Origin of the sequence: Nostoc sp. FACHB-133 (assembly GCF_014698055.1) — a bacterium.
In the GTDB taxonomy this organism is placed as follows: Bacteria; Cyanobacteriota; Cyanobacteriia; order Cyanobacteriales; family Nostocaceae; genus Nostoc.
In genome coordinates this window covers 287,479-402,821 of the sequence record NZ_JACJSH010000001.1, presented here as the reverse complement: position 1 = coordinate 402,821, position 115,343 = coordinate 287,479, and the positions used below count along the sequence as shown (strand labels likewise).

The following is a 115,343-nucleotide window of genomic DNA, read 5'->3' as shown; positions in this document are numbered from 1 at the left end:
CGGGATGCCACAAACATAAATCTGCTAATTTTCCCTCTTCCACTGAACCTACATATTGAGCAATTCCGTGAGCGATCGCAGGGTTAATTGTATACTTTGCAACATATCTTTTTGCCCGAAAATTATCTGCTTTTTGCTCATTTCCCTGTGGGTTAAGAATTCCCCCTTGCACCTTCATTTTGTGAGATGTCTGCCAGGTGCGAATTATCACTTCGCCTACCCTTCCCATTGCCTGAGAGTCGGAGGAAATCATGCTAAATGCGCCTAAGTCGTGCAAAATATCTTCGGCAGCAATGGTTTCTCGGCGGATGCGAGACTCGGCAAAAGCGACATCTTCAGCGATCGCAGGATCGAGGTGATGACATACCATCAACATATCCAGGTGTTCATCTAAGGTGTTGAGGGTGTAAGGGCGTGTGGGGTTAGTGGAAGATGGCAGAACATTGGCTTGACCGCAAACTTTGATAATATCTGGTGCGTGTCCGCCGCCTGCGCCTTCGGTGTGGTAAGTGTGGATGACACGATTTTTGAAAGCTGCGATCGTATCTTCGACAAATCCGGCTTCGTTCAGAGTATCAGTATGAATCGCTACTTGCACATCATAAGCATCGGCAACGCTGAGACAAGTATCAATTGCTGCGGGTGTGGTTCCCCAGTCTTCATGGAGTTTTAACCCCATTGCACCAGCAGCTACTTGTTCTACAAGTCCTTGGGGTTGACTGGCGTTACCTTTACCCAAAAATCCTAAGTTGACGGGGAAAGCATCAGCAGCTTGCAGCATCCGGTAAATATTCCAAGGGCCGGGGGTGCAGGTAGTGGCATTTGTACCCGTAGCTGGGCCAGTACCACCGCCAATCATGGTAGTAATCCCGGATGCGATCGCAACTTCAATCTGTTGGGGGCAAATAAAATGAATATGGGCATCAATCCCGCCAGCAGTGAGAATCATTCCTTCACCAGCTAAAGCTTCCGTTCCGGGGCCGATAATAATATCTACATTGTCTTGAATATAAGGATTTCCGGCTTTACCAATTTTGAAAATCTTGCCATCTTTAATGCCAATATCCGCTTTGACAATTCCCCACCAATCGAGAATTAAGGCATTAGTAATTACTAAATCTACAGCACCATCGGCGTTAGAAATGGGGGATTGTCCCATTCCGTCTCTAATAACTTTTCCGCCGCCAAATTTCACTTCATCGCCGTAGGTGGTGAAATCTTGTTCAACTTCAATAAATAATTCTGTATCTGCAAGTCGGATGCGATCGCCTACTGTTGGGCCATAGGTTTCGGCATAGGCGCGGCGATCAATTCTGTAAGGCATATAAAATCCTTTTTTTTAACGCAAAGGGACGCGGAGGGAAGCGCGGAGGTACGCGGAGGTTTTTAGAGGTTTCCGTTAATTTTGGCGTTGAAGCCGTAGACTTGGCGAGTACCAACGAGGGGGATTAGAGTTATTTCTTTTTCGTCGCCTGGTTCAAAGCGGACTGCGGTTCCGGCGGGGATATCAAGGCGCATTCCTCTAGCTTGTTCTCTGTCAAAGTTTAAGGCGGTGTTTACTTCATAAAAGTGATAATGGGAACCTACTTGTATGGGGCGATCGCCTGTATTTGACACTTGTAATTTTATAGTTGGACGACCAACATTTAGTTCAATTTCACCTGCTGGTGTGATAATTTCCCCGGGAATCATAATAAATTCAAACTTACAAAATTAACGAATTGGATTATGTACTGTTACTAACTTTGTACCATCAGGAAAAGTAGCTTCAACTTGCACATCATGTATCATTTCTGATATCCCTTCCATGACATCATCCCGCGTTAATAGTGTTGTACCATAACTCATCAATTCAGCTACAGTTTGCCCATCTCTCGCTCCTTCTAAAATGGCGGCAGAAATATAAGCAACTGCTTCAGGATAATTAAGTTTTAAACCCCTTCCTTTCCGTCTTTCTGCTAATAAAGCAGCAGTAAAAATTAATAGCTTATCTTTTTCCTGCGGCGTAAGTTGCATTCTTATCTCCTGTGTGTTCTCTGCGCCTCTGCGGTTCGTTTAAACCTGCCAAACTCTTGGTATACAATTACCACGATTCAGAAAAGAAACTCGTAGCAACTGCCAAACATTAATAAACCAGTTTCTCACCTCAGAAGTAGAAGAACCGCGATATCGGCACAATAATCCATGTTGTAATCGGCTAACACCCACTTCTCCTTCCCCATTCCATAAACTTCGTGCTTTTTCGACAATTTCTGCTGAAACTGCACCACCAACCCAAACTAGACTACCTACTATTGGTTTTCCAGCCAAGGCGTGGGGACTGTGGAAAATGTCTTCGCTACCGCGTAAGCATTGCCGATCAATCCATAAAGGAACGCCTTGCTGCCAAATCTCTGTGTGCGATCGCCATTCTCCAAGGTAAAATTTTTCTCCTCTAGCACTGCGACCAAACCGGGTAATTTCCCAGCCTAACCAACTGGCCTCGGTTGCTAATTCTACCCGTAAATCTTGCCGATAAATCGCGTCATTAAATAAAATTGTCTCCTGTGGCAACCACTCTAAACAAGCGCCAGCGTCAACTTGCATCTGGATGGTTTGTCTAGCTTGTAAGCCATTGCTGCGATATATCTTGCTTGCAGCAGCTGTAGTAATTAAGGCTTGGGCTTGGGCTTGGAGGTGGATATTAGAGGATAAGCGATCACCTCCTACCATTCCCCCAGCTGTATGTAAAATTACGCTATGACAAACTTTTTCCCCTTCTGGATAAAATGGGCGTTGTACCTTCAAGGGCGCTTGTTGGTGATTGTAAATTAACTGGGTTGCACCCTGACGATCGGCATAGACTAAATTAAGTTTTCCATGCCAACCTTCTGCTATTTGTGAGTTACAGGTCATTTATGAAGTAAACATTAAGTTTCAGGTGGATTACATTTTTAATTCACTATGCCAGTGTTTTACATGCATTTATCATTTTATTTAAGAAACACCAGTCCACTATATAAATGAAAAGCTGAGTCCCAATTAGTCTGTTCCCTACGAAACAAATGAATATGTGACTTGATATGACCCAACATTTCTGTTTGATCTAATGTTGTATCTGCAAATGATGTGAAATCTGACCAAATTTTGACTTGAGGTAGTTGCTGGTCAATCCAACTTGATAAACTATTCCAATTAATTCTGATTGTATTTTGGCTAGCTTGGGGAATGATTTTTAAACCTTGCTGGAATTCATAGCCGTTATCATCAAATCGAAGAATGCAACGTCTACCAGGTAGGTGTAAATCACAAAACTGAGCATAGTCTTGTGTTTGAGTTTTCCATTCCAGTTTACGGTGGGCATCAACATCTACAACTTGTTCAAAAATGGGCAATAGTCCCACTACTCTGGCTGTGACTTCTGACCAGTCAAAGGTGAGAGAACCGAGTTGATTTGTGTCATTACAGCAAACGACAGTAACTTGTGGGGTAGATTCTTGAAAATGTTTGACTTGATAAACTTGAATTTGCTGAATTTGAGCTATTGTTGCCCAAAAACAAGGAATACCAGCCTGCTGTAACTGTTTGCCGTAAAATTTTAGTTCTCCCACTTGTCCAGTACGGTACAACCTCCAGCCACGACTTGGCATTAATAGCCGTGCGGTATAGGGATCTAGCTGCATAATCTGGGCAAATTTTCGAGATGCGTCTGTTTTCATCTCGTTACTGAGTGGCTCTAAAACTAGTACGCCAAGTTCAGTGTTATTAGGTTCAGATTTTGCTTGGAAAATGGCTCTTTGTCTTTGTTCAATCTCAATTTCTTGCAGTCGTTGCAAACCTTGACGTGCTAGCGACACTATTTTGGTATTTGTCGTATCTTGCAGCAGTTGCCGATAAACTTTTTCCGCATCCTGATACTTTCCAGATACTTCATGCAAGCGACCAAGATAAAATTGTACCCAAGGATTGTCTGGTGATTCTATTAGCAGCTGTTTGAGTAATTTGGCAGCTGTTTGATAGTCTTTATGATCAAAGGCGATCGCAACTTGCTCAATCATCACTTACTTTAAATACAGGATGGAGTGATGTCTCGCGCAAAATCACTTTTGCGTAAGCTATAAATCATTTATACTTCACAACTTGCGGTAATTAGGGTTAATGCTACTACTGGGGCTGTAACTGCTCTCAGAATGCGGCGACCAAGGGAAACAGGTTGAAATCCAGATGCGATCGCATTCTCAATTTCTTGTGTTGTCCATCCTCCCTCTGGACCTGTAGCAATGACAATGGTTTCTTGTCCTTTGTCATTTGTCATACCCTGCGGGAAGGCGAAGCGCCTATGTCCTTTGTGCTGTAAGCAATCTTTTAAATGGGGAAACTCACCACGCGCTTCACAGATATATTGCTGACTGTTGGCAAATGACAAATGACCAGTGACCAATGACAAACCCGTATTAAAAGCAACAGGCTCTAAAATTGTTGGCACAAAAGAGCGCTCTGATTGTTCGGCGGCTTCCGCAGCGATGCGCCGCCAACGTTCGAGCTTTTGAGGACTAGGATCAAGTAAAGTGCGATCGCTCAATACTGGTGCAATACAAGTTACTCCCAACTCTGTACAACACCGCACCACTTCATCAAATCCATTGCCTTTGGGTAACGCCACCATCAAGGTAATTGATACAGGTAATTCAGTTTCCACCAAAAGCGATTCTAAAACCTGTGCCTGCTCCCCTGCTAGCTGCGCTAACCACCATTTTCCTTTACCATCCATTGCAATAAAGCGATCGCCTTCACGCAAGCGCAACACACGCCCCAAATAATGTTGTTGTTCTTTGGTGAGTAAAATTTGCCCTTGTTGAAATTGGGAGGGTGCGATCGCAATTCTTTGCAGTTGAGACATTTTTCTTAATGAATTATTGCCCTGCTGTAGATATCTGTTGTCTAACCCAGGTACGGAAAGCACGAGTTACTGCTATTTGTCCAACTTTCTTGCTTTCTTGGATAAATCGGGGAATCTCTGTTATTAGCACAGGTGCAAAAGTTGGGCTGCGATCGCTCTGTAAGTATTGTCCACTGTTAAGGGTGTAGATCCTCAAGACATTTCCGTTATACCGCCAGAATTCTGGGACTTCCATTGAAGCATAAAGGCTTAACTTGTCTATCTTGGATCTGGAATATTCTACTTCCAGTACTATGTCTGGTGGTGGGTCTGTATTCAGGTCAATATTTTCTTTGTTGCGGACTAACAATTCATTTTGGATGTAGTAACTACTGTCCGGCTCGCCTCCTTGCTCCAAATCATCCCGCGTCATAGTCAACGAGCCAGCGCTTTTAACTTCTAAACCAAATTCTTCACACAGCACAAGAACAAAACCTTCAATGAGACGGTTTGAATTCTCGTGCGGCATTAGCGGAGTCATAATTTCTACTATTCCGTTGTCATAAGCTAGCCTTTTATTTCGCTCAGATCCCATATCTGCCAGCATAGCTTTGAATGTCTGCCAGCTTATGTTTTGCAGCACATCCCTAGTTTCTGCGAATTTTGCTGTTGTTACCATATTTCAGTTTTCCTGTGGATGTGTCACCGAAGAGAGAAGGGGAGGCAGGGGAAGAAGAGAAGCAGGGGGAAAGAATAAATAGCTCCAAAAAAACTTTGCGCTCCTCTGCGCTTACCTCTGCGCCTTTTTGCGTTTAAACTTAAACCTTCAATTGGCCACGAATTTACGAAACTGTGTACTAAGTGTATTAGGACTTACGCAAGAGACACAGATGGATTTATCTGTGTCTCTCTTTGATTTCATTATCTTCAATTTTTCGGCTTACGAAAGATTCTGGAAGTAAGCTTCTAGCGCTTCAGTCACTAACTGAGTCATGGGCTTACCTTGGCTTTCTGCTACTTCCTTCAACTTGCCATAAACCTCTTCTTTCAAATTTACCCGATGGCGCGATTTGTTTGCACCATTAGCGGTATTAGGATCGTAGCTAGCAGCAAATTCGCGGATGGCATCAAAACCAACGCGATCGCAAAAATCACCAAACTTCTCCTTCGATTTCCGAGATTTCTTAAAGTAAACAAAAATTGGCTCTAAGAAGATTTCTAAGTCATTATGGTGCAGCTTCTCTGTGTAAGGTTGTGCCAGCCGAGTCTGATTTGGCGAACCACCTAACCATAATTGGTAAGATTCTGGGGCGCTACCGACAAAGCCCAATTCTGCTAAGTAGGGACGAGCGCAACCGTTGGGGCATCCTGTCATCCTTACCACAAAATGTTCATTTTGTAAACCTACTTTATCCAAGAGAGCCCGAACTCGCTCTAAAATGCCTGGTATTGCCCGTTCTGATTCCGTGATTGCCAAGCCACAAGTAGGCAAAGCCGGACAAGCCATTGCATGCCGCACTAAAGGTTCGATTTTGCTAGGGTCGTCTCCAACACCGTGACGGCTGAGAATATCTTGAATAGCTTGCTTGCTATCTGGTTCGATATCGTAAAAAATCAGGTTTTGGTTGGATGTGAGGCGGATGGGTAAGTTGAACTGCTCAACAATTTCCCGCAAAGCAGTTTTCAGTTGAAACGAACCTTCATCCTTAACTCGACCATTGTCAATGGAAATTCCTAAGAAGAGCTTCCCATCACCTTGTTCATTCCAGCCGAGGAAGTCGTGGAATTTAAACTCTGGCAGTGGTTTGAAGGCTTCGATTGATTTACCGAAATATTCTTCAACTTGGGCACGGAATTTATCTAAACCCCAATCGTTGATTAGATATTTTAATCTGGCGTGACGACGGTCGGTGCGATCGCCATAATCTCTCTGAGTAGCAACAATCGCTTTCACTATGTCGTAGACATCATCCTTTGCCACATAACCGATGGGGTCTGCTAACCTAGCGAAAGTTTCTTCTTTACCGTGGGTTCTGCCTAAACCACCACCAGCAAAAATATTAAATCCTTCTAATTGCTTCTTCTTATTGGTAATTACTACCAAAGTCAGATCTTGGGAATACAAATCCACCGAATTATCCCCTGGCACCGTCACGCAAATTTTAAACTTGCGGGGCATGTAATGCGTGCCATAAATCGGTTCTTCGTTGTCATGGATAATTGTGCCATTTCCATTGCGTTGTCGTGCTGCTTTCACCTCTGGGTTTTCTTCAGCACTAATTGCCTTTTCACCATCTAGCCAAATTTCATAATAAGCACCCGTCTGTGCTGACAACAAATCAGCAATATTCTGGGCATATTCCCAAGCATACTGATACTCTGGGCGATTTTTAAAAGGGGCTGGTGGTGCCATCACATTTCGATTAATGTCACCGCAAGCTCCCAAAGTCGAACCCAGATTGTTGACAATTGTGGCGATCGCTGCTTTCAGATTCTTCTTTAAAATACCGTGCAGTTGGAAACCTTGACGGGTAGTTGCTCGTAAGGTGTGGTTGCCATACTCATCAGCTATTTTATCTAAAGCCAAATACAGCTGCGGCGGTACTAAACCACCCGGATTTTTTGTCCGCAGCATAAACTGGTAATCTTTTTCCTGTCCCTTAGTGCGGTTGTCGCGGTTATCCTGCTGATAAGAACCGTGAAACTTCAAAAGCTGTACCGCATTTTCAGTAAAATGGGTAGTATCTTCAAGAATTTCAGTTGCTACAGGTTCACGCAAAAAATTACTATTTTCCTTGATTCCTTCTACTTTGGAAGGCTTACGGCTAGCGATTGGGGAAGGAGCAGATTTAACCATTAGACTTGTATAGTATTCTCAATAAAGCATTACGTAGACACCGAATCAGCACCCTTCGGCTACTTTATCCCCGGTAATCCGGCCGGAATAATGAGGAATGATTTAATTTTACCACGGCAAAAGCCGGCTTTGTCAGTGATGTAACACTTAACAAAACCAGCTTTTGGGAGTAGTGAGTTTTGTTAGCGGTAGCGGGGCGTTTAGCCCGTGCTAAGTCCTGAGTACTTAAGTAAAGTATAGAGTGACCGAGGACTCAATAATTTTTTATTTGAAGCGATAGCCAAGACCGCCATTGATGGTGACAGCAGAAGCATCGCTATTTTGGTAGGCACCAAGTCCGACTTTAGCGTTCGTGTAGACAAGGAAATTGTTAGCAACTTCTGATTCAACACCAGCACCTAGCACTACTGAATCTTTGTTACCTATAGGAGTTGGTGAGCCATCTTTTTCTACAAAAGAATAACCGCCAGTTAAGTAGGCGTTAGTTCTATTAGCGATAGGCACATCCACAGAAAGTTCTGGGATGATAGCACTTGTCTTATCACTCCAGAGAACATTACCGCGTGCAGAAAATGGCGTAGTTCCTAATTTCACGCGACCTGTAACATTACCACCAAATGTGGCAGCATCATTGATACCTTCTCCGCCGCTAGTAACGCCAGCTGCAACACCTGCACCAACATAACTAGCATCAGTACCCTTTTTGGTTTCAGCAGAAGCTTGACTAGCTGATAGAAATAGAGGAGCAACTATTAAGGAAGATAATGCAGAAAATGTCACGAAAGACTTGAGTAAGCGTTTCATAAATTTTACCAAAATTTGTATTTTTTACTTGTATATTCCCAGTCGAAAATCATTTAACAATGTTCCAAATATTTCCCAGATTTTATTAAATAAATGTTGCTAATGATGCATAAGAGTTACAGGCTAAGTATCCCAGGCAATCATAAATAAGCTGTTATAATTACATTCAATGGCTTTTCATCTGGTTTCTTTGTTCCAAAAATAGACGCTTTTAAAACTGTCACAATATTTGGAACTCAAACTATGTCGGAATAGTGTAAATAAAATATCCGACTAACATTTTTTGCCGAGTTTTTCACGGAGGATGAAAAACTCGGCTGTAGCATCTGTTGCAACAACCTATAGAGGGAATCTATAAAGTTAATTTTGAGCAGTTATTGTGGAGATTGAATAATGCTAACCGGTGCAAAAACGTTGTCTGGTTTGATGGGTTTATGTGTCGGTGATGCGTTGGGTGTGCCAGTGGAGTTTACTAGCCGTGCTGAACGAGTAAAATCTCCAGTGACAACGATGCAGGGTTATGGCACATGGAATCAACCACCAGGAACTTGGTCAGATGATAGTTCGTTAAGCTTTTGCCTAGCAGAATGCCTTTGTAGGGGGTATTCGTTGGATGCCATAGCTAATTCCTTCTGGCGGTGGTACAAGGAGGCTTACTGGACTCCCCGTGGCGATGTCTTTGATATTGGTCAAACTACCCACACAGCAATTATGCGTCTGAAACAGGGAGTTGTTCCCCATCAGGCGGGTGGGAAGGTTGAAAATAGTAATGGCAATGGTTCGTTGATGAGAATCTTGCCGATGGCTTATTGTCACCGAAACTTAACTTTAGGCGAATTGCTAGCGCGGGTGCATGATGTTTCAGCGATTACCCATGCTCATGCGCGATCGCAAATGTCCTGTGGAATTTATATTAGTATTGCAGTGGCGCTCCTAGAAGGGGCTGACCCCCAAACAGCTTATCTACAAGCATTGCAAGATATCCAAACAATTTATTCTGTCCGAGAATTTTTGTTAGAAAAGCCGCATTTTGGCAGAATTTTTAGTGGTGAGATTGCCAAGTTACCAGTTGAAGAGATTAATTCTGGTGGCTATGTGATTGATACTTTGGAGTCATCCCTGTGGTGTTTATTAAATAGCTCGTCTTATTCTGAGGCGGTGCTGAAAGCTGTCAACTTAGGTGGAGATACCGATACTACTGCCGCCGTCACTGGTGGGTTAGCCGGAATTTATTACGGGGTGGAAAATATTCCTCAAAAATGGATGAACCAAATTGCCCGTAGACAAGACATTATTTACTTGGCAGAGCGTTTTGCAAGGGCTGTCTACAGTTGAAGGGACTGGGGACTGGGGAATGGGTGAGGAGACAAAGGGAATAACCAATGCCCAATACCCAATACCCAATGCCCAATACCTAATCCTAAACCGTAGACAAAGAATAGACCTGACCATCAATTAACAGTCGTGTGATGCCCTTAGCTTGCAGATGAGTACGAGCCTTATGGAGCATTTTACTATCAGGAACTTTAATCACGCGATCGCGCTTGGTAGAAAAACGCTTGGCGACGCGATGATTATCAAACACCGGCAGAGTTCTTTGCTGGGTTTCTAGGCTGGGAATTTGTCCCAAATCACCAAAGTCCTTGAGAGGTCGGGTAATTAATTCCGAGGAACGGTCAATTACCAAATAACAAGTTTTCGGCAAATTGGCTATCGACAGAGGTAAAACTTGAACTGATGCTTCACCTGGTCTTCTTTTTGTGACTAAAGGTCTTTCGTCATCCAGGTCATCATCATCAAAGTCTTCTTCCTCAAAGTCATCATCCTCTAAATCATCATCTTCTAAATCATCCAAATCCTCCGATTCATCTAGCAAATCTTCGCCCAGCATCTGCGCGATGACAGCCGCTCCTGGATGTTTATCTTTTAGCGGTGGAATGGAGATGCTGACTATTTCCGGCGGCTTTTGCTCTGGAGTTTCTAATTTCTCTGTAACTCGGAGCTTCGGTTTTTCTGCCGCCGAGGGGCGACGGCGCACCCGTCTACTAGCAGCGAGTGATTCTGCCGTTTCCTCTGAGTAAACTTCCTGCTCTACACGAATTACCCGACGTGGCTGCGGCTCAACCTTTGTCACTTCCAACGGTGGGCTTTCGATGGGTGGAACTTCTATCTCCGGCTCCGGTTGAGTCAGCAATGGTAACTGCTCGTAGCTTACCTGCGCCCTGCCTTCAGGAGTTCTCGCAGCCCGCTTTAAAGAGACTAAGTATTCATACTCGTCCTCTGGCAAAGTGCTTTTGAGCAGGCGACTAATTGTCGAGTTACTCACACCATAGCGTTCTGCCAAAGTTGAGGTTGTTTCGGCAGTCTCTCGATATAATTTAAGAATTTCTTGCTTGTCAGAGTCTGTTAGTTTTCTCACGGTAGATACCAAAAATCTTTACTAAGCTCGTTTACGTCCACTGGTACGCCGCGTTCGTCTTAGTGATGCGTCATATTCTAAGACAGCGCCCATGCCAAATAACACCCCACTAAACACCCAAAACACTTCTAATATCTCCCCACTTTGATAGTTGGGGCCTTGGGCGTATTTAAACCACATATCTGCAATGTAAAGCGAAAAGGCCGCTGCTGCAATCATTCGCCAAGACTGGGAAACTCTTCCCCCCCAAAAGGCTAACAGCAAAGTGGTAGCAATAATTAACAGAACCACATCGCTAACTACGTAAAACCAATTCAAAATAGCGACTAGCAGTTCTGAGGGTGTTTCCTGTTGCATAGAAATCCACCATGCCAACAAACTACCGAACACTGCAATTGCTAACACAATTAGCCACTGCCATTTTTCCAGATTGATTCGCCTGGAAGCCACAGCTAAAATCATGCCTGCGCCAAGTAATAGATAAGTCAGTACAAAAAATATATCGCCTACAGACACATCTGGTTCATCTTTTAACACTATTTCGGTATATCCGAAAATTATCCCCCCAACGAAATAGGAAAGCATACCTAAGCCAATTAAGAGCCAGACATTTCGCCCACTGACGATTTGTGGACTCAGCCAGTTCCTCAAGCATAAGATACTGGCACCCAAATAAGCTAAAGCTTCAAAAATATTTGTACCAATCACGTACCACTCGGCCCGGCTTTCTATGCCATCAGCTCCGGGAACTTTGGCACTAAACAACAAAAAGTATAGCAGTGCTAGTACGGCCCAGCCAATATTAGCTAAGACAATGTTCTGAGTATTGAAAATCGATTTAGAAAGGAACGAATTCTCGTAAGAGTTATTCATAGGACTTGACTATGTAGATGCACTCTGGCAGTATTTTGAGTTAAAGGACTGTATATATAGCAGTGTGTCTGCCAAATAATACACAATCGGACACCAAAAGCAAGTACCAGTGGCCGGAATTTTGTTAAAATTTTCCATGCTACTGCCACAGTTTACCCAGTGGCGATTGATTTAGCCAACTGATAAATAGTAATCGCTCGGCTTCTGGCATATCTTCTAGCTTATAAATCACTTGTTTTGTAAAATTGCCATTGCCAAAATATGCTTTTCCTAATCGATGCAGTTCTTGTAATAGAATAACTACATGATTTTCCTGCCAATCAGGTATTTTGGCGGTTGGCAAAGGATTGGTAGATACCAAATATTTAACTGCTTCTAGGGAAGATGCTTGAGGAAATTGCTTTTGCTTTAATACTTCCGCAATATCTTTTTCAAATAATGCAGCTTGTTTAGCACCTAAAAACTCTTCAATGTCGATAGAAACACCCTGTAACAGCAAAATACCGGCTTGGACTAAAATCGCCGTTTTGCCATGACCACCTGTATCACTATCTAGCTGCTCTAAACGGATTTTACCCCAGACGCTAAAACGTTCCGGTTCCTCCAGCAAAACACAGGCTTTACCCCGGTTATCCGTTAATTCTCTCCATAAGGCTCTAGCTTCTTCTTCTTGACTAGCTTTGAAAACACTAATCAAGCGAAAAGTCTGCCCTTGATAATTGAGAATCGGCACCTGCTGATCCTTTTTTGGGTGCTGAATGCTTGATATTTCAACATCCTGCCGTTTGAGAATAAACATGGCACTAGCAAAAACTCCTCACAGGGGCACTCTTAATATGGAATATATAATGGCATTTGGCAGTATCGCCAAGGCTGAAATTACCTAGCATACTGTGGAAATGAGCCTAGCGATCGCCAGATTCTTCCCGAAGTTAGCTACCCAGAGGGCATTAGCGTTAACAGGCAAATAACCCCTTGACAACTTAATATATCTAAACCGATACTCCATCTGTTTCGTTTTTGGTGTAAATTGACTAGCTAGCGACTAGCATCTTAGCCTTGCTAGTAGTAAATCTGCAATTTTTGATTGCTTCTTGGTAAGTAAAGACGATATAATAGTGTAGGTGACTCCTTCAGGAGCCATTAATTTATGTTGGGCGCGTAGCTCAGTGGATAGAGCCACGGATTTCTAATCCGTTGGTCGCAGGTTCGAACCCTGCCGCGCTCGTTTTAACTTAATACGAACCTTAAAGAAGCCTTTTCGTGGTAATTTACCAAATAGGCTTGAGAGTTCATATAAATGCACCACACAAAAGATAAGGGTGATCTAGCAGCTGCTAAAGTGATAGCAGATTTAGTAGAGAAAGAATATTCGGTTTTTGTACCAGTAGTAACTGAACATGCACCCTTTGATTTGATTGCCTACAAAGATGGCAAATGTTACAGAATTCAAGCTAAGTACAGTTGTGATGGCACACTGAAAAATAAAAGCAATTGGGCAGACAAGAATGGTTGTCATGAGAAAAAATATAAATCTGATGACTTTGATTTCTATGGTCTTTATTTGCCAGATATAAACAAAGTAGTATATCCATCAATCACGTTTGGCGGTTGCGGTATTAGAACTACGCCACCTAAATCACCCAATGCTTTTTATTGGTGGGAGGATTTTACAGACTTTACTGAAGTAGCGTCTAAGCGAACCTACAAGGAGTTTGGTGTTGATTTAACAACTAGAAAGGTTAACCCAGATTCTAGAATTCATACCAGAAAAGTAGAAAGGCCATCTAAAGAGGAATTGGAAAAACTAGTTTGGGAAAAGCCAACAGCGCAAATTGGGAGAGATTTTGGCGTGTCTGACAAGGCTGTAGAAAAGTGGTGTAAAGTCTATGGGGTCGAAAAGCCACCCAGAGGTTATTGGGTTAAGAAAGCTTATGAAAAAACTGAAACTTAATGCTTCTGTTGTATTTATTTTAATTTAAAAAGCCCGTGACGAGGATTGAACTCGTGACCTCACCCTTACCAAGGGTGTGCTCTACCACTGAGCCACACGGGCGAAACATAATTCCAATTTCTTAGCTAGAAGTTAAAATGCTGGGAGTTTTGATGCTTACCCAGACATTATAACTTATAACTTCGTAAGTGGTGGGCCGGGCTGGATTTGAACCAGCGTAGGCGCTAGCCAACGGATTTACAGTCCGTCTCCATTAACCACTCGGACACCGACCCGATTTGTCTCACGATTTAAAATCTTAGCACCATGTTTTAGAAATTGCAAGTGATTGGAAAAAATAACTTGCGGGTAGAGATCGCAACAAAACTGCGTCTCTACCATTTGTATAAAAAATACTGGTTACACGCTCATCTCCAGCATTCGTTGCATTGGTCGCAGTGCAGCAAGGCGAATATCCTCTGACATGGTAATTTCGGGAGTGCGATTTTTCATTGCCCAGTAGAGCTTTTCTAAGGTGTTTAACCGCATAAACGGACATTCGTTACAAGCACAGTTATTCATCGGCGGTGCAGGAATAAAATGCTTGTCAGGAGCTAGTTTTTGCATTTGGTGAATGATTCCCGGCTCCGTAGCAACGATAAATTCTTTCGTGGGGCTGCTTTGACAATATTTGAGTAAAGCGGCTGTAGAGCCAATAAAGCTGGCGTGGCGCAATACACTACTTTCACATTCTGGATGTGCGATCGCCTCTGCTTCGGGATGAGCAATTTTTAACTGGACAATTTTCTTTTCCGAGAAGGTTTCATGGACAACACAGCTACCTTGCCATAGCACCAAATCTCGTCCCGTCTGTTCCATCACATACCGCCCCAAGTTCCGATCTGGGGCAAAAATAATCGGCTGTTCCTTTGGTATCTGCTGCACAATTTTCACAGCATTGGAGCTAGTACAAATAATATCGCTCATCGCCTTGATATCAGCAGAACAGTTGATGTAAGACACCACCAAATGATCTGGATGCGCTGCTTTAAAAGCTGCGAATTCATCTGCTGGACAACTGTCTGCTAAAGAACAACCAGCATTCAAATCTGGTAAAAGTACTAATTTATCGGGATTAAGTATCTTTGCTGTTTCTGCCATGAAGTGAACGCCAGCAAAGACAATCACATCCGCATTGGTTTTTTCGGCGGCTCTTGCTAGTTGTAATGAATCCCCAATAAAGTCTGCAATATCCTGAATATCTGGCTCTTGATAATAATGCGCCAGGATAACGGCGTTGAGTTCTTTTTTGAGACTCTGAATCGCGGCAAACAAATCTAGTGGTAGTTCACCCAGTTGGGTGTTTTCTCGTTGAGCTAGTGCAGTAGTAAACACAGTTTAGGGGTGCTTTATGTTGCAAATGTATGTCCTGTGGATTCAATTATAGTAGTTTTTACCAAAAATAGTGGACGGTTGATATTTTGGGGTTGTGTCCAAATCGGGCTGAGTTTCATATCCTGGAGATAGACGGCAAGGAAAGTGGCATGACCAGTCAGAAAACTCAATCGATAAACCTCAAAATTGCTGTAGTTGGAGATATTCACGACCAATGGGAAGTGGAAGATGGCGTTGCACTCAAGCATTTGGGTGTTGACTTAGTGCTGTTTGTCGGGGATTTTGGCAACGAGTCGGTGGAAGTGGTCAGAGCGATCGCATCCCTCGATATTCCCAAAGCAGCCGTGATGGGCAACCACGATGCCTGGTACACCGCCACCGAATGGGGACGCAAAAAGGCTCCTTATGACCGCTCTAAGGAAGACTGGGTACAGGAACAACTCGATTTATTAGGCCCGTCCCATGTTGGTTACGGTAAATTGGATTTTCCGGCTTGGAATTTAACTGTCGTGGGGGGTCGTCCCTTTACTTGGGGTGGCCCAGAGTGGAAATTCGCGGAAATCTGTAAAGAACGTTACGGTGTGACGAGTTTGGAAGAATCCGCCGATCTCATTTTCAAAGCAGTCAAAAGTGCCGCTTACGAGACAATTATATTTTTGGGTCACAATGGGCCTAGTGGGTTAGGCGATCGCCCCGAAGACCCCTGCGGCAAAGACTGGCATCCAATTGGCGGCGACTTTGGAGATCCAGATTTGGGCGAGGCAATTTCTCAAGCCTTGACTGCTGGTAAAACCATTCCCCTGGTGACATTTGGTCACATGCACCGAGATTTACGCCATACCAAGAAGGTGCAGCGCAAGCCCATCTTTAGAAGTCCAGAGGGGACAATTTACTTAAATGCGGCTAGTGTCCCCAGGATTGTGGAAAATGACAGCGAGAAGTTGCGTAACTTTTCCATTGTCACCCTAGAAGCGGGTGTGGTTTCGCAAGTTTCCCTAGTTTGGGTGGGGAATGACTTTCAGGTGGCTAAGGGGGAAATTTTGTATGAGCGATCGCGGATTGTGTCGTAGACATTCGCATCCAGTAGTGCAATCTGCGTAAATAATAGGGTATAGTATGATCTGTCAAGTTTAGTGCTAACCAACAAAAGCGCCTGAATAGCGTCTGAAACTAGGATCAGCACAAGTTTGACAGATTTACTGGAGAGGTGGCAGAGTGGTCGATTGCGTCCGACTTGAAATCGGATGAGGCTAAAACCTCCGGGAGTTCGAATCTCCCCCTCTCCGTTTAGGAATTAAAAATTGAAAATTAAAAATTAAAAATTGAAGAGGTTAGGTGGAGATGATGATGGCACCAAGAATTTTGGTTAGTTCTTCGGCTTCGGTTTGGAGTTAACTAATTTTTGCTTGAGGTACTATTTTGGTAGCAATGAGCAACCTTAACCAATACCGAGTTTCACGGGATTCTTTTAGTGCAATCATGAGCTTGCTGATAAAGTCTGCTTTGCTTTGAGCAGCTTGTGCTTCTTCTACATTAGCTCCAATCGATGTTCCTGACCTTAATAGCTGTTGAGCAAGAGTTCGCGCTACTCCTGGTTTGTCATCTAAAAACTGGCACAATTTAACTATGCAAACTGAAAAAGCAAAAGCGCGATCGCAAATATCTCTCTTCATTAGTCAAGATTAAAAATTAAAATAAATTACTATACCGTTCCTCTCCTTTTCATTTGGCATTGTCTCAGCTTTCACTAAATTATTAACTTTTGATTGGTAAAAACAAGGTATCTTCAATTTCCTGCCTGACTTCTCGGCTAATATAACAATCACTATTTAAGCAATCCACCAAGAGTTTATTTGCATCATAATACTGTTTTAACAGTTTTTTCTGTATATCGCTGAATTGCCAGTCATGCCCAATATTACGAGTTTTTGTTATTACAGAGCGAAATTTTTCAACCCAAACATATCTATCGGTAACTAGCCACTTTGAAAGAACTTCTTTATCTTGGCTTAAACTAGGTAGTTCATTCTGAATCTTTCTAATCTGTTGCTGAAAATCTAAGTTTGATATATCTTCAATAAGAATACATAAATTTTCATGATAGAAATCAACATCAAATAAACCACTAATTAAAAAGGATATTACACTATCAATAATAATATCATTAGATTGGTCTTTTTGAATTAAAGTTTTATCTATTTTTATAGCTAGATTAGGCAAAAACCTATATTGGCCATTGAAACGATAAATACTGATATCATACATAATTTCATCTATGAACATAAAGTATAAAGCTCTAACTGCTGTTGACTTATAAGTATTTCTAACCGAATTTGATTTCTTACTTACCCATTGCAAAACTTTCTGGATATCCTGATCTTTTGCCAGTAGTTTATCAATTTTTATCTTCATCATATATACCAAATCATCAGCTTTTCGCATCATTCCTGCTGTGAGTAAGAAAACTTCCCGCCAGCGTTTCTCTGTAATATGCTCTACCAAATTTTCCCAGGCAGAGTTGGCAACTATTTCTCTTGCGGCAAAATACTCGTGAAACGTCAGGTGAGAAAAAGAATAAATGCCTTTTGCTCGTTCTACTAGTAGTCCATGCTGTGCTTCAATAGATTTTAAAACGGCTTCACTATCGAGTTTCAAGACTTCTGGATCTGTATCAGCATCACGTAAGTTACGGATAAAATCAGCAATGTATACTTCGGTCATTTTTTGTTTAAAGAAATAGTCTTTCTGTTCAAATGTAGTTAAGCCTATTTGACTCAGCAAGTCTTCCTTACGCTGCAAAGACAGGTTTTTATAGACCTGTTCTCTCTCAATGTTGCGTTTGGCATCCCATTTTTTCAGCAATACATCTAATCCTTCTTGATAAAGTTCAGAACGGTTTGCCGGGAAATCTCCACTATCTCCAAACACCAAACACAATAATGTCAGAAGTAAAGGACTACTTGCTAGTTCTTGGATTGGTTTATTCTCCTTTAGTTTTTGAATGAATCTTTGACTTTTAACTGGATCAGTCAACTGGAACCAATTTTGAGCAAAAATGGCTATTTGTTTTTCGTCAAAATCTGCCATTTCTACTTCTGTGAAACTTTCATAGGTGTATTCTTTGGCAGCAATACGACAGGTAATTACAAACTGATTGTTATGAAACAAGTCAGAAAATTCCCGAATTTGTCGTAAAACACGCTTGGTGTCTTCCTCTCGTACTTCATCTAATCCATCCAGCAATACCAATGCTTTACCCTGTTTCAACAGTTTCTCTACTGCTACACTGGTATGAAGTACCCCACAGCTTGATAATACTTGAACAATAAATTTCAAAATATCTGGTTTTTTAGGTGCTTCTGCAAAATCTTTTAATGTGATAAACAAGGGAACTCTGTTTGCTTGAAATTTACCTTCAATACACTGCATTGCTAGATATTTTAAAAAAGTAGTTTTTCCTGCTCCTGGTTTACCTAAAACCATCAGTTTACTATAACGCCGTACAACCTCTAATCCTGAGACTCGTTTCTGTTTTACTCCGCTAAGTCCAAGTCGCTCAAAGTTATCATGCTCACAGCTTTGCATTAGTTCCGCAACTTTTAATCGTCTTCGTCCTGTTATTGCCTCCAGAATATTGACATTTGTGTAAATACCTTGTTTTCCTGTTAGCTCAATTGGCTTAGGCATATCTAATACCCGCATGGTTCCGCACTTTTCTTTGATGTAGGGTTTGATTTGTTTGCGGATTTCTTGCACTAAGGTATCAATAGAATCATCTACATAATCTGTAGTTAAATGACTAGAGGGTTTTTGTTGTGCATACCTTTTGCTCAGATACTCCCGTAAGCGGCTTTCTTTAACAGGGCCATTACCAGTGATGCAAAATTTTTTGTAGATCCCTGTAAGACAAGTGCCGAGGTTACTTTGAGAAATGTTTAACTCTTGAGTTACGTGGACTCGATTCTTACTACGACCGAATATTTCCAGAAAGACTTCTTTCTCTCGGTGCGACAATTCACTGTATTGCTCCAGTTGCTTAAGAAAGTCTTCTGGTATAGACATTGAACACTCCCACAAATACTTATAAGCCAGTGTAGCCAAAGTTTTTATCAAAATGTGGAATTAAATCAGTGTAAGTCAGGCTAAGTCAAGGTAAGTCAGATAAATAACTACAAAGGAAAATTGCGACATTGAACTCAGTTAAGCTACTGAGGCAATCGCAATGCTAGAAACACTAATCCCTCTGGTTGTAAATAAGTCTGTTGAAGTTGTTGTTGGAATACTGCTGGAAAAGTTTTGTAAATGGGTGCTGAGTGATGCCAATATCAAAAGTGCTAACAGCTTTCTAAAAATGCAGATTCTTGTACTTTATCTTGATTGGGTTTTACGAAAAACATCACTAAAATTTTTGTCAGAGGAATCAGAAGAGAAGGATTAAGAAATAGGTGGGTAGTAGAGATAATAAAGCGATCGCACCTACAAAGCAAAGGCGATCGCTCCCTAACCTCTTGCCTCTACTGCCATCGTGCTACGATTACCAATAAATTCTTTTGGGAGGTCAATCAATGACTACCTTTCATACGCTAAACATACCTGATGAGTTGTACGAACAACTGCAAGAGTTAGCTAAAGCTGAAAATAGCTCAGTTGATGCTCAAGTAATTACAATATTGCAAAACGCCTTGCAGAAGACAAAAACACAGTTAACTGAGGACGAAAGACGAAAAAATGTCCCAAAACTCTTAGAGGAAATTCGCCTTCGTCGTGAGAGTCGCCAGACTGATGTGGAATGGCCTGATAGTACTGCGTTAATCAGAGAAGACCGAGACAGATGACTATCCCTCTCAGGTGTGTTGTAGACGCAAGTGTAGCTATTAAGCAATTTATACCAGACGATCCACTAACTCCGAAAGTTAATCAACTGTTTGCTCATCTTGCCAATCCTCAAACTGCGATCTTTGTCCCAGACCTGTTTTACATTGAGTGTGGCAACATCATTTGGAAGTATGTCCGCGCCAGACTTTATGCTGTTGCTGATGTGCAAGCAGATTTGGCAACTCTCAAAAGCTTCCCCTTGCGTGTTGTCTCGACAGCTGATTTGATGGCGGATGCAGTTACGATCGCATTAAATTATGGAATCTCCGCCTACGATGGCTCTTATGTCGCACTTTCACAACAAGTAGGTGCTACTTTACTGACTCTCGACGGTAAGCTGGTAAAGGCTTTAGGCACTTCGTCTTACAATGTTTCCTCGTTTAATGACTTTGAGGTTCCGTCGTTGGAGTCAATGTAGAAGCGATCACCTTTCCTCACCATATATTCAACCCCAAAGCATTGAATGAGGCTAAACAAATCGATACAAACTCAGAATTGGGGAAATTAAATTTTTATCACTGACTTATCTTAGTTGCAATAAAATTAGTTTGTAAAGCAGGGAATAAACCTGCTGTTTTTTAATATTCAATTGTCAAAAATGCCTTTTACTTATAACCGCACTGTTCGCTTTCAAGATACTGATGCTGCTGGGGTAGTCTATTTTGCTAATGTTTTGGGTATTTGCCATGAAGCTTATGAAGAATCTTTAGAAGCATCAAGTATTAATCTCAAAGATTTTTTTACTAATCCTTCTGTAGCTTTCCCCATTGTTCATGCTAGTGTCGATTTTTTGCGCCCTATGTTTGGTGGGGACAAGTTGCTAATTAGCTTAATACCGCAAAAAATAGGTGTTGAAAAGTTTGAAATTACTTATGAAATTACAGTAGCTGAGGTAGTAGTTGCTAAGGCTATTACTCGCCATGTTTGTATTGATGTGAGTAGTAGAAGTAAGCAGGAATTACCTGATGACATAATTCAGTGGTTGGAGACGAACCGCAGAGACGCAGAGGGCGCGGAGAGAAGAAGGTCGAGAGAGATTATGTGATGGGGTTTTGCAGGAATTCTGTGGCTATTTGCTGTAGCTGTTGGCGGTTAATTTTTCCTTGGGAGTTGCGGGGTAAATTTTGCTGGGGAATCCAATATTTAGGGATTTTAAATTTGCTGAGTTTGTCTTTGAGTAGAGTTTGAATTTTTAAAGCAGAGATATCTGATTTCTTGGGAATGTAAATCGCTGTTAAAGCTTGTCCCCAGTGTTTATCTGGGATACCAATGACACAAATATCGGCAACCATTTGAGTGGATTGTATAGCTGATTCAATCTCTGTTGGGTAAATATTTTCACCACCTGTAATAATTTTATCGCTGTTACGTCCGACTATATTTAAATGTCCTTGTTCGTCTAAAAAACCTAAATCATCTACTTGTAAATCAGTTTGATTTTCTCTAATTTTAGGATAGTAACCAAGGGCTAAAGATTGAGTATGAATGGTGATATTTCCGATTTGATTGGAATTTAAAATCTCGCCTTGCTGATTGCGAATAGTTACTTTTGCATGGGGAAGAATTTGACCACTGCTAATTTTACCGTCGAGAAAATCATCCGGTTTGAGGGTAGCAATTTGAGAGGCGGTTTCTGTCATGCCATAGGTAGGTGCTAACCGGATGCGGTGAAATCTGGCTTTTTCTAGTAGTTCGTTCCATGCTGGCGCACCTCCTAAAAGTACGGTATTAAATTGAGATAACCATTCAGTTAATTCTGAATTTTGCAGGAGGCGTTGTAACTGTGTTGGTACTAAAGATATGAAAAATTCTGATTGTTTAATATTTAATATTTCACCAGATTCTACTGTTTTGAAGGGTAGTATAGCCAGCTTACCTCCGGTGCTGAAAGAGCGCATAAATTGCATTAAACCGCTAACGTGGTATAGCGGTAATACGCAAAATGAATTGACTTGCTTTAGTTGAAAGTATTCTGTAAATCCTTGCACCGATGAGATGAGAGTTTCCCAAGTGTGAATGGCAAATTTAATTTCTCCTGATGAACCACCCGTAGGAATCATGATGCTATTGGGAATTGGGCATTGGATATTATTTCCATACTCCATGCCCCATGCCCCATGCCCAATTCCCAAAATAATATCTGGCTGTACTAAATCAAAGACTTGTTGCCATTCTTGTGTTCCCCAATCGGGGTTACAAAGAAAAACTGGACAATTAGCTGCACAAGCAGCAATAAAACTTGCTAAAAATCGTACTGGTTCGCGTTCGGCTAAGATAATTTTTGGTGGTGTTCCACACGCTGATAGTTGTATTAGTTCTAAATATAATTCTTGAGCTATTTGATTAAAATCATGGCTGTTGTAACTGATAAGCCAATCATATTGAGCTAGGTTATTAAGACAGTCTAAAGGTCGTTCCATAAACTTTGAAACCACGTTTCTTCTTGTTCAAAAAAATGGTCGATGCCAAAACCAATCGCTCTGTTGTTTTGGGATAATTCGGCTGCTAGCTTGAGTGCTGCTCGTCTTGCGATCGCAGTTTCAAATACTGATGAAAAAACAGTATCAATTTGATGCTGATGGCAAAACTTTCTCAGGCGAGATGGCGATCCAACTATCCCAGGCTTGATCACAAAAATCCCTCGCCAACCTTGTTGATAACAGGCGGCGAGTTGCCTAAGTGTGGCGACAGATTCATCTAAAGCGATCGCAGTTTCATAACTCGTACTCAATTCCAACATTCCCTGAAATTGATCGACGGGTAGCGGTTGTTCGATAAATTCAATTTCTATGGGTACTTCTGCATTTGCCTTGAGATTATCGCAAGTCCGCAGCCATAAGTTAGCTTCTTCATAACTGAGTCCACCGTTGGCATCTAATCGCAGTTTGGTAAAAGCTGGTAAGGTTTGTATCAATGATTCAAAAATTTTTAGTTCATCAGCGATCGCATCCACACCAATTTTCCACTTAAACGTGCGATATCCTTGCTGCCACAGCGTTTCCCATTGATTTAAAGCCGCTTCCCCTGCTGGTAATAAACCACTGAAAGATTGGGCATGGGACATGGGGCATGGGGCATTGGGCATTGAGAAGAATTCATTTCCCCACTTCCCACTCCCCCACTCCCACGCTGACTCAAAGCCAAATTGACAAGCAGGTAATTCATCTGGGATCGAGAAAATTATCTCGTCTGTAATTTCTCCTGGGAGTTGGCGACAAAAATCTAAAGCTTGTTCTAGCGTTTCGGAACCAAACCAGCTAATGGGGGCGATTTCTCCCCAGCCGAGTTTACCTGATTCATCGGTGAGACGGAGGATAATACCTTCACGAATATCCCACTTCCCATGATTGGTAGTCAGCGATCGCAAAAACCTTCGCCGATAGGGACGAAATTGAAACCTGTAAGTCATTAGTCAAGATTTATTAGTGATTGTCCCAATTCCCAATGCCCTAAAGAATAAATCCCAAGCCGAACAGCAAGCAAGCCCAGAAATGCACGGCTACGGCGATGAATTTACAGTTACTAACTTTGTCTGGATGGTTATGATTTTCTTGAACGTGGCGGCATAATTTGACAGCAAATGGTAAACTCACCCAACTTAGTAATGTCCAAGCTGGAGATATTCCCAGTAGTACGAATAGCAAGGTGAGGGGATAAATGCTGGCAGTAAACCAAACTAGGACTTGGGCCCCTTTTTGGGTTCCGAGACGGACGATAGGCGATCGCTTACCTGCGGCTATGTCATCCTTAACTTGGTGAAAATGTGAGCAAAACAAAATTAAGGTTGTGGCAATCCCGACTATGACTGAGACTGCTAAACTTGTCATTGACCAAGTTTGCGTTTGGCTGTAATAGGCTGCCTCCACTGCTAAAGGGCCAAAGGCAAAAAAGCAAAGAATCTCGCCTAAACCCTGATATCCTAAGCGAAAGGGAGGCCCTTGATACATATAGCCCAAACCACAGCATAGTAGAATGATGGCGATGACAGTTAGGTCTTGTTGCCAAAAAGCGATCGCTAGTATGCCCAGCAACCCCAAACCTAAACACAAATTTCCTATCCAAAATATTAATGGCTTATTGCTAGTTAAATTCACCAGAGAATGGTGCTTGTTTTGATCGATACCTGTTTCGGAATCAAAGACATCATTACTGATATTTTCCCAGGCAAGAATTAAAATTGCCGCAGCTACAAAAGTAGAAAATACTGCACCATTGAACATTTTAGTTTCGGCAAATGCGACTGCCGTTCCTACCCAAATAGGCATAATGGCAACGCTATACATTGGCGGTTTAATCGCTGCCATCCATAACTTAGTGTTGGGATATAAAATTTGCTTGGTAGTCATCAGTTGTGATTAATTAAATTACCGGAATATTACTCACACTTTAGATTTTATGATTTAAAGAGACGCTAGATATGGGTGATATACAAACAATTGTCACTTTTACTATGGCTGGTTAACAAAAGTGTTGTTAACACTCACTCTCACATTGCATTCTTAGGCTGAAACTGTCTTATCATGGTCTAGGAACACCATGAACAAAGCAAATCCTACGCTGGTGAAATGGCAACTTAATATGTTACCTGTAAAAATACGACCACGATTAATTACACTTTAGGAAGTTAACTTAAAAAAAATTTACTATAGATCCATGACAGTTTCACCATGTCGTAGCAACTTGTTTGTAGAGCGCAAAGATTTATATCAATTTCTGCTATCAGTCCAAGAAAAGTGCCTCCAAAATAATGGCAAGCAAATTGTCAGTATCTCTCAAGAGATCGATTTAGTTGATCCTTTACTTGTATTGGATCAACTTACACAAGCAAATGAAATAAATTTTTACTTTGAGGACAGAGCTAAAGGAGAAGCGATCGCAGCAATTGATTCTGTAGCAAAATTACAGATTGATGGTGCAGATCGTTTTACTCAAGCCGAATATTTTATCAAATCTTGTCTAAAAAATATAATTAATTTTGGTAACGCTAATCAACCTTTTTCTGGTCCTCACTTTTTTTCTTATTTCAGCTTTTTTGATAAAAACGCCCAAGTAGATTATCCATTTCCATCTGCTACCATTTTTCTTCCACGTTGGCAAGTAGCTGTGAAAAATCAGCGTTGTATATTAGTAACAAATATAATTATTAATGAAAATGCAAATATTCAAAGGTTGTTGGAGAATCTGCAACATAAAATTGAATTTATCCAATCTTTAGAATATTACTCTGCTAATATTGATTGTTTTCCGGCAAACTTCTACAAAAAATCTGTCACAAATGCTACTCAGTTTAAACGTTCAGTAGTATCTGTTTTGGAAAAAATTCGGTCTAGTCATTTAAGTAAGATTGTCTTAGCAGATATATTAGACGTAAAGTCAAGCAACCACTTTGACTTAGTTAAATCCTTAAATAATCTTAGGCAAATACATCCTAATTGTTATATTTTTTCTACAAGTAATGGCAAAGGACAAAATTTTATTGGTGCAAGTCCAGAACGATTAATTAGTATTAATAATCAACAGTTAATTACAGATGCTTTAGCTGGTTCTGCACCACGAGGTAAAACCCCTGCTGAAGATGCAGCTAATGCCAATCGCTTAGTAAATAGTGAAAAAGAAAAGCACGAACATTCGCTAGTACTTGATTTTATTACACAACGCCTACGCCAATTAGGTTTATCACCACAAATATTAGCACCACGGCTACGACAATTATCGAACATCCAGCATTTATGGACACCAATCAGTGCTGTAGTTCCAACCAACATCCACCCATTCAGGATTGTCGGACAATTGCATCCTACACCAGCCGTTGCTGGTGCAGCAAGAGATGTAGCCTGTACCGAAATTCGTCGTTACGAAAGCTTTGAGAGAGGTTTGTATGCTGCGCCTCTGGGTTGGATAGATTCTCAGGGTAACTGTGAGTTTATTGTGGGAATTCGTTCAGCATTGATTGATGGCGATCGCGCGAGATTGTATGCTGGTGCTGGTATTGTTGCGGGATCTGATCCTGACAAGGAGTTTGCAGAGGTACAACTTAAGCTTCAGGCGTTACTCAAAGCATTAGTTTAAAGTTAATTCTTTAGTCGTTGACCTAGAAAATGCTATGAGCAACAACGTACTAGACAGCAACTTAGTGGATAATATGAAAATATTGTGGTTTTTTACGGAACCCTATCAACTATAAATGCTAAGGAAATAAGTAATATGTTAGATATAAAACTTTCTAAAAGTAGCGAAGAAGAACTTTTCCCGCCTCAAGAGTTTTTTAACGAGCAGTGGAAACTTTACCAAAAAATACTCGATAACAATTACATGGGACACCGTGAAATTTACTCTACACTGCGCGAGTTGCTCCTTGGACACTTTCAACAACCCTTTAATATGCTTGATTTGGGATGCGGCGATGCTAGCTTTACTTCCCAAGCTTTGTTAAATAGTACGATTACTTCCTACCAAGGCATAGACTTATCTATACCTGCGCTAGAGATTGCTAAGGATAATATGGCAAAGATTCAATGCCATACAACCTTTATCCAAGGAAATATTTCCCAATTTGTTCCTGAATTGATGTCAAGTCAGCAAAATAGCTTTGATGTCATTTTAAGCTCTTTTGTTCTACATCATTTAAGCCTTGAAGAAAAGGACTCGATTATTGGTCAGCTTAAGCATCTACTCACATCTAATGGTGTTTTTATTCTCATTGATGTTGTTCGTAAAGAAGGAGAAGATCGAGAAACATATCTGAAATGTTACTTAGATAATGTACAAAAATACTGGTCTTTAATTACTCCTCAAGAGTATTTAATGTTATCAAATCATATTTCTTCAAGTGATTTTCCTGAAACTCAGAAAACTCTTGATGAGATTTCACAAAAATACAATTTTACTTGCTTTGATTGCCTGTATAACAATCCACTCGATGCTACACAATTGTTGTGCTTTTACCGATAATCATAAAAAATTAGTGGAATTATTTATAACGCTTCTCAGTTGAGTGCAATACAGACCTAACCCCCAGCCCCTTCCCTACAAGGGAAGGGGAGTAAAATTCAAAGCCTCTCTCCTAAAAGGAGAGAGGTGAAAGTGTATTGCTTCCATTCGATAACCGCTATATATAGAAAGCCTCTTTCTTTGCAGAAAGGAGGCTTTAATTGTACTTGAAACTCGCCAAATACAATTTAAAATGATTTGTTTTTGCACTTATTGCATTAAAAACTCATCTAAAAATCCTGATGAGTAAAAGCCTTAGCATTCGCTCCGGTGTAATTAGCGACAATATGTCCATCACCAGTCATTTGATATTTGTATGTCACTAATCCTTCTAAACCAACGGGGCCGCGGGGAGGCATTTGTTGTGTGCTAATCCCTACTTCTGCACCGAAACCATAACGGAAGCCATCAGCAAAGCGGGTAGAACAATTGTGGAATATATTCGCTGAATTTACCAATCCAAAGAAAGTTTCTACAGATGTTGAATCTTCAGTAATAATCGCATCGGTATGACGAGAACCATATTCGTTAATATGTGCGATCGCATCTTCGATAGAGTCTACAATCTTGATCGACAAAATATAATCGCTGTATTCTGTCTCCCAGTCTACCTCTGTTGCAGTTAAAATGTTAGGCAAAATTTTCAAAGTGCGTTTATCACCTCTCAATTCTACGTGGCGTTCTTGCAAAGCCTCGGCAACCTTTGGTAAAAATTCTGTAGCAATTGATTGGTGGACTAACAAAGTTTCAATGGCATTACAAACAGCAGGATATTGCGCTTTTGCATCTACTGTAATCGGAACTGCTTTAGAAATATCAGCAACTTTATCTATATAAAGATGACAAATTCCGTCGGCGTGACCTAGTACTGGAATGCGTGTGTTTTCCTGTACAAATCTGACAAATGAATTAGAACCTCTAGGGATAATTAAATCCACATATTTATCTAACTTCAAAAGTTCTAAAGTTTGTTCTCTAGTTGTCAGCAACTGTACCGCATCTGGGTTAACAGCAGTATGTGACAATCCTTGCTTAATTGCCTTAACTATCGCTTCACAAGAACGCACGGCTTCCTTTCCACATTTGAGAATTACCCCATTTCCAGATTTGATTGCTAAGGAAGCAATTTGAATCGCCGCCTCTGGACGGGCTTCAAAAATAATCCCCAAAACGCCTAAAGGACAAGTAATTCGTTTGAGAATTAAGCCAGTGTCAAGTTCGCGGTGAATCTGTACTTTACCAACTGGATCGTCTAGCTTACCGACATCTTGTACCCCAGCGATCGCATCTCTTAATTTATGTTCATCCAACTGCAAGCGTTTATAAAGCGGTTTGGGAATTCCTTCGGCATTAGCAGCTTCACAATCAGCAATATTTGCTTGTAAAATTTCATCTTTAGCTGATTCTAAAGCTTGGGCGATCGCAACAATTGCTTGATTTTTTGCCTCAGTGGAGAGAATCGCCAGTTTACTTGCAGCTTTGCGGGTTTTTTGGGCGATCGTAATTAGGGGAGAACCAATATCAAAAATAGTCATAGCAAAAATCTTTACTTTTTCTTCATCTTATCAATCTGAGTTGATCGTTGCTTATCGTCTTCCCCCAATCGGGTGAACCATCTGGGTAATCAATAATTACTCTGATCGGGTGAAGCAAAACCTGGTTCAAAAAACTTATTCTGTGAGTATGAAACACAGAGACGGCAGAAGTAACAACTTCGCGGTTATATAAATATCTTAAGTATTATTACAGGCAATTATTTGAAAGCCTTAAATATGATTTATGCGTACCATAGGCTAGAGAGACATTTATGTTTCTCTGGTCTTTTACTTTAGTAGACAATTTATACTGCTGGCTATGCTTTCAGTTTTGCTACTTCAACGATGTTTACGAGTAGCTACGCCCATGCAATTGCTGATTAAACAACTTTCAGACTTGTGCGTTAAACTTCTTTGCCGCTTTTGACTAGGTTCGCCACTACTTTCACCAACTTATCTGGCTCGATGGGCTTAGATAGATGAACTTCAAATCCCGCTTCCAGAGCCAGTTTGCGTTCTTCATCTCTAGCATAAGCCGTCAGTGCTACAGCCAGAATCTTCTCTCCGCGAAGGGCTTCCTGCTTGCGAACTTGGCGAATCAGCGAATAACCATCCTCGTCTGGCATTCCGATATCACTGACTAAAATATTTGGTCTTAATCGCATCAACGCTTCTTGGGCTTCACCTACTGAGCTAACCGATGTCACCTGCGCTCCTGATTCTTCAAGAACAAAAGCAATTAACTCACGAGTATCGGCACTATCATCTACAAGGAGTATTTGCAAGCCATCGAGCGCTAAGAGATGATTGACTTTTACAGCACTTTCTTTAATTAGCTGCTCTGATTGCGGTTGTATTAGAGGTAACAGGACTGTAAATGTTGCTCCCCGTCCTTGCCCTTCACTAGCTGCATAAACTGTGCCAGAGTGTATTTCTACTAAATGGCGTACAATTGCCAGCCCTAGCCCCAAACCACCATCTACTCTAGTAGTTGTGCTATCAGCTTGACGGAAGCGCTCAAATATATAAGGTAGAAAGTCAGCACTAATTCCCTTACCTGTGTCAGATACAGAAATCTCAGCATTTGAGTTCACCTGCTTTAGACACACTTCAACTCGACCCCCGCTAGGTGTGAACTTGACGGCGTTAGAGAGCAAATTCCAGACTACTTGTTGGAGGCGGTCTGCATCACCCATAACCTCACCTACTGACGAGTCAAGGTTAGACTCAACTTGAATATCTTTAATCTCAGATGTCGGATATATAGCTTCAATCGCCGTCTTAATTACAATTAGAAGATCAACTTTACGGAGATTTAGGCGGATTTTACCTTGTACAATGCGTGAAATATCGAGGATATCATCAATCAGTTTGCTCTGAAGTTTTGCATTTCGCTCGATTGTTGCCAGTGCCTTAGAAGTAATCGCTTCATCCAATTTTCGATGACGGATTATTTGAACCCAACCCAGCATTGAGTTGAGAGGTGTACGAAGTTCGTGAGAGACAATTGCTAAAAATTCGTCCTTAATGCGGTTAGCTTCCTGAGCTTGCCAATAAAGCTGTGCATTTTCAATAGCAGACGCTGCACGTTGAGCAAGTTCTTCAGCCATTGCTAGGTCTACAGTAGTGTAATAGCGCCCTAATTGTGTAGAAGCAAATACAATTGTCCCTAGCTTGTGTTGACGCACCTGCAATGGCACAACCATATAAGACTTAACTTGCAGTAAATTAAGGTATTCATCGTTCCATGCTTTTCTTTGTAACGAAGACTCAAAAATGTTTGTAACCAGTTCCGGCTTACCAGTCCGTAAAACCTGTGGTTGTCCATAATCTGCATCAACAGAAATTGGATAGCGTTGTCGAAGTTTTCTGACTAGTGCTTCTTTCTGTGGTTCAGATGCAGCGATGACTGGGTTACTGAAAGCTGCTGAATCATTTTCAACGACATCCACAATACAGCAATCTGCGAGGGTAGGCACTGCTAATTGGGCGACGGTTGTTAGAGTATTGCGGTAGTCTAAGGAAGATGCTAGTACACGACTTGCTTCAGCCAAAAAATTAGAGCGCCTTTCTGAGGCTTCGGCTGCAATCCGAGCAGCTTGCTCACGGCAAAATAACTGCTCACGCTCCGACTCTAAACGCCTACGCTTGCTAATATCGCGTATTAACCAGCGCAGAGCAACTGGCTTACCCACCTCATTACGGACGGTAACTACTGTCAAAGCAACATCAAAACAAACTTTTTCCCGTGGTTGCAAACACACTTCCCATTCTCCACCCCGGTCGAGATGCTGCAACTGAGCTAGGTAATTAAAAAAAGCTTGATGATCTGACTGTCCGATAAAACTAACCAACGGTTTCCGAATCAAAAATCGCTGTGAGATATTAAGTAAGATAGTAGTGGCCCGGTTAGCTTCAAGGATAGTGCCATAAGTATCAGTTACCAAATAACCATCAGGTGCAAAATCAAATAATTCTTGATAGCGCTGACGCTCCTTCTCTACTGCAATTCGTGTTGCTTGTAGTTCCTCAGAGGCAATTCTCATTTCTTCTAAAGCGATTTGAAGCTCTGCAAAAGCCACTTTTGTCAGCTCTTGTTGCGAATACCCCTCACTTGCAGTACTTTGCAATAATTTCATCACCTGTGAGCGCAGTATTTCTATTTGCCGACTAAAATCGTCTACATTCATGTTGCTCACTTTGCTAAACCTAAAAAGCGCACGTGAGAAAAAAATCAAGCAAGTGTGATTTTAACTGTACGCTCAAAGCGGAACTCAAAACTATTGCTCAAAAGATAGAGGTTTATCTTGCCAAGGCAAGTTAGACCAGTGAATAAAACACAATGTATATGGTCTCAACCTCTTACCACTATGCTAAAATAGGCAACTAATAAACAAATCTACCTAGGGTGCTGTACAGCTAGAAAGATAATAGGTAGATTAAAACAAATTTTTTTATAGCTTAAGGAGGGCCTGATGGTTACAGCAACAGTACCAGGACAACAGGTCAAAATCGGCCCAACCAAGTTGCTGATTAACAATGAGTGGGTAAATAGTGTCAGCGATCGCCGATTTGAAACAATCAACCCAACTACAGGTGAGGTAATCTGTGAAGTCTCAGAAGCAGATGCCCCAGATGTAGATAAAGCAGTACAAGCAGCCCGCAACGCTTTCGCTAATGGAGAATGGAGAAAGATATCTGCCACCCGTCGCGGCGAGTTACTTTACAAGTTAGCTGATTTAATTGAGCAGAATATCGATGAGTTGGCGCAGCTAGAAACTCTCGACAACGGTAAACCATTACAAGATTCATTCGGTGACTTGAGTTTAGTCATTGCCTGCTACCGTTACTATGCAGGCTGGGCTGACAAAGTACAAGGCAAAACTATTCCGATTAATGGGCCATACTTCTGCTACACTCGCCATGAACCTGTGGGTGTCGTTGGTCAAATTATTCCGTGGAATTTTCCCCTAGTAATGCAGGCTTGGAAGTTAGCACCAGCTTTAGCAACTGGTAATACAGTAGTTCTCAAAACAGCAGAACAAACACCATTATCAGCGCTGCGGGTAGGCGAGTTGATTATTGAGGCTGGTTTTCCGCCTGGTGTGGTGAACATCTTATCAGGATATGGCCCAACTGCCGGGGCTGCGATCGCAAGTCATAGAGATATTGACAAAGTGGCCTTTACTGGTTCCACTGAAGTCGGTCATCTAATTATGGAAGCTGCCGCCAAAAGTAACCTGAAGCGTGTCACCTTGGAATTGGGTGGTAAGAGTCCCAACATCGTTTTTGCTGATGCAAATATGGATGCAGCGATCGCAGGTTCCCACGATGCCATATTCTTTAACCAAGGGCAATGCTGCTGTGCTGGTTCGCGGCTGTTTGTCGAAGAAAAATGTTATGACGAGTTCGTTGCTAGAACTGTAGAAAGAGCAAGAGCGCGGGTTGTTGGTAATCCTTTCGATGCCAAAACAGAACAAGGGCCCCAGGTAGACAAAGACCAATTCGATCGGGTGATGAGCTATATCGAATCTGGAATGCGCGAAGGGGCCGAAATGCTATGTGGTGGTAATCAAGTTGGCGACAAAGGTTATTTTATTGCACCCACAGTCTTTGCTGGTGTCCGCGATGATATGAAGATTGCCCAAGAGGAAATTTTTGGGCCAGTGATGAGCATCATCAAGTTCAAAGATATTGATGAAGTCATTCAACGGGCGAATGCCACCATGTATGGGCTTGCTGCCGCAGTGTGGACTCAGGATATCACCAAAGCCCATGCGATCGCTAACAATCTCCGGGCTGGTACTGTATGGGTAAATTGCTACGACGTATTTGATGCTGCTGCACCCTTTGGTGGATTTAAGCAATCTGGTATTGGGCGAGAACTAGGCGAATATGGCTTGCAGCAATATACCGAAGTTAAGACCGTTACCATCAAATTGTAGTACGACTTGAATTTGGCTTTAGCCATATTCATCCCCCTAAATCTAAAAAAATCTGTTTTAGGGGGATGATGAATGTGATATTTGATCTGGGGTGGGCATCATAAATATGCTTTGCATACAACCCCAAGATAATTCTGATGATAAATGCGATCGCTACTAAATTTCGCCAACTTATAACTGGAAGAAAAAGCCCGACAGGTTATTTTGACAGACATAACCACAAAAACAAAACTAGGCGTTCCATAGCGCTGTATACCTGCATAGGATTAATAAGTGCAATTTTGGCATTGTTGTTAATCGCATCTCCAGGACTGGCCCAAAAACCGCAACCCCAACAATCCCTAAAACTCCAACAACCGTTATTAGTGGCGACACGAGTTATACCGCCCTTTGTGCTATCAAACAAAGGTGAGCTATCGGGATTCAGTATCGATCTCTGGCGCAGCATCGCTACCCAAATAGGTATAGAGTCTAAATTTATTGAATATTCCAGTGTGCCAGAAGTGATTTCTGCTATTAAGGACAACAAAGTCAACTTGGGAATTGCAGCTATCTCGATTACAGCCGAACGCGAGCAAAATTTTGATTTCTCATTACCCATTTTTGCTGGTGGGCTGCAAATTATGGTACGCAACCTAGAGAGTAAAAGCAGTGCCTTTCCAAATATTTTGCAATTGTTTTTCTCTACTAGCCTCTTGCAGGTAATAGGCATTGCCCTAGTGCTAATTGTCGTAGCAGCCCATATTATTTGGCTATCCGAGCGCAATCACAAAGAAGGGATGATTTCTGAATCATACTTTCCTGGTATTTTTAAAGCTTGTTGGTGGGCAGCAGCCACATTAGCGACTCAAGCCGATGAAATGCCCAAGGGAGTGCTGGGACGTTTTATAGCTATAGTCTGGATGTTCATCGGAGTCCTTTTTGTCGCCTACTTTACAGCCAGTGCGACTACTTCATTAACAGTGCAGCAACTTCAGGGCGATATCAGGAGTATAGACGATTTACCTGGCAAGGTAGTGGCTACAACTGCGGGAAGCACAGCGGCGACATTCTTGCGAGAACATCATATTTCAGTTTTAGAAGTCCCCAAAATTGAGGAAGCTTACAAAGCTCTGCAAACAAAAAAAGCTGATGCTGTGGTGTTTGATGCACCTGTACTCCTCTTTTATGCTGCCAATGAAGGCAAAGGGAAGGTAGAGATTGTTGGCAGTATCTTGCGTGAAGAAAGCTACGGAATTATTCTGCCTAATAACAGTCCCTACCGCAAACCAATTAATCAGGCTCTGCTGAATCTTAAAGAAAATGGCACTTATCAATCGCTATATGATAAGTGGTTCGATCCTAAAAATTCTTAAACTTTGCTAGAAAATTAGATTTATCGCGCCGTGTGCAACTTTCTTTCAAACCCAGCCCCCAGCGTTGGGGAGCAAGAATCAAAGCCTCTCCCCGAAACGGACAGAGGAATGGAAGTGGGGTTCTAAGAATAAGTTGCACATCGAGTTATTAGTATTTTTTAATACAACGGTATTGACCATGACTCTATTTTTTTGCTTCAATACTAAGCGCACAAAATTTATGCCTTGCTAACATTAAGCTTTTCTAATATTATTTTAGGGCTGGTGATATGTAAGTCTGCTATTCGTCAAAAATAGGACTTACGCAAAATACCCTGCGGGTACTCCGTTGGAGAACTCGTAGAGTAGCCGCTTTGCTCCTAGATGAATTTCCCTTACCAAAGAATGAGGGTTTTGACTATTGTTTGCGTAAGTTTTAAAAAAGTTACAAAACTTTTGTAGTGAGCGATAAATAACTAAATTTCAAAGGCTTTAGCCCTGACTACAAACCACTAGTTCATATTTGCAATTGAAGCCTATTTTGACAAAACAGGGAAATAATCATGCTACCAAGTAATAGAGGAAACTTCCAAAAACACAAACTAAAATTTGTTGATTTTGAAATTCCACCTGCGCTTAAATCCGTCAATTTTTCTTGTTTTGTTATCGGAGAAAGTTTATCTTTTTTTGGGTCTTGGATGACTCAAATTGCTTTAGTATGGCTAGTTTATCAATTAACTAATTCGGCTGTATTAGTTGGTGTAGCTGGATTTACAAATCAAGCTATGGGTTTGATTATTACTCCTTTGGTAGGAGTATTGCTAGATCGCTGGAATTTACGATATGTTCTACTAGCTACTCAGCTAGTATCGATTTTGCTATCTTCTACCCTGACCTTTTTAACTCTTAGCAACAACATCAATGTTACATGGATTATTGTTATTGGCACGCTTCAGGGAATAGTAAAAGCTTTCGATTTACCAGCACGTCAGGTAATTATTCCCAGACTTTTGGATAAAAAATCAGATACTTATAGTGCGATGGCTTCGCATTCATTCTTGATTAATACAGCAAAGTTTGTTAGTCCCATGATTGGGGGTTTCCTGATTGCTCGATCTGGTGCAGCTTCTTGTTTTTTAGTAGATAGTATTAGCTATTTACCCTTTATATCTGCAATTTTAACTATCAAAGTAAACCCAATTATCAATAATACATCAAATCAAAAAGCCCAAATTTGGAAAAATCTCAAAGAAGGCTTTATTTATGCATACGATTTTTTACCTATTAAACATTTATTGATTTTACAAATTGTTATTTGCTTTATGGGGATGACCCATGTGAATCTAGTACCGATTTTTGCTCAAGAAATTTTGAAAGGGAACGCTGAAACTATGGGTTTTTTGATGACATCTTCGGCTCTTGGTTCTATAGTTTCAGGTATTTATCTCATTTCCAGAAAAAATATCATCGGATTGGGAAAGGTTATAGCAAGTTCTGCTGCAATTCTCGGTTTAGGTTTAATCGTATTTTCTCAATCAACAAATTTAGAGGTTTGTCTAGTATTTATGTTTGTTATAGGTATGAATAATACTCTCACTCTGGCTTCTCTTAATAACTTCATGCAATCCATTCTTCTTGATGAAGATAAAAGAGGTAGAGTAACCAGCATCTTTACAACTGGTTTTTTAGGAATCCTGCCTTTTGGCAATTTGTTTTTTGGAGTATTAGCAGGTCATCTTGGTGTTACCAATGCTTTATTATTTGGCGGTATTTGTTGCATTTTAGGAGCATATTTCTTTAGTAGACAACTGCCTAAAATAAGAAAGGTTTTGTATCCAATTTATGCAGAGTTGGGCTTACTTCCACAGCCAAATAAAGGCTCAATGTAGTTTGGATAGCAGCGATCGCGCCTCTGATACTTCATCAAAACCCACCGTGTCGCGTTTCATCCTCAGACTCAAGCATAGAAGATAACGCTGTCCGTGTTTTCCTATAAGGCTTTCACGCTATTGCTAAATTTCTTGTAAAAACTCTTGATTTTCATTAGCGATTGTGAGAAAGTCTGATTTAACATCCATAAAATACTGTAAATCGATAGACTTATCGTATTTTGTGGTTTAACTAGAAGTAAGCGGTGGTTTTAGCTGTGCTTTAACCTCGAAAAGCTGCTATCAGACTGATTACAAGTACAGAAGTATAACAGCCATCTGATGAAGGCATCATCCCAGGACTGAATGTCTATATGACTTTCAGGAGAATCATCTTCTATGCAAGTTACCTTCCAGTAGAGTAACCACAGATTTCATCCCAATCTGGGAAAATTGCCCTGCTTCTCTGGAGTTGGGTGTCTTATGTATGGCTAGTTGTTCTAGCTTTCAGATGCTCATGTATTCACTCATGACTATATTTTTGCCAGTGGAGAACATCTCATGCAAGTAGATCCTAATTCTCATCAAGGTTCCGAGCAAGATACTCAGGCTAATAGCGAAAGAGAGAAACTGAAACAACCCCGTGTAAATAGCAAACGTTTTTTTGGTAGTCACGCCAGCAGACGCTCATTTCTCGGCCGCGCTGGTTTATTTAGTGCTGCTAGCGTCGTTGCAGGAGTTTTCGGTTCACCTTTCTCCTCAAAGAAAGGAGAAGATGTTGTCCAAGCTCAAGATATTAACAGGCGGTATAATCGACCATTCAACTACAACAGTTTTGTTGATAAAGCCTATCGAGTCCGTGTTGAAGCAGCCAGAGTTGAACGAAGTATTCCCATTCCGCCGCATCCGACTAACGGCGATGAGGAGCGTTATGCCAACAAAATCGGCTCTGACAGTAGGGGATTACCACACAATGGACTTGGCGAAGTTAAGTTGGAAGCTTACAACTCTTTGACCAAAGCACTGACAACCCAAAATCCAAATGATTATGAAAATATCATCTTGGGTGGCGGCAGAAAGCTGGTCAATCCTCAAGGCCCACTGGCAATTAGTCTAGAAGGAATCAATGCGGCGCAGATAGCAGTGCCACCACCACCGGCTCTAGCTAGTGCAGAACGCGCTGCTGAAGCAGTTGAACTCTACTGGCAAGCTTTACTTCGAGATGTACCTCTTTCTAAGCTCCAAAACAATACTGACAACCCAAAAGTCTTAGCAGCCGTCGAAGACCTCAATAAGCTTTCAGCCTTCCGAGGGCCAAAACAAAATGGCCGTGTCACCCCTCAGACTCTATTTCGTGGTAGCGTCAACTACGTCAATATTTACACTTCAGGTATAACTACAAAATATGTTATTCCCCCAGGGGTACTAGATGGCCCTTACATCTCACAATTTTTGTTGCGGACTATTCCTTGGGGAACTCAGTCTGTTTCACCACTGATTCGTACTGCTCTTCCTGGTAATGATTTTCTACTCGATTTTCAAGAATGGTTGACTATTCAGAATGGAGGTAGTTCCGGTAAGTCTATTAATTACGACCCCAAAAACCGTTACATAGCTACAGTTCGGGATTTAGGAGAGTATGCCCATATTGGCGGCCCTACATACCTTGGAGCCTCTTTGATTCTTAGTAGCATCGGTACACCTTTGAATCCAGGCAATCCCTACGTCAGATCGAATACTCAAGTTGGTTCAGCTGCAACCTTTGCAGCAGGGCATTTACAAGCCTTGCTTAACTTGGGTACTTCACGTGTGATTAGAGCGTCATATTGGCAGAAGTTTTATGTACACCGCATTTTACGCCCAGAAGCGTTTGGTGGGCTAGTCTACAACAACATTGTCAATAAAACTCAATATCCGATTAATTCTGAGGTCTTTAATTCCAAAGCTTTGGCTCAGACCTTTAGCACCTTCGGCACTTATCTATTACCCCAAGCATATCCAGAAGGATCGCCAACCCATTCCTCATATACGGGTGGTGCGGCTGCCATTGCTGGCGTTAATGTCACACTATTGAAAGCATTTTTTGATGAAAATTTTGTTATCCCCGATCCAGTAGTGCCCGATCCCAACGATCCCACCAAAGTAATTCCTTACAGTGGGCCACCCCTAACTGTGGGTGGAGAGTTGAATAAATTGGCAACTAACTATGCTATTGGTCGCGGTCACGGTGGTATTCATTGGCGTTCGGATGGTTCAGCTGCTTTGGCTTTGGGAGAAGAGCTTGCTATTAGCCTTCTCAGGGATGAGAGACTGGGTTACAACGAAATATTCAATGGCTTCACCTTCACAAAATTTGACGGTTCAAAAGTCACAGTCTAAACAGATTTTCGGTATTTAGTGATTTCAAAACTTTTGTAGAGACGCGAAATTGCACTGGGCTACGTTAATGTACCGTAATGCTTTCGCGTCTCTATACCAAGATTCATCTATCTAATCAGTAACGCCTGATTTTTATCACAAATGTTAAATTTAATACGCAATAACTTACTTAGGATAGAGAATCAATAATTACTCTGGGTTATGGCGTTAAAAAACAGTACAAGCCCTGTACGCTGGAAATTCTACCCTCTCTAGTGCCAGAGTTAAGCTAGTACGCATCTAAATTGCACATTTTTTCGTTAAAACTGTCATTTATCATTAGTTTCATTAGTTATTGATAAAAGACAACTGATAAATGACTAATGATAAAGGACGAATTTCACGAATAAATAAGCAATTAAAGTGCGTAACAGCCTAGCAATAATTGCAGTTTGCTCCAGACGCTTAGTATGACAAAGGCATTCCCAAGCATAGCAAGGCGCTTGAAAAGTACAGGAATCAAGTTGTTGAAGATGGGAACCTTCCTAATAACCCGTTTTATTGCAAGCTGGAAACGCTACTTTCTGGGTGACACTGTTGATGTCCGCCCCTCTCCTTCTCCTTCCTCTGATGTCCGCCCCACCTTAGCTGGTCCAGTCCTCAGCTTAGGTGGCGGTGGCCCCGATGTTGATGATGCTATTCAGTGGATGATTAACCAAGTTAGGGGAGGTACTAACACCGCTACCAAGGTTAATGTTGTAGTTCTCCGCACGAATGGTAATCACGATTACAATCGGCTAATTTCTGCCATGAAGGGCGTAAACTCTGTGGAAACTCTTCTGATTCGCAATAGACAAGAAGCAAACAAAGTTGAAATTTATGAAAAAGTCAGAAATGCTGATGTGATTTTTTTTGCTGGCGGCGATCAATGTCAGTACATCCGCAATTGGAAAGATACCAAGCTTGAGGCTGCTGTTAAGTCAGTTTACCTGAAGGGAGGTGGTGTTGGTGGCACTAGTGCGGGTGCGATGATCCAAAGTGATTGTGTCTATGATGCTTGCGCTTCTTCAGAAAAAGGCATTGAAACTAGAGACGCACTTGAAGATCCTTACCGGGATATCACCTTTACCTACAACTTTTTCAATTGGAGTAATTTAAAAGGAACTATCGTAGATACGCACTTCGATAGGCGGGAAAGAATGGGTCGAATTATGGCTTTCATTGCCCGTCAAATTAAGGACGGTGTATCTAGCAGTGTTTTAGGCATAGCGGTTAGCGAAAGTACATCGGTTCTTGTGGATAAAAACGGTTTGGTGAAAGTTATGGGTAGGGGGGCGGCGTACTTTGTACTTGGTAATCACATACCAGAAGTATGCGAACCCCGAACGCCTTTGACCTTTTCTAATTACAAAATTTGGAGAGTTCGCAGCGGCGACACCTTTAACTTAAGAAACAGACCAACCTCTGGGTACTATCTCAGGAGTGTCAAAAGGGGACGGATTGATTCAAATCCATATTGAGTGGGGAATGGGGAATGGGAAATGGGAAATGGGGAATGGGGAATGGGGAATGGGCAGGGGAGTTTTTAGCAGCACCTCGCCCTTCTGCTTCTTTTCAATTCCCAATGCCCAATTCTGAATGCCCCTACCAAGGAAGTACGCCATCTTCGTCAAAAAGCCCTCCGCTAAAACCATTTCCCGTAGCGATCGCTACGGGAAATGGTACGGTATCCTTGGTATTGATTAATCTCAGTTGCTGTGAAACTAGGGTCAGAAGCATTGACTTCAATCAGGGTATCTTTAAATTCAGCAGCCAACAGAACTGCGATCGCATTCACTGTCGTCTTTAATGAGTTATAGGCAAGAAGCTTAAAATTAGCGAACTCATAATTTGGATCGAGTTCTGAGTCAGAGAATCTAAACCACTTGATAAATTTACTCTTCGCCCTGCTGTTGACTTCTTTAAAAGTGGCAGCAGGGCTTTTGTAACTGTAAACACTCCAAATACATTGGTTTCAACTGATAACTTTTACTATCTTTAAGCAAGTTTAGTGTATATGTTGTAGTGTGTCTCAATACAACATTTAGGATTTAGTAATCTTACAGAAGTAGTGATTGGCTGTCGTGTATCTACTAGTAGTCTGCCAACCCAAAAATGCGCTTGTGAGGTCTGAGGAAAGGGGAAAGGGTAAGAGATTTAAAACCTTTCCCCCTTTCCCCTTACCCTTTACCCCGCCAAGTTCACTTGGCGAACTACTAGTAGTGATTCACACCGCAGATAGCGGTTTAGAAAATATTTGCGCCTTACACTAGCAATTGACTCAAAAATCATTAAATAGGATAGATATGCAAACTAAACAACTTGGCAATTCGGAGCTTCACATTACCCCGATTGGCTTTGGTGCTTGGGCGATTGGTGGAGGTGGCTGGGCTTTTGGTTGGGGAGCGCAAGACGATCAAGAATCTATTGAAGCGATCGCTCGCGCTCTCGATCTCGGCGTTAATTGGATTGACACCGCAGCTATCTATGGTCTGGGACATTCTGAGGAAGTTGTTGCTAAGGCGCTCAAAGGTCGATCTAGTCGCCCCTATATTTTCACTAAATGCTCAATGATTTGGGATGAAAAGGGCGAAATTGGTCGTAGTCTGAAAGCGGATTCTGTGCGGCGGGAAGTTGAAGCTAGTTTGCGCCGACTGGATATTGAAACCATTGACCTCTACCAAATCCACTGGCCTAACCCTGCTACAGAAATTGAAGAAGGCTGGACGACTCTCGCCAAGCTTAAGGATGAAGGGAAGGTTCGCTATATCGGGGTTTCAAATTTCAATGTCGAACAGTTGAAGCGTATCCAGGAGATTGCACCAGTTACCTCATTACAACCGCCTTATTCATTGGTTAAGCGCGATGTTGAAAACGAGATTCTGCCTTTTTGTAAGGAAAATAACATTGGTGTAATTGTATATTCACCAATGCAATCTGGCTTGCTTACAGGAAAGATGACATCTGAGCGGGTTGCCAATTTACCAGATGATGATTGGCGTAAGAAGAGTGATGAGTTTAAGGAGCCACGTTTATCTCGTAACCTGAAGTTAGTCGAGGTGTTGCAGCACATTGGTGAGCAACACGATCGCTCCGCCGGAGAGGTAGCGATCGCTTGGACTTTAAACAATCCGGCGGTGACGGCTGCGATCGTTGGCGCACGCAATCCCAAGCAGGTGGAAGGAATTATTGCTGCTGGAGAATTTCGCCTCAATCAGCAGGAGCTAGATCAAATTGCTGCTTTCCTTGGCGAGAATCCATAGAAGAAGGCTGGCGTAAACTTTGAATAGTAGCGATCGCATGTTTGGCGACAATATCAATTTCCTCTTGGGTATTAAACCGTCCAATACCAAACCGCACTGAGGCATAAGCTAGCTGTTGGGGGTTTCCCAGTGCTGTCAGAACACTGGAGGGTGCTGTACTTGCCGAGGAGCAAGCAGATCCCGAAGAAACCGCCATTACTGGCTGCAATCCTAGCAAAAGTGCGGCTCCATCCACCCCCTCAACACTGATATTCAAGTTTCCCGCCAATCGCTGTTGAGGATGTCCGTTGAGATGAATTCCTTCAAGTTGGGAAAGCTGTGACCACAAGCTTTGTCTTAACTGGGTGAGGCGTTGGTTTTCTGTTGCTTGTTCTGCTAAAGCGATTTCTACAGCTTTCCCAAAGCCGACAATTTGCGGTGTATACAATGTCCCAGAACGCATCCCCCGTTCATGCCCGCCGCCGTGTTGCTGGGGAGCGAGTTGCACTCTGGGATCGCGCCTGCGGACGTACAGCGCCCCAATCCCCTTTGGCCCAAATACTTTGTGTGCTGTTAGCGACATCAAATCAATTTTCATCTTTTGCACATCAAGGGGAGTTTTACCAATAGCTTGGGCTGCATCGGTGTGAAAAATGATGTTGTAAGCATGGCATAGTTCCCCAATTTCAGCTATTGGCTGTAAAACGCCAATTTCGTTATTTGCAGCCATCACCGAAACCAAAATTGTCTCAGGACGGAAAGCTTTGTTTAACTCAGTTAAATCAATCAGTCCATCTTTTTTAACTGGGAGAATAGTGATTTCAAAACCGAGAGTTTTTAAATAATTACAAGGGTCAAGAACTGCATTATGTTCAGTGGCGACAGTAATAATATGCTGACCTTTTTTAAAATAAGCTTCGGCAACACCTTTAATAGCTAAATTATTAGCTTCTGTTGCACCACTTGTAAAAACAATTTCTTCGGGAGTGGCATTAATTGCTGCTGCTAAAATCTCTCGTGTTTGTTTGACAGCAGCTTCTGATTCCCAACCATAAACATGACCAATACTAGATGCGTTGCCAAACTTTTCTGTGAAGTAAGGGATCATTGCCGCTAATACCCGTTCATCTACGGGTGTAGTAGCGTGGCAATCAAGGTATATAGGGCGAATAGACATAATTATTAACTCAAACTTTGACTCAAATTTTTTAATACGCTTAGAACCTGATACAGTTCACTTTTCCGTTTCAAAAGTGTAAATTCATCAGACAAGGCATACTTTGGTATATTTTGTTTAGTCAGTTTTATAAAAATGAAATGACTACCATTTGTTACTAATCCAAAAGTAGGTTTGTCTTGACTAGGATTAGACAGCATATAAACAAGTGCTTGCGGTACAGCTTCTAAAAGAGAAAAGCTAGACCTTTTAGATTCAATTACTAACAACCAGAATTGTTCTTGAATAACTAAAACATCAATTCTACCTCTAATGATTTCTCCTTCATCTTCCGCAGAAATTCCTATTGATTCCTCGCCTCTTATATAAAAAGGCTCATCATAAAATCCAGCTAAATTGAGTAAAGGAGATAAAACTACTAATTTCACCGTTTCTTCTGACAAAGGAGGACGCTTGACTAAGCGGAGAAAATGAAGTTTTATTCTGTCTAAATCTTGCTTTTCTAAATCTGTAATTTCCGGTAAATTTTCAAACCATTCTGTGAAGAATGCCTCATCTTCGGCTAGCTGTAAACTAAATTTTTTCTCCAAATAGGCAAGCCCAATATTTTGTGCTTGGATAAATTGAACCATAATTTATGCAACTTTATATTCTATCAAACAAAACCTAGTTTTGTTTTGCATAACGTTAAAAATTCTTGCTCTGATACCGATTCTGTATGAAGATGCGCTAAACCATATTTAGGTATAAGAAAGAAAAACGAACCGCAAAGGACGCAAAGGACACAAAGAAAGAAGAAGTTAAAAGGGTTTGGCGCAACCTCACAAAGAAATGGTATGAATAGACTCTTTGACTTGAATCATAGACAACACAGACCATTTTTTGGCAAACTTACACGCAAATAGCCATAGTTCCTCACTCATTGAAGTTTTGCTGACATTTATTAAGACTCACTGAGAATTTTACGTGGCTGCTAATTCCTGTAATTTAGTTAAAACTGCCTGAGCATGACCTTTGGCTTTTACGTTCGGCCAAGCATAGGCAATAATTTTATCAGGTGAAATGAGAAAAGTTGAACGAGCAACACCCATATATTCTTTTCCCATAAATTTTTTTAAGCGCCAAGCGCCGTAGGCTTCTGTCAAAATATGTTCTGGGTCACTCAAGAGGGTGATTGACAAGTTATGTTTGCTGATAAATTTACAATGGGACTTACCCAAATCTGGACTCACGCCTAAGATTTTCGCTCCCAGTTCGCCGAAGTCTTGATACAACTCGGTAAAATCTTTCGCTTCGGTGGTACAACCGGGTGTGTCATCTTTGGGGTAGAAGTAGAGGATAACCCACTGACTGCTGAGGTCGTCGAGAGTGACTGCATTGCCATTTTGGTCAGGGGTGGAGAAATCTGGTGCTGGTTGTCCGACTTGGGGAATGTTGCTCATGATGGAGGTGTGAGAGATTGCGTAAGCGTAGCTCGTCGTAGACATTGCTTTAGAATTGTACATATATTGAGCGATCGTTCTTATTCACAAATGTCACGAATTTATCAACATAATTCTGATTTACCTAAAGTTCGGACTGTTTTCTTACTTCTAAATTAATGCATTCGCCAAACCTTGATCGTAGTATCTTTACCTCCACTGACCAAAATCTGTCCATCTGGGCTAAATACAAGTGCATTTACACCATCTAAATGAGCATTGACAGTGTAAATTTCTTGCCCATTGCTTAAATCCCAAACTTTAATTTTTTCGTCATCACTGCCACTTACCACTGTCTGACTATCTGGACTAATTGCCACAGAATTAACAGCATCTGAATGTCCACTAAGAGTATAAATTTGCTCTCCAGTATTCAGATTCCATACAATAATTGTTTTATCTTCACTAGCACTTACTAAAATTTGATCATTTGAGCTAATGGCAAGACTACTAACGCGCTCTAAATGCCCAGTTAAAGTTGATTTTGGCCAAACCTTGATTGTGGTATCCCAGCTACCACTAGCTACATATCCATTTGGACTAATTGCTACTGAAGTAACTCTGTAATCATGTGTAGCTAAAGTGCGAATATAGTCTCCTGTTTTTAGATTCCATAGTGCTACTATTCCATTAGAACCACCACTAATTACTGTCTCCTGATCTGAGCCAATTGCTATAGACAGAATATACGCTGAGTTTGCTATAATAGTGCTGATTTCCTCACCATTCTTCAAGTTCCAAATTTTAATTTTATTATCATAACTACTACTAACTAAAGTTTGCCCATCGGCACTAATTGCTAAAGAAATTATTTGTTTTGAATGTCCTGTAATGGTAAGAATTTCCTTGCCATTTTTCAGGTTCCATACTTTGATTGTCTTGTCATTAATGCCACTAGCCAAAGTCTGCCCATCTGGGCTAATAGCTAAAGTCAATACAGCTTCCGAGTGTCCATAGTTCCAACTACCAAGAGTGCGTTCTAAAGAAAATATTTCCCCCTTGACTGTTGGTAATACTTTGACAGGCTCTGGTTTCGTTAATTTTGTGGGATATAAAGTCTCGTTAATTTCTACCAATCTTTCCAAAATTATCTGGGTATTGGCTGGGCGATCCTTTACTGGTCGCATCATCAGATGATCGATAAAATCTGCTAACAAAGGAGATATATGATTAGCTTTATCACGCCAGTTTAGACCAGCAGTGTATGGATCGCCATAGGGATCATCCATTAGTTCAAGAGGATACTTTCCTGTCAGCAAATGCACAAAAGTACGACCCAAGGCAAAGAAATCAGACTGCGGAACAGCATGACCATTGATTTGCTCTAATGGAGCATAGCCATCAGAAACAAATTTTGTGATTTGGCCTGCTACTTGTTTTTTCTCGTAGGTTCCGGTAATTTCCCGCGCGATACCAAAGTCGATTAACACCAATTGTCCATCGGCAGTTAGCATAATGTTTGAAGGCTTAATATCCCGATGGAAAAACTGCTGCTGATGTACTTCGTGTAAAATATTCGCCAACTGTGTTAGCCAAAGGACTGCTTGCTTTTCACTGATTGGACGATTGTCACGTTTTTTTAACCATTCGTGTAAATCTTCACCATCAATTTTATCCATTACCAAACAGTGAACTGGCTCTTGGCTATTTTGAGGAAAAAACTTGAAATATTCCTCAGCATTAGGAATTCCTGGATGATTTAGTCGCTTTAAAACTTCAGCTTCTTGCTGAAAAAGTGATACCGCTTTAGTTTGATTTAGTATAAGAACCTTCAAAATTTTTAGCTTTCCACTGTCACTTACCTCAAATGTTTTAGCAAAGCCACCTTGGCCTATAGGTCGTGTTACTCGATAACACCCTTCTAGTAGCAATTCAGAGCCACAGCTTTGACAGTGCAGTAGATTATCAGGGTTGTCAGTATTTTGGCAGTTAGGATTGATGCACAAGCTCATCGTCTTGAAAAGTGACAGATTTATCTGATATCTTAGCTTTACTTACTGATAACCTGAAAAAAATCAGTATCAAAGCGATGCTTGCAGCAAGCTATGCCTACGCACCCATTTATATTTGCTTATAAACAGTTCTCTCATAAGGTTGAGAGCGATCGCTCATATTTATCCGCCATAATAATGACTTAACCTACAGGTATTTTTGTTTATTTATTCCCACCCTTCAAAGTTCACATGGCTAAAGATATGCAACGCGAATTTACCAACCGCGATGAGTTGGTAGCCTATCTCCGCGAACAATTCCCAGATGCGGCACGACGCGATGACCACATCAGCGAAACAGTGGGGGGACGGAAAGCAGCACAAGAAGCGCTGCAAAAAATCGACCCAGTACGTTACGCGCAAACACGTAATTTTTTCACAGGTGCGGTGACGCGACTTTCGCCTTATATCCGTTATGGCGTTTTGAGTTTGCGAGAAATTCGAGATTATGCCTTTGACCAGATACAGCAAAAAAACGATGCTACGAAACTAATTAATGAGTTAGGTTGGCGCGACTATTGGCAACGGTTGTATGTAAAGTTAGAGGATGGAATCTGGAAAGACCAGGAAGAGTACAAAACTGGTTACACTGTGGCTGAATATTTACCCGAATTGCCGCAAGATATCAGACAAGGAATCACAGGCAGAGTTTGCATCGACAGTTTTAGCCGTGATTTAAAAGAAACTGGCTATCTACATAACCATGCACGAATGTGGCTAGCAGCTTACATTGTCCATTGGCGGCGTATTGGTTGGCAAGCAGGAGCCAAGTGGTTTCTCGAACACCTTTTAGATGGTGATCCTGCTAGCAATAATATGTCATGGCAGTGGGTTGCCAGCACCTTTAGTCAGAAACCGTATTTTTTCAATCGTGAGAACTTAGAACGCTACACTGAAGGCGTTTATTGCCAGAAATGTCCGCTTTACGGTCATTGTGATTTTGAAGGCAGCTATGAAGAATTAGAACAGCGACTTTTTCCCAAAGGAGAATTTAGAAAACAAGCCAATAGCCAAAGTTGGCAGCGTGATAAAAAAGGGAAGGGGAGCAGGGGGAGTGGAGGAGGACAAGGGGGACGAGGGGGACAAGGAAGACAATAATAACTCTTGACAAATGACAAATAACAAATGACTAAACCAATTGTTTGGGTGCATGGAGACTGCCTCAGTCCATACAACCCCGGATTACAAAAATACCCCGATGCCCCAGCTATCTGGGTTTGGGACGAGGCTTTGATAGATGAGTGGCAACTGAGTCTTAAACGCCTCACTTTTATTTACGAATGCTTGCTAGAGTTACCCGTTGTTATTCGTCGTGGCGATGTAGGACAAGAAATTTTAGCTTTTGCGAGAGAACATGATGCGAATTTAGTCGTCACAGCCAACAGTCCCAGTCCCCGGTTTGATGATATCTGCAATCAAATAGAGGGTTCTATAGCAGTGGAAACGCTAGAGGTAGAACCATTTTTTGACTATGATGGATATATTGACCTGAAGCGGTTCTCGCGCTATTGGAAAGTGGCTCAAAATTATGTTTTTGAATAGCCAAATTAGCGATTGCTTTTTCTAGCAACAGACGCAAGATTTTGCGATCGCAACTCCCACTATTAAATTTTCTGACTACCTTCTCGTGCTAAATTATTAAAGCTTGGTGTTGGGAAACTCCGGTAAAATTCCGGGACTGTGCCGCAGCTGTGATGGGATCACCCAAGTCAGAATGCCAACTCTCAAGATGTCACACTCACCATCTACTCCCTGCGTTGCACGGGGAAGGAGTTCCAAGTTTGCTTTCTGGATTTGCCACTTGTCCTGGCTTGTTTTATGCTACACCCGCCGCTGATGGTATATTATCTCGCATTAGAATACCAGGTGGAATTATTAGTAGTCAGCAGTGCCGTGCGATCGCAGATATAGCAGACCAGCATGGTGGTGGCTATGTTGATGTCACTAATCGAGCTAACCTACAAGTCCGCGAAATTCGCACGGGGATAAATAGTGAGGTTTTGCAGCACTTACAGGATATGGGATTGGGTTCTCGCAATTCTGTTGTAGACCACATCCGTAATATTATGACCAGCCCAACTGCTGGTATTGACCCGCAAGAATTAATCGACACTCGCCCTTTTGTCCAAGGTTGGGATAATTATATTGCTGAACATCCGGCGCTTTCGGGACTATCGGCAAAATTTAGCGTTTGCTTTGATGGTGGTGGAATTATTCGGGTGTGCGATCGCCTAAATGATATCTTATTCGCTGCTGTCTTAGTCGATGCTGATGTTTACTTCCGCCTCTATCTCAGTGTCGGCGCAAAGGGTCAACCGCCTAGCGATACAGGGATTTTGTTAACACCAGAGCAATGTTTACCCGTCTTAGCAGCTTTAACAGAGGTCTATCTAGCTCATAGTAATACTACAAATAATCGCCGGCTACGTCTCTTAGAGTTATTGAATACTTTGGGTTATGAAAATTATCTCCAAGAAGTTCAGCAGCGCTTACTTTTTTCTCTTTTATGCAGTGACCTAACCCCCCAACCCCCTTCCCTACGAGGGAAGGGGGAGAAATTCTCCCCTCTCATTGCAGGAGAGAGGTTGGGGGAGCGGTCAGAGGGGAAATATCAGCATATTGGCATCCATCCCCAACGTCAGCAAGGCTTATTTTACATTGGTCTGGTGTTACCTCTTGGACGGTTGGAGAGTAAGCAGATGAAGGGTTTGGCAGATTTAGCAGCAAAATATGGTAGCGGCACTCTTCGGTTAACCCCCTGGCAAAATTTGCTGCTAACAGATATTCCTCACCAATGGGTTGCTGATGTTCACAATGAAATTGCTTTCTTAGGATTAGATACCTCAGCAACTAACATCAAGAGTGCGTTAATTGCCTGTTCTGGAAACAAAGGTTGTGCCTCTTCTGCCACAGACACTAAAAGTCATGCGTTGGCATTAGCAGAGTATCTTGAAACTCGCGTTACTCTGGATTGTCCAGTTAATATCCACTTTAGTGGCTGTGAAAAATCTTGCGCCCAGCATAACAAGAGTGATATTACATTGCTCGGTGTCAGCATTGAGGATGGCAATGGAACTGTAGAAGGTTATCACGTTTATGTTGGTGACAGCGAGCATAAATTTGGACGGGAAATATATCAATATGTGACTTTTGCGGAACTACCTGCATTAATAAAGCGGATGCTAGATGTATATAAAATTCAACGCTTGAATCTTGATGAATCCTTCAGGGAATTTAGCAATCGATGTGTGATCGCTCAATTACAACTGTGATTCAATAAACACTTAGGTTCCCTGCTGCCTGCTAAACAAATCAATCCAAAATCGAATGCCCGACTACATCCGAGATGCCAACGAAATTTACCGTAATTCTTTTGCAATCATCCGGTCAGAAGCAAACCTAGATATGCTGCCACCAGATGTAGCAAAAGTTGCTGTGCGTCTTATTCATGCCTGTGGGATGACGGATATTGTCACTGACTTGGGATATTCACCAACAGCAGTGCAATCCGCAAGGGCAGCGCTAGCAGAGGGAGCGCCAATTTTATGCGATTGTCGGATGGTTGCCGATGGCGTTACTAGGCGACGGTTATCTGCAAACAATCAAGTTATCTGTACCCTCAACGAGCCGGAAGTCCCAGAAATGGCCCAGCGTCTTGGTACTACAAGGTCGGCAGCAGCATTGGAATTATGGCGATCGCATCTGGAGGGATCGGTAATTGCAATTGGTAATGCGCCCACAGCACTATTTAGACTCTTAGAAATGCTCGATGAGGGAGCTAACAAACCTGCGATTATCTTAGGCTTTCCAGTGGGATTTGTCGGTGCAGCCGAATCGAAAGCGGCGCTGGCAGCAGATAGCAGGAATGTACCATTTTTAACATTACACGGTCGGCGCGGTGGAAGTGCGATCGCGGCCGCCGCAGTTAACGCCCTGGCAACGGAGGAAGAATAATGAGCAAAATCAAAGGTCGTCTCTATGGAATTGGTGTAGGCCCCGGCGATCCCGAATTATTGACTCTGAAAGCATTGCGGCTATTACGTGCGGCTCCTGTGGTAGCTTATCAATCAGCCACAGATAAAGAAAGTGTCGCTAGAGCGATCGTGGCGCAATATCTTCCTGGTAATCAAATCGAGGTGTTATTTCACCTCCCCCGCGCTTTGGAACCAGAAAAGGCTAAGTCTATTTATGACAAGGAAATTCAACCAATCGCCGACCATTTAGCAGCAGGTCGAGATGTGGTGGTGTTATGCGAGGGCGATCCATTTTTCTATGGTTCCTTCATGTACGTTTTCACACGATTATCTGAAGAGTACCCAACAGAAGTTATCCCCGGAGTTTCCTCGCTGATGGCTTGTCCGGTAGCTTTGGGTGTACCTTTCACTTACTACACCGATATTCTCACAGTCTTACCCGCCCCATTGCCAGCAGAAGAACTGACTACACATTTGTTGATGACTGATGCAGCAGCAATTATGAAGCTAGGTCGTCACTTTACCAAAGTACGGGATATCCTGCATAAATTAGGGCTAGCATCACGGGCAAGATATATTGAGCGGGCATCAACATCACAGCAACGCATCATACCCTTGGATGAAGTTGATCCAGATAAAGTACCCTATTTCTCAATGATTGTGATCCCAACTAAGAATCGACTATAAACCAAAAATCAATATAGTTAAGTTAAGCATTTCTTCGTTATCTTGCTTTTTTATTTTAGCGATCGGATTTGCTGGATTTGGATAAATTTATAATACGTACAAAACTGATAAATACAAGACGCGATGAATCGCGTCTCTACAAGGGGAGATCAAAAAAACGATGCCTGCGGCGGGCTACGCCTACGCATTCCCATTCTGCAAACTATATTCATTGGCGTAAATGCCGAGCATCATTCACAATGCAATGATGCCTATTACTTTGCGATGATTTAGACTTTACTATAAATACTTCAAAAAAAATTGATGGCTCCTAATAGCACCTTCACTCCTGATGCGATCGCTGCTGGCTTTCATGCCCTATCCGATCCCCTAAGAATTCAGGTCTTAGAACTCCTACGCTCTCAAGAACTATGCGTGTGCGACCTATGCGACCACCTGGGAACAACTCAGTCTAAACTGTCTTTTCACCTCAAAACCCTGAAAGAAGCGGGTTTGGTTCGCGCTCGTCAAGAAGGGCGCTGGATTTACTACAGCCTCAATCTGCCGCAATTTGTTGCCCTAGAGCAGTATCTAGCAGAATTCCGCCGCTTTAGCCCAATATTACCTATTCGTCCCCCCTGCGAAACTTAAATATTCATCAATTTTTTTTGTGATATTTTGTTTAATTTTACTTTTATAGGCATTAACAAATCAATTTTTTTTGAAATGATGGGTATATACTCTTGATATAACTCACCGAATTTTAGATTTTCAATTTTGGATGTTGGATTGAATAATCTGAAATTCCTGCTCTAAGCTCCTGCATTCATGTATGGGGTTAATTGTAATGAACAAAAAAACTGCAAAACGCCTCTCTTTTATTGATCGCTTTCTAACCTTGTGGATTTTTTTAGCAATGGCCATCGGTGTTGGCTTGGGCTATTTCTTTCCTGGAGTCGAAGCGTTTATCAACCAGTTTCAGGTGGGAGCAACCAATATACCAATTGCCATCGGGTTAATTCTGATGATGTACCCGCCCTTAGCTAAGGTGCGATACGAAGAATTAGGGGATGTATTTCGCAACGGAAAAATTCTTGGTGTATCACTAATTCAGAATTGGATCATTGGGCCAATTTTGATGTTTGCTCTGGCGGCTATTTTCTTACACGGTTATCCAGAATACATGACAGGATTAATTCTGATTGGATTAGCCCGTTGTATTGCAATGGTAGTTGTGTGGAGTGACTTGGCACGAGGCAATACAGAATACACGGCTGGATTGGTTGCCTTCAACAGCATCTTTCAAGTTATCTTTTATAGTCCTTACGCCTGGTTTTTTATCACTGTATTACCGCCACTTTTTGGCTTACAAGGTAGTGTTGTGAATGTCAGCATTGCCGAGATTGCTGAAAGTGTATTTATCTATCTTGGTATTCCCTTTTTAGCTGGATTTTTCACTCGTTTCTTCTTAGTAAAGGTGAAAAGTAAGCAGTGGTATCACGAAGAATTTGTGCCTAAAATCAGCCCGATCACGCTGATTGCTCTGTTATTTACAATCGTCGTTATGTTCAGCTTGAAAGGGAATTTGATTGTTCAGATCCCCTTAGATGTAGTGAAGATTGCAATTCCGTTGATTGTCTACTTCATCATCATGTTTCTGGTCAGCTTTTACATGGCTTGGCGCTTTAAGACGGACTATTCTAGAGCCGCAAGTGTAGCATTTACATCGGCAGGAAATAATTTTGAATTAGCGATCGCAGTTGCGATCGCAGTATTCGGCATTAATTCGGGTGTTGCTTTTGCCGCCGTTGTCGGGCCTCTGGTGGAAGTGCCTGTATTAATTGGTCTTGTTAATGTTGCTTTCTGGTTTGAAAAACGTTATTTCACAACACCGGAATCGAGAGCCTGATAAGTTTAGTCCACAATTATTCCGAGGAGTTGAACTATGAAACGTGTAATGTTCGTCTGCAAAAAGAATTCTGCCCGTTCTCAAATGGCGGAAGGCTTTGCTAAAACCCTTGGTAAAGGAAAGATTGAAGTGATTAGCTCTGGTTTAGAAGCAAGTCAGGTCAGACCAGAAGCGATCGCCACCATGAAAGAAATTGGTATCGACATTACCGATCAACACTCCAAACCCCTGAGTGATTTCCAAGCACAAGACTTTGATGTAGTGATTTCTTTGTGTGGCTGTGGCGTGAATTTGCCGCCAGAGTGGGTTATGCAGGAAGTATTTGAAGATTGGCAGTTAGACGATCCAGCAGAACAACCGGAAATTTTTCCGAGAGTCCGCGATGAGATTAAAGAACGGGTGACTCAATTAATTGAGTCTGTGAATAAAGTTTATTGACAATCAAAAAAGTATTGGTAACGCTGTTGTAGTTCATTACAGCAGTGGGAAGCATCGAATGGGAATGATACTGGCTCGTCTTATAACGGTTATCAGTTGAGTGCAATACAGACCTAACCCCCCAGCCCCTTCCCCTTGCAGCTACCGTGTATACACAAGTCTGAAATAGCTGATTAACTAGGGTTTTACCCCACCCTAACCCTCCCCTTATAAAGGCTACCGTGTACACACAAGTATAGTCCGCAAAGGTTTCAACCCTTTTAGCCCGGTAAATACCCAAATTTTGGGCAACTAGAAACTCCATTTATCCCGCTAATTTTAAGATTAGGGCAACGAAACCAAGTTTTAGGTGGGATTTCAAGACTTGTGTGTACACCGTAGCCCCTTGCAGGGAAGGGGAGTAAGATTCAAAGCCTCTTTCCTTTTAGGAGAGAGGTTTGGAGAGAGGTCAAACTGTATTGCTTCCATTCGAGAACCGCTATATAACGACGCAATTCAGAAAATCCAACACGCAAATCCTGATGTTGAATTGCGAGAAGCCCAAAGCACATTTTTGCAAGACTTGGAGGAGAATAAGCAATTACCATGACGACATTTGACCATCCGCCCAGAATTTTGTTTTTGTATGGTTCCCTACGTGAGCGTTCCTATAGCCGTCTCTTAGCAGAAGAAGCAGCACGCATTATTGAAGAATTTGGGGCAGAAGTCAAGTTTTTCGATCCCCGTGAACTGCCAATCTACGGTAGCGTACCTGACACCCACTCAAAGGTGCAGGAGTTGCGTGAATTAAGCCTGTGGTCGGAAGGACAGGTATGGTCTAGCCCAGAACTGCACGGTCAGATTTCTGGCATAATGAAAAATCAAATCGACTGGATTCCGCTTAGTATCGGAGCCGTTCGCCCGACCCAAGGCAGAACTTTGGCTGTCATGCAAGTGAGTGGCGGATCTCAGTCTTTTAATGCTGTCAACACATTAAGAATTCTTGGGCGCTGGATGCGAATGTTCACTATCCCCAATCAATCCTCAGTGGCTAAAGCATATCAAGAGTTTAATGAAGACGGCACAATGAAAGATTCGCCCTATCGCGATCGCGTTGTCGATGTGATGGAAGAACTTTACAAATTTACCTTGCTATTGCGTGACAAAGTTGATTACCTCACAGACCGCTATAGTGAACGAAAAGAAAAAGCTGTTAAAGAGACAATCAAGATCGCTTCTCAATCTCTTGAAATTAACTCTAAAAGCAATTAACTATTGGACATCCAAAAAAAAGATAACCTCCTGGCAGATTTAACCAGGAGATTTAAAAAAATTCATTCATCTTTACAAGCGTTGTAGCAGGCTCAAACCGTGGGTGTCAGTACCACAGGTATTGAAAAGAAAGTATTCATCAGCCAACTTTTGCACTTGTTCTGATTCCAATACGCTGGGTTTCCAAGGGTTAGGGTTATTGTAGGCGTAGAAAGTTTCCACACCATCGATTCCCTTTTGGGATGCAGCTGGAATTAAGTCAAAATGCGATCGCTTATAACGGGCTGGATGAGCCAGAACTGCCAATCCCCCAGCTTGATGAATAGCGGCAATCACGTTACTTGCCTGATATTCTTGGCCTGTAGTCGGCCTTCTTTGCAGATAGGGTTTCATGCTAGGGTGTTCTGGAGCAAAAGCGTAAGCCAAAATGTGAACTTCTATATCCAGAAGGTTAGCATTGATTTCTACGCCACTCCACAGGTAAGGAGTTGTTGCACCAGGATTACTCCACTTCCAATCTTCTAACCAAGCAAGGGCCGCTTGATAGCCCATAATGCCATGATGGTCAGTGATCGCCAATCCTTTTAATCCAATAGCGATCGCCTGCTCCATTAATCCACTCGGCTGCAACCTGCCATCTGAGTGGACAGTGTGCATATGAAAGTTGAATAACCTTGGACAACTGTATGCATCAATGTTCTGGAATACTTGCTTCAAAAGTTCTGCCGAAGCAGTAGTCCGGGCCAAATTTACAGCCATAACCCCCTCTGAATAAAAATATATATCCTTAACACACTAAAACGCCCTATTTACAGATGAGAAATTTCCAACACTGTAAATTAGTGTATTGGTGGCTACTTTCTCAGCTTTTTCAGCAAATTTTTCAATATGTTAAGACTACGTTAGCAAATCTTAACCTCAGTAGTCATGGGTAGTTTGAACTACTTTAAATGTAAGTAGTAAAAAATATTGCATATAAAATTTTATAAATACGCTTATACTATTTATGCTAAATATCTTGATTTGAAAGGCTTAGGAGAATAATTTTCTCAAATTAGTCTGGGATTTAAATATATATCACGTGTTAAAAAAATAGAAATCCCAGTAATTATACTAGCTTTTATTTCATTTAGTAATGACTTCAGTGTAGGCAAAGCCAGCAGCAGGCATCGCATGAGTGGAGTTTACAATAGCTCTCCAAAAACTAGCGATGTCTACGACGGGCTATGCCTAAGCTTGCGGCTAATTATACTCCCCGCGCAATTCCAAAAGAATCTCCCTTCAAAGTCACCCCAAGCGGTTTTATTACCACCTCGCGGCTAAGGGACGCTTCAACCCTGCCGGCAATCACAGCCGTTAGCTGATGTTCTCTTGCGAGGATGACAATCCTTTCTGCATCCTGCTCAGATTCCGTATAAAATGCAAATCCGGCTCCGTAATTGAACACGGAAAGCATCGTCTCTGCCCCGCCCTCAAGATGACCCTCGACAAAAGTAAATATCTCCGGCACTGGGAGCATTGTTTCGATGACGTACCGAAGTGGCTTCACCGACCGCATCAGCTTCTGCCAACCATGACCAGTAATATTTTCCATCGCGGTGGGGCGAATTCCTTCGCCAAGCACCGCCTGTACAAGTGGCGTGTAGAGATACGACGCAGCATTCATCGCTTCCCAAAACTCCTGCCCACTCGGAAGTTTTGTTCTATAGCCATCAGGAAGAGACTCAGTAAGCTTTCGCAATGGGGTAAACCCGTTCTCATGGGGGCCAGAACTCTCAACAAGAACAATAGTATTTCCGGCATCCAGACGCGAGCTATCAATGGCAGCGACACCAGGTGGCATCACGCCAAAAACCGAACCCGCAATGTCGAGCCGGCCTGGAATCATCTTAGTTTTCAGTTGAGGAGTTTCCCCTGAGAGATAGACACACCCTACTCGTTTGCACCCCTCAACGATTCCATCCAGAAACCCATCAAGGAAAGCGGGGGTAAAGATCGTTTCAGGAGTACTTGATGGCAGATAAAGACCAAGAAGTAGAGTCTGCATCCCTGATGTTGCCGCGTCGTTTGTCAAACACGAGATCATCTTGATACCGATATTCCACCAAAATCGCCGAAGTTCTTCTTCAGAAAGGTCATCAGGGCGGGTATCGTCTGCCGTTCCTAGTCCTTCAGGGACGAGTGTTAGAGAAAGTTCTGGAGCGCCCGCTTGAATAAATGGAGCGAGGTTGAAGTTGAAAGCGTTAGCACTTGCTCCAAGACCCGACGAGGGGACGGTACCATAGGCACTTGCAAAGGTAAGTGTGCGTTTTGCAGCATCGATGAAGCGTCTTTTTGCGGCATCGAGAGTATCGTAATCGACTTGATCGAGAGCTTGAGCCATCAGGTTGCGTTTTAAGTTAGGAGTAAAGACGCGATTAATAGCGTCTATGCAAGAGTTAAAAATTAGGAGAAGTCATCACTCCTCACTTTAAAATACCTCATCTTCAATACCACGCCACCATTCACCCAAATTCATCAAGTCTTGGTAAATATCTTCTAATTCTTTGGTGTAGACATCATTTGTAAGGGTGGCTCGACGCTCTTGCAATTTCTTAAGGCGCAGTTGTACCAATACCCAAGGTTTAGTGATGCTATTCGTTGCTTCGATGTATTGTGCTAGTTCTTTGCTATCCATAATGTTTTATATTTTTCAGAATTACACGCTGTACAAAAGAATCATGTTGTGTATAAGCTAAATATTTGATTTCAGGTTTTTATTAATTATTCTTTAATAGTAAATATATCTACGTTATAAAAGCAATTAATGTAGACGCGGAGAGGCTGCCCGCAGGGTATTGCCCTTACAACAAATGGTTTTTTTTAACATTCATATTTGGTCTTTTCTGTCAATGCATAAATCCTAATTTTGACTTTCATACAAATATTTTTATTCAGACAGTGCCCATCCCACTACTGAAAAACAGAAAAGGGAGAAACTAAAAACAATTTCTCCCTTTTCTGGTGGACTTTCTGCTTCAACTTTTGCAAATTAACTTATGGAGCAGCTTACTAAGAGGCATCGCACTCAGTTCAAACCAGCAATTAATTAAGCTTTAGCCAAGTTTTCAGCAGCAAAGTCCCAGTTAACCAAGTTATCTAGGAAATTCTTGATGAACGCTGGACGGGCATTTCTGTAGTCAATGTAGTAAGCGTGTTCCCAAACATCCAAGGTTAGGAGTGCCTTCTTACCATGAGCTAGAGGGTTTTCTGCATTTGGTGTTTTGATCACCTTCAGCGTACCACCATCATCAATCAGCCAAGACCAACCACTGCCAAATTGAGTTGCAGCTGCGTTAGAGAACTCTTCCTTGAATTTGTCGAAGCTACCAAAATCTTTATCAATCCTGGCTGCAAGATCGCCAGTGGGTGCGCCGCCACCATTTGGTTTTAAGGAATTCCAGAAGAAGGTGTGGTTCCAAACTTGAGCAGCGTTGTTGAAGATTCCCGCCTTAGAGGAGTCTTGGAAGGAAATTTTGATCACTTCTTCCAGAGACTTATCAGCAAGTTCTGTACCTTCAGTCAGCTTGTTGAGGTTGTCTACATAAGCTTTGTGATGCTTACCATAGTGATACTCGAAAGTTTCAGCTTTCATGCCATTTGGCTCTAAAGCATTCTTGTCGAAGGGTAGCGGGGGCTGTACAAATACCATTGTGTGAAATCCTCTCTTTACCGGTTTCCAGTTTCAAGCTATTGCAGAAGCTTGGAAAATTAACAGCTTTTATTTTTAAGGTTTTATGTCTTTAATGATGGAACATAAAACTTAACATCGTCATTCTACTACCAAAGTGAAGATAAAGTGAAGATGAAAAGAAAGTACTTCGGTGATAAGTCAAATCGCTATGAATTCACAGTTATAAATAAAAATGGCTAATATCTCGTAGCGAAAGCCCAATCTATAATTAGCATTTAGCAATTAAAGCTTTAATACTTCTATCTTTAGTAGGATTAATTACGATGTGGTAAATCAGTCGAAAGCTAGATGATTTAATACTTAAATAATCTAATAATTCTAAATCTAAGGCTTAGTAAATCAATAATGAAATTATCTTATTTTGAAATATTGTTTTGAGGATGGTAAGTGAATAATCACTCACCCACCACCCTTTGAAACTAAAAAGTTAACAGTAAATAGCGGTGATTAGCACTGAGATAAACGCTGCTGGTAATAGTTAACAATTTGTGCCGTGACTTCAGACACATCCAAACCATCAGTTTGAACTTCAATGGCATCTGCTGCTTTTTGCAAAGGCGAAACTTTGCGTGTGCTATCTTTCCAGTCACGTTCGGCAATATCCCGTTCTAGCTGCTCTAAATTGATTGCGGATTGACCTTGTTTGTGAAAGTCTTCCTGGCGACGACGGGCGCGTTCACTCACAGAAGCAGTTAAGAAGATTTTGACTTCAGCATCGGGAAAAACGTGAGTACCAATATCTCGTCCCTCAGCGACTAAACCACCTTTTTTACCCCAGCTTTGCTGTTGTTTAACCAGTGCTTGACGGACAGCGCTTTGGGCTGCGATCGCAGATACTTGAGATGTTACCTCAATGGTGCGAATTACCTGAGTAACATCAGTACCGTTAATCCAAACCTGCACAGACGATTGTAAATCCTGGGTAGGAGTAAGTTCAATTTTACACAGGTTAGTTAATTCAGCGATCGCACACTCATCATCAATAGCAATCCCCTTTTGCAGTACAAGCCAAGTGACAGCACGGTACATTGCTCCTGTATCTAAATAGACTAAACCCAAGTTTGCTGCCACTTGTCGCGCCACTGTCGATTTTCCAGCCCCGGCTGGGCCATCAATGGCGATGATGGGTTGACGATCGCGCAAGATGATATTGTCAATCAAACGTGTAGAACCAAGACGAGCTGCGATCGCCAACATTCCTTCCTCCTCAACTTTTTCTAAAGACATCAACGTAGTCGGTTCAACTAATTCAATATATTCCACTAAAATTGTGCTGACCATTGCCACTTCTTGCTGTACCACTGCTATCAACTTGTTGCTATTGCGATCGCCTGCAATGAATGCAGCTTCAGCCCGTTGCAAGCCGCGATATAATGCCGCCGCTTGTTCTTTTGCCGTTGCAGTCAAATATTGATTACGAGAACTGAAGGCAAGACCCGACGCTTCCCGCACTGTTGGACAAGCAACAATTTCTACTGGCAAATTTAAGTCAGCTACTAAGCGTTTAATAATTGCCAGTTGCTGACCATCTTTTTGACCAAAGTAGGCACGGTCAGGCTGTACCAAGTTGAAAAGCTTGGTAACAATCGTAGCGACACCTTGAAAGTGACCCAGGCGAGAACGACCACACAAGCCTGTCATCATAGCAGATGGGGGTATAACTTGTGTAACCTTTGATTCTTGTATACTCTTCTGGGGAACTGCCATCTCTTCAGGAGTCGGTGCAAAAATGGCATCTACCCCAGCTTGTTCACAAAGTTTTTGGTCTTGCTCTAAAGTCCGGGGGTAGCGTTGGTAATCCTCGTTAGGAGCAAATTGTAGGGGATTGACGAAAATACTCACAATCACCGTAGAATTTTCTTGCCGCGCCCGTTGGATCAAGCTTAAATGACCTTGATGCAAATTCCCCATCGTTGGTACTAGACCGACTGCTGTCTGATACCAGCCAGTTATCTCATCTAGTCTTAGATCCTCAGTAACCGCAATCAGCTTGTTTTCTGAGCAGCGTTTAGTTAAATAGCAGCGTAAAGCTGCGACTGTTGTCAGCAGGCGCACAAAAATACCCCTAGTTCTTATCGATCCCTCCCCCGTTAGTTTATATCTGAAACAGAGGGAAGAGTTGATTGAACTAGGGGAATTAAGTGATACGGAACTTGAATTGGATTTAGGGGAAAGGTTATAAATGACAGGTGATAGGGAATAATCTTTTCCCTGTAACCTGTAACCTGTAACCTACTCGATTATTTTCCCAAAACTTCAATATGTACTGGTGCTACGCCACTGCCCATCATTCCCAAAACTCGAGCCGCGCCAGCAGATACGTCAATGACCCGACCCCGAATGTATGGGCCTCGGTCATTAATTCGCAGCACTACAGAACGACCGTTGCGGGTGTTGGTTACACGCACTTGCGTACCAAAGGGTAAGCTGCGATGGGCGGCAGTCATTGCTTCTGGATTGAATCTCTGACCGCTTGCAGTCTGAGTACCAGAACCGTCATAGCCGTAAAAAGAAGCCATACCTCTCAAGGTGGCTTGCACTGCGCCGACGGCAATTTGTTGAGGCAGCTTTGGTATTGATATTTTACGGACTGGTAAATTCGCAATCTCTTTTAGGGGAGATGCATTGCCCAGTAGCCTCCGCAGGCGATTAGTTGCTTGCAATGCATCTTCTGCCAAATTTTTGGTGGGATTGGTCTGTGCTAGTCGTGTAGCTTCGTTGATTTCGACCAATTCTTCGCCATTAATTTTGATTACATAGCGATCGCCATCTTGCTGGGAGGGAGCGCTTTTGTTTTGTGCTTGATTGCCATTAGATTTTTCCCCTGCTTTCCAACTGACGGTAATTTTACTGCCGTCTACACTTTCCCGATTCAACTGGTTGATCTTAGCTGCTACTACACCAGCTATCTGAACCGGGTCATTGTCAGAGGAGCTAATCTGGTTACTCACATCTGTTGCGTCGTCAGCATTAAGTGCCTTTGGTGAATTGCTAGCAATAAGGGCGTACTCTTGTACGCCCCCAGTATTTCCAATTGCACCAACTTTTTTAGATTCAAAATTCGTATTTGATACAGAACTCAAAAAGGTGAGAACAGGTATATTTCGGATAAAAAGGGTTGCCGCCTTACGTCCTCTAATGTTGTGAGGATGAATTTCTGTAATCACAGCATCCAAGGTTTGTCTCCCTGCTCTGGATTGGTACTCTCCCACCTTAACCACATCAGGGGCAGGTGATTTTTGGGATGCTAGAGCATTTCCCTTGGTGGTTTGAGTACAACCGACTGAAGGTATGCCCAAAACAGCCATAGACAGGGCAACAATAATCCACAAATGTCTTTGATTCATGCGTCCGTTTTTGAAAGCGACTGTAGAACTTTAAAGTTTTATAAATTGCGGGATTTTTCACTCGTGAAAGTGATTTCCCTTCTGAAAAACTCGAACTCGTTCCGTTTTCACTTTGTTATTTATAACTCGCAACAGACTAACACGAACCTTTTGGCTTGGGGATCAGGGTTTTAGCGTAATTATCGACTGCTTAATCAAATTAAAGTTCCAAATTTAAGGTTGAAACCTTTCTCAAGGGCGGACTTTGGCTATGTAACGCTTTTTTCTGCAACTCAAAAATTTCTTAAAAAAACTTTACGCTTGTTGCACCCTAAAGTGACGACACCCTATTGACTTCTGTTCTAAAGGCTCACTACTACTCGTGTATTCTAGATAACATGTATTTTCACTATTTCCTATAAGAAGATAATATAACTTTAATTAAATGGCATCGGCATAAATACTTAAAATCGTTTATTTAATTAAATATTTAGATTTCCCTATGAATAAGTCGTGATATGAGTTACATCTACAATAATTATGCAAATTAGTTTGAGTTTAAGATGTTTTTTCTACTTAGATTAATCATGACTTTTATTCCCCATAAGTCAACGTAGATAAGTGATTAATATTACCTTTGATTACCGTATTACTGAGTATAAAATAAAGAAGGATACTCAACCTAATATTTTTTGTGATTAATGATGAAAAAATTAGAAAATCTTCGTGATCGATTGTAGCTCAACTTTTGGTAGTATCAAAAATAACAACAACCATTTTTGGTACTAAGTAATTGCTCAAAGATGATTTTTTAGAGCAAGCTATCTTTGACAAAATCTTTGCGGCTGTAGGTATGTACGGCTGCACCTCTATCTATATATAGTGAGTATTTTGGGGGGTGCTATCACCGTGATGACAAGCCAAGTAAATCAGAGAGATTTAGAAATAGATTCATCGCCATTATTAGCTGTTCTTCAGGAATTGCATTCTCAGTACAAGTTACTGCAAGAGGGTGCAGTAGCGAAATATATTCCAGAATTGGCAAAGGTAAACCCGGATTTGTTCAGCATTTGCATTGTCACAGTAGATGGTCAGATTTACAAAGTTGGCAATTACGACCAACTCTTTACCATTCAGTCGATTTCCAAAGTGTTTGCTTATGGACTTGCCTTAGAAGATCATGGACTCGATTACGTTTTAACTAGAGTTGGCGTAGAACCGACGGGCGACGCATTCAACGCGATCGTTTTAGATGAGCAATCGAAGCGACCTTATAACCCAATGGTAAACGCTGGTGCGATCGCAACCACTAGCTTAATCAAAGGTTCTGGCCCAACGGAACGTCTTAACCGAATGCTGGATATGTACAAGCGATATATCGGCCGGGACGTGTTCGTTGACATTTCAGTTTTTACCTCAGAACGCAGTACCGGACATCGCAACCGTGCAATGGCGCATCTGATGCTCAACTTTGGCATGATTGACCGGAATATTGAAGAGTCGCTGGATCTTTATTTCCAGCAGTGTGCTGTGATAGTGAATTGCCAAGACTTAGCAGTGATGGCGGCTACTCTAGCTAACAAAGGTATGAACCCCATCACCAAAGAACAGGCTGTAGATAAGCGTTACATCAAAGATATTCTCAGTGTGATGTACACCTGCGGAATGTACAACTTTGCAGGTGAGTGGGCTTACAAAATTGGTCTTCCGGCAAAAAGCGGAGTTTGTGGTGGGATTATCGCGGTTGTACCCAATAAGATGGGTATTGGGGTTTTTTCGCCCCTGCTAGATGTGCGTGGTAATAGTGTGCGCGGGGTGAAGGTGTGTGAAGAACTTTCCCAACGCTTAGGTTTACATTTATTTGATTGTTCAGGTTCAGACGCGAAATTTGATTAAAGAAGGGAGATTGTGCAGCGTGTCGTAAGACAAGGCAGGAAGCAGGAGGTTTCATCTCAGTTGGAGATTTGAACCTTGAGTTGTGCGCTATTTGAAGTCATTTATTACTTTTTCTAAATACTTTGTGGAAGCAACTTCTGCTTGAGAGCGGATAATTAACTCTGGCATTGTTAATGTAGAGCGAAGCTGGCAGTACAAGCGAATGGTATGTTGAAGCGATCGCGCAATTTCTTCTTGATCATGTTTAGCGGGAATAGTCTGACGAAAATCGTTCAAGTAAGACGGAATTTCCCTTTCCAGATTTCTTACACCGCGTGCAAGCAGCCCAGATTGCACCTTAGCTAATGGGGCTAGAACTTGCCCACGCAGAAAAGAAAGAAAATCAATGACTTCAAAAAGTTCACCTCTTCCTAATTTAGTTGCACCATAGTGTACCCACACCCAAAAGCGGTCTTCAATCCACTGTGGGTCAAAGGGTGGATAGTCCCGTGGGTTCTCTGAAACAACTAAGGTTAGTAGATTTCCCCGCTCCCATAGAATAATCGGATTTTCTACGCGGTCTGTTTGAAAATCTTTTAAAAGCAAAAACTTCAAATCGACGTGTACAAGAGGACTGTCATACAGACAGATTAATAATCTGGGTTCGCCAACGTGTTCACCAGTAAAAGCTGCCAGCAATTTTCCCAGTCTGCTGGCTAAAAGCTGACGCTCTTTTAAAACTTGTTGATAATGAACATCATCTACAACAATAATGAGATCGAGGTCTGAGTACTCATCCATTTCTCTGCTCAAATAGGAACCACCGATGGCTACACCTAGCAAGCGGTCATCCGTCTTCAACTTTGCGAGAATCTGCTCTAAAAGCTTTCGTTGGGGTTCGGGAACAGCCATACTATTTCCAATTTCAAGGGATTTTCAAGAAATAAATTATCCAAATAAACAAACCACAGAGACAAGGCAGCGCGGTCTTCTCCCAAAGGGAGAGGCTAGCGCCAAGGGGGTTTCCCCCATGAGCGACTGCCGCACAGAGAACACAGAGTGAAGAGAAATAGAGAGAATTTTGCTATCGACTTTGGGATATTTTTTATTTGGAAGTCCCCAATAGCGATCGCAAAATAACTATATATATAGTCAGATATAGCGGTTCCCGCATGGGTAAGGTACAAAAAGAAATAATAGATACTGGTAGGGGCGCACAGCTAGCTGTGCGCCTATGGTCAAATTTTAAATTATCTCTCTTCGCATGTTCGTCCAACTTTCTAGCTAGTTTACAATTCTTCTGCTTGGGGAAGCGGGAAGATTTCACCAGCTAAATAAGACTGAAAGTGCTTTTGAAAGTACAACCAGGAAGTCATATCTTCCCCATCTATCAATGCTTTTGGGGCTTGTTTATATAGAGGAATACGGTTATTAATTTCGTCTTGCAGCAGTGGGGGCAGTTCTGTTAAACCATTGACTTTGCTGCCAACAGCACTGTAGATTAGTTGACCGGGGCGATCGCCCATTTTCATCCAAGGAAGCCATTGACCAATCCGATCCCAACTCAGTTTGAGTTCAGAAACTGAGGGAAGCGCTGAGTTGAATAAATCTGTGGTTGGCACAGTTAATTTAAATAATTCTGCTGCCTGATAAATTGGATTTGGGCTGTATTCGGCAAATTTGGGATCGTCTGCTAGGGGATTGGGGTAATAGGGAAATATGTCAAAAACGAAGGTTGTGCTGTCACCATCTACTTGTGCAGGGAAATTTCCCTCAAACTTCCCCTGCACTGGATTATTGGCAACATGAATCACCGGAACTGTCTCGTTTGTCCAAGGATTCTCCCATTTGCGTAAGACTTCATCTGTTTTTGGGTTGAGGTAGTAAGTTAGTTCCCTAGAAGTAAAATCCCAGCTACCCTCTGCTGTGGGAATACATCGGCTAACACTCAATCCCAGGATTTTAAATAGAAGTTGTCTTTTCTCGCCGGGGATAAAGGCATAAATCTTACCTTTCCAAATCAGGAAAGTGGATTCGCTAGGGTCGAGGGAAGAACGAGTTTTAACCCAGTGCTGCGCTTCAAGTTCTTGGATTTGAGCAACCATCTAAAGCATCCTTAGTGTTTGGATAACAAAAGGATAAGCTAACCAGCATTCAAGTTGCATTTTTGTCATTTGTCATTAGTCATTAGTCATTAGTCATTAGTCATTTGTCATTTGTCATTTGTCAAAAAATAATGCCCCATACTTCCCTACGAGAGGCTATGCTTCTCCAAAGGAGTACGACTGCGCTCAGTACCAATGCCCAATGCCCAATTCCCAATTCCCAATGCCCAATTCCCAATGCCCAATTCCCAATGCCCAATTCCCAATTCCTTCATTAATTAAACTGATTCAGAAAGTTGCTCATCTAAACGGCGAAACAAAAACACCCAAAGAGGTAGGGAACTGTTAATCGCAATTAGTCGCACTAAATGACCAGTTGTGACAATTTCAACATTATGATTTAATGCCAGGGAAACCAAGATCATTTCTGCTGACCCTCCTGGTGCTGTGACTAGCAAACAGGTTAACCAGTCCCAAGAGGTAAATTGCATCGCAAGTATAGCAGCGATCGCTCCGGCGATGAGGGTCATCCCTACAGACATCAAGGCATAGCCGACAGTCCGCTTCTGAAAGTTGGGTTTGTCTCCCCAATACTCACCAATGGTAATTCCCAGGAGCATTTGACCCAATAAGTTAATTAAAGGCGGCGGACTAAAACTAATATCACCCACAAAAGGCAGCCAATGTAGCAAAGGATTAAACCCGATACCAATTAACAATGCACCAAAGAAATCGCCGGCGGGAATTTTAAATAATATAGCTGGATAAACTACTAATACAGTGATTAGGAGTATTAACAAGAGTAATTCTAGTTGAGATGGATCGAGATTGAGCCAATCAGGGTTGATTGGGAGCGTTTGCGGGTAGTAATTACCAGCTGATGTCTTAGCGATGAAGGGGATCAAAACAACTACTGAAGTGACGCGAATCGCCTGAACTAGGGCAACTAAGCTGACATTTTTATTGTAATCGGCTGCGATCGCTGCCATAATTCCGACACCACCAGGAACAGTAGCCAGCATTGCTGTCAATAGGTTAGTTTTGCTGAGGCGGGCATACATATAACCAATACAACTTCCACTCAGCAGCAGAAACAAGGTCAGAAAAATAAATATGGGAATACCAGAAGCAACACTAGCTAGATTACCGTGGGTATTGGAAGCGCCGACAGTTAAGCCTACAAGTGCCATTCCCACTTTTCTAGCAGTGCGGTTAGGTTGAGGATAATACTGATAAAAAATTCGACACCCTTGAAGAACTACTGTACCAGCAGCAATCCCGCCAAATATCCAGGCAATCCTGCCAATTTGGAATTTGGCGAGGAGTAAACCCAGAGGTAATGCCAGAAGCATTTCCAAGACAAGGACAATTAATTGCTTCGTAAATAGCTGTTGTTTGGTAACAACAGGATTTTCATGGGTGTGTTCTTCTAGGCTGGGAGCAACACTTACACTTTGATTCATCAATACAAGCTTTTTTATTAATTTAACTTATGTACTAAAGCTAACGCGATCGCACAACATAAATAGAGTCTATCAAGCTAAGTTTACTAAGATCGTAGTAAGCACTTTAGCGTTCAAATCAATCATTTAAGTCCTGACTAGGAAGTTATTCATCTATCAAAGTTAGTCTAGTGGACTACTAGATGTAAATTTACCGCGTGTTGCCTTCAAACAAAAATACCTATAGAGAGAGCATAAGGGCACAATGGGAGAGCGGAGTATATGTACGGCTGGACAAAAGCCGAAGCTTTAGGACATTAATTATTGCAATGATAAATAAATACGCCTGGGTTAAGGATAATCGTAGGTTTGCTTGAGGAACGAAACCCAACAATTAACTCTTGATGTTGGGTTCCGTTCTTTAAGCCAACTTACACAGTTTAAAGTTTTTATGGCTAACTGAACCGTATTGAATGATAAATAAATATAGTGTTATAGGACTCATATTTGATTGCGTGAAAAAACTCCGTATAACTCGAAAAGCCTTCTTTACTATTGCCTATTGCCTTCTTACACAAGATAGTTATTCAAATCAAGTAAATGTGAGCATATACTTGATTTGAATATTTAAAAATAGCTTAACTATACTTGTCCCTGAATAATTTAAGTCAATTCACTGCGGCTGCGATTTGCTTCTGACCAAAAAGCTATCTAAAATATAGGTTTTATACTTTGTGGAGGAATCTAAAATAGTTGTATGCAACATTTACCACCATTTTCCCTTTCCCTCTTTCTGGTAAGTTAGGATGACATCTGCATTGCTTAAATCAAGCGTGTTACAAATCCCAGATAATTCGTCAAAGGTACTTGCAGATGATAAACCTTAAAAGACTAAAATTTTTGCAAAAACTTCAACCCAAAATTCTATTTTTTACATTTGGAGCATCTTTATTACCAGTTTTCGTTTTGAGCAGTGCAGTTTGGCAATTAGTAGAACAACCACTCATTAAACTAGAAAAAACTCGCCTTGATGATCAAGTTTTAGCTTTTCGTGGATATACAGCTGCTACAGAAAAGGGACTTGCAAATTTAATTTCTAGTTATGCTAATTGGACTGATTTGTATAATGCAGTTCAACATTCAGATCGGGGGTGGATAAAAAAAGAAGTTTCTACTCAACTCTTATTCACGACTGATCTTGATGTAGTGAAGGTGATTCAGTCCAAAAACAAAGAGATAATTGGCTCTGCCGGAAATCAAATATCTAATCTCCCAATAGTACAAGCAAAAATCAAATATTTAAATAACCAGAATAAATTATCTCATGAGTTAATTGATACAGGGACACAAGGATTAGTATTGTTGGGAGGCTCACCGATTTACCGTAGTGATGGAACTGGAAAGCCATTCGGAACTTTAATTGCAGGACAGTTAATGGATAAAGTATGGCTCCGACAATTTTTAAATTATTCACAGCCGACCACTAGGTTGGAAATAATTTCTTTAGATGGAAAGTTTTTCGTCTCTAGTAGTTATGATTGGAAACCAGACATTTGGGAAAAAACTTATTTTGATTCTCAAATTTTACCAAATATTTCCCAAAAACACTCGGTCTATCGGATTCAGCCAAATTTGGGATTAAATACAATTTATGCTCCGATATATTCTGATAATAAGCCTATTGCTATTGTCAAAATCCAAATTGTAGCCAAATATTTTCAGGAGGCGAAGCTAATTCTTACCCGCTTGTTTTGGCTGGGCTTAAGTTTAGCAGTGCTACTGTCAGTATTAATTGCTCATTTACTAGCTCAACAAATTAGTAACCCAATTATCCAACTTGCAAAGCGTAGTAAAACTTTAGCAGCAGGTGATTTGAGTAGCCCCATTCCTAATGTTAAAAATGGTGGTGAAATTGGGCAGTTGGCTAATGCTTACCAGGAAATGGCTAATTCTCTCACAACCCTAATCAATAATTTAGAGCAAAGGGTAGCGCAACGCACTAAAGAATTAGAACTAGCTCGTCAAACATTGGAAGAACGAGTGCAAGAGCGGACAGTAGAGCTTTTACAAAAAAATCAGGAACTAGAGATGAAAACTGAACAATTGCATACAGCTTTAGATAATTTAAAAATGGCAGAATCGCATTTAATTCAAACAGAAAAAATGTCTTCATTAGGTAATCTGTTTGCTGGTATCGCTCACGAAATTAATAATCCAATTAATTTTATCTACGCTAATCTCACTCACATCAACAACTATACTCAAGATTTATTCAATCTCATCTTCAGGTATCAGCAACGCTATTCAGATCCAGAGATTCAAACCTATACAGAAAAAATCGAACTTGATTATTTAATAAAAGATTTACCTCAAATCATAGCTTCTATGAACACAGGTGCTAATCGGATTCAAGAGATTATTTTCTCTTTGAGAAATTTTTCTCGGCATGATGAAGCCGAGATCAAAAAAGTTAACCTTCATGAAGGGATTGATAGTACTTTGTTGCTGCTACAGCATCGTCTGAATCCTCATTATGATTGTCCAGTTATCCAGGTAATTAAAGAATATGACAATTTTCCCTTAATTGAGTGTTATCCTCGACAACTAAATCAAGTATTTATGCAGCTTTTACTAAATGCGATAGATGCTTTGGAATTACATGCAGAACAGTTAGATAAAAAAATTATAATTCAAACTAAAGATACTAAAAATAGTGTGATAATTAAAATTATTGACAATGGCATAGGTATAGATGATAAAAACATTTTTCAAGTATTTGATCCCTTTTTCACTACTAAATCTGTTGGTAAAGGTATAGGCTTAGGTTTAACTGTTTGCTATCAGATTATCCAAAATCATCAAGGAAATATTCAAGTTATTTCGCAATTAAATAGAAAAACGGAAGTCATTATTGAATTACCATATTTGCTTGGCAATAATTATGAATCCTAATGCTATTGCTAATCAGCAATTTTATTGTCTGTATAGCCGCGTAAAGCCTTCTCTTCTCTTTCAGAGACGCTAACGCGAACGAGAGGCTGCGCCAACGGCATAGCTTCGTTTAGCGCGTCAGCACCTTTCTGATATTTCCGCCTGTGACATCAAGCACCGCCTTCATCGCTAAATGCCTTACCCTGTGCGGTGACATTAAATCTTAGAATCAGAATAGTCAATCTAAATGTGCGTGATTTTAACGCCAAAGAGAAAACGCTTGAAATTTTGGGTAAAGGTAAGGGTAGCTAGTTCATTTTTCTTTACATAGTTTTATTTTATTATGCCAACTTACTTATTATTTATTACTAATAACCTCTAAACCTGTCCTAGCTATTGATTTAATATCAACACCCTGATCGTTTAGCAGCACTACTATAGTGGTATTTTGATTGGGGAGATATGCCAGCAATGTTGTGAAGCCATAAGCTATACCACTATGGCCAATTGCTGTTTCCAAAGGAGATGAGAACCGTTCTACACCTAACCCATAACTATAGCTTTCGCTATTATCTTTAAATTTCAGCATTTCTTTCATCATCTTCGAGGAAAGTAAGCTTTTTTTGACAAATAACGCTTTAGTAAACTTGGTTAAATCCTCTGCTGTTGAAACCAATCCACCATCTCCTAAACCGTTACCATCATTCACTTCGGCGTAGCTATCTAGCTTACCATCCTTATTGCGATCGCTATAACCTGTAGCTACTTCTCCAATTGTCGGTTCGCGCAATTCCGTGAAGGTGTGTTTTAATCCTAATGGTTTTAAAATCTGACTGCGGATTGCTTGTGCGAGAGTTTCTCTAGTTATATTTTCAACGATCAGTTCTAAAAGAATGTAGTTGCAATCAGTATAAATAAATTTTTCTCCAGGATTTGCCTGCGGTTCTTCCTGGTACATATACTGAATAGCTTCTCTGGCTGTCCAAGGCTGTGAGCGGCTTCTTTTGGCAGTAGCTTGAATAAACTCTTTTGTATTCAGGTATTCAGCAACACCACTGGTATGGTTGAGCAATTGACGAACTGTAATTTTGTCGCTGTTGACAATATGAGGAGTGATGTCTCTTGGTAGGTAGGTTGCGATCGCGCGATCTAATTCGATCTTCCTTTGCTCCACTAATTTCAGCACAACCACCGCCATAAAAGTTTTACTCATACTGGCAATGGAAAAGCCATCTGTGCGTTTCATCGGAGTTTTAGTTGACAAGTTATTGACACCAGATGCTCCCACCCAAGAACCTTGAGGTGTAGAAATATACATTACTGCACCGGGGATTTTTTCTTCTGCAACTATCTCATTTAAAAGTGTCTGTAGCTGAGAACTTTTTCCAACGATGGAGGTAGATGTGACTTGTTTAGCAAAAGATTTTTCAATTACTCTTTGACTAATGTTATTACTCACTAAATATCCTGCAAAACCAAGGGAAATCACAAAGACTATTGCAAATAAAGTTTTTCTGAAAGCCAAAAATATTAGGTTCATTTTACTTCCTAAATAGAAACCTACCCGATTTAGATCGACTGCACAAAGTAGTTAGTGAGTGAGAATCAAAGAGACATCTGATATACAAATAGCATTACTCTATTCCCAGATTAGTATCAAAATTTCGATTTACCAACTCTTACATAAATTTGACAATGCCAACTAAAAGCAAAACCAAAGCCACTGTTTGGGTAGTGGAAAAAGGTCAAGTACGGCCTCGTTTAGATCATCTCACTACAGAGGAACCTTTAGAAATTCGTCTTGTTCCTTTCCAGAAGACGGTAGCTGTAACAATGCGGACACCAGGTGCAGATTTTGAACTAGCAGCTGGTTTCCTCTACAGTGAAGGAGTCGTTAGTCGCAGAGAAGATATCCGACGTATCAGCTACTGCGTTGATGAATTAGTAGATGGTGAGCAACGCCATAATATTGTAAATGTAGAATTGCGGGATGGATTGATTCCAGATTTACAGCCTTTGGAGCGTCATTTCTATACTAGTAGCGCCTGTGGGGTGTGTGGTAAAGCTAGCCTTGAGGCTTTGCGTCTGCGGGGATGTCCAGTGATTCCTTCTGGCCCTACGGTAACACCTGAGATCGTATACAGCCTACCTGATAAGCTCCGGGCTGCTCAAGGTATCTTCACAGCTACAGGAGGTTTACACGCTGCGGCTATCTTCGATACTCAAGGTAATTTGTTAAACCTGTGGGAGGATGTTGGACGACACAATGCTTTGGATAAATTGATTGGTACAGCTTTTCTCAGTGACGAATTGCCTTTAAATAATTGTATTGTGCTGGTCAGTGGACGCTCTAGTTTTGAGATTTTGCAAAAGTCTACAACTGCTGGAGTTCCCATTATTTGTTCCGTTTCTGCTCCCAGTAGTTTGGCGGTATCTGTAGCCAAGGAATTCGGGATTACCTTAATTGGATTTCTGCGGGGAGAAAGATTTAATATTTACACTGGTTTGCAAAGAATTAACGCTGTTTAAGAACACTTTGGTAGTGGCGTAGCGAGGCTAAATTGTTGCAAAAAAATTTGGAGGTAGGGTTGAGGTTTTTTGATGAGAATTGTAAATTACAAAGACGCGATAAATCGCGTCTCTTGCCTTAACTCAACCCAACCTACATCTAATGCACTATTTTAGCTGTGCCATGCCGCTACGAAATAGAAAATATATACAGGGGTTTTTAATCCTGTATTTTAGCTGTCTTTAGCCAAGATATTGAACCGTTAATTGCTATGAATAGCAAAATTACATACAAAAAAGCAATAAATTTAACTTCTTTAACGTAGTACAACCAAATACCAATAACATCAACGATGATCCAGTAATGCCAGCTTTCAATCCTTTTTTTCACCATGAGCCACATAGCAGTAAAACTCATGATTGTTGTGAGTGCATCTAAGTAAGGAAAAGAAGCTTTTTCTGGAAATATTGCAGGGAGTAACAGGTGAATTTGACTCATCAAAGCTCCCGTTGCAAAGGAAATTGCTATTGTGATTGCCGCAATCAAAACAATTTTATGCGGTGGACTATATCGAATTAGCAAAACTTTACTAGAATCAGGTGTACTCCATCGCCACCAGCCATATACACTAACAACTAAATAGTAGATTTGTTCTAACATATCCGAATACAAATGGATTTGATAGAAAAGTGCCATATATAGCAATACACTGACTATTCCAACAGGCCAAGTCAAAATTTTTCTTTGAGAAATTAGCCACGCCGACCATAAATAAAAGACCGTTCCCAAGAGTTCTATGTAGCTCATGGGATATCCTATCAGATTGAAGGCTATAGTATTTACACTCCAAAATTCCAGCATATTGATGCACTTTATAAAATAATTTTATTGAAAAATAGCTCTCCTAAGTTGGTATACTTTTGGTAACAAGACAATACTTTTTTAACAATACTAATACGTGTCATGAGGTCGCCAGACAAGCGAAAAAATGGAATTTTTCTCACAATTAAATCGCTCACAATTTGTTTTTGAAATATGCTACGGTTTGCCTCTCCAGAGCGATCCCAGGTATCATCGTAGGGTATATCTAGATCGCAAAAAAACACTAAATCATAGCGCGATATGACTTGATGGGCAAGTTCTGCTAACTCTAGAGCAACAGTTTTGTGGTAATACAACGAGAATTGATAGGTTGTCAAGGCATTGGTATCTGTAAATAAGTACTGGTTTGCTTGCAATAATAAGGCTTCTTCACGTTCTAAATGCCCTTTGGCAATCTCCACAAGTTGCAAGAGCGAAAGTCGTCTGTTGATTTGATTTTTTTCCCAATACTCGCGCCCGTACTCCGGCATCCATACAGTGTTGTACTCTTTAGCTAATTGTGATGCAATGGTGGTTTTACCAGTTGAAGGAGCGCCCAGAAAAACAATGTTAGCGATCAGATCGCGGTATACATCAGGATGTAAATATTCCCGCATTGCGTAAGTGTCTGTTCTGACTTGCGTTCCTGAAATTGGAAAAGTTTTGCGATCGCAATCCACAAGTCGATTAACTGCTCCTAGTGCCTGGCTTACGTGTTCGCCGTAAAATTCACTACAGTAAAAGTGGGTAATTTTTTTTGATTCCAGTTGTTTCAGGATGTAATCTTCGTGCATTTTCTTAATCTCAGGAGTGTCCCCAACCTCAGTTGGGCCATCCCAAGCTTCAATCACCTGGATTTGAGGATAAATTTTTCGCAGCCAGTTAGCTCGAACGGTTAAAGGAATCGCAGTCACCTCTGGACACTCGTAAATCATCACCAGCACTTCATCCATCTCTGCTAAAGCAGTTTCAATTACCAATTGATGTCCTTTGTGTAGAGGTGCGTATTTGCCTAGCGTGAGTCCGCATGTACCAGCCATAGTTTTGACTTTCTTTAGCTTTATATTTGAATTACAATAATGTCTATTTAAAAAACTTGGAAACATTGGACTTATAACTTTTGGTTGATGAGCTTGTTAGTTAATTAGATGAAAATTTTGCTGGAATTTAGAAAATATTAAGCAAAAAATATGTCCAAGATCGCAATTATTGACTTGCAGCCTGACAATCAAGTTGAAGAACGCGAAGTGTCTGAGGCATTTATGGCGGTAGTCATTGGAGGAATTCAAGTTAAGCTTCTAGGTAATAATATTCTGGATGCGACATTCAAGGGTTTTACATTGACAGTTTAAATTTGGCAACATATCGCTTGGGGAAGGGGTAAATTCAAATCTTTTCCCCTTAATTCAAAGAGGTTGCCTACACACCAGTAATAATAAATACCTTTTATGGTGCGTGACTGCTGCCATGCAATCACACAAAAAGACAAAGGTGCCGGTTCCTTTCTCTTGATCCTCTCTTTGGCAGAGGTATTATTTTTCAGACAAATTTTTTAATATACGGAATGACTCAAGTATGGTTACACTACCGACATAGTAATCACTGTTGGTGGAATACCGAACGATGTATAAAAATGTTAAAAGATTTACTGCTATTTTTCTGTTGGTCTTTCTGTTGATTGTTTCTATCAACTTTGCAGTAATTGCTCAAAATAGTTCAGACGGCCCTTCTGTAAATTTTGCATCGCCTCAGATATGTTCAGTGCCTCCTAGTCTGAAAACTCAACAAGTCATTGCCGACAATGGTCGTAATCTAGTTAAGATGGGCGATCGCATCCGGGTAAGAGTTGAAGGATTATCAGCAGCCATCAAAAATACAACGGCTAATGCCAGCAATTCATTTGATCCTCGACAATTAGTGTTGTACCTGGATGGTTATGAACTAGAGGATGTTCACGGAGAACCAGTCATCGTCATGGTTCCGGGTAAAGATCAACAAAAAATTGTTGATGATAATTGGTTAGCTTTTCGGCTTGAACGTACCGATTCATCTGAAGCTGCATGGAATACGCTTCTTAGCCAGGCAAATAGATACAGTATTAACGTAATCGCGGGGGTAGGCTGTCCCAGAAAACTGGCGATTCCGGTGAGCAATCCTCTATCACCTCCTCAATTAAAAATAGTTCTGTTATCGTGGCGATTTTGGCTGTGTCTGCTTCTAGTGCTGTCTATTATATTAATATTCATTAGATATTGCCGAAGCACTCTTCGTAGCCCTGGAATAGAAGGGGTTTACTCTAAAAAAGAGGTGATTGGTAGCCAAGAATTGTTGATTCCAGAAAAGGCGGAACTTGAAAAAGAAGATCGAAAAACCCGAATTGCTCAATTTTTTCTTGGTAGAAAAAAACTAAACAAAAACCCGTTCAGTTTATCGATATCTCAACTTGCTTTTTGGACATTTATCATTTTTGGCTCTTACCTGATTATTTATGGCATAACAGGGGATTATACTAATATTTTGACTCAGCAATCACTAATATTATTGGGAATCAATTCTATCACTGCGTTTGGTACTTCCTTAATTGATGGTCAGGGTAATGAGACAAAGAGAAAAGGTAGTCAACGCATTTCTGAAGGTTTTTTCTATGATATATTATCGGATATTAATGGAGTCAACTTTCACCGCTTCCAAACATTTATTTGGACAGTTGCGATTGGACTTTTCTTTGTTTGGGAGGTCATTAAAAATCTGGCAATGCCGGAATTTGATGAAACACTTTTGACACTACAAGGAATCAGTGCTGCAACATATCTTGGGCTTAGAGGGCAAGAGCAGCATGGTATGACAAAAGAGGTAGAATCTACAACTATAGAAGATAATTCATCTGAACAACCGCTTCCACCAGCACCAGACAATCCACCAGAGAATGATTCATCGATTCCTGCTGGTTAAATCACAATCCAAATACCAGCAGTGTAACCTCGGAAATTGCTGGTGCTACAGTCGAATGCACCGAGTCAGACATGTCTACCAGTGCCAAAAATGCAAATTTAAAGTCATGTTGTTTTGCTGGCTTGTTGTCCGTCTGATGTCGTCTGAACGCTTCTTGCGGATAGAAAAGATTCACCTATTAACAGAGACTCATCGACGCTCAAATTTGTAGACTCAATCACCACAGCATCCACACTAACTCTATCTCCATTTTACTTGAGGCGATCGCCTCAAGTAAAATGGAGATCGCCCTATGATAGATTCAATCTCGATTTTATAAGCCGTTTTTTGCTCTGCAAATTAATTAGCTTAGAAGGTAATGGTTTAAGAAGAACAGGCAGCGACGCTACTAACTTTATAGTTGCATCAGGAGAAGAAGCCAATTATAGTTCGATCTTGAATAGTCTATAGTGTAAATCTTATTATCGCGGAAGTTATAAGAATTTGCACCTTCATTTGTAGTGCTTGAGCCACTTACTCCAATATTTACACTATCACTAAAGTTCTTAATGTAGACGTTATCAACTCCTCCAAATATAGTATCTAATTGCACTAAATATAGGGGATTGCAAAATGTTTCTACATCATCTAGACAAAGATTAAAAATTACTATTTTAGCCATTAAACTATTTGATGGTTCAGGATTTTATTGAAAAGTGTTTAACTGTGACTATATGCCCCTTAATCTATCTTTTTAGGCTACGAGACACACACATCTATACACACGAAGCAAAACATTGCGTGATCCTCCTAAATCTTCCTTGATTAAGGGGGATTTTGACATTTATTACCACCCTTAAAAAGGGGGTGGGGGATCTCAAACCTTTGGGGCAACTCTAAAGGAATTATATGTACACCGTAACTTTTTAAGCGAGAGGAACCGGAATTAAAGTCACCCTTAGCAAGGGGGATTCAGAGGTATCTAAAACTTTTGATACTGAAAAGATAACGTTCAAACATCCTCTTAAATGCGTTTGCCTTAGTGCCCCATCGAACCTACGTACATTACACCAAAATTATTGTAATTTGACCTTGAATAGTCTATGGTGTTGAACTTACTATCATTAATGCTATAGCCACCTGTACCTACATGTTTAATGTCTCCTGTACCTGTGCTATTTATATTTACGGAGTCACTGTTATTGGATATATAAATGTACGGAGAACCTCCCCATACAGTAGATACTTCTGTAGGACTTAGATTGTCTTGCAATGCCTTTACACTAATATAGTGTAAACTTAAAACTACTATTTTTGGCATGTTTTTATTTCCTTTTACAATATAAATGCAATTTCATTTTACATGATTAATCAAAACAGGTGTAATCTGATTTTTAAAATCTCTAGGAGTTAAGAAAAAACTATTAATTCGACGATCAATTTAGTTTTTTCTCATATTTAGGATCTTCTTTACCTTCAAGCGAAGAACTAAAGTACTGATCAGGGAGAACTCACAGGATTTCTAAAAGCCTTGCTGGATAAGAATCTTGATGAAAAATTGGCTAAATTCTAAAACTCGCAAACCTTTACTATGAAAGGATGATTAGCCTTTAGATGCGTTTACACTAGCGGCATGGCTGTAAAGGTTGTCTCTTTCATATTGAAGTTCTCTTGACGTGAAAGCTAGCTAGTAAAGTACTATAACCTATTTTAATTTATTTTTTGTTTAGGCTCTATTAAGACATATTTGATTTTTTTCTGTCTCAAAATATTAGCTTTTTATCTAGTAGTTTTTAATCTACGTTGTCAAACTACCGAGAAATAATTAATACGATATAAGTGATAAATGATTTATATATTCATCGCTAGTGTAATTCTTTCTGTACGTCTGTATATAGCACAGTTAAAATGCAGAAAGTCCTTATACAGCAAGTATTTAATGATAAATAGCAAGTCATTATCTTAGACTATATAAGTTTAAATATCTCACTTTTGACAGTTAATTTTAAGACAAAACTAATTTGATTATGTCCTGAAAATTTATACATACAGCCATTTTTTTATTAAATCTTTATATAAAATATTTTTTCAACATAAAAGCTTCATGCAAGAACTATTGAAAGTATAGTTGATAGTGTAAAAATTGAAGAGTCAAACCAACTCCTCAAAAAACAAGATGTACCGAAACAAGAGGATTTTTGACTAAATTAATGATTGTTGGACTCTGACTGCTGGTAAATAATCAGAGAACAATTTGCAATGTTGAAATCAAAAAAATCTGATTCAAAAAAGTAATGCAATGGCTAAAATAGTAATTTCTGACTTACGTTCTATTGATATAGAAATATTTCTGCACGGGCTATCTCCAGTACAATTAGAGACAATATTCGGTGGTGCTTCTGATATCTACATAAGCAATGTTCCTGATGGTGTAATTGATCAATTATCTGATGTAACTAGTAACCTGTCTACATTGATTCCTTCGTTAAATTTGGATAATAACAAGTTTCTTACCGTTGACTTCTCAAAATTAAATATAAATTTTGTCTTTGCTAGTTAAAAGTCTCCTATAAACGCTGTATGGTAGTTCTGCACGCACTTTCAGATTTCATCGACTGCGATTTTGCTGTCAGCGATTTATCTCCGAGTTATTGGTACGAAGGGCGTTGTCTTGAAACTGGCGTAGGCGTAGCCAGTCGTAGACATCGCTTAAGATTACCCCGCACCTCAATGTCTGAAGCGATCGCTCACGGACTAATGCAACAACTTACCAACAATGACTGTTATTCTCGTGAAGGTAAGATGTATGGAATACTTTTGGTTGAACTGCCTAATGGCGAACAACGGGTACTGAAAGCCTTTTCCGGTCTTTTGAATGGTTGCAATTTGGTTGCAGGTTGGGTTCCACCAATTCCAGGACGAGACGAAGTTGCTTTAGAGGAAGCCCGCACTTTAGCTGAGTTGGATAAGATCAAACAGGAAATTCTTTGTTTGAAGCAACTAACCGAACGTCAGCAGTATGAAACCCTATCTGATGAATTTGAGCGACAGTTGCAAGCAATGAGCGATCGCCATCGTCATTGCAAACACCAACGACAGGAAAAACGTCAACAAATCTGCAATACGCTCACTCCAGAAGCACTCGCGATCGCCATTGAACAACTCGACGAAGAAAGTCGTCAGCAAGGAATTGAGCGACGACAACTTAAACGCCAGCAAAATGAAGTATTACAACCTCTCCAGCAGTTAATTGCAGCAACGGATGCGCGAATTAGCGAACTGAAACAACAACGTAAAGCCTTATCGCGTCAATTACAAGCTCAGATGCAGGCTAGCTACAGCCTGACTAATTTTTCCGGGCGATCGCTATCATTACAGCAATTGATGCCGGGAGGTTCGCCCACTGGCACAGGTGATTGTTGCGCCCCAAAGTTACTGCATTATGCGGCAACACATAATTTAAAACCACTAGCAATGGCAGAGTTTTGGTGGGGTGCATCTTCAGTAAATCAAGATAAAATTCAGGGAGAATTTTATGGCGCGTGTGTTGAACGATGTCAGCCATTAATGGGGTTTTTGCTCTCAGGGTTAAGACCTAACCCCCCAGCCCCCTTGCCTACGTTCGCGCAGCGTCTCGAAGAGAGGGAAGGGGGAGTAAGAATCCCCTCCCCTGATAGGGTTTGGGGAGAGGTCACTTTACCCATTCTTTATGAAGACGAATGGTTAATTGCTGTAAACAAACCTGCTGGATTACTTTCGGTACCTGGCCGTTATCGCGATCGCCAAGATAGTGTTTTGAGTCGCTTACGTCATCTGTTACCCGATGGGATGGCGCTTGCATCTGTGCATCGCCTAGATCAGGAAACTTCTGGGGTTTTGTTGTTAGCACGCGATCGCCAAACCCATAAGCAACTCAGCCAGCAGTTTCAGCAACGCCAGGTTCACAAGGTTTATGAAGCAATACTTTCCGGTGTTGTGGTAGCTGAACAAGGTGTAATTGACTTGCCATTATGGGGAGATCCTGAAAATCGCCCTTATCAAAAAGTTGATTGGCAAAACGGTAAACCCAGCTTGACAAACTTCCAGGTAATATCGAGAGAACAAGATTACACCCGCGTAGAATTTACACCGCTAACAGGACGCACCCATCAATTGAGGGTTCATGCGGCTGATGTGCGAGGACTTGGGATTGCTATTTTAGGCGATCGCCTTTATGGATGCGATGCAGTTACCAGTCGCTTACATCTACACGCCAGAGAACTTCATTTTGAGCATCCACAGTTAAAAAAAACCTTGTATTTAAAAGCAATTACACCCTTTTGACGGAACTCCCAAGAATCAAAGTATAGCTTTGTCTGCCCTAACAGTAGCCCTTTCAAGGTGACTAGTAAAATCTCTTATCTTTTCTCAGCGCTCTCAGCGCCTCTGTGGTTAAAAAAATACTTTTAAACCGCAGAGGCGCAGAGGACACAGAGTATAGAGCTTAAAGAGGAATTTATTGACCAAAATTTTTACTCACTTTGAAAGGGCTAGCCCATTGCTTTTTTAATTTGTATGTGATAATTTTTGCTTGTAGTTAATTCAACGGTTATCCGACCGACTTGCCGTACTTGTAGAAATCAATATCACAGCTAAAAAACTGCACAATAAACCTATCCAACGAATTATTGTGAGATTACTTCACAAGATTGCCTGATCTATCCTTGAAAATCCCTAGTGAGTGGTAAGAACGAGAGTGCTGGAGTTTACTTTTAGACTCTCATTCTTATCTTTTCTTTAATCAAAGGAGTAAAAAAAAGTTGTTGGCCCAGTTCAAAAAGTTATTATTTTTATTGCCACAACACTCAATCAAATACCTTCATAGCTTATTAATTAGCGCTATCCGGATCAATGCATAGCGATTCCTCTATGAGTAAACCTGCTCTATTTGTATGTAAAAAATTTGCTGTTAATCTAGCTGGTGCAGGCAAGGATCTGTTATTAAAAGTATTGGAAAAAAGAATATTCCGAAACAGAAATTTCACTATGTCTTCTTACCTCCAACTATTTAAGTAGAAAAGATAAATGGAGAACAATTCCCAATTCCCAATGTAAAAAGAGATGCACCATGCCAATTGAATTTATTGGAATGATTGGAACACGACAGATATCTGAGTTAGATGGGCCAAGAGTTGCAATCACTGGAGGTTCCATAGATGCCGCTTATGTTCGCAAATTTGCTCAAGCACATGAAGATGGTGGCTTTGATCGCGTACTGGTTGGTTATGGTTCAACTGGCCCTGATAGCTTAACTGTGGCATCATTTGCGGCGGCTGCAACAGAACGGTTGAAGTTTTTAATCGCTCATCGCCCTGGTTTCGTGGCTCCTACGCTCTTTGCACGCAAGACAGCAACTTTGGATCATTTTACTAATGGTCGCATCGCCGTACACATTATTACAGGTGGCAGCGATGCTGAACAACAACGCGATGGTGATTGGCTTGATCACGATACTCGCTATCGCCGTACAGATGAATACCTTGATATTGTGCGCCGAGTGTGGGTGAGTGATACTCCCTTCGACTATGAGGGCGAATTCTATCGGGTGAAAGATGCTTACTCAGATGTGAAGCCTCTGCAACAACCACACATACCCGTGTACTTTGGCGGTGCTTCTGGTGCCGCAGTACCTGTGGGTGCAAAGCACAGTGATGTATACGCTATGTGGGGAGAACCCATTGCAGCAATTAAAGAACGGATACGTCAAGTAAAAGCTGTAACGCCACCAGGGCGATCGCCACGGTTCAGTGTATCTTTGCGGCCAATCTTGGGTGATACAGAGGAAAAAGCTTGGCAACGGGCACATTCAATTCTGTCGCGTGTTAAAGAAATTCGAGCGGCAAAAACAGACAATCAACCGCCGATAGCTCCCAGCTTGAATTCAGTACGTCCCGAAGCAGTGGGTTCTAGTCGTTTATTACAGTTTGCCCAAGAAAGCGAAATTTTCGATAAGCGCTTGTGGACTCCAATTGCTGCCGCTACTGGTGCTTATGGTAATACTACCGCCCTCGTTGGTACGCCAGAGCAAGTAGCAGAGTCCCTTGTGGATTACTATGATGCGGGGGTAACGACTCTATTGATTCGAGGATTTGATCCATTAGAAGATGCGATCGCTTACGGTCGTGATGTGATTCCCTTAGTCCGGGCAGAAGTGCAACGGCGGGAGCGACAAGCAGCTGTCATTGCTTAGTAGAGCTTTGGATAAAATCTTAGTGTTTGAAAACCCAAGTTACACAGAGTATTTTCAAGCAATTTAACTACCCGCTATTCAGCACTGAAATACCTGAAAGCTGCTGTAAATAATTTGATTATTTCAAAATTGTATGACTAAAGTATTCATTCTCGATGCCAATCAAGAACCATTGTATCCAGTACGCATCAGCCATGCTAGGCTGCTATTGTCACAAGGTAAAGCTACCGTATTCCAGCGATATCCCTTTACTATCATTCTGAAGGAGTCTTTATCTAATTTAAAACTTGAGCAACTTGGCTTCAAAATTCACCCTAGTATTAAAATAATTCGTAATTCGTAATAGGCTGCGCCCCGCTACGCTAACGTAATTCGTAATCTAATTACGAATTACGAATTAGTTAATCTTAGTCGCCTCCCCAAGTGAGGAGTTTATAGATGACGAACCACACTATCTTAGAACCATTGCCAGAAGACCAATGGTTTATTGAGAGTCAGGAACTACGATCCTTTGTAGCAACAGTGCGGGAAATTAGCGCTATCACTGCTAGCGATCGCACACAAACTCTCGCTAGATTAGAACCCTATTTTCAAGAACTGCTTGCCCAACAGGAATGGCTATCTGAAAAGTTTGCCCAAATTAATCCTGAAAGCAAGATGGGTGGTGGTATAGGTCAGTGGCTACTTTATCGCGCCAAAGATCGTTCTCTGTCAGTCTTCAGTTTGGTAATTCCCCCAGGTTCTACGACTCCCGTCCACGATCATTTAGCCTGGGGATTGATTGGTTTATACAAAGGCAATCAAGAAGAAACAGTCTACCGCCGTGTAGATAACGGCGATGCTGAAGGACACGCACAATTACAAATAACTGAAGTGCGTAGCCTTCAACCAGGCGATATCTATCGCCTTCTCCCCCCAGACGGTGATATCCACGCCGTCAAAACTACATCCCAGAGCGCATCTGTATCTATTCATATTTTGGGTAATGATACTGGTTGTATTTTGCGTCACCAGTTCATCCCAGAATCTCATAGCGTCAAATCCTTTCGCTCTGGATATTCTAACGCTCCCTGCAAAGAGGAAGAGGAAAAAGAACATGTCCAGGTATAGTAGACCACAATTCCCTGTATTCGAGCGAGTTGAAGACGAACGCCTGCACCGCAAGCAACGCCTAGCCGCAGCCTTTCGCCTATTCGGTAAATTTGGTTTCAGCGAAGGAATCGCAGGCCATATTACGGCTCGCGATCCAGAATTTACAGACCATTTTTGGGTCAATCCATTAGGAACATATTTCGGTCATATCCGAGTTTCTGACCTGATATTAGTTAACAGAGAAGGTGAGGTAGTTAAAGGCGATGCGGAAGTGAATCGAGCCGCTTTCGCCATCCATTCTCAAATTCATGAAGCTCGACCTGATGTCATTGCGGCGGCTCACGCTCATTCAATTTATGGTAAAGCTTGGTCTAGTTTAGGTCGTCTCCTTGACCCTTTGACTCAAGATTCTTGTGCTTTTTACGAAGATCATGCCCTGTTTGACGATTTCACCGGTGTGGTTTTAGAAACTTCTGAAGGTCAACGACTGGCGCAAACCTTGGGGGACAAGAAAGCCATAATTCTCCGTAACCACAGCATTTTAACTGTGGGACAGACGGTAGATGAAGCTGCCTTTTGGTACATTAGTTTAGAGCGATCGTGCCAAGCCCAACTGCTGGCAGAAGCTGCGGGTAGACCTACTATTATCAAACACGAAACAGCCCGTTTAACACAAACTCAAGTGGGGTCACGTATAAGTGGGTGGTTCAGTTTCCAGCCCCTTTACGACAGAATTGTACGTGAAGAACCTGATTTGCTGAATTAATAATATATTTTTTGATACTAGGATAATAAGTAAGGAAATATTAGTTTTTCCACTTTCCATTCTTTTTATTAAAGCAACAGGAAACAGGGCAGGTGTTAAATCTAATACGGTTCGGATAAGGTTTTTTGATGACACGCCCTAGATCATAAAGACGCGATAAATCGCGTCTCTTGCCTTAACCGAACCGTATTGGGTGTTGGACGGGATTTAAAACATCGTCCAACACAATGCCTGTTACCTCGACCAAAAGTTGGTCAAATTTTCCTGAAATTATTTATATACTCCGGTAAACCTATAAGTTTATAGTATTGATATAGCTCAAAGAAATCATTTTGATGATTAACCTAATCTTTCGCCGTTTCATTGCCAAGTGGATATCGTTGGTAAAAATCAGGAATATCCCATTTAATAACCAGCACAAATTATTCTTTTCTTCTCCTTTGCCAATTACGGGGGCTTTTGTTACAGGGCTGTGTCTGAGCGTGCTATTTGCTGCCTGTTCATCGCCATCGACTGTTAGTTCTTCTAATCCTAGTGCGACATCTGTTAGTAATTCTGCTTCCAGTAAAGCCACAGTATTAAGATTTGGCTATCAAAAATCGAATATATTGCTGAGAAACAAAGGTGTCTTAGAAAAGCGTTTGTCACCAGATGGAATATCTGTAGAATGGATCGAATTTCCGGCAGGGCCACAATTGCTAGAAGCGATGAATGTGGGTAGTATTGATTTTGGACACGTAGGAGAATCACCGCCAATATTTGCCCAAGCAGCAGGAGCATCATTAACTTACGTCGCTGGTATTGCTTCTAGTCCTGCTGGTTCAGCAATTCTTGTTCCCCAGAATTCCTCAATTCAAAAACTTACTGACTTGAAAGGTAAAAAAGTTGCTTTTCAAAAGGGTTCTAGTGCCCACTTATTGTTAGTCCAAGCTTTAGAAAAAGCAGGATTAAAATATACAGACATTGAGCCTAAATATTTGCCGCCGGCTGATGCCCGCGCTGCATTTGTCAAGGGTAGTGTAGATGCGTGGGTAATTTGGGACCCTTTTTATGCAGCCGCTCAAGAGGCAACTAAAGCCAGAGTTTTGATTGATGGGACAGGAATTAATAAACAGGGAGGATATTATTTGGGAACCCGTAAATTTGTCACTGAAAATCCCCAAACTGTCAAGGCAGTTTTAGAAGAAATTCAAAGCTTAGAAGAATGGTCTAAACAGCATCGAGAAGAGGTAGCACAAACTCTATCATCTGTGCTAGCAATTGACATAGAAACAATGAGAAAAGCTACTAATAGACGAACTTTTGGAATTGTGCCAATTGATGATAATCTGATAGATTTACAACAAAAAGTTGCTGATACATATTATCAGTTGAAGCTGATTCCTAAACAAGTTAATGTCAAAGATGGAGTGCTAACGCAAGAGCAATATGCTGCATTCTCACCAAAGATTTAGACCAGAATCATAAATTGGCTGTAGAGGCATAACCATGTCTAGATGTATGCCTTTACAGATGGAATTGGTGTTAGTAATAAAATATCGGGAAATTTGGGAGTTGATTATGACTAATCCTATAGAACTACTGCGATCGCGATACGGTGAAATTCCCTTCAATCCCGAAATTGAATGGAATGATTCTCTGACGGCACTATTATCTCATCGTTCCATCCGGTCTTATCTATCCGATCCTTTATCAGCAGGAACTCTGGAGTTGTTAATTGCAGCCGCCCAATCTGCATCTACTTCCTCTAATTTACAAACCTGGAGTGTGGTAGCAGTTGAAGATCCAGAACGCAAAGAAGAGTTATCTAAATTAGCGGGAAACCAAGCACATATTAAGCAGGTTCCTTTATTCTTGGTTTGGTTAGCAGACTTGGCGCGTCTGAGTTACGTTGCTGACAGTCGCGGCATATCTCATGATGCGCTGGAATACTTGGAAATGTTTGTGATGGCAACAATCGATGCAACTTTGGCGGCGCAAAATGCAGCAGTTGCAGCTGAGTCACTCGGTTTAGGAACAGTGTATATCGGCGGAATCAGGAACCGCCCGCAAGAGGTAGCAGAGATATTGAATTTGCCCTCCTCTGTTTATGCTGTATTTGGGCTGTGTGTAGGCTATCCGAATCCTGAAGTAGAAGCAGCGATTAAGCCACGATTGCCTCAGTCAGCCGTGTTGCACCGTGAAACTTATAAATTGTCAGAGCAAGAAGAAGCGATCGCTCACTACAACGAGATCATCAAAGAATTTTATACTGAACAAAAGATGAATATCCCTGGTGATTGGTCAGAACACTCAGCCCAAAGGATCGCAACTGTTGAGTCATTGAGAGGACGCGATCGCTTGCGGGAAGTTCTCAATCATCTTGGCTTCAAGTTACTGTAAACAACAAAAATCAAGATTATGGATTTGCAACTCCGTGGCAAAGTCGCCTTAGTAACTGCTGCTAGTAAAGGTTTGGGCAAAGCTACAGCAAGGCAATTTGCCCGTGAAGGTGCAAAAGTTGCCATCTGCGCCCGTAGTGAGTTAATTGACACAACGGCTGCGGAGATTGCAAGCGAAACAGGTACAGAAGTGCTATCTCTGCGTGCAGACGTTACCAGTCAAGCAGATATTGAGCGGGTAATTAATGCCACAGTAGAGAAATTCGGCGGGTTGGATATCCTTGTTACCAACGCCGGAGGCCCACCCGCAGGTACTTTTGACGATATCGATTTGGCAACTTGGGAAACTTCGATCAACTTGACTTTGCTAAGTGCGGTACGTTTGGTAAAGTTCGCTTTACCTCACTTACGCCAATCTACCACACCAGCGATTCTGACCATCACCTCAACCTCAACTAAACAACCAGTCGAAAATCTCGTGTTGTCCAATTCCATTCGATTAGCGGTGATTGGTTTAACTAAAACTCTCAGCCAAGAACTAGGTAGCGATAAAATTCGCGTCAACAGCATTCTACCAGGATGGACATATACAGAACGGGTGGAAGAATTAATCAATGCGCGAATTGCTAAAAGTGGTGAAACAAAAGAAGCAGAAATGGCTAGAGTCAATGTAACAGTTCCTTTAGGACGCATTGGGAAACCAGAAGAGTTTGCCAATGTTGCTGTATTTCTGAGTTCACCAGCTGCATCCTTTGTGAATGGAGTCATGCTGCAAGTAGATGGCGGAACTATTCAGGGCACATTTTGAGCTTTGACAACTAATTTTAAGTAAGTTGGCACAATAAAAAAACTATGTAAAAAAATAAACTAGGCTAAAACCCTTGTACTTATTGCCTATTGCCTTATCCCAAAGACAATTATTTATGCCCACTTACTCATGATGAAGTTGATATTCGCCTCAAGCGGATCTGTATATAATTGAGCAATCTATTCTAATTTACGGGCAATTCATGAATTAGCCATACAGTGTTTTCGAAAAACTATACCCAATTTTCTAACGAAAATTCGAACCTGTCGAAGTCAGAACAAGTCTTTAGACCTAGTTTTTCGTTAAAGTCGTGAACCTGTTGTTCCAGGAATTGTGTAAAATATTCTCCTGACCAGATGTTAAAACCCCTTATACAAGTGAAGGGTTTTAGAATGCCCCGAAAACTTTCAGTTACGCTGAAGATAAAAGGGTTATATCTCTTGCCAAAGTACTAAGCACATCTGAGGTATTGCTTTATTTTCTTTTGTTTGCCTGTTTTTGGGGCAAAACAGAGGGTGAGGGCAATATTTATTAACGCGGCAAAAAAGTTAGAAAACTATGCACGGATTGCTAAGACGTGCCTGGACGCAGAGGGTTCAATGCGCCGTCGCACCCCTGTGAAGCGTCAAGAAATAGCTGATTAAATAGAATTTTAACCGATTTAATCATATATTTTGTAGCAGATACTTGTGGAAAAGCAAATGCTAGGTGTAAATGTTGTTATGAAAGTTGGCGATCGCGTCCGCGTTAAAGATTCGGTAGTAGTGTATCATCATCCTGAACACCGGAATCAGGCTTTTGACATCAAAGGCATAGAAGGCGAAGTAGTCAATATTGCCACCCAATGGCGAGATAGACCCGTAAGCGCTAATTTGCCGATTGTAGTCCAGTTTAGTAAAAAGTTTAAAGCCCATTTACGTGAAAATGAGTTAGAAATCATCTAAATCACTTATCGCCGGCGAAACCACTGAAAAATATTCAGTTCGCCGCGCATTCTTTTCAGTTCTTGGCGGTTCTGCTCTGCTGTTGTATAATACCACTCACAATAACGCTGGAACTCTGACCTTGACCGAACTTCGTGGTAGAATTGGTGGGTTGTTTGGTAAGCAGCAAAAGCTTCCTCAACTTGGGGTTGAGGCGATGGCATAATATAAGGTAAGTTTTTAGACATAAAATTAATAAACTTAGGAGTTAAAAGTTAGGAGTTTAAAATTTAGGGGATTACTATATTTCATAATTAATAACTCATAATTCACAACTAATAACTTTATTAAAGCCAACCGCGTAAACGATAAACGAAAGAACCAATATACTCTTTCAAAGCGGTGGTAAATTGGTGCAAGTTGTCGGTATCAGGTAATAAATTCAGTATAGCGGCTTTGGGAGTGGAACCAAGTTCTTGCAAGTCACCTTGACTAACTAAAAAGTCAGTGGGTGCGGGAATAACATTAATTCCTTGACGCTGAAAAATGTTAAGCGATCGCGGCATGTGCATTGCCGAAGTAACTAATAATACTTGCTTAATACCACGAGATTCTAAAATTTTTCGGACATTTACAGCATTTTGATAAGTATTGAGAGATTCAGGTTCCTGAATAATCGCTTCCGATGGAATACCAATAGATGTGAGTATTGTTGCCATATCTGCCGACTCTGGTGAACCGCCACCACGCCAATCAATGCGGCCCCCGCTAAGAATGATTATAGGTGCTTTTTTTTGGCGATATAGTTGTGCAGCATAAATCACGCGATCGCCCGATTCACTCAAATCAACGGTAGGTCTTGGAGGAAAAGCTGATTTAGTTGCGCCACCCAAAACCACAATCGCTTCTGCAACTGGTACTTGAGTGGATGGGAGATTTTGCCATTCTAGCGATCGCACTAATGATTTAGCAATCCAAGCGTTACTACAAAATAGCAATAAAGTTAGGGCAAAAGCAATTGCGATCGCCGCAGTGCGCGGTCGTTTCCACAAGGTGACTAATGCTATCACCAAACTTACACAGGCTAATCCTAGTGGATAAAAAAATAGTGGCAGTAATTTGGAAAGATATAAGAACATATTACTGGCTGGGGAATGGGAAATGGGGAATGGGGAATGGGGAATGGGGAATGGGGAATAGGCAATAGGGAATAGGAACTAAGAAAGAAGCAGGGGAAAGATAACTATTAATTATTGACTAATTCCCAATTCTCAATTCCCAATTTCCAATTCCCAATTCTCAATTCCCAATTCCCAATGCCCAATTCCCAATTCCCCATGCCCAATTCCCAAATTACTACCTTTCCCAAAACTTGAAATTGATACTACTTCCAGGAGCGCGACGGTAACGGCGGGTGTTTCTTCTTGTTTGCCGTTTGTTGATTCTGTCGTTTGTTGGTTCAACTTCGCCCTCTTCTAATTCTTCAACTTGCAACTGAGTTCTAGTTTCTTCCTTACTTCCCCACCAAGCAGTAATCCAGCCTCCAGCTAAAGCGCCTATTCCACCCAGTAAAATACTCGTGGGTGCTGGATACCCCAAATATACAAAGCCAAGCATGAAAAATAACCAGTATTTTAGTCCTGTATCAACACCATCAGAGGAGGCTACATTTGGTGCCTGCGGGCTGTTATCGGTTACATTGGTGATCCAACTGAGGATGAAACCGCCCATGATTCCTAAGAAGATGCTTAGGGCTGGTGCGGAGCCGGTCATTATTAATATAAATGTTAAAAATGCCCCAAATAACAACTGAGAAAAGAAGCTGGGAGAAATACTCAAAAAGTCGTTCTTTTTGTCTGCCATATAGTAAAAAAAGGCTATCAACTAGATACCAATTCGTAGTTCGTAATTTTCGATTCAATTACGAATTACGTTAGCATAGCGCTAGCAAGTCCGCGACCTCTATTACGAAGCAAGCTACGCATAGCCTCTGTCTGCGACACGCTGCGCGAACGTAAGTAGGTCGGCGAAATTAAAGCTAACTGGCTAAGGCTGTCATTTGTCCCTTGTCATTGGTCATTAGTAAGGGTTTTAAGCCTATTTACGTTTCGTAATATACTTAGTTCTTTTTCACGCCAACTTACTTAGAGAGCATCATTACGAATTACGAATTACGAATTACGAATTCTTTTAATTGTGCCTCTTGTGATTGAGTTGTATCCAAAATCTTTACGTAGGCTTGCTCTTGTTCAGTGAAAGGTTCAGCTTGTTTAATTTGTGAGGCTAATAAATCGGCGGTAGCATCAGCAATATCACCAGTGCGGTTGTTCAGACGCTCTTTTAGAACTTCTAGCGGTGCTGTGCATTGGATAATCTGAAGGGGAATTTCGTGTTTTGTAGCTTGAGCGATCGCTTCTTGCCGCAAATGCTGTCTATCATACTTGGCATCCAAAATCACTGAAAAACCTTGTTTAGCCAGGATAATGCCCAATTCCAGCAGCCTTGTGTAGGTTTTCTCAGTCATCTCAGGCGTATACAAATCATCGCCACCTTTTTCCCACAGGGGAATTCCGCCTAAATGTTTCCGCACCGCATCAGAACGCAGGTGAATCGCTCCCTGTTGACGAGCTAAATGCCTTGCTGTGGTACTTTTACCAGAACCCGACAATCCCGACATCAAAATTAGCTCTCCAACCTTTGGTTGAGTGTACTCCCAAGCCTGTTTGTAATACTCACTGGCGGTCTTTGTCGCCTCTTCCTTTACCGCCGCGGGTACACCTGGATCATCTAGCAAAAATGATGTCACCTTAGCCCTGACATAAGCCTGACGACTTAAATATAAAGGTAGCACTTGTAAACCTTCCCAGTCTCCAGTTTGCTCTATGTAGGCATTCAAAAACGCATTACCTAAGTCTTTGCGTTGCCGCGCTTCCAAATCCATCACCGTGAACGCCACATCATACATCACATCGACAAAGCGAAACGGCTCGTTAAACTCAATACAATCAAACAGTAAGATTTTGTCGTTCCACAGGGCAATATTTCTCAGGTGTAAATCCCCGTGGCACTCACGAATATAATTGTTGTGAATTCTGCTAGCAAATAATTCTGAACGTTCTGCAAAAAACTTATCTGTATATTGCTTTGTTTCTGTAAATTGTTTCTGAGTCTGGGGGCCACCAATATAATTCTCAGTTTGCTGATAATTCTCATCAAAGGCAGCGCGGACTTTTAGCACTTCACCAAAACTGCGAATGTAATCATTCGTCTGTGCTTCGGCATGATATTGAGCTACTACCCGTCCCAACTCATCTAGGCGTGTCTCATCTAACTTACCCTGGTCAAAAAGCGTACTCAATAGCGACTCTTGAGGAAACTGCCGCATTTTCAGCACGTATTCTACAGCCTCAGCAGTTCCCCCTAACTGGTATTGCTCCCCTACCAAAGCTATAGGCAAAACTTCTAAATATAGTTCACCAGCACCCCTCTGATTTAACCGCAACTCTTCGTGACAAAAATGCTGCCGCTTCTCTAAGGTGGAAAAGTCCAAAAAGCCAAAATTCACAGGTTTTTTCAGCTTATAAGCGTAATCCCCAGTCAGCAGCACATAAGAAACGTGAGTTTGAATTAGTTCAATGGGTTCTGTTACTGCATGGGGATAAAATCCAGGCTGCAACATTTGCTGAATTAAGACTGGAAGAGTCGCTTCTGTCATTTATATTCCTCTGCGCTCTCTGCGCCTCTGCGGTTCAAATACAAAAAAACCAGGAGTTTTCCCCCTGGTATCATCAGAAATTATTACATAGTTTACTTAGCTTAAGAAGCTGTTTCAGTTTCTGTTCCAGCATCTTCAGCACTAATTTGTGGTGGCAAAACGCTCACAACAAGTCGCTCCGATTCAGCTAGAGGTGTTACACCTTCAGGAAAAGGTATATCACTAATACTCAAACTGTCTCCAATTTGCAGGTTAGTGACATCGATTTCAATTACATCTGGGATGTTTTCTGGCGCACAACTTACTTGCAATTCGGTGATTACGGTGTCTAACACACCACCCTCTTGTTTAACACCAACAGCAGTTCCCACAAAACGCAGGCGCACTTCTACAGTAGTATCGCCGTGACCAGCAACCGCGAAAAAGCTGAGGTGGTAGGGTGTACCTTTTGCTGGATGGATCTGAAGTTCCCGCAATAGAGCTTTGCCGCGCCAAGGTGCATCAGCAATGTTTAATTCAATTAAGGTATTGTTGACTGAAACTCTTTTGAGCAAACGTTCAACAGTTTTAGCCTCAATGGTCAAAGAAATGGACTCTGTACCCTTATGACCATACAAATTGGCAGGTATCAATCCAGAACGGCGCAAAGCTCTTGGCTTGCTGCCTTCTGGACGTTTTAGAGATTCGACTGTAATAGCCATAGAAGTTGTCCTTTGTCAGTTGTCAGTTGTCATTTGTCATTTGTCATTTGTCAGTTGTCATTTGCTAATGACCAATGACTAATGACCAATGACTAATTTACGCACTTAGCAAGGTAGCAGGTGTGCCGTCAGCCTGCAATAAAGCGCGTTTGGGCCCGTGGATGGGGTCTTCTACGATTATTGTTTGATCGCGGCTTGCTCCTAGTGAGACGATCGCGATCGGGACTTCCATTAATTCAGCGAGGAATTTTAGATAGTCCAGTGCTTGCTGTGGCAAGTCTTCCAGGGTGCGGCATTCGGTTGTTGACACTTTCCACCCTGGTAAGGTTTTGTAGATAGGGCGACATCTAGCAAATTGACGAGAACTTGTGGGGAAGTGTTCGCTACGTTGACCATCTATGTCATAAGCTACACAAACTTGAATTTCCTCTAATTCATCGAGGACATCCAGTTTGGTCAGCGCCATACAATCCATGCCGTTAATCCGCACAGCATAGCGACCAATGACCGCATCAAACCAGCCACAGCGCCGTTTGCGTCCGGTGGTTGTGCCAAATTCTGCACCGCGATCGCACAACAATTCTCCTAACTCTCCATCCAATTCCGTGGGAAATGGCCCCTCTCCCACCCGCGTTGTGTAGGCTTTCGACACGCCAATTACCCGGTCAATCATTGTCGGCCCTACCCCTGTACCAACGCAAGCCCCCCCAGCAACAGGATTAGAGGAGGTGACATAAGGATAAGTTCCATGATCTAAGTCAAGGAGCGTACCTTGTGCGCCTTCAAACAAAATATTGCGCCGTCGCTGAATCGCATCGTATATCTTTAACGATGTATCAATAACGTAAGGGCGCAAGCGTTCCGCATATCCTAAATACTGCTCAATAATCTCTTGTGGATCTAGAGGCGGCAAGTTGTAAAGCTTTTCTAAAATGACGTTTTTATAATTAATCGTCCACTCTAACTGCTCACGTAGCTCATCCGGGTTCATCAAGTCTAAAACTCGGATGCCTGTACGTTCAGATTTATCAGCATAAGTCGGCCCAATGCCCCGACCTGTTGTGCCGATCTTATGGCTTCCCCGTCGTTCTTCAGATGCCTGGTCAATCAACCGATGATAAGGCATCGTTACGTGGGCTGTCTCAGATATCAGCAGGTGGTCAGTGGAAATATTTAGTTCTTTTAGTTGGTCGAGTTCTGCAATCAAAATCTGTGGATCGATTACTGTTCCACAGCCGATAATGCAATCGGTATTTGGATACAAAATACCAGAGGGAATCAAGTGTAGTTTAAAGGTCTGACCTTTAACTACAATCGTGTGTCCAGCATTGACACCCCCTTGGTAACGTACCACAACATCTGCGGAACGACTGAGTAAGTCAGTTATTTTACCTTTTCCTTCATCGCCCCATTGGGCACCTATGACAATGACGTTAGCCAAGAGCTTATATTAAGAAGTAAAGTTTCCACAAACTATAATTATTAACATATTGATTGAATCATGTCAAGCATATTGCAGAATAACTTTAGCTGGTTTCAATGATAGGAATTATGCAAAACTACGCACAGTATGGGCAATTCATGAATTGCCCATACCGAAAATCAAGGTTTGGGCTATTTTTGCGTAAATCCTTACTATAGATAAGGGCAATACCATGCGGGAAGCCGCTTCTCTACGAGACGCTCCGCGAATGCGTCTAGATGAATTGCCCCCTACCTACGGATAATTGGGGGTTAATTACAATGCCAAACATAGAATAGAGACGTTGCATCACAACATCTCTACAAATGTTATAGATAGGCAACTTATCCGAATCCAAACTGCATTGGTAACATTACTGCTCAAAATGAATTTATATTAAAAACTAGCGGATTTATTTCTGAGTATTATGTATAAATCATCATCCCAAAAAATCCAGATATTTACAGCTATAAAAGATTGTAATTTCTTACCTGTGTTATTAAAATCCTAAAATATTCTCAGTATTTGTTTTTAATGTTTAATTTTAACTGATGGAGGGCATCTGCGGCAGAAAGGGCATCGCATGATCAAAAAATGGTATAGAGTTCAAAAGCTAAAAGCAATATTCGTCTTAGCATTGTCAGTTGTATTTACTAATGCTGTAGTCTCTTATAGCAATACTGTTAAGCTAATTCACAATCAGCAATGGGTGACATCCTCTTATGAAGTTATTACCCAAGTTGAAAGTATCCAATCTCTCCTCAAAGATACTGAAACTGCACAACGTAATTATCTAATTACAGCAGATGCAGATGATCTAAAAACTTATGTTGCAGCTTATCAACAAACTAATCGCAACATTCAGATTCTTAGTAAATTAACTGCCGACAACCATCAAAAGCAGCAATGGATTTCTTTATTGGAGCCGAAAATTACCAGTAGGCTCAACATTCTGCAACAAGAGATTTATCTCAGACAAAACCAGGGATTTGAAGCAGTTCGGCAGCGAATATTATCTGATAAAGATAACCAAAGCAGCAAAGAAATTCAACAGCTGATTCACGACTCTTTAGAGGTAGAGCAAAAATTATTACAGCGGGGAATGCAGCAGTCGCAAGCAAATTCCCAAAAGGCGATAGTCACATTTTTTATCGCTGCGATTGTGGATTTGGTGCTGGTGGCACTGCTGTATGATTTGTTATGGCGTTATATCAGGCAACTTCAGCAGACAGAACTGGCCCTACGCCAAAGCGAAAATCGTTTACGAGCCATGATAGATGCAGAACCAGAATGTATTAAGTTGATTGCTAGGGATGGCACCCTTTTAGAAATTAATGCAGAAGGATTGGCAATGATGGAAGTAGAAAGTCCTGATGTATTGATTGGTAAACCAATTAATGCCGTAATTGTGCCAGAGTATAGAGCAGCTTTTGCCGACTTGCATAAAAGTATCTGCCAAGGTAACAAGGGGACTTTGGAGTTTGAAATTGTCGGATTTAAAGGTACTCATCGCTACATGGAAACTTATGCTGTACCACTGCGTAACGAATCTGATGGTACCTTCATTCATTTGGCACTGATGCGAGATATAACCCAGCAAAAACAGGCCCAACAGAAAATCCGTGAACAAGGATTGCTGCTGGATGTATCAACTGAGGGGATTTTGGTACGAAATATCTACAACCAAATATTGTTTTGGAATCAAGGTGCTGAACGTCTTTACGGCTGGAAGTCTGAGGAAGTTGTGGGTAAGAATGTTTTGCAACTTTTGTATAAAGGTATTTCACCACAGCTAGAAGATGCTTACTTGAAGGTGATGAATACAGGTGAGTGGCGGGGTGAGTTGCATCAACTGACAAAGGAAGGTAAAGTAATTATCGTTGAAAGTCGGTGGATACTGATCCGAGATGATCATGGACAAACTAAGTCCATTTTGAGTGTGAACACCGAGATTACGCAGCAGAAACAACTAGAAGCTCAACTTCTGCGATCGCAACGTTTGGAGAGTATTGGTACCTTAGCTGGCGGTATTGTCCACGATCTCAACAATATACTATCCCCAATTTTAATGTCAGTTCAACTATTGCAGAAGAAATTGCCCGATTCGCAGAGTCAGCAAATACTGCAAACTTTAGAAAATAATGTGAAACGCGGCGCTAATTTGCTCAAGCAAGTATTGTCTTTTGCACGGGGTATTGAAGGCAAACGGACAATTGTGCAAATTCAGCCTTTGATGGCAGAAATTGAGCAAATTATCGCTCAAACATTCCCCAAATCGATTATCTGTCAGGCAGATATCCCTAAAAATCTGTGGTACGTTCGTGGAGACATAACTCAAATACATCAGGTGCTGATAAATTTAGTAGTTAATGCTCGCGATGCCATGCCCAATGGCGGTAGATTGAGGATTGCAGCAGAAAATCTGGTGATTGGTGAACATTCTGCCCAGATCAATATTGATGCTAAAGTGGGTTCTTATGTTGCGATCGTGGTGACAGATACTGGAATGGGGATGTCCTCGGAAGTCCAGCAACGGATTTTTGAACCGTTTTTTACCACTAAAGAGATAGGCAAAGGTACAGGTTTAGGACTTTCTACGGCGTTGGGTATCATTAAGAATCACGGTGGTTTTGTCAATGTTTACAGTCAGATAGGTAGAGGAACTCAATTTACAGTGTACTTGCCTGCCTCAACATTTAGAGACACATCTTTGCTATCTCCAGAATTGGAATCAGTTATAGGAGATGGCTAACTGATTCATTATCTAATTCAAGTTAATCACTTATTTTTCAGCTTAAAGTATTTCAACTAAATTAACTTTTTTGAGCTAACCGCAAGTGAGTTTAAATGTGAGGAAAATCAAACTACTGGCTTTGATATTAATTAGTTTGGCAATGGTGTTGTGGTTTAATTTACATTCATCAACACCATCAATATCAACTGTTGCATCTTCACCACCAAAAAGTATCCGCTATTTCGAGCGCACTTTGCCCCAAGGCATCGCTCACATTTTGTTGATTCCAGCTAATAGCAAATTTTTGGTAACTCCTGCAATATCACAAAAGGTAGCCACAGTAGAAGAATTTGCCCAAAAGCATCGAGCCGTAGCTATCTTGAACGCAGGCTTTTTTGACCCAGCCAACCAAAAAACTACATCTTATGTTGTCATACAAGGAAAGGTGGTGGCTGACCCCAAGGAAAACGATCGCCTGGTGAACAATCCAAACTTAAAATCTTACCTAGGTCAAATTTTCAATCGCACAGAATTTCGCCGTTACTCATGTGGACAGAATATTCGCTATGATATTGCGCTGCACAGTGCGTCACAGCCAGTCGGTTGTCAGTTAGTGGATGCCATAGGCGCAGGGCCAAGCCTATTACCAGAACTCACTTTAGAAAAAGAAGGTTTTGTGGATAATACCAATAAACGAGATGCACTTGGCAGCAACCAACCCAACGCCAGAACTGCCGTTGGTATTACTCGTGATGGTAGCGTTGTTTTAGTTATGGTGGCGCAAAAACTCTCTGCTCCTGCTAATAATGGGATATCCTTACCAGCACTAGCTAATTTTATGAAAACTCTTGGTGCTGATAAAGCGATGAATCTGGATGGAGGGAGTTCGTCTTCGCTTTATTACAATGGCAAAACCTTTTATGGGAAGGTTGATTTGGAGGGAAATTCTATCAAGCGTCCCGTGAAGTCAGTTTTGCTGGTTCAGGAAGACTAGTGGTCTGTTTCATTAATTTTGAGAGATAAGAGAACGAACCGCAAAGAACGCATAGACACGTTCGCGCAGCGTCTCGTAGAGAAGTGGCTTCCCGAAGGGTAGAGCGCAAAGGAAGAAGGAAAGAAAAGAAAAGAAATTGAAATTTGATTCAGCTATCAGAATTAATGCGATAGACCACTAGTTTTGAACATTAGGTGAGGGAACAAATTTTTACTTTCATCTTACCTCCGACTGCGAAAACCTTGTCTTCCGTTAACTTGGTCAAAGAGGACATCGTATTTATCAAAAAAGGCGATGCCAGTATTTACAAATGTAGGAAGTTCTGATTGTGGCGAAATATTTAAATTCCAGCGATTAAATCCGTCGCGGGTTCCTGGTGTCAAGCTGTAATCAAAAATGCCATTAATTGCTACTTTTACAGCATTCCCTGAACGTAATACGCCTGGTTTGAGCTTACCTGCTGTAGAAGCTGACTTGAATTCAGTCAAACCATTAATAGTTCCCGTATCAGTAATCATTTTGCCGTTACAAAGATTTTTAGCAGCACTTCCAGCAATAGTTAAACAAACTTTGCTCAATTGAGAGTCCCATCTGTTACCGGGTACACCATTAATTTCACTTTGTTTACTCCAAGGAGCCATTTTGAAACCTGCTTGATTACCAGCAGTTAAACCGAGAATTAGGCTGCCATTATTGTTATTACCACCATTTCCCGTAATAATAAATCCGTTACTCAAATTGCCTGGTAATTTTCTCAACGGATTATAGGGAAGTGACTTTTCAAAATAGTTGACACCGATAATACCGGAAAATGGCACACCATTTTTTGCTGAACAATTAGGCTTTTGGGCAGTACATTGACGACTGGTAACAACCTGTACCGGAACGGGTTCTGCGGCGGGAAGCAAACCAAAGCGGATGTTAGTATAAACTAATTCTCCTTCCAGGATAGTCCCATCATTTAATACCTCCTTGATATTTTGTCCCGTTCTGCGGATAGGAGCATTACCTAAAAACTCTTTGGGAACTCGCAACCCTGCTGAACCTGTATCTAATAAGATACGTCTTGGTTGACCATTTGCGATCGCCATTTCCAAAAAATAGCCGCGAACACGTTGACCAAGGGAAGGTTTTGTGTATAAAGGTAAGGATATGGTATCAAAACTTGGCTGGCGGGGTATATTTTGCGAGATATCGCGTAACGCTGGGTTTGGGAAAAGAGCTGCAAATGCTGACTGGCGTTGCGCTGCTGGTTCAGGTGCGATATCCCAAAGGCTTTCGTAGTAGAAAAAGCCAATACCTAAACCGCGTTGTTGCGCTGCTTCTACTTGGGGTTGGATTTGTGACATGGAAACTGGGCGATTTCGTAACCCCGCTAAAATACCGATACCAGTTGGGATAATTTTTTGAGTTTCTAAAATGTCTGGGCGGGTAATTTGACTGATAAAACTTGCCAAATCATTACGGTACACCTGCATAACTAACTCATCGACAATACCCAACCGTACCCAGTTGAGCCAGTCTTGCAGTTGCACTTTATAGGCGTATTCTGAATCAACAGGAGAAACTGAGAAAATAGCGTTCGGTTTTAGAGCTTTCACGGTTTGGTAGAGGTTCACCATGAATGCAGTGATTTTATCTGCCCGCCATCTTTTCCATGCTTGGGCTTGGGGATTAGGTGGAGGAGGATTACCAGTTTCTTGAGTATATAGACTAATTGTGTATTTATCGTAACCAAAATCCACAGGCAAACTCGTATGGTCGTCAAATTGAACGCCATCAGCATCGTATTTAGTAATGACTTCCATCACGAGTTCGGTAAGCAACTTTTGCACTTCGGGGTGAAAAGGATTCAACCACGCTACTTCACCCGCAGCACTAATTGAAGTTTGAGTCCCATCCCGCTTTTGTGTCAGCCAATCTGGATGCTGGGATGCAAGTTCTGAAGTTAAGGGAACCATGAAACCAAATTCAAGCCAAGGTATTGCTAGTAATCCTTCTCTGCGGGCTTGGCTGATAATGTCTGCAATTACATCTTGTCCATCTGTTCCCTTGAAGAAGAATGGAATACCCATTTTTTGCATGATGGCGCTGGGGTAATGTGTATAGCCATCGTTCCACACCACTGGATAAACAGTGTTAAAGTTTAACTTTCGTAGTTGGCTCATGGCTGCTTGCACCTTAGAGCGATTTCGAAAAACGCTAAAATCGTTACCACTGAGCCACACCCCCCGAATTTCTTGACGAGGTTGAGGAGGCAGTTGGGCAATAGCAGGGGCAAAGCTGTTGAGTAGGAATACAGTAACGAATGATATCAAAAATAATAATGGCAGCAGACGCTTCCTGAAAAGCCACCAACCTTGATGAATAAAAGGCGATGTCTGGCGACTAGCCGCAGCTCTATCAGATGCTTTACGTAACTTGCTGCGGCATAAAAGTAAACATCTACGCACGGGGTTTAATAGTAAGTTGGTTAGAGTCGCATTAATTTCTATGCTTTTTTCCCAAAACTGAGTTGTCATTACTTCTGGTTACTAATTGCTTAAATTTCATTCCATATAAATGTTAAATTGCTACACCAGGAAAACTGATACAGTAATTTAGCTGCAAGACGCTTGACGCAGTTATAGAGTTAGTAGTGCCTAGTAGTTCGCCAAGTGAACTTAGCGGGGTAAAGGGTAAAGGGAAGGGGGAAAGGTTTTAAATCCGTTACCCCTTAACCCTTCCCCTTTACCCAGCCATCACGCAGCATTTTTGGATTGGCAATACCAAAGACCGAGATGAGAACTCGGAATGTTGCATAAGAGTCTATAACTTGTGTGTACAGATTATCTGCTTGCAAGAAAAAGTAACGTGGATATATTTTCTATACACAGTCATACTACTTTGAAAAAGTTTGCTACAAGTAGTGTTATTTATGATTGTCATAATTAAAACAATTGACTCTCAACTATCAATGGTGAACTCTACCCTCGTCGTCACAATCTATATCAACCCTATGACAGGGAATGATACCAATACTGGTTCACGGTTGAGTCCGTTTAAAAGCCTCACCCGTGCCTTAAAAATAACCAAAATCCTGACGATAATTCATCTTGAACCGGGGACTTACAGCACTGCTAATGGTGAGGTGTTCCCACTGATTATCCCTGAAGAGACAACAGTGATGGGCAACGAAGCAAACAAAGGTGCAGAGATTGTAATTTCCGGGAGTGGCGAGTATGAAAGTCCCAGCTTTGGGATACAAAATATTACGCTGCTCTTACTAGATGATGCCAGTCTTTTAGGTGTAACTGTCACTAATCCCTCAGCAAAAGGTACTGGTATTTGGATTGAATCGGCTGCACCTACTTTAGCGAATAATACTTTGAGGGACTGTGGGCGGGAAGGTGTGTTTGTCACTGGCACTGCCAAACCCGAAATTTTAGATAACATATTTGTGCAAAATACTGCTAGCGGGTTGGTGATAGCAGGTCATAGCCAGGGAAAAGTACTGCGGAATTTATTTGAAAGAAACCCTTTAGGTATAGCAATTAGTGACTTTGCTACTCCGACGATCGCAAATAACAAATTATCAGAAAATCGCACCGCGATCGCACTTTCTCGCAACGCCCAACCTGTGCTGCGTCAAAATCTCATTACTAAAAATACCCAAGGTGGTCTGTTAGTCAATGGCAATGCAATTCCTGACTTAGGCAATATCCAAGATTCTGCTGATAATATTTTTCGTGATAATAGTGAATTTGATTTGTATAATGCTACTAAACAAAAGCTAATTTCCGTAGGTAATGATTTGAATCCTTCTCTAATCAAGGGATTGGCAGAATTGATCCCAGCCAATCTAGTAGCGGTTAGCACAAATATCTCTGAGGCTCCAGCACCATCTCAAAAACTCCCCGCGCCTGTTCAACTAGATGCACATTGGGCAGAACCATTTATCCAAGCATTAGTAAGCATGGATTTAACTCATCGTTTTGCCGATGGTAGCTACCAGCCAGATAAACCCATGACTCGCGCCCAGTACGCATCTCTGGTAGCGATCGCCTTTAACCCATTTCCCAAAATCTCTGCTCCCAATTTTACGGATGTACCCAAGGATTTTTGGGCTTATAGCGCTATCCAAGTGGCGGCTAGTGGTGGCTTTGTTAGCGGATTTAGCGATCGCACTTTTCGCCCCAATCAACACGTCCAACGCCTACAGGTGATTGTCTCCCTAGTAAACGGACTGGGACTAGCAGCTGTTGATAGCGATATTTTAGAAGTATATAGTGATCGGGATACCATTCCCGACTACGCCCGAAAAGCCGTAGCCACTGCTACACAACAAAAAATCATCGTTAATTACCCAGATCCCCAACTACTTGCACCTTTACGTCTGGCAACACGCGCCGAAGTTGCAGCAATGGTTTATCAAGCATTAGTTGCCATTGGGCGAACATCTGCGATTAAATCATTCTATGTAGGGTTGCATTCTAGAAGTTGACAAGTAGAATAGGAAACACTGCTTATCTGCTTTGTACTCTTGGAAAAAAACCATGTAGTTAAAAGCACGCTAGGCTAATATGCGATGGGTGAAGAATCTTAAGACCTATTGCCGAAAGCTAATAGCCCCATGTTAACAACACTTCCAGATACTTCTGCCAACTTGGCGATCGCTTTATTAATTAATTATAGTTTTGATCTCAGTGGCTATAGTGCCAATGAGCTAGTTGAACGTTGGCAAACGCAATACCCACTGAATTGGCTACACCTGGCAGTAATTGAGGCACTATATCAAGGCCGTTATAAAGCAGTTTCGGTGCAGCAAATTTTAGTATTTTGGCAGCGCCGGGATCAGGCTACATATCATTTCAATATGGAATTTGAACGGATGATTTGTAGCAAATTTCCCCAAAGTTTAACCTCATCGCCTGCTCCAAGCCTACCGCTAGCCAAGAAAAACCCCATTGTAGAGAGAGTCACGAGTCCTCAATTACCACCTGCGAAGATTCGTAATGGCTATCAAAAAAGCAATACTGCAACTCTACAACTGAAAAGTTACGAGCAAAAAACATCTTTAGATGAAGAAGTCAAGGAGGAAGCTAGGGACAATAAAACTGTTCTCAAGTCTCCCCTTTCTGGAAAATTTGCTTCTTCGGCAACCCTTCAGCTATCGTCTGCTGTTAGCCAAAGGCAAACTTTACAAGAAAGTCCACCGCCTCTCCCATCACCAAGCCATTCTCAAAGACAGCCAAAACTGCTGCCGCCTGCTGCTATTCATGCCCCGATTGGGCAATTTACCCCAGAAAAAAGCGATCGCTCTGAGTCTTTTACATCTAAGCTCAAAGCGATGTCTAGCGAACCAAATCCGCCAGATGGGAGAATAGGGGAGCAGGGGAAGTAGGGGAAGCATTAATGACAAATGACAAATGACAAATAACAAATAACTTTTTACTCTGCAACTAACTGCTTAAAGCGCTCATCATCGGCAATATCATCAAAATCTAGGTCAGTTGCTGCGTCTTCTTTATACCTGGGATCAAGTTCAATTGCTTGTTTCAGAGTTGCCAGAGATAGTTCAACTTCTCTTTGCAGTGCGTAACAAGCTGCTTTGTTGTAATAGGCACTGGCATAATCTGGCTTAATTTCTAAAGTTTTGTTAAAACTAGCGATCGCTTCATCATCGCGTCCCAATCTTACCAAGGTATAACCGCGTTTATCCCAGATTTTGGGAGAATTAGGTTGGAATTCCAGCGCTTTATCAAAAGACACTATTGCCTCTTCATATTTTTCCAATGCTACGAGAGAAAGACCGCAATTTAACCAAGCGACTGCATCATCAGGCTTGATTTGTGTAGCTTTCTCAAATGAAGCAAAGGCTTGCTGATGCTGTTGTAATTTTCCAAAAGCAACGCCGCGATCGCACCAAGCTTGATGATAATCTGGTTGAATCTGAATAGCTCGATCGTAGGATGCGATCGCATCTTTGTAGCGTTTCAACCTTCCGAGAGTTAGACCTCGTTTTAACCAAGCCACAGGTTCATCAGGTTCGATTTTAACCGCTTGGTTGTAAGCTGCGATCGCATCTTCATAGCGCCTTTTAGAAAACAGCTCATCTCCTTCTTTTACATACTCCTCAGCAGTTAATTCTGGTTGTTGTGGCTGTTCCTCTATTTCTTTTTCTTCCTTAACTTCATGATTCACCGCCTCTAAGATAGATTCAGGTGTAATTTCAGTTAGTTCTTGAAGAATAAGATCCTTTCTTTCTTCAGCATCCAATTGTAAGTCAGAGAGTTGAGAGACAAACTCAGTTTCTAATCTTTCTAACTTCTCCAAAATGAGAATTTTTTGTTGTTGAGCATTCCATTGTAATTCTGAAAATTGCGAACTAAATTCAGAACCAGCTTTTTCTAAGTTTTCAATAATTAACTCTTTGCGCTTTTGAGCATCTAATTGTAATTCAGAAAGTTGTTCAGCAAACTCTAACTGTAATGCTGCTAAACTTTCAACAATTTTATTTTTTTGCTCCTGAGCATCCACCTGTAGTTCTGATAACTGAGATTTCAATTCATTATCTAATTTTCCTAAACTCTCAAATGCAATCTCTTTTCTGTGGTGAGCATCTACCTGTAATTCTGATAATTGATCGGCAAATTCTGATTGCAATTTAGCCAAACTTTCAAAAACTATATTTTTTTGGTTTTGAGCATCAGACTGCCATCCAGAAAGTTGAGTTATGAACTCAGATTTTGAGCCTTCTAAATCAGCCAATGCTAGTTGCTGTTCTTGTACACCTAACTTTAAATTAGATAATTCTTGTGTCAGAACAGATGCTAAATTTCCTAGATTTTCCAGCGCTAACTCTCTTTGTTGTTGAGCATCAAGCTCTAATTTAGATACAACAGCAGCAAAATTAGACTCTAAATTTTCTATATTTTCTTGAGATTTTTTGAGTTGACTTTCTAATCTACTTAATACCTGTGACTTAGCTAAATCTAGTTCCGATGTCAGGGCAGATAAATTTTCTTGTTCGCCTTTAATTTTTTGTTGTAAACTAACCGTTTCTTGTTCTAATTCATAATTTATTTTTTTAGCATCTTGAATAACATTTTCAGCCTCTTGCTTAACGGTGGATAGCTGATTTTGTAATTTTTCCATTCCCTGTAATTGTTGCATCGCTCTATCAACAATTTCGCGGATTACCACCCGTCGCAGTAGCCAAAATAAAGCAATAATTGCGACTGGAAATAGGCTTAATATAACTAGCCAGACATTGAGTAAAATAGTTGTACGACTAAAAGCGCTATTAAAATCAGATTGGACTTGCTGTTGAATTCGCTTTTCTGCTCGTAGCCGTGTTAATTCTTCCCGTTCCTTATTCGACAACACCGAAGTCTGGGTTAGTTCTGGGGAAGGTGATGGTGCAGATTGCCCATTGGCAATTCCAACGGATAATAGTAAGGGTAAAAAGACAATAGTACTTTTTACAATTAAAGCGAAAACAGCTTGATTTTTGCTCTTCATAACAACCATTTTCAGTCTGTTGGTCAGTTTTTGAAGCGGCGTGCCTCTTTCCAATCTATAACAGAATTAAGTAGTGAAATGTTATAGAGATACTGGGAAATTCTGAATAATCCTTAACTAATCTATTCCCTCGTCTCTTCGTGTACGTAAAACTTTAGTGCTGGAGTGCAGTCAAGTTTTTAACATTATTTTTTGTGAAATACTATTATAACATTACTAAGGTCAAACTACTGTCAAAGACGGCGAAAACTAAAGCAACACAAATAAAAATTTATTAACCTATGGAAGACAGATTACATGAGTATCAAGGCTTTCTTAGACCATATACCGAAATACCTTCGGATGTTGCTACAGATGCTAGGGTGTTGAAACTGGAATTTGCATCTATAAATGAAGTGTCAGGTGTGCGTACTTCGCACTAACATTAGATTATCTAAGATAAACAGATTACTTGTTCTAAAATTTACTTAACAAAGGCGGTAGAAAATGGGTAGGCTAAATCCTTATACACTGCAATTGCAGATTACCCGAATGTTTGAGCAAGGGCAATCATTTTTTGCCACAACCAAGGTACAAGAATGGTTGAAAGAACGCAAACATAATCCAGAAGATTATGACATTCTTTTCCATAAAAAACCCGCACCTCCAGGTTCAAAAGAAGTGATGGTAGTGGAAATTGAATTACGCCGCAAAGATGGACAACCTGTAGATCCTTGGTTACAGGAACAAGCAAATCTTCATGCCTAATTTTATCAACTAGTATTTAATTCATATTACCTTAACAGAATTTACTAAAAGAAAGCGTTCCAAATTGCGGAACGCTTTTTGCTATTTTTGTATTTATAAATTATTTATAAAAAGAAATTAACCGCAGAGGCGCAGAGAAGCCAGTGCGTTAGGCGGGTTCCCCGACTTGAAGCAACTGGCGCAACGCATAGAGAATAATTGGGCATTTTGACGACTCATTCGTTTAGGATTGCTATATATAGGCAAATGATACTTCTGCTTCTGCACTTTTTCTATTTCTGTGGTAGGTTACGGGAAGTCGCTACGTATGTATATTAATCAAAATCACCCCATCGGATGAATCAAATGGGTGAGGTACAAGAAACATAAATTATCGTACCTTAAGACTATAAATAGTTGCTTGGTGCAATAATTTATAGCCTCAAATTTTAGGAAGTAGATGATGACTGTAAACCAAATTATTGGAGATTCACCAAATCAGATTTATGCCAACTTTGGTAAACGTTTCTTTGCCTGGATGATGGCTCAAAGTAGCAGCACGTATGATAATATCGTCGGCGATCGCAAACGTTCTCTTTTTGCAAATCTCCAAGGTAAAGTGTTAGAAATTGGCCCAGGAACAGGCCCTAACCTACCCTACTACCCTAAAGATATCTACTGGATAGGAATCGAGCCAAACCCCCATATGCACTCCTATCTTCAAAAACAAGCTAAAAAACTAGGCTTAAATATCGACCTCAGAATTGGTAATGCTGAATGGTTAGATGCTGAAGATAACAGCATAGATACTGTTGTTAGTACCTTAGTTTTGTGTTCAGTGCCGAATATAGATTATACATTACAGGCAGTTTTAAGAGTACTCAAACCAGGTGGACGCTTCTTATTTATTGAACACGTCGCTGCACCTGAAGGAACTGTATTGCGACAAGTACAAAGCGCAATTCGTCCGATTTGGAAAGTGATAGGTGATGGTTGTCATCCAGATAGAGAAACTTTGATTGCTTTAGAAAATGCTGGTTTTGCTAGCGTTAATTATGAGCGATTTGATGCACAATTGCCAATTGTTAGTCCTCATATTATTGGCGTAGCAACCAAGTGAAAGAACTTTTAGAGGTTGCTGGATAAAAATATGAATATCTCACGCAGATGAGCGAGTGTGTGAGAGGTTGTTTGAAAAGTAGTTGGCTGTGATTTTAGACATTTATTGATCTCCCCTAACCCCCCTTAAAAAGGCTACGGTGTACACACAAGTCGTGAAATTCCACCTGACATTTGGTTTCGTCCTCTAGGAATAGGATTGTGCGATGGCGTACCCGCCCGCCGGAGGCGATCGCTGCGCTGTCTCAGCCTGTCCACAGCGAGGAGGAACGACGTTCGCAAGAGCGTGTCGCAGACAAGCAATCGCTTTAAGCACGGGATTATGTGATTACTTCGCTCCGTTATCACTGCGTTCGTAATGACAATTTAAGGGGTCTATAACGCCTGAAAGCCTTTCAGATAGTACTTGTGTGTACACCGTAGCTTAAAAAAGGGGGGGGAATGGAATCAAAGTCCCCCTTTATAAGGGGGATTTAGGGGGATCATCAAGATTGGCGTGTAAATCTCGTTTATTTTAGTAAAATTTCATACAAGGTTAACTGATATTTAATTAAGTGGCAACTTAGATTCTAGAAACTCTCTGCAATCTTTCTTCCATACCAACGTTGCCCTGTAAGCCTCCTGTGTGTACCAGCAGCAACGAATCGCCTTTACCAAAAAATCCCTGCTTTAGTAAATCCATCACACCGTAAAACATTTTTGCGGTATATACGTAATCAAGGGGTATGCCATGTTCCTCCCTGAACTGTTGACTGAACAGTAGTAACTCATCATTCACCTTTGCATAGCCACCAAAGTGGTAATCACATATCAATTCCCAAGAAGCAGGAGAGTTAGATGGTGTGGGTAAATCAGAGGCGAGGTAATTTGTCAGCAGACTTTCGATTTCTTGTGCAAGAAATGAGCCATTTTTGAGTACGGAAAAAGCGATCGCTCTTTGTCCTTGATGCAATGAAAGCGCAATACCAGTAAGTGTGGTAGCTGTACCGCAGGCTACGCATATATGATCAAATGCGATTGCACCACCAACTATTTCTATACAGCCGCGCACGCCATTTAAATTACTCCCACCTTCGGGAATGATAAACACTTCACTAAAGCGTTGTTGCAGATATTCTTCTAACGCTGGTGTGTTGCGCTGTCGATACATTTCGCGTTTCATGTACACAAGCTGCATACCCTGTTGGACAGCAAAACTCAGTGTCGGGTTTAGTCGTAGTCTCTCCTCCCCACGAATTACACCAATGGTACGAAAACCGAAAAGATTACCAGCCGCCGCAGTTGCATAGATGTGATTGGAATAAGCGCCGCCAAAAGTAAGCAGCGTTGTGAAATTTTTCTCCTTGGCTTCCAAAAGATTGTATTTCAGCTTGAACCACTTATTGCCGTTAACCCACGGGTGCATCAAATCCAGGCGCAGCACATACAAATCAACACCAACGTGGCGGGCGATTTCGCTGCTGATTTTTTGTATGGGAGGAAAAAAAATATTAGCGACATCCATAAACATCTTAACTGATTATTTACATTTTCTCACATTCATTATTGATGGTAAACATTGAGTAATTCAATGGTAAATCAATCTAAATGATAAATAAAACTTCCTGATGATTAGCTTTAGAAATTGGCATTTTACTAATTGAGTATTTCAGGTAAATATAAGAAACATAAAGCTCGCTTCATATAAAATCTTTTTGGAGAAAACAAATGGTCGCACTCATACAGCCCACTCAAGTTACTCCCAACCCAGGACGTTTGACAGTAGAAACTGTTGAAATTGCTCTTCAAACAACTGCTATTCGTTGTCTAGACTGGGATAGAGAACGTTTTGATGTCGAGTTTGGTCTACGGAATGGTACGACTTATAATTCTTTTTTGATTCAGGGAGAAAAAGTTGCCTTAGTTGATACATCTCACCGCAAGTTTGAGCAATTATATCTTGAAATACTGGTGGGATTAATTGATCCGACTAAAATAGATTATTTGATTATTAGCCATACGGAACCAGATCATAGTGGCTTAGTAAAAAATATTTTGCAACTAGCTCCCTCAATTACTGTTGTTGGTGCTAAGGTAGCTATTCAATTTTTAGAAAATATGGTTCACCAGCCCTTTAATTCAAGGCAGGTGAAAAGTGGAGAGCGATTAGATTTAGGTAACGGACACGAATTAGAATTTATCTCTGCACCTAACTTACACTGGCCGGACACAATCTTTACTTATGACCACAAAACTAGCACTCTCTACACCTGTGATGTGTTTGGGATGCACTACTGTGATGACCACACTTATGATGAAAATATCAGCTTACTTGAGGAAGATTTTCAATATTATTATGATTGTCTTATGGGCCCCAATGCTCGGTCTGTTTTGGCAGCTTTAAAGCGGATTGAAAAGTTAGAAATAGGAACAGTTGCTACGGGACATGGCCCTTTATTACAACAATATATTCCAGAATGGCTCGGACGGTATCAAAACTGGAGTTTAGAACAAGCAAAAACAGAGACTTTAGTGGCTCTATTTTATGTTGAAGATTACGGGCATAGCGAGCAGTTAGTCCGTACCATAGCTCATGGATGTGCGAAAACAGGCGTAGCAGTGGAATTATTTCCTCTCAATAGTTCTGAACCTCAAGAAGTTAGAGAATTAGTTGCACAATCTTCTGGTTTAGTAATTGCAATGCCACCCCAATCTTCGATGATGGCTCAAGCTTCTTTAAGCACTATTTTAGCTGCTGTTCACAAAAAGCAGTCAATTGGTTTATTAGAGTCGGGAGGTGGAGAAGATGAACCTATTTATCCTTTACGCAATAAGTTTCAAGAACTGGGATTAACTGAAGCCTTTCCACCTATTTTAGTTAAGGAAATTCCTACCCAAGCAACGGAACAGCTTTGTGATGAAGCTGGGACAGACTTGGGTCAATGGTTAAACCGTGATCGCACCATTAAACAAATCAAATCTATCAATACTGAGCTAGAGAAGGCTTTAGGACGGATTACCACAGGATTATATATTATCACCGCCAAAAAAGGAGAAATTCAGAGTGCAATGTTGGCTTCTTGGGTGACACAAGCGAGTCTTGAGCCTTTAGGAGTTGCGATCGCAGTATCCAAAGATCGAGCAATTGAATCCTTTATGCACGTTGGCGATCGCTTTGTTCTAAACGTTTTAGAAGAAGGCAAATATCAAGGATTAATGAAACATTTTCTCAAGCGTTTTGCTCCTGGTGCAGACCGATTTGCTGGAGTGAAGACATATCCAGCGAACAATGGATCGCCCGTTTTAGCTGAAGCCCTAGCTTACATGGAATGTGAAATCACTAGCCGTATGGATTGTGGAGACCATTGGGTAATTTATAGCACAGTCCAAACTGGAAGAGTTTCCAAGTTAGATGCACTTACCGCCGCGCATCACCGCAAAATTGGCAATCATTACTAATTGGTCATTTGTCATTTGTCATTTGTCATTGGTCATTAGTTATTTCTTATTCTCCCCTTGCTTCCCCTGCCCCACTGCTCCCCTTGCCTCCCCTGCTCCTCTGCTCCCCTAACCCACACAGACGCGATGAATTGCGTCTCTACAACTCCCAAAAAATTATGTATAAATCTGTTGAAAATACCCCGATTACTATGTACGAAATCAATCGTGGGCGCGTTGTCCGAAGCTTGGAATTTATCCAAGATGTAATTGTAATTTCTTTGTGTATCGGTTTATTTAGCTTCATGGTGCTTCAGGTGAGAGATATGTTTCTCTCCTTACTTCCACCTCTAGATTTTCATGCTGTTACTGCCGATATTCTCTTTTTGCTCATATTAGTTGAGCTATTCCGATTGTTGATTATTTACCTACAAGAACATCGAGTATCGATTGGGGTAGCTGTTGAAGTTTCCATAGTTTCTGCTTTGCGGGAAGTCATTGTTAAAGGTGTTCTAGAAACAAGTTGGAGTCAAGTTTTAGCAACTTGTGCCTTTTTATTAGTCTTGGGAGTACTACTGTTTCTCCGAGTTTGGCTACCCCCTACCTTTGAAGGTATCGACCCAGAACAAGAAGTATCTAAACGCTATAGAAGCCGAGCCAAGTCTGAATTAATACAAAACAATGGTCATTAAAAATAGGGAGTGGGGAGTTAGGAGTTAGGCAGATGAGGGAGACAAGGATAATAACCAATGCCCAATACCCAATGCCCAATGCCCAATGCCCAATTCCCCATTCCCCATTCCCCATTCCCCATTATTAAAAGAGGTTATTATGTCTGTTGCAACATTAACGTCCAACCATAACAGAGATGTCCAAGTTGCTGAAATTGGTAAAAATACTCTGATTCTGCGATCGCGGACTTGGGACAGATTAAAATTTGAGGTGGAATATTCCCGCCAACGGGGAACTACAGCAAATTCTTATCTGATTCAAGCTGATAAAAATGCTTTAATTGATCCTCCCGGCGAATCTTTTACCGAAATTTACCTTGAGCAACTTGCACAACAACTAGACTTCATTACCCTAGATTACATTGTTCTCAGTCATGTCAACCCAAACCGCAGAGCAACCTTACAAGTATTGCTCTCTCTGGTTCCTCAAGCTACTCTAATTTGTTCTCGCCCCGCCGCCAATGCTCTCAAAACTGCTTTTCCCGAATTTGAGTCACCTATTCAAGCGATGCGATCGGGAGATACTTTAGATTTAGGACAAGGACATCATCTATCATTTGTCACCGTACCAACTCCTCGGTGGGCGGATGGACTTTGTACTTATGATTCCGCTACAAAAATACTCTACACAGACAAACTTTTCGGCGCTCATATTTGCGAAGATACTTTGTTTGATGAAGATTGGAAGGGATTAGATGCGGAACGTCGTTACTATTTTGAATGTCTCCATGCGCCCCAAGCAAAACAAGTCGAAGTAGCCTTAGATAAAATCTCGGTTTTGGGAGCCAGATGTTATGCCCCAGCACACGGGCCAGTTGTCCGTTACAGCCTGAGTCGTTTTACTTATGATTACCGTCAATGGTGTCAGGGACAAAAATCTCAAGAATTGAGCGTTGCTTTGCTTTATGCTTCGGCTTATGGAAATACAGCAATTATGGCAAATGCGATCGCTCAAGGTTTGATTCAAAATGGAGTTAATGTAGAATCAATCAACTGTGAACTCGCCGATTCTGCCGAAATTAACCGCATTGTAGAAACTTGCGATGGCTTGATTATCGGCTCACCCACTTTAGGCGGCCATGCACCGACTCAAATTCAAACTGCTTTAGGAATAGTTCTCTCGGTGGCGGCTAAAACTAAGTTAGCAGGGGTGTTTGGTTCCTACGGTTGGAGTGGCGAGGCAATAGATTTAATCGAAAGTAAGCTCAAAGATGCAAATTATCAACTAGGGTTTGAAACAATTCGGGTGCGTTTCAGCCCTACTTCTGAAATTCTTCAGCAGTGTCAAGAAGCAGGTGCTGCCTTTGCCCAAAACTTGAAGAAAACCAAAAAACTTCGTAGTTCCCGCCAAGTGGTAACAGAAACCCATGTAGATCGTACCGAACAAGCGGTGGGGCGAATCATAGGTTCTCTGTGTGTTGTGACAACTCGTGATGAAGAAACTCACAAAGGCGTTTTAACTTCTTGGATATCTCAGGCAACTTTTAACCCGCCAGGAATTATGATTGCGATCGCTAACGAGCAGAATGCAGAATTAATGCATCATCCTGGTGATAAATTTGTGCTGAATATCCTCAAAGAAGGAAGAAATGTGCGACGCTATTTTTCTCGTCATAGCACTTTAGGCGATAATCCCTTTGCAAATCTTTCCACAAAAACTGCTGATAATGGTTGTTTGATTTTGAATGAGGCATTAGCCTATTTAGAATGTACGGTGCAAAATCAGCTTGAATGTGGCGATAGATGGTTGATTTATGCTGTCATAGATCGCGGTGAAGTGTTGGAAAATGATGGTATCACTGCTTTGGAACATCGGAAATCTGGCAGCTATTATTAACAGATCCAATTTTAGTTTTATCCCAATACGCTTGGGATAAGCCAGAAAGCCCTCATGTAGAGACGCGATTTATCGCGTCTAAAAGACTGATACGTTAGAGAGACGCGATAAATTGCCGTCCTGAGAGAGAATGTACTCGTCAATGATTCCTTGCTGTTCCGATTCCAAGATCAGGATACAGGCAATTAACCACACCAAACCTGCGGCATAGCCAGCTGTCACATCAGTCAGCCAATGTACTCCAAGGTAAAGTCGGCTAAAACCGATCGCAGCGACCAAGAAAACAGTTAAGCCATAAATCCAAAAGCGCCATTCAGGAAACTGCTTTGCCAGAATATAGCCAGTAAAACCGTAAATTACTATTGAAACCATTGCATGACCGCTAGGAAAACTGTGTTGGCCGACATTAATAATATGCTTCCACAGTACTGGACGCGCTCTACCAAAAAATATTTTCATTAAACAATTTAGCAAGATTGCACCGACTCCAGCGATACCCAAGATAGTTGCTTGCCTGCGACGATTAGAATATAACGGACTAATCGCCAGCCCCAAAGAAGATATCAGCATTACTAAGGGATCGCCTAGAAAAGTGATACCAAGCATGATGCGATCGCGCAGTGGTGTATGCAGCTTCTGGATCAAGAGCAAAATGGCTTCGTCAAGATTATATGCGTACAACAGTGCAGTGCCACATACAAGGGCACAAACAACCGGAATAAGTTGACTGGCTGTTTGGTTTAATTGTCGCTGCATAGATATTTGAGAAAGTACGGCTGAATCAAATATGTTTCGATTATTACCCCCAACGAAACCAATATTTTCTTTAGTGCCAAAGGAATGCAAGTTACTACTTCCAAGTGATTTACCGACTTTTTTCCGATAATCTAAGACAATTTCTTGGATAAGCGATGGGATGGTCGTTCGCGCAGCGTCTCGAAGAGAAGACCCGCCTTGTCCTGTCGGACACGCTTCGCGAACGGCGATCGCATTTAAACTGTTGTCTGGATTAAAAATAACCAGCACATTCCCTGTGTAACTATTAGCACGAGCTTGCGAGATTATTTTATCCTCTAATAATCTCGATTCAAGATATCTTTTGAGAGCTTCCGAATGATAAAGCCCATTTACTTTATATCTAGCTCTTCCCTTAACAGCAGTATGTATTGCTTGAACCCAATAGGTGTGATTAAGAAGTTTTTGACAGCGAGGAGTATCCATTTGTTATTAATAATAAAATGTTTGGATTGAAGGCTAAGTAAAAGAGATTTTTTTGAGTTAGAGTAAATCCCCGTTTTTTAGAGCTAATTACTCTTAAGCAGGAATCATTTTAATGGCTATTAAATAAGTTGATACAATAAAATCAAACTATGCGAATAAAAAGGAAATAGACTAAACCTCTTATACTTATTGCCTATTGCCTTATCCCAACGACAATTATTTACGCTTACTTACTATTAGTAACTATATAAGATTTGGTTCGCTAGCAGATTTCAGTTTCAAAGGCTGAGAATTCGCCTCACCATTGCCTCGTAACTGCCATCGCTTGTTAGGCAAGATAAACATGATGGCAGATTTTAACCTCTTAATTATGCTTCTTGAGGTAGAAAGCATCCGTTCCCAAATGTATGTTCTAAACCTTCGATATACAAGAACATTACGTGCTTGGTTAATCTTGCGCGTATTATCAATTAAGTTGATTAGAGCATCAAAGATAGCTCCTACGATTGATTTTGCCATTACCTCTTTTGGCAGAATCACATCTTGAGCAGTTTGAATC

The 115,343-nt window shown here is 41.3% G+C and carries 101 protein-coding genes, 4 tRNA genes, 2 pseudogenes and 1 riboswitch (2 of these 108 only partly in view); of the genes and pseudogenes, 54 read left to right on the top strand and 53 right to left on the bottom strand.

Features of this window, described 5'->3' with window-relative positions; genetic code table 11:
* The 9 genes from ureC to H6G86_RS01835 all read right to left on the bottom strand — a co-directional run.
* Nucleotides 1-1,324: the 5' portion of an urease subunit alpha gene (gene ureC, locus H6G86_RS01875; protein WP_190932846.1), read on the bottom strand. The gene continues 392 nt to the left of window position 1, outside the view; 1,324 of the gene's 1,716 nt are visible here — the first part of the coding sequence; it begins with the start codon at nucleotides 1,322-1,324; its stop codon lies off the left edge, out of view.
* Nucleotides 1,325-1,386: 62 nt separating this feature from the next.
* Entirely contained in the window at nucleotides 1,387-1,692 is a 306-nt protein-coding gene (locus H6G86_RS01870) for an urease subunit beta (protein WP_190932845.1), read from the bottom strand.
* A 21-nt stretch (nucleotides 1,693-1,713) separates the two neighbouring features.
* Entirely contained in the window at nucleotides 1,714-2,016 is a 303-nt protein-coding gene (gene ureA / locus H6G86_RS01865) for an urease subunit gamma (protein ID WP_190932844.1), read from the bottom strand.
* Between the two features lie 39 nt (nucleotides 2,017-2,055).
* Entirely contained in the window at nucleotides 2,056-2,895 is an 840-nt protein-coding gene (locus tag H6G86_RS01860; RefSeq protein WP_190932843.1) for an urease accessory protein UreD, read from the bottom strand.
* Nucleotides 2,896-2,972: 77 nt separating this feature from the next.
* Nucleotides 2,973-4,037 (bottom strand): tetratricopeptide repeat protein, encoded by a 1,065-nt coding sequence (locus H6G86_RS01855; RefSeq protein ID WP_190932842.1) that lies wholly within the window; start codon nucleotides 4,035-4,037, stop codon nucleotides 2,973-2,975.
* Nucleotides 4,038-4,105: 68 nt separating this feature from the next.
* Nucleotides 4,106-4,879 (bottom strand): 16S rRNA (uracil(1498)-N(3))-methyltransferase, encoded by a 774-nt coding sequence (locus H6G86_RS01850; protein ID WP_190932841.1) that lies wholly within the window; start codon nucleotides 4,877-4,879, stop codon nucleotides 4,106-4,108.
* A 13-nt stretch (nucleotides 4,880-4,892) separates the two neighbouring features.
* Nucleotides 4,893-5,537, bottom strand: a complete 645-nt coding sequence (locus H6G86_RS01845) for a Uma2 family endonuclease (RefSeq protein ID WP_190932840.1) — start codon at nucleotides 5,535-5,537, stop codon at nucleotides 4,893-4,895.
* A gap of 261 nt (nucleotides 5,538-5,798) precedes the next feature.
* Entirely contained in the window at nucleotides 5,799-7,715 is a 1,917-nt protein-coding gene (sir, locus tag H6G86_RS01840; protein WP_190932839.1) for a sulfite reductase, ferredoxin dependent, read from the bottom strand.
* Between the two features lie 264 nt (nucleotides 7,716-7,979).
* A complete protein-coding gene (locus H6G86_RS01835; protein ID WP_190932838.1) occupies nucleotides 7,980-8,519 on the bottom strand; it encodes an outer membrane beta-barrel protein in 540 nt (179 codons plus the stop codon).
* 393 nt (nucleotides 8,520-8,912) lie between these two features.
* On the opposite strand from H6G86_RS01835, the gene H6G86_RS01830 reads away from it, so the two are divergent.
* Nucleotides 8,913-9,854, top strand: coding sequence for an ADP-ribosylglycohydrolase family protein (locus tag H6G86_RS01830; RefSeq protein WP_190932837.1), 942 nt, complete (start codon nucleotides 8,913-8,915; stop codon nucleotides 9,852-9,854).
* Between the two features lie 85 nt (nucleotides 9,855-9,939).
* Here H6G86_RS01830 and H6G86_RS01825 read toward each other — a convergent pair whose 3' ends face one another.
* From H6G86_RS01825 to H6G86_RS01815, 3 genes are all read right to left on the bottom strand, one after another.
* A complete protein-coding gene (locus H6G86_RS01825; protein WP_190932836.1) occupies nucleotides 9,940-10,938 on the bottom strand; it encodes a helix-turn-helix domain-containing protein in 999 nt (332 codons plus the stop codon).
* Nucleotides 10,939-10,959: 21 nt separating this feature from the next.
* The gene (locus tag H6G86_RS01820) at nucleotides 10,960-11,811 is read right to left on the bottom strand and encodes a hypothetical protein (RefSeq protein WP_012407575.1); all 852 of its coding nucleotides are present in this window, start codon (nucleotides 11,809-11,811) and stop codon (nucleotides 10,960-10,962) included.
* Between the two features lie 139 nt (nucleotides 11,812-11,950).
* Complete coding sequence (locus H6G86_RS01815) at nucleotides 11,951-12,610, bottom strand: Npun_F0813 family protein (RefSeq protein ID WP_163927757.1); 660 nt, start codon at nucleotides 12,608-12,610, stop codon at nucleotides 11,951-11,953.
* Nucleotides 12,611-12,966: 356 nt separating this feature from the next.
* On the opposite strand from H6G86_RS01815, the gene H6G86_RS01810 reads away from it, so the two are divergent.
* Nucleotides 12,967-13,039, top strand: a tRNA-Arg gene (locus tag H6G86_RS01810).
* Between the two features lie 72 nt (nucleotides 13,040-13,111).
* Nucleotides 13,112-13,765, top strand: coding sequence for a group I intron-associated PD-(D/E)XK endonuclease (locus H6G86_RS01805; protein WP_190932835.1), 654 nt, complete (start codon nucleotides 13,112-13,114; stop codon nucleotides 13,763-13,765).
* A gap of 30 nt (nucleotides 13,766-13,795) precedes the next feature.
* Here the strand turns inward: H6G86_RS01805 and H6G86_RS01800 are convergent.
* The 4 genes from H6G86_RS01800 to H6G86_RS01785 form a co-directional block, all read right to left on the bottom strand.
* A tRNA-Thr gene (locus H6G86_RS01800) sits at nucleotides 13,796-13,867 on the bottom strand.
* Nucleotides 13,868-13,954: 87 nt separating this feature from the next.
* A tRNA-Tyr gene (locus H6G86_RS01795) sits at nucleotides 13,955-14,040 on the bottom strand.
* Between the two features lie 124 nt (nucleotides 14,041-14,164).
* Nucleotides 14,165-15,139 (bottom strand): quinolinate synthase NadA, encoded by a 975-nt coding sequence (gene nadA, locus H6G86_RS01790; protein WP_190932834.1) that lies wholly within the window; start codon nucleotides 15,137-15,139, stop codon nucleotides 14,165-14,167.
* 14 nt (nucleotides 15,140-15,153) lie between these two features.
* Complete coding sequence (locus H6G86_RS01785; protein ID WP_163937771.1) at nucleotides 15,154-15,309, bottom strand: hypothetical protein; 156 nt, start codon at nucleotides 15,307-15,309, stop codon at nucleotides 15,154-15,156.
* Here H6G86_RS01785 and H6G86_RS01780 point away from each other — a divergent pair.
* Both H6G86_RS01780 and H6G86_RS01775 read left to right on the top strand, forming a co-directional pair.
* Nucleotides 15,289-16,209, top strand: a complete 921-nt coding sequence (locus H6G86_RS01780) for a TIGR04168 family protein (RefSeq protein ID WP_190932833.1) — start codon at nucleotides 15,289-15,291, stop codon at nucleotides 16,207-16,209. The two genes, H6G86_RS01785 and H6G86_RS01780, sit on opposite strands and share 21 nt — an antisense overlap.
* A 131-nt stretch (nucleotides 16,210-16,340) precedes the next feature.
* A tRNA-Ser gene (locus tag H6G86_RS01775) sits at nucleotides 16,341-16,425 on the top strand.
* A gap of 108 nt (nucleotides 16,426-16,533) precedes the next feature.
* Here H6G86_RS01775 and H6G86_RS01770 read toward each other — a convergent pair.
* A pseudogene (locus tag H6G86_RS01770) lies at nucleotides 16,534-16,812 on the bottom strand (four helix bundle protein); the annotation flags it as partial.
* Nucleotides 16,813-16,894: 82 nt separating this feature from the next.
* The gene (locus tag H6G86_RS01765; protein WP_313930299.1) at nucleotides 16,895-18,895 is read right to left on the bottom strand and encodes an NACHT domain-containing protein; all 2,001 of its coding nucleotides are present in this window, start codon (nucleotides 18,893-18,895) and stop codon (nucleotides 16,895-16,897) included.
* 466 nt (nucleotides 18,896-19,361) lie between these two features.
* On the opposite strand from H6G86_RS01765, the gene H6G86_RS01760 reads away from it, so the two are divergent.
* The 4 genes from H6G86_RS01760 (at nucleotide 19,362) to H6G86_RS01745 (ending at nucleotide 21,059) form a co-directional block, all read left to right on the top strand.
* Nucleotides 19,362-19,577: a hypothetical protein gene (locus H6G86_RS01760; protein WP_190932830.1), complete on the top strand. Its 216-nt coding sequence runs from the start codon at nucleotides 19,362-19,364 to the stop codon at nucleotides 19,575-19,577.
* Between the two features lie 127 nt (nucleotides 19,578-19,704).
* A complete protein-coding gene (locus H6G86_RS01755) occupies nucleotides 19,705-19,974 on the top strand; it encodes a hypothetical protein (protein ID WP_190932829.1) in 270 nt (89 codons plus the stop codon).
* Entirely contained in the window at nucleotides 19,971-20,432 is a 462-nt protein-coding gene (locus H6G86_RS01750; RefSeq protein WP_190932828.1) for a type II toxin-antitoxin system VapC family toxin, read from the top strand. Before H6G86_RS01755 ends, H6G86_RS01750 begins: the two co-directional genes overlap by 4 nt.
* A gap of 180 nt (nucleotides 20,433-20,612) precedes the next feature.
* Entirely contained in the window at nucleotides 20,613-21,059 is a 447-nt protein-coding gene (locus tag H6G86_RS01745; protein ID WP_190932827.1) for an acyl-CoA thioesterase, read from the top strand.
* Here H6G86_RS01745 and H6G86_RS01740 read toward each other — a convergent pair.
* The 3 genes from H6G86_RS01740 to menA are packed head-to-tail and all read right to left on the bottom strand — an operon-like array spanning nucleotide 21,052 to nucleotide 24,360.
* Nucleotides 21,052-22,434 carry a 2-succinylbenzoate--CoA ligase gene (locus H6G86_RS01740; RefSeq protein ID WP_190932826.1) on the bottom strand — a complete coding sequence of 461 codons (1,383 nt, stop codon included), beginning with the start codon at nucleotides 22,432-22,434 and terminating at the stop codon, nucleotides 21,052-21,054. The two genes, H6G86_RS01745 and H6G86_RS01740, sit on opposite strands and share 8 nt — an antisense overlap.
* The gene (locus tag H6G86_RS01735; RefSeq protein WP_190932825.1) at nucleotides 22,419-23,423 is read right to left on the bottom strand and encodes an o-succinylbenzoate synthase; all 1,005 of its coding nucleotides are present in this window, start codon (nucleotides 23,421-23,423) and stop codon (nucleotides 22,419-22,421) included. Before H6G86_RS01735 ends, H6G86_RS01740 begins: the two co-directional genes overlap by 16 nt.
* 40 nt (nucleotides 23,424-23,463) lie before the next feature.
* Complete coding sequence (menA, locus tag H6G86_RS01730) at nucleotides 23,464-24,360, bottom strand: 2-carboxy-1,4-naphthoquinone phytyltransferase (RefSeq protein ID WP_190932824.1); 897 nt, start codon at nucleotides 24,358-24,360, stop codon at nucleotides 23,464-23,466.
* Between the two features lie 307 nt (nucleotides 24,361-24,667).
* On the opposite strand from menA, the gene H6G86_RS01725 reads away from it, so the two are divergent.
* Nucleotides 24,668-26,083, top strand: a complete 1,416-nt coding sequence (locus H6G86_RS01725) for an isochorismate synthase (RefSeq protein ID WP_190932823.1) — start codon at nucleotides 24,668-24,670, stop codon at nucleotides 26,081-26,083.
* 135 nt (nucleotides 26,084-26,218) lie between these two features.
* A complete protein-coding gene (locus H6G86_RS01720) occupies nucleotides 26,219-26,965 on the top strand; it encodes a class I SAM-dependent methyltransferase (RefSeq protein WP_190932822.1) in 747 nt (248 codons plus the stop codon).
* Between the two features lie 269 nt (nucleotides 26,966-27,234).
* On the opposite strand, the gene H6G86_RS01715 is transcribed toward H6G86_RS01720, so the two are convergent.
* Nucleotides 27,235-28,539 carry a glutamate-5-semialdehyde dehydrogenase gene (locus H6G86_RS01715; RefSeq protein WP_190932821.1) on the bottom strand — a complete coding sequence of 435 codons (1,305 nt, stop codon included), beginning with the start codon at nucleotides 28,537-28,539 and terminating at the stop codon, nucleotides 27,235-27,237.
* A gap of 404 nt (nucleotides 28,540-28,943) precedes the next feature.
* Nucleotides 28,944-31,229: a PAS domain-containing hybrid sensor histidine kinase/response regulator gene (locus tag H6G86_RS01710; protein ID WP_190932820.1), complete on the bottom strand. Its 2,286-nt coding sequence runs from the start codon at nucleotides 31,227-31,229 to the stop codon at nucleotides 28,944-28,946.
* 285 nt (nucleotides 31,230-31,514) lie between these two features.
* On the opposite strand from H6G86_RS01710, the gene H6G86_RS01705 reads away from it, so the two are divergent.
* The 7 genes from H6G86_RS01705 to H6G86_RS01675 all read left to right on the top strand — a co-directional run bounded on the left by H6G86_RS01705 (nucleotide 31,515) and on the right by H6G86_RS01675 (nucleotide 41,846).
* Nucleotides 31,515-32,984 carry an aldehyde dehydrogenase family protein gene (locus H6G86_RS01705; RefSeq protein ID WP_190932819.1) on the top strand — a complete coding sequence of 490 codons (1,470 nt, stop codon included), beginning with the start codon at nucleotides 31,515-31,517 and terminating at the stop codon, nucleotides 32,982-32,984.
* A 137-nt stretch (nucleotides 32,985-33,121) separates the two neighbouring features.
* Nucleotides 33,122-34,339, top strand: a complete 1,218-nt coding sequence (locus H6G86_RS01700) for a transporter substrate-binding domain-containing protein (protein WP_190932818.1) — start codon at nucleotides 33,122-33,124, stop codon at nucleotides 34,337-34,339.
* A gap of 542 nt (nucleotides 34,340-34,881) precedes the next feature.
* Entirely contained in the window at nucleotides 34,882-36,207 is a 1,326-nt protein-coding gene (locus H6G86_RS01695; RefSeq protein WP_190932817.1) for an MFS transporter, read from the top strand.
* Between the two features lie 540 nt (nucleotides 36,208-36,747).
* Complete coding sequence (locus H6G86_RS01690; RefSeq protein ID WP_190932816.1) at nucleotides 36,748-38,565, top strand: vanadium-dependent haloperoxidase; 1,818 nt, start codon at nucleotides 36,748-36,750, stop codon at nucleotides 38,563-38,565.
* 449 nt (nucleotides 38,566-39,014) lie between these two features.
* On the top strand, nucleotides 39,015-40,064 hold the full coding sequence (locus H6G86_RS01685) for a cyanophycinase (RefSeq protein ID WP_190932815.1): 1,050 nt from the start codon (nucleotides 39,015-39,017) through the stop codon (nucleotides 40,062-40,064).
* 14 nt (nucleotides 40,065-40,078) lie between these two features.
* Entirely contained in the window at nucleotides 40,079-40,393 is a 315-nt protein-coding gene (locus H6G86_RS01680) for a hypothetical protein (RefSeq protein WP_190932814.1), read from the top strand.
* A gap of 496 nt (nucleotides 40,394-40,889) precedes the next feature.
* Nucleotides 40,890-41,846, top strand: a complete 957-nt coding sequence (locus H6G86_RS01675; protein WP_190932813.1) for an aldo/keto reductase — start codon at nucleotides 40,890-40,892, stop codon at nucleotides 41,844-41,846.
* Here H6G86_RS01675 and H6G86_RS01670 read toward each other — a convergent pair.
* The 4 genes from H6G86_RS01670 to H6G86_RS01655 form a co-directional block, all read right to left on the bottom strand.
* Entirely contained in the window at nucleotides 41,794-43,002 is a 1,209-nt protein-coding gene (locus H6G86_RS01670; protein ID WP_190932812.1) for a cysteine desulfurase family protein, read from the bottom strand. The genes H6G86_RS01675 and H6G86_RS01670 overlap by 53 nt on opposite strands.
* Nucleotides 43,003-43,007: 5 nt before the next feature.
* The gene (locus H6G86_RS01665) at nucleotides 43,008-43,634 is read right to left on the bottom strand and encodes a restriction endonuclease subunit R (protein WP_190932811.1); all 627 of its coding nucleotides are present in this window, start codon (nucleotides 43,632-43,634) and stop codon (nucleotides 43,008-43,010) included.
* Between the two features lie 330 nt (nucleotides 43,635-43,964).
* The gene (bcp, locus tag H6G86_RS01660) at nucleotides 43,965-44,444 is read right to left on the bottom strand and encodes a thioredoxin-dependent thiol peroxidase (protein ID WP_190932917.1); all 480 of its coding nucleotides are present in this window, start codon (nucleotides 44,442-44,444) and stop codon (nucleotides 43,965-43,967) included.
* 155 nt (nucleotides 44,445-44,599) lie between these two features.
* Nucleotides 44,600-46,435: a WD40 repeat domain-containing serine/threonine-protein kinase gene (locus tag H6G86_RS01655; RefSeq protein ID WP_190932810.1), complete on the bottom strand. Its 1,836-nt coding sequence runs from the start codon at nucleotides 46,433-46,435 to the stop codon at nucleotides 44,600-44,602.
* 231 nt (nucleotides 46,436-46,666) lie between these two features.
* On the opposite strand from H6G86_RS01655, the gene H6G86_RS01650 reads away from it, so the two are divergent.
* From H6G86_RS01650 to arsH, 10 genes are all read left to right on the top strand, one after another.
* Nucleotides 46,667-47,572 (top strand): FAD-binding domain-containing protein, encoded by a 906-nt coding sequence (locus tag H6G86_RS01650; RefSeq protein ID WP_190932809.1) that lies wholly within the window; start codon nucleotides 46,667-46,669, stop codon nucleotides 47,570-47,572.
* A gap of 27 nt (nucleotides 47,573-47,599) precedes the next feature.
* On the top strand, nucleotides 47,600-48,016 hold the full coding sequence (locus H6G86_RS01645; RefSeq protein WP_190932808.1) for a putative universal stress family protein: 417 nt from the start codon (nucleotides 47,600-47,602) through the stop codon (nucleotides 48,014-48,016).
* A gap of 95 nt (nucleotides 48,017-48,111) precedes the next feature.
* Nucleotides 48,112-48,202: riboswitch (adenosylcobalamin-variant (AdoCbl-variant) riboswitch) on the top strand.
* A complete protein-coding gene (cobG, locus tag H6G86_RS01640; protein WP_190932807.1) occupies nucleotides 48,169-49,746 on the top strand; it encodes a precorrin-3B synthase in 1,578 nt (525 codons plus the stop codon). (Overlaps the previous riboswitch by 34 nt.)
* Nucleotides 49,747-49,801: 55 nt before the next feature.
* Nucleotides 49,802-50,428 carry a precorrin-8X methylmutase gene (locus tag H6G86_RS01635; protein ID WP_190932806.1) on the top strand — a complete coding sequence of 209 codons (627 nt, stop codon included), beginning with the start codon at nucleotides 49,802-49,804 and terminating at the stop codon, nucleotides 50,426-50,428.
* Complete coding sequence (locus H6G86_RS01630; RefSeq protein WP_114084811.1) at nucleotides 50,428-51,135, top strand: precorrin-2 C(20)-methyltransferase; 708 nt, start codon at nucleotides 50,428-50,430, stop codon at nucleotides 51,133-51,135. Before H6G86_RS01635 ends, H6G86_RS01630 begins: the two co-directional genes overlap by 1 nt.
* A 123-nt stretch (nucleotides 51,136-51,258) precedes the next feature.
* Entirely contained in the window at nucleotides 51,259-51,408 is a 150-nt protein-coding gene (locus tag H6G86_RS01625; protein ID WP_190932805.1) for a hypothetical protein, read from the top strand.
* A 30-nt stretch (nucleotides 51,409-51,438) separates the two neighbouring features.
* Nucleotides 51,439-51,765 carry an ArsR/SmtB family transcription factor gene (locus H6G86_RS01620; RefSeq protein ID WP_012412683.1) on the top strand — a complete coding sequence of 109 codons (327 nt, stop codon included), beginning with the start codon at nucleotides 51,439-51,441 and terminating at the stop codon, nucleotides 51,763-51,765.
* Nucleotides 51,766-51,961: 196 nt separating this feature from the next.
* Nucleotides 51,962-53,023 carry an ACR3 family arsenite efflux transporter gene (gene arsB / locus H6G86_RS01615; RefSeq protein WP_190932804.1) on the top strand — a complete coding sequence of 354 codons (1,062 nt, stop codon included), beginning with the start codon at nucleotides 51,962-51,964 and terminating at the stop codon, nucleotides 53,021-53,023.
* A 36-nt stretch (nucleotides 53,024-53,059) separates the two neighbouring features.
* Entirely contained in the window at nucleotides 53,060-53,461 is a 402-nt protein-coding gene (arsC, locus tag H6G86_RS01610) for an arsenate reductase, glutathione/glutaredoxin type (protein ID WP_190932803.1), read from the top strand.
* 585 nt (nucleotides 53,462-54,046) lie between these two features.
* A complete protein-coding gene (arsH, locus tag H6G86_RS01605) occupies nucleotides 54,047-54,712 on the top strand; it encodes an arsenical resistance protein ArsH (protein ID WP_190932802.1) in 666 nt (221 codons plus the stop codon).
* Between the two features lie 72 nt (nucleotides 54,713-54,784).
* On the opposite strand, the gene H6G86_RS01600 is transcribed toward arsH, so the two are convergent.
* The 6 genes from H6G86_RS01600 to H6G86_RS01575 form a co-directional block, all read right to left on the bottom strand.
* The gene (locus H6G86_RS01600; RefSeq protein WP_114084817.1) at nucleotides 54,785-55,471 is read right to left on the bottom strand and encodes a PHP domain-containing protein; all 687 of its coding nucleotides are present in this window, start codon (nucleotides 55,469-55,471) and stop codon (nucleotides 54,785-54,787) included.
* A 487-nt stretch (nucleotides 55,472-55,958) separates the two neighbouring features.
* Nucleotides 55,959-57,095, bottom strand: a complete 1,137-nt coding sequence (locus H6G86_RS01595; protein WP_190932801.1) for an AIR synthase related protein — start codon at nucleotides 57,093-57,095, stop codon at nucleotides 55,959-55,961.
* A gap of 87 nt (nucleotides 57,096-57,182) precedes the next feature.
* Nucleotides 57,183-57,389: a hypothetical protein gene (locus tag H6G86_RS01590; protein WP_012412689.1), complete on the bottom strand. Its 207-nt coding sequence runs from the start codon at nucleotides 57,387-57,389 to the stop codon at nucleotides 57,183-57,185.
* Nucleotides 57,390-57,800: 411 nt separating this feature from the next.
* Complete coding sequence (sodB, locus tag H6G86_RS01585) at nucleotides 57,801-58,403, bottom strand: superoxide dismutase [Fe] (RefSeq protein WP_114084820.1); 603 nt, start codon at nucleotides 58,401-58,403, stop codon at nucleotides 57,801-57,803.
* 489 nt (nucleotides 58,404-58,892) lie between these two features.
* Complete coding sequence (locus tag H6G86_RS01580; RefSeq protein ID WP_190932800.1) at nucleotides 58,893-60,500, bottom strand: bifunctional pantoate--beta-alanine ligase/(d)CMP kinase; 1,608 nt, start codon at nucleotides 60,498-60,500, stop codon at nucleotides 58,893-58,895.
* Nucleotides 60,501-60,685: 185 nt separating this feature from the next.
* Nucleotides 60,686-61,792 carry a septal ring lytic transglycosylase RlpA family protein gene (locus tag H6G86_RS01575; RefSeq protein WP_190932799.1) on the bottom strand — a complete coding sequence of 369 codons (1,107 nt, stop codon included), beginning with the start codon at nucleotides 61,790-61,792 and terminating at the stop codon, nucleotides 60,686-60,688.
* An 891-nt stretch (nucleotides 61,793-62,683) separates the two neighbouring features.
* Between H6G86_RS01575 and glsA the strand changes: the two genes are divergently transcribed.
* Nucleotides 62,684-63,667: a glutaminase A gene (gene glsA / locus H6G86_RS01570; RefSeq protein WP_190932798.1), complete on the top strand. Its 984-nt coding sequence runs from the start codon at nucleotides 62,684-62,686 to the stop codon at nucleotides 63,665-63,667.
* A gap of 87 nt (nucleotides 63,668-63,754) precedes the next feature.
* On the opposite strand, the gene H6G86_RS01565 is transcribed toward glsA, so the two are convergent.
* The 4 genes from H6G86_RS01565 to H6G86_RS01555 all read right to left on the bottom strand — a co-directional run bounded on the left by H6G86_RS01565 (nucleotide 63,755) and on the right by H6G86_RS01555 (nucleotide 67,214).
* Nucleotides 63,755-64,558 (bottom strand): nucleotidyltransferase domain-containing protein, encoded by an 804-nt coding sequence (locus tag H6G86_RS01565; protein ID WP_163930699.1) that lies wholly within the window; start codon nucleotides 64,556-64,558, stop codon nucleotides 63,755-63,757.
* Nucleotides 64,559-64,935: 377 nt separating this feature from the next.
* Nucleotides 64,936-65,751, bottom strand: coding sequence for a DUF1838 domain-containing protein (locus tag H6G86_RS01560; protein WP_190932797.1), 816 nt, complete (start codon nucleotides 65,749-65,751; stop codon nucleotides 64,936-64,938).
* 146 nt (nucleotides 65,752-65,897) lie between these two features.
* Nucleotides 65,898-66,026, bottom strand: coding sequence for a hypothetical protein (locus H6G86_RS39385; RefSeq protein ID WP_277883520.1), 129 nt, complete (start codon nucleotides 66,024-66,026; stop codon nucleotides 65,898-65,900).
* Nucleotides 66,027-66,029: 3 nt separating this feature from the next.
* Nucleotides 66,030-67,214 (bottom strand): AbrB family protein, encoded by a 1,185-nt coding sequence (locus H6G86_RS01555; protein WP_190932796.1) that lies wholly within the window; start codon nucleotides 67,212-67,214, stop codon nucleotides 66,030-66,032.
* 852 nt (nucleotides 67,215-68,066) lie between these two features.
* On the opposite strand from H6G86_RS01555, the gene H6G86_RS01550 reads away from it, so the two are divergent.
* On the top strand, nucleotides 68,067-70,145 hold the full coding sequence (locus tag H6G86_RS01550) for an ATP-binding protein (protein WP_190932795.1): 2,079 nt from the start codon (nucleotides 68,067-68,069) through the stop codon (nucleotides 70,143-70,145).
* A 337-nt stretch (nucleotides 70,146-70,482) separates the two neighbouring features.
* Here H6G86_RS01550 and H6G86_RS01545 read toward each other — a convergent pair whose 3' ends face one another.
* Complete coding sequence (locus H6G86_RS01545) at nucleotides 70,483-71,664, bottom strand: serine hydrolase domain-containing protein (RefSeq protein WP_206758421.1); 1,182 nt, start codon at nucleotides 71,662-71,664, stop codon at nucleotides 70,483-70,485.
* A gap of 155 nt (nucleotides 71,665-71,819) precedes the next feature.
* Between H6G86_RS01545 and fdhD the strand changes: the two genes are divergently transcribed.
* Complete coding sequence (fdhD, locus tag H6G86_RS01540) at nucleotides 71,820-72,653, top strand: formate dehydrogenase accessory sulfurtransferase FdhD (RefSeq protein ID WP_190932793.1); 834 nt, start codon at nucleotides 71,820-71,822, stop codon at nucleotides 72,651-72,653.
* A 199-nt stretch (nucleotides 72,654-72,852) separates the two neighbouring features.
* Here fdhD and pnuC read toward each other — a convergent pair whose 3' ends face one another.
* Together pnuC and H6G86_RS01530 are read right to left on the bottom strand one after the other, a co-directional pair.
* Entirely contained in the window at nucleotides 72,853-73,494 is a 642-nt protein-coding gene (gene pnuC, locus H6G86_RS01535; RefSeq protein ID WP_242064648.1) for a nicotinamide riboside transporter PnuC, read from the bottom strand.
* Between the two features lie 11 nt (nucleotides 73,495-73,505).
* Entirely contained in the window at nucleotides 73,506-74,534 is a 1,029-nt protein-coding gene (locus H6G86_RS01530; protein WP_190932792.1) for an AAA family ATPase, read from the bottom strand.
* A gap of 150 nt (nucleotides 74,535-74,684) precedes the next feature.
* Between H6G86_RS01530 and H6G86_RS01525 the strand changes: the two genes are divergently transcribed.
* Nucleotides 74,685-74,846, top strand: coding sequence for a hypothetical protein (locus tag H6G86_RS01525; protein WP_190932791.1), 162 nt, complete (start codon nucleotides 74,685-74,687; stop codon nucleotides 74,844-74,846).
* Nucleotides 74,847-75,117: 271 nt separating this feature from the next.
* The gene (locus H6G86_RS01520) at nucleotides 75,118-76,446 is read left to right on the top strand and encodes a hypothetical protein (protein ID WP_190932790.1); all 1,329 of its coding nucleotides are present in this window, start codon (nucleotides 75,118-75,120) and stop codon (nucleotides 76,444-76,446) included.
* Nucleotides 76,447-76,550: 104 nt separating this feature from the next.
* Here H6G86_RS01520 and H6G86_RS40105 read toward each other — a convergent pair.
* Nucleotides 76,551-76,685, bottom strand: a pseudogene (locus H6G86_RS40105) (hypothetical protein); the annotation flags it as partial.
* 2,039 nt (nucleotides 76,686-78,724) lie between these two features.
* Between H6G86_RS40105 and H6G86_RS01515 the strand changes: the two are divergent.
* The 11 genes from H6G86_RS01515 to H6G86_RS01470 all read left to right on the top strand — a co-directional run bounded on the left by H6G86_RS01515 (nucleotide 78,725) and on the right by H6G86_RS01470 (nucleotide 88,645).
* Nucleotides 78,725-78,985, top strand: coding sequence for a hypothetical protein (locus tag H6G86_RS01515; protein ID WP_190932789.1), 261 nt, complete (start codon nucleotides 78,725-78,727; stop codon nucleotides 78,983-78,985).
* Between the two features lie 20 nt (nucleotides 78,986-79,005).
* Complete coding sequence (locus H6G86_RS01510) at nucleotides 79,006-80,748, top strand: RluA family pseudouridine synthase (RefSeq protein ID WP_190932788.1); 1,743 nt, start codon at nucleotides 79,006-79,008, stop codon at nucleotides 80,746-80,748.
* A 784-nt stretch (nucleotides 80,749-81,532) separates the two neighbouring features.
* Entirely contained in the window at nucleotides 81,533-82,654 is a 1,122-nt protein-coding gene (locus tag H6G86_RS01505; protein ID WP_190932787.1) for an LLM class flavin-dependent oxidoreductase, read from the top strand.
* 133 nt (nucleotides 82,655-82,787) lie between these two features.
* On the top strand, nucleotides 82,788-82,997 hold the full coding sequence (locus H6G86_RS01500; protein WP_012407403.1) for an RRXRR domain-containing protein: 210 nt from the start codon (nucleotides 82,788-82,790) through the stop codon (nucleotides 82,995-82,997).
* A gap of 95 nt (nucleotides 82,998-83,092) precedes the next feature.
* Entirely contained in the window at nucleotides 83,093-83,764 is a 672-nt protein-coding gene (locus tag H6G86_RS01495) for a cysteine dioxygenase family protein (protein WP_190932786.1), read from the top strand.
* Nucleotides 83,751-84,512 carry a class II aldolase/adducin family protein gene (locus H6G86_RS01490; protein WP_190932785.1) on the top strand — a complete coding sequence of 254 codons (762 nt, stop codon included), beginning with the start codon at nucleotides 83,751-83,753 and terminating at the stop codon, nucleotides 84,510-84,512. Before H6G86_RS01495 ends, H6G86_RS01490 begins: the two co-directional genes overlap by 14 nt.
* Before the next feature lie 335 nt (nucleotides 84,513-84,847).
* Complete coding sequence (locus tag H6G86_RS01485; RefSeq protein WP_190932784.1) at nucleotides 84,848-85,966, top strand: sulfonate ABC transporter substrate-binding protein; 1,119 nt, start codon at nucleotides 84,848-84,850, stop codon at nucleotides 85,964-85,966.
* Nucleotides 85,967-86,072: 106 nt separating this feature from the next.
* Nucleotides 86,073-86,894, top strand: a complete 822-nt coding sequence (locus tag H6G86_RS01480; protein WP_190932915.1) for an NADPH-dependent oxidoreductase — start codon at nucleotides 86,073-86,075, stop codon at nucleotides 86,892-86,894.
* Nucleotides 86,895-86,912: 18 nt separating this feature from the next.
* A complete protein-coding gene (locus H6G86_RS01475; RefSeq protein ID WP_190932783.1) occupies nucleotides 86,913-87,701 on the top strand; it encodes an SDR family oxidoreductase in 789 nt (262 codons plus the stop codon).
* 515 nt (nucleotides 87,702-88,216) lie between these two features.
* The gene (locus tag H6G86_RS39380) at nucleotides 88,217-88,345 is read left to right on the top strand and encodes a hypothetical protein (protein WP_277883519.1); all 129 of its coding nucleotides are present in this window, start codon (nucleotides 88,217-88,219) and stop codon (nucleotides 88,343-88,345) included.
* Nucleotides 88,346-88,423: 78 nt separating this feature from the next.
* Nucleotides 88,424-88,645, top strand: a complete 222-nt coding sequence (locus tag H6G86_RS01470) for a ferredoxin-thioredoxin reductase variable chain (RefSeq protein ID WP_190932914.1) — start codon at nucleotides 88,424-88,426, stop codon at nucleotides 88,643-88,645.
* A 5-nt stretch (nucleotides 88,646-88,650) separates the two neighbouring features.
* On the opposite strand, the gene H6G86_RS01465 is transcribed toward H6G86_RS01470, so the two are convergent.
* The 6 genes from H6G86_RS01465 to H6G86_RS01440 form a co-directional block, all read right to left on the bottom strand.
* A complete protein-coding gene (locus H6G86_RS01465) occupies nucleotides 88,651-88,872 on the bottom strand; it encodes a hypothetical protein (protein WP_118165772.1) in 222 nt (73 codons plus the stop codon).
* Nucleotides 88,873-88,971: 99 nt separating this feature from the next.
* Nucleotides 88,972-89,763 carry a YdcF family protein gene (locus tag H6G86_RS01460; protein ID WP_190932782.1) on the bottom strand — a complete coding sequence of 264 codons (792 nt, stop codon included), beginning with the start codon at nucleotides 89,761-89,763 and terminating at the stop codon, nucleotides 88,972-88,974.
* Between the two features lie 217 nt (nucleotides 89,764-89,980).
* On the bottom strand, nucleotides 89,981-90,487 hold the full coding sequence (locus H6G86_RS01455) for a hypothetical protein (protein WP_012407394.1): 507 nt from the start codon (nucleotides 90,485-90,487) through the stop codon (nucleotides 89,981-89,983).
* Nucleotides 90,488-90,788: 301 nt separating this feature from the next.
* A complete protein-coding gene (locus tag H6G86_RS01450) occupies nucleotides 90,789-92,339 on the bottom strand; it encodes a bifunctional aminoglycoside phosphotransferase/ATP-binding protein (RefSeq protein ID WP_190932781.1) in 1,551 nt (516 codons plus the stop codon).
* A 101-nt stretch (nucleotides 92,340-92,440) separates the two neighbouring features.
* Nucleotides 92,441-93,040: a 50S ribosomal protein L25/general stress protein Ctc gene (locus H6G86_RS01445; RefSeq protein ID WP_190932780.1), complete on the bottom strand. Its 600-nt coding sequence runs from the start codon at nucleotides 93,038-93,040 to the stop codon at nucleotides 92,441-92,443.
* A gap of 97 nt (nucleotides 93,041-93,137) precedes the next feature.
* A complete protein-coding gene (locus H6G86_RS01440; protein ID WP_185585551.1) occupies nucleotides 93,138-94,481 on the bottom strand; it encodes an adenylosuccinate synthase in 1,344 nt (447 codons plus the stop codon).
* Nucleotides 94,482-95,085: 604 nt separating this feature from the next.
* On the opposite strand from H6G86_RS01440, the gene H6G86_RS01435 reads away from it, so the two are divergent.
* Complete coding sequence (locus H6G86_RS01435; RefSeq protein ID WP_190932779.1) at nucleotides 95,086-97,254, top strand: PAS domain S-box protein; 2,169 nt, start codon at nucleotides 95,086-95,088, stop codon at nucleotides 97,252-97,254.
* A 97-nt stretch (nucleotides 97,255-97,351) separates the two neighbouring features.
* Nucleotides 97,352-98,230: a phosphodiester glycosidase family protein gene (locus H6G86_RS01430; protein ID WP_190932778.1), complete on the top strand. Its 879-nt coding sequence runs from the start codon at nucleotides 97,352-97,354 to the stop codon at nucleotides 98,228-98,230.
* Between the two features lie 221 nt (nucleotides 98,231-98,451).
* Here H6G86_RS01430 and H6G86_RS01425 read toward each other — a convergent pair whose 3' ends face one another.
* The gene (locus H6G86_RS01425; RefSeq protein ID WP_199338119.1) at nucleotides 98,452-100,752 is read right to left on the bottom strand and encodes a glycoside hydrolase family 10-like protein; all 2,301 of its coding nucleotides are present in this window, start codon (nucleotides 100,750-100,752) and stop codon (nucleotides 98,452-98,454) included.
* 434 nt (nucleotides 100,753-101,186) lie between these two features.
* Between H6G86_RS01425 and H6G86_RS01420 the strand changes: the two genes are divergently transcribed.
* Nucleotides 101,187-102,713, top strand: coding sequence for a DUF1565 domain-containing protein (locus H6G86_RS01420; RefSeq protein ID WP_190932912.1), 1,527 nt, complete (start codon nucleotides 101,187-101,189; stop codon nucleotides 102,711-102,713).
* A gap of 129 nt (nucleotides 102,714-102,842) precedes the next feature.
* Complete coding sequence (locus H6G86_RS01415) at nucleotides 102,843-103,613, top strand: hypothetical protein (protein WP_190932777.1); 771 nt, start codon at nucleotides 102,843-102,845, stop codon at nucleotides 103,611-103,613.
* 47 nt (nucleotides 103,614-103,660) lie between these two features.
* Here the strand turns inward: H6G86_RS01415 and H6G86_RS01410 are convergent, their stop codons facing one another.
* A complete protein-coding gene (locus H6G86_RS01410; protein ID WP_190932776.1) occupies nucleotides 103,661-105,733 on the bottom strand; it encodes a tetratricopeptide repeat protein in 2,073 nt (690 codons plus the stop codon).
* A 281-nt stretch (nucleotides 105,734-106,014) separates the two neighbouring features.
* On the opposite strand from H6G86_RS01410, the gene H6G86_RS01405 reads away from it, so the two are divergent.
* From H6G86_RS01405 to H6G86_RS01395, 3 genes are all read left to right on the top strand, one after another.
* Entirely contained in the window at nucleotides 106,015-106,155 is a 141-nt protein-coding gene (locus H6G86_RS01405; protein ID WP_190932775.1) for a hypothetical protein, read from the top strand.
* Between the two features lie 64 nt (nucleotides 106,156-106,219).
* Nucleotides 106,220-106,480 (top strand): hypothetical protein, encoded by a 261-nt coding sequence (locus tag H6G86_RS01400; RefSeq protein ID WP_012407382.1) that lies wholly within the window; start codon nucleotides 106,220-106,222, stop codon nucleotides 106,478-106,480.
* A gap of 439 nt (nucleotides 106,481-106,919) precedes the next feature.
* The gene (locus H6G86_RS01395; RefSeq protein ID WP_190932774.1) at nucleotides 106,920-107,579 is read left to right on the top strand and encodes a class I SAM-dependent methyltransferase; all 660 of its coding nucleotides are present in this window, start codon (nucleotides 106,920-106,922) and stop codon (nucleotides 107,577-107,579) included.
* A gap of 186 nt (nucleotides 107,580-107,765) precedes the next feature.
* Here H6G86_RS01395 and H6G86_RS39375 read toward each other — a convergent pair whose 3' ends face one another.
* Together H6G86_RS39375 and H6G86_RS01390 are read right to left on the bottom strand one after the other, a co-directional pair.
* Nucleotides 107,766-107,894, bottom strand: coding sequence for a hypothetical protein (locus H6G86_RS39375; RefSeq protein WP_277883518.1), 129 nt, complete (start codon nucleotides 107,892-107,894; stop codon nucleotides 107,766-107,768).
* Between the two features lie 246 nt (nucleotides 107,895-108,140).
* The gene (locus tag H6G86_RS01390; RefSeq protein WP_190932911.1) at nucleotides 108,141-109,082 is read right to left on the bottom strand and encodes a 1-aminocyclopropane-1-carboxylate deaminase/D-cysteine desulfhydrase; all 942 of its coding nucleotides are present in this window, start codon (nucleotides 109,080-109,082) and stop codon (nucleotides 108,141-108,143) included.
* A 203-nt stretch (nucleotides 109,083-109,285) separates the two neighbouring features.
* Between H6G86_RS01390 and H6G86_RS01385 the strand changes: the two genes are divergently transcribed.
* The 3 genes from H6G86_RS01385 to H6G86_RS01375 all read left to right on the top strand — a co-directional run bounded on the left by H6G86_RS01385 (nucleotide 109,286) and on the right by H6G86_RS01375 (nucleotide 113,563).
* A complete protein-coding gene (locus H6G86_RS01385; protein WP_190932773.1) occupies nucleotides 109,286-111,016 on the top strand; it encodes a diflavin flavoprotein in 1,731 nt (576 codons plus the stop codon).
* Between the two features lie 158 nt (nucleotides 111,017-111,174).
* Nucleotides 111,175-111,687 carry a phosphate-starvation-inducible PsiE family protein gene (locus H6G86_RS01380; RefSeq protein ID WP_012407378.1) on the top strand — a complete coding sequence of 171 codons (513 nt, stop codon included), beginning with the start codon at nucleotides 111,175-111,177 and terminating at the stop codon, nucleotides 111,685-111,687.
* Nucleotides 111,688-111,826: 139 nt separating this feature from the next.
* A complete protein-coding gene (locus H6G86_RS01375; RefSeq protein WP_190932772.1) occupies nucleotides 111,827-113,563 on the top strand; it encodes a diflavin flavoprotein in 1,737 nt (578 codons plus the stop codon).
* Nucleotides 113,564-113,641: 78 nt separating this feature from the next.
* Here H6G86_RS01375 and H6G86_RS01370 read toward each other — a convergent pair whose 3' ends face one another.
* Together H6G86_RS01370 and H6G86_RS01365 are read right to left on the bottom strand one after the other, a co-directional pair.
* Nucleotides 113,642-114,784 carry a phosphatase PAP2 family protein gene (locus H6G86_RS01370; protein WP_190932771.1) on the bottom strand — a complete coding sequence of 381 codons (1,143 nt, stop codon included), beginning with the start codon at nucleotides 114,782-114,784 and terminating at the stop codon, nucleotides 113,642-113,644.
* Between the two features lie 243 nt (nucleotides 114,785-115,027).
* Nucleotides 115,028-115,343, bottom strand: partial view of an HMA2 domain-containing protein gene (locus H6G86_RS01365; RefSeq protein ID WP_190932770.1) — the final stretch only. The gene runs 329 nt beyond the window's last position; 316 of the gene's 645 nt are visible here — the last part of the coding sequence; its start codon lies off the right edge, out of view — the gene reads right to left on this strand; the stop codon is at nucleotides 115,028-115,030.

Excerpts from the sequence above, each read along its gene's own strand:
- H6G86_RS01650 (WP_190932809.1), top strand. The coding sequence starts at position 46,667 with ATGGCTAAAGATATGCAACGCGAATTTACCAACCGCGATGAGTTGGTA.
- H6G86_RS01415 (WP_190932777.1), top strand. The coding sequence starts at position 102,843 with ATGTTAACAACACTTCCAGATACTTCTGCCAACTTGGCGATCGCTTTA.
- H6G86_RS01870 (WP_190932845.1), bottom strand. The coding sequence starts at position 1,692 with ATGATTCCCGGGGAAATTATCACACCAGCAGGTGAAATTGAACTAAAT.
- H6G86_RS01700 (WP_190932818.1), top strand. The coding sequence starts at position 33,122 with ATGATAAATGCGATCGCTACTAAATTTCGCCAACTTATAACTGGAAGA.
- pnuC (WP_242064648.1), bottom strand. The coding sequence starts at position 73,494 with ATGCTGGAATTTTGGAGTGTAAATACTATAGCCTTCAATCTGATAGGA.
- H6G86_RS01375 (WP_190932772.1), top strand. The coding sequence starts at position 111,827 with ATGTCTGTTGCAACATTAACGTCCAACCATAACAGAGATGTCCAAGTT.
- H6G86_RS01655 (WP_190932810.1), bottom strand. The coding sequence starts at position 46,435 with ATGAGCTTGTGCATCAATCCTAACTGCCAAAATACTGACAACCCTGAT.
- H6G86_RS01485 (WP_190932784.1), top strand. The coding sequence starts at position 84,848 with ATGATTAACCTAATCTTTCGCCGTTTCATTGCCAAGTGGATATCGTTG.
- sir (WP_190932839.1), bottom strand. The coding sequence starts at position 7,715 with ATGGTTAAATCTGCTCCTTCCCCAATCGCTAGCCGTAAGCCTTCCAAA.
- H6G86_RS01520 (WP_190932790.1), top strand. The coding sequence starts at position 75,118 with ATGTATAAAAATGTTAAAAGATTTACTGCTATTTTTCTGTTGGTCTTT.
- H6G86_RS01550 (WP_190932795.1), top strand. The coding sequence starts at position 68,067 with ATGATAAACCTTAAAAGACTAAAATTTTTGCAAAAACTTCAACCCAAA.
- menA (WP_190932824.1), bottom strand. The coding sequence starts at position 24,360 with ATGACTACCAAGCAAATTTTATATCCCAACACTAAGTTATGGATGGCA.
- H6G86_RS01705 (WP_190932819.1), top strand. The coding sequence starts at position 31,515 with ATGGTTACAGCAACAGTACCAGGACAACAGGTCAAAATCGGCCCAACC.
- H6G86_RS01560 (WP_190932797.1), bottom strand. The coding sequence starts at position 65,751 with ATGGTTGCTCAAATCCAAGAACTTGAAGCGCAGCACTGGGTTAAAACT.
- H6G86_RS01855 (WP_190932842.1), bottom strand. The coding sequence starts at position 4,037 with ATGATTGAGCAAGTTGCGATCGCCTTTGATCATAAAGACTATCAAACA.
- H6G86_RS01530 (WP_190932792.1), bottom strand. The coding sequence starts at position 74,534 with ATGGCTGGTACATGCGGACTCACGCTAGGCAAATACGCACCTCTACAC.
- H6G86_RS01625 (WP_190932805.1), top strand. The coding sequence starts at position 51,259 with ATGAATCGCGTCTCTACAAGGGGAGATCAAAAAAACGATGCCTGCGGC.
- H6G86_RS01390 (WP_190932911.1), bottom strand. The coding sequence starts at position 109,082 with ATGGATGTCGCTAATATTTTTTTTCCTCCCATACAAAAAATCAGCAGC.
- H6G86_RS01715 (WP_190932821.1), bottom strand. The coding sequence starts at position 28,539 with ATGACTATTTTTGATATTGGTTCTCCCCTAATTACGATCGCCCAAAAA.
- H6G86_RS01750 (WP_190932828.1), top strand. The coding sequence starts at position 19,971 with ATGACTATCCCTCTCAGGTGTGTTGTAGACGCAAGTGTAGCTATTAAG.
- H6G86_RS01470 (WP_190932914.1), top strand. The coding sequence starts at position 88,424 with ATGAAAGTTGGCGATCGCGTCCGCGTTAAAGATTCGGTAGTAGTGTAT.
- H6G86_RS01515 (WP_190932789.1), top strand. The coding sequence starts at position 78,725 with ATGGCTAAAATAGTAATTTCTGACTTACGTTCTATTGATATAGAAATA.
- H6G86_RS01695 (WP_190932817.1), top strand. The coding sequence starts at position 34,882 with ATGCTACCAAGTAATAGAGGAAACTTCCAAAAACACAAACTAAAATTT.
- H6G86_RS01805 (WP_190932835.1), top strand. The coding sequence starts at position 13,112 with ATGCACCACACAAAAGATAAGGGTGATCTAGCAGCTGCTAAAGTGATA.
- H6G86_RS01635 (WP_190932806.1), top strand. The coding sequence starts at position 49,802 with ATGCCCGACTACATCCGAGATGCCAACGAAATTTACCGTAATTCTTTT.
- H6G86_RS01435 (WP_190932779.1), top strand. The coding sequence starts at position 95,086 with ATGATCAAAAAATGGTATAGAGTTCAAAAGCTAAAAGCAATATTCGTC.
- H6G86_RS01460 (WP_190932782.1), bottom strand. The coding sequence starts at position 89,763 with ATGTTCTTATATCTTTCCAAATTACTGCCACTATTTTTTTATCCACTA.
- H6G86_RS01850 (WP_190932841.1), bottom strand. The coding sequence starts at position 4,879 with ATGTCTCAACTGCAAAGAATTGCGATCGCACCCTCCCAATTTCAACAA.
- H6G86_RS01495 (WP_190932786.1), top strand. The coding sequence starts at position 83,093 with ATGACGAACCACACTATCTTAGAACCATTGCCAGAAGACCAATGGTTT.
- H6G86_RS01380 (WP_012407378.1), top strand. The coding sequence starts at position 111,175 with ATGTATAAATCTGTTGAAAATACCCCGATTACTATGTACGAAATCAAT.
- H6G86_RS39385 (WP_277883520.1), bottom strand. The coding sequence starts at position 66,026 with ATGAAGGAATTGGGAATTGGGCATTGGGAATTGGGCATTGGGAATTGG.
- H6G86_RS01455 (WP_012407394.1), bottom strand. The coding sequence starts at position 90,487 with ATGGCAGACAAAAAGAACGACTTTTTGAGTATTTCTCCCAGCTTCTTT.
- H6G86_RS01385 (WP_190932773.1), top strand. The coding sequence starts at position 109,286 with ATGGTCGCACTCATACAGCCCACTCAAGTTACTCCCAACCCAGGACGT.
- H6G86_RS01685 (WP_190932815.1), top strand. The coding sequence starts at position 39,015 with ATGACAAAGGCATTCCCAAGCATAGCAAGGCGCTTGAAAAGTACAGGA.
- H6G86_RS01745 (WP_190932827.1), top strand. The coding sequence starts at position 20,613 with ATGCCTTTTACTTATAACCGCACTGTTCGCTTTCAAGATACTGATGCT.
- H6G86_RS01425 (WP_199338119.1), bottom strand. The coding sequence starts at position 100,752 with ATGACAACTCAGTTTTGGGAAAAAAGCATAGAAATTAATGCGACTCTA.
- H6G86_RS01565 (WP_163930699.1), bottom strand. The coding sequence starts at position 64,558 with ATGGCTGTTCCCGAACCCCAACGAAAGCTTTTAGAGCAGATTCTCGCA.
- H6G86_RS01370 (WP_190932771.1), bottom strand. The coding sequence starts at position 114,784 with ATGGATACTCCTCGCTGTCAAAAACTTCTTAATCACACCTATTGGGTT.
- H6G86_RS01675 (WP_190932813.1), top strand. The coding sequence starts at position 40,890 with ATGCAAACTAAACAACTTGGCAATTCGGAGCTTCACATTACCCCGATT.
- H6G86_RS01760 (WP_190932830.1), top strand. The coding sequence starts at position 19,362 with ATGCTAGAAACACTAATCCCTCTGGTTGTAAATAAGTCTGTTGAAGTT.
- H6G86_RS01670 (WP_190932812.1), bottom strand. The coding sequence starts at position 43,002 with ATGTCTATTCGCCCTATATACCTTGATTGCCACGCTACTACACCCGTA.
- H6G86_RS01645 (WP_190932808.1), top strand. The coding sequence starts at position 47,600 with ATGACTAAACCAATTGTTTGGGTGCATGGAGACTGCCTCAGTCCATAC.
- H6G86_RS01545 (WP_206758421.1), bottom strand. The coding sequence starts at position 71,664 with ATGAACCTAATATTTTTGGCTTTCAGAAAAACTTTATTTGCAATAGTC.
- H6G86_RS01445 (WP_190932780.1), bottom strand. The coding sequence starts at position 93,040 with ATGGCTATTACAGTCGAATCTCTAAAACGTCCAGAAGGCAGCAAGCCA.
- H6G86_RS01475 (WP_190932783.1), top strand. The coding sequence starts at position 86,913 with ATGGATTTGCAACTCCGTGGCAAAGTCGCCTTAGTAACTGCTGCTAGT.
- H6G86_RS01590 (WP_012412689.1), bottom strand. The coding sequence starts at position 57,389 with ATGGATAGCAAAGAACTAGCACAATACATCGAAGCAACGAATAGCATC.
- H6G86_RS01620 (WP_012412683.1), top strand. The coding sequence starts at position 51,439 with ATGGCTCCTAATAGCACCTTCACTCCTGATGCGATCGCTGCTGGCTTT.
- H6G86_RS01835 (WP_190932838.1), bottom strand. The coding sequence starts at position 8,519 with ATGAAACGCTTACTCAAGTCTTTCGTGACATTTTCTGCATTATCTTCC.
- H6G86_RS01395 (WP_190932774.1), top strand. The coding sequence starts at position 106,920 with ATGATGACTGTAAACCAAATTATTGGAGATTCACCAAATCAGATTTAT.
- H6G86_RS01555 (WP_190932796.1), bottom strand. The coding sequence starts at position 67,214 with ATGAATCAAAGTGTAAGTGTTGCTCCCAGCCTAGAAGAACACACCCAT.
- H6G86_RS01755 (WP_190932829.1), top strand. The coding sequence starts at position 19,705 with ATGACTACCTTTCATACGCTAAACATACCTGATGAGTTGTACGAACAA.
- H6G86_RS01665 (WP_190932811.1), bottom strand. The coding sequence starts at position 43,634 with ATGGTTCAATTTATCCAAGCACAAAATATTGGGCTTGCCTATTTGGAG.
- H6G86_RS01830 (WP_190932837.1), top strand. The coding sequence starts at position 8,913 with ATGCTAACCGGTGCAAAAACGTTGTCTGGTTTGATGGGTTTATGTGTC.
- arsH (WP_190932802.1), top strand. The coding sequence starts at position 54,047 with ATGACGACATTTGACCATCCGCCCAGAATTTTGTTTTTGTATGGTTCC.
- arsB (WP_190932804.1), top strand. The coding sequence starts at position 51,962 with ATGAACAAAAAAACTGCAAAACGCCTCTCTTTTATTGATCGCTTTCTA.
- cobG (WP_190932807.1), top strand. The coding sequence starts at position 48,169 with ATGGGATCACCCAAGTCAGAATGCCAACTCTCAAGATGTCACACTCAC.
- ureA (WP_190932844.1), bottom strand. The coding sequence starts at position 2,016 with ATGCAACTTACGCCGCAGGAAAAAGATAAGCTATTAATTTTTACTGCT.
- glsA (WP_190932798.1), top strand. The coding sequence starts at position 62,684 with ATGACAAGCCAAGTAAATCAGAGAGATTTAGAAATAGATTCATCGCCA.
- H6G86_RS01595 (WP_190932801.1), bottom strand. The coding sequence starts at position 57,095 with ATGGCTCAAGCTCTCGATCAAGTCGATTACGATACTCTCGATGCCGCA.
- H6G86_RS01405 (WP_190932775.1), top strand. The coding sequence starts at position 106,015 with ATGGAAGACAGATTACATGAGTATCAAGGCTTTCTTAGACCATATACC.
- H6G86_RS01575 (WP_190932799.1), bottom strand. The coding sequence starts at position 61,792 with ATGAATCAAAGACATTTGTGGATTATTGTTGCCCTGTCTATGGCTGTT.
- H6G86_RS01735 (WP_190932825.1), bottom strand. The coding sequence starts at position 23,423 with ATGACTTACAGGTTTCAATTTCGTCCCTATCGGCGAAGGTTTTTGCGA.
- H6G86_RS01780 (WP_190932833.1), top strand. The coding sequence starts at position 15,289 with ATGACCAGTCAGAAAACTCAATCGATAAACCTCAAAATTGCTGTAGTT.
- H6G86_RS01725 (WP_190932823.1), top strand. The coding sequence starts at position 24,668 with ATGACAGTTTCACCATGTCGTAGCAACTTGTTTGTAGAGCGCAAAGAT.
- H6G86_RS01480 (WP_190932915.1), top strand. The coding sequence starts at position 86,073 with ATGACTAATCCTATAGAACTACTGCGATCGCGATACGGTGAAATTCCC.
- H6G86_RS01490 (WP_190932785.1), top strand. The coding sequence starts at position 83,751 with ATGTCCAGGTATAGTAGACCACAATTCCCTGTATTCGAGCGAGTTGAA.
- fdhD (WP_190932793.1), top strand. The coding sequence starts at position 71,820 with ATGCCAACTAAAAGCAAAACCAAAGCCACTGTTTGGGTAGTGGAAAAA.
- H6G86_RS01710 (WP_190932820.1), bottom strand. The coding sequence starts at position 31,229 with ATGAATGTAGACGATTTTAGTCGGCAAATAGAAATACTGCGCTCACAG.
- H6G86_RS01505 (WP_190932787.1), top strand. The coding sequence starts at position 81,533 with ATGCCAATTGAATTTATTGGAATGATTGGAACACGACAGATATCTGAG.
- arsC (WP_190932803.1), top strand. The coding sequence starts at position 53,060 with ATGAAACGTGTAATGTTCGTCTGCAAAAAGAATTCTGCCCGTTCTCAA.
- H6G86_RS01845 (WP_190932840.1), bottom strand. The coding sequence starts at position 5,537 with ATGGTAACAACAGCAAAATTCGCAGAAACTAGGGATGTGCTGCAAAAC.
- H6G86_RS01820 (WP_012407575.1), bottom strand. The coding sequence starts at position 11,811 with ATGAATAACTCTTACGAGAATTCGTTCCTTTCTAAATCGATTTTCAAT.
- H6G86_RS01400 (WP_012407382.1), top strand. The coding sequence starts at position 106,220 with ATGGGTAGGCTAAATCCTTATACACTGCAATTGCAGATTACCCGAATG.
- H6G86_RS01420 (WP_190932912.1), top strand. The coding sequence starts at position 101,187 with ATGGTGAACTCTACCCTCGTCGTCACAATCTATATCAACCCTATGACA.
- H6G86_RS01465 (WP_118165772.1), bottom strand. The coding sequence starts at position 88,872 with ATGTCTAAAAACTTACCTTATATTATGCCATCGCCTCAACCCCAAGTT.
- sodB (WP_114084820.1), bottom strand. The coding sequence starts at position 58,403 with ATGGTATTTGTACAGCCCCCGCTACCCTTCGACAAGAATGCTTTAGAG.
- H6G86_RS01510 (WP_190932788.1), top strand. The coding sequence starts at position 79,006 with ATGGTAGTTCTGCACGCACTTTCAGATTTCATCGACTGCGATTTTGCT.
- H6G86_RS01450 (WP_190932781.1), bottom strand. The coding sequence starts at position 92,339 with ATGACAGAAGCGACTCTTCCAGTCTTAATTCAGCAAATGTTGCAGCCT.
- H6G86_RS01630 (WP_114084811.1), top strand. The coding sequence starts at position 50,428 with ATGAGCAAAATCAAAGGTCGTCTCTATGGAATTGGTGTAGGCCCCGGC.
- bcp (WP_190932917.1), bottom strand. The coding sequence starts at position 44,444 with ATGAGCAACATTCCCCAAGTCGGACAACCAGCACCAGATTTCTCCACC.
- H6G86_RS01815 (WP_163927757.1), bottom strand. The coding sequence starts at position 12,610 with ATGTTTATTCTCAAACGGCAGGATGTTGAAATATCAAGCATTCAGCAC.
- H6G86_RS01500 (WP_012407403.1), top strand. The coding sequence starts at position 82,788 with ATGACTAAAGTATTCATTCTCGATGCCAATCAAGAACCATTGTATCCA.
- H6G86_RS01860 (WP_190932843.1), bottom strand. The coding sequence starts at position 2,895 with ATGACCTGTAACTCACAAATAGCAGAAGGTTGGCATGGAAAACTTAAT.
- H6G86_RS01740 (WP_190932826.1), bottom strand. The coding sequence starts at position 22,434 with ATGGAACGACCTTTAGACTGTCTTAATAACCTAGCTCAATATGATTGG.
- H6G86_RS01410 (WP_190932776.1), bottom strand. The coding sequence starts at position 105,733 with ATGAAGAGCAAAAATCAAGCTGTTTTCGCTTTAATTGTAAAAAGTACT.
- H6G86_RS01690 (WP_190932816.1), top strand. The coding sequence starts at position 36,748 with ATGCAAGTAGATCCTAATTCTCATCAAGGTTCCGAGCAAGATACTCAG.
- H6G86_RS01680 (WP_190932814.1), top strand. The coding sequence starts at position 40,079 with ATGGGAAATGGGAAATGGGGAATGGGGAATGGGGAATGGGCAGGGGAG.
- H6G86_RS01525 (WP_190932791.1), top strand. The coding sequence starts at position 74,685 with ATGTCCAAGATCGCAATTATTGACTTGCAGCCTGACAATCAAGTTGAA.
- H6G86_RS01720 (WP_190932822.1), top strand. The coding sequence starts at position 26,219 with ATGTTAGATATAAAACTTTCTAAAAGTAGCGAAGAAGAACTTTTCCCG.
- H6G86_RS01600 (WP_114084817.1), bottom strand. The coding sequence starts at position 55,471 with ATGGCTGTAAATTTGGCCCGGACTACTGCTTCGGCAGAACTTTTGAAG.